This is a genomic window from Streptomyces mangrovisoli, from assembly GCF_000974985.2.
Lineage (GTDB): Bacteria > Actinomycetota > Actinomycetes > Streptomycetales > Streptomycetaceae > Streptomyces > Streptomyces mangrovisoli.
Genome location: NZ_LAVA02000015.1, coordinates 56,596 through 170,553, shown reverse-complemented (window position 1 = coordinate 170,553; position 113,958 = coordinate 56,596). Strand labels below are relative to the sequence as shown.

At 73.5% G+C, this 113,958-nt stretch carries 95 protein-coding genes and 5 pseudogenes (2 of these 100 cut by a window edge); 50 read left to right on the top strand and 50 right to left on the bottom strand.

The annotated features are described in order from the left end of the window. A protein-coding gene (locus WN71_RS07445) for an ABC transporter ATP-binding protein (protein ID WP_240529586.1) crosses the window boundary here: on the top strand, window positions 1-52 show its 3' portion. 1,919 nt of this gene lie to the left of the window's left edge; 52 of the gene's 1,971 nt are visible here — the last part of the coding sequence; its start codon lies off the left edge, out of view; the stop codon is at window positions 50-52. Between the two features lie 72 nt (window positions 53-124). Continuing rightward, window positions 125-961, top strand: a pseudogene (gene mltG / locus WN71_RS07440) (endolytic transglycosylase MltG); the annotation flags it as partial. Between the two features lie 220 nt (window positions 962-1,181). Here mltG and WN71_RS07435 read toward each other — a convergent pair. Continuing rightward, a complete protein-coding gene (locus WN71_RS07435) occupies window positions 1,182-2,258 on the bottom strand; it encodes an NAD(P)-binding domain-containing protein (RefSeq protein WP_206300033.1) in 1,077 nt (358 codons plus the stop codon). An 83-nt stretch (window positions 2,259-2,341) separates the two neighbouring features. Between WN71_RS07435 and WN71_RS07430 the strand changes: the two genes are divergently transcribed. Beyond that, window positions 2,342-2,764, top strand: coding sequence for a secondary thiamine-phosphate synthase enzyme YjbQ (locus WN71_RS07430; RefSeq protein WP_046585075.1), 423 nt, complete (start codon window positions 2,342-2,344; stop codon window positions 2,762-2,764). A 57-nt stretch (window positions 2,765-2,821) separates the two neighbouring features. Here WN71_RS07430 and WN71_RS07425 read toward each other — a convergent pair whose 3' ends face one another. The 5 genes and pseudogenes from WN71_RS07425 to WN71_RS07415 all read right to left on the bottom strand — a co-directional run bounded on the left by WN71_RS07425 (window position 2,822) and on the right by WN71_RS07415 (window position 6,695). Further along, window positions 2,822-3,625, bottom strand: a complete 804-nt coding sequence (locus WN71_RS07425; protein WP_046585076.1) for a hypothetical protein — start codon at window positions 3,623-3,625, stop codon at window positions 2,822-2,824. 193 nt (window positions 3,626-3,818) lie between these two features. Further along, window positions 3,819-4,437: pseudogene (locus WN71_RS42570) on the bottom strand (RHS repeat-associated core domain-containing protein); the annotation flags it as partial. Window positions 4,438-4,445: 8 nt separating this feature from the next. After that, a pseudogene (locus WN71_RS42565) lies at window positions 4,446-4,751 on the bottom strand (hypothetical protein); the annotation flags it as partial. Between the two features lie 278 nt (window positions 4,752-5,029). Then, entirely contained in the window at window positions 5,030-5,797 is a 768-nt protein-coding gene (biuH, locus tag WN71_RS07420; protein WP_079177709.1) for a biuret amidohydrolase, read from the bottom strand. 127 nt (window positions 5,798-5,924) lie between these two features. Then, a complete protein-coding gene (locus WN71_RS07415; RefSeq protein ID WP_052743022.1) occupies window positions 5,925-6,695 on the bottom strand; it encodes a GntR family transcriptional regulator in 771 nt (256 codons plus the stop codon). Window positions 6,696-6,818: 123 nt separating this feature from the next. Between WN71_RS07415 and WN71_RS07410 the strand changes: the two genes are divergently transcribed. Beyond that, on the top strand, window positions 6,819-7,553 hold the full coding sequence (locus tag WN71_RS07410; protein ID WP_063777696.1) for an alpha/beta fold hydrolase: 735 nt from the start codon (window positions 6,819-6,821) through the stop codon (window positions 7,551-7,553). A 108-nt stretch (window positions 7,554-7,661) separates the two neighbouring features. Here WN71_RS07410 and WN71_RS07405 read toward each other — a convergent pair whose 3' ends face one another. Both WN71_RS07405 and WN71_RS07400 read right to left on the bottom strand, forming a co-directional pair. Further along, window positions 7,662-9,383: a permease family protein gene (locus WN71_RS07405; RefSeq protein ID WP_206300032.1), complete on the bottom strand. Its 1,722-nt coding sequence runs from the start codon at window positions 9,381-9,383 to the stop codon at window positions 7,662-7,664. A gap of 88 nt (window positions 9,384-9,471) precedes the next feature. After that, window positions 9,472-10,248 carry a cysteine hydrolase family protein gene (locus tag WN71_RS07400; RefSeq protein ID WP_079177708.1) on the bottom strand — a complete coding sequence of 259 codons (777 nt, stop codon included), beginning with the start codon at window positions 10,246-10,248 and terminating at the stop codon, window positions 9,472-9,474. 438 nt (window positions 10,249-10,686) lie between these two features. Between WN71_RS07400 and WN71_RS07395 the strand changes: the two genes are divergently transcribed. Next, window positions 10,687-11,334, top strand: a complete 648-nt coding sequence (locus WN71_RS07395; protein WP_079177707.1) for a hypothetical protein — start codon at window positions 10,687-10,689, stop codon at window positions 11,332-11,334. Window positions 11,335-11,455: 121 nt separating this feature from the next. After that, complete coding sequence (locus tag WN71_RS07390) at window positions 11,456-13,129, top strand: esterase-like activity of phytase family protein (protein WP_046585077.1); 1,674 nt, start codon at window positions 11,456-11,458, stop codon at window positions 13,127-13,129. 57 nt (window positions 13,130-13,186) lie between these two features. On the opposite strand, the gene WN71_RS07385 is transcribed toward WN71_RS07390, so the two are convergent. The 7 genes from WN71_RS07385 to WN71_RS07355 all read right to left on the bottom strand — a co-directional run bounded on the left by WN71_RS07385 (window position 13,187) and on the right by WN71_RS07355 (window position 29,134). After that, a complete protein-coding gene (locus tag WN71_RS07385; RefSeq protein WP_240529585.1) occupies window positions 13,187-15,130 on the bottom strand; it encodes a hypothetical protein in 1,944 nt (647 codons plus the stop codon). Continuing rightward, complete coding sequence (locus WN71_RS07380; RefSeq protein ID WP_079177706.1) at window positions 15,127-18,876, bottom strand: vWA domain-containing protein; 3,750 nt, start codon at window positions 18,874-18,876, stop codon at window positions 15,127-15,129. The genes WN71_RS07385 and WN71_RS07380 overlap by 4 nt, the downstream gene beginning before the upstream one ends. A 4-nt stretch (window positions 18,877-18,880) precedes the next feature. Beyond that, window positions 18,881-20,056 (bottom strand): ATP-binding protein, encoded by a 1,176-nt coding sequence (locus tag WN71_RS07375; RefSeq protein ID WP_046585078.1) that lies wholly within the window; start codon window positions 20,054-20,056, stop codon window positions 18,881-18,883. Further along, window positions 20,053-25,302, bottom strand: a complete 5,250-nt coding sequence (locus WN71_RS42560; protein ID WP_046585079.1) for a hypothetical protein — start codon at window positions 25,300-25,302, stop codon at window positions 20,053-20,055. Before WN71_RS42560 ends, WN71_RS07375 begins: the two co-directional genes overlap by 4 nt. Beyond that, on the bottom strand, window positions 25,299-26,153 hold the full coding sequence (locus WN71_RS07365) for a DUF4132 domain-containing protein (RefSeq protein ID WP_046585080.1): 855 nt from the start codon (window positions 26,151-26,153) through the stop codon (window positions 25,299-25,301). Before WN71_RS07365 ends, WN71_RS42560 begins: the two co-directional genes overlap by 4 nt. A gap of 226 nt (window positions 26,154-26,379) precedes the next feature. Beyond that, a complete protein-coding gene (locus WN71_RS07360; protein ID WP_046585081.1) occupies window positions 26,380-28,551 on the bottom strand; it encodes a TerD family protein in 2,172 nt (723 codons plus the stop codon). A 184-nt stretch (window positions 28,552-28,735) separates the two neighbouring features. After that, on the bottom strand, window positions 28,736-29,134 hold the full coding sequence (locus tag WN71_RS07355; protein ID WP_046585082.1) for a DUF5997 family protein: 399 nt from the start codon (window positions 29,132-29,134) through the stop codon (window positions 28,736-28,738). A 57-nt stretch (window positions 29,135-29,191) separates the two neighbouring features. On the opposite strand from WN71_RS07355, the gene WN71_RS07350 reads away from it, so the two are divergent. Continuing rightward, on the top strand, window positions 29,192-30,028 hold the full coding sequence (locus WN71_RS07350; RefSeq protein WP_079177705.1) for a LysR substrate-binding domain-containing protein: 837 nt from the start codon (window positions 29,192-29,194) through the stop codon (window positions 30,026-30,028). A gap of 161 nt (window positions 30,029-30,189) precedes the next feature. On the opposite strand, the gene WN71_RS07345 is transcribed toward WN71_RS07350, so the two are convergent. Then, window positions 30,190-30,663 carry an Lrp/AsnC family transcriptional regulator gene (locus WN71_RS07345; RefSeq protein ID WP_046585084.1) on the bottom strand — a complete coding sequence of 158 codons (474 nt, stop codon included), beginning with the start codon at window positions 30,661-30,663 and terminating at the stop codon, window positions 30,190-30,192. Between the two features lie 366 nt (window positions 30,664-31,029). Between WN71_RS07345 and WN71_RS07340 the strand changes: the two genes are divergently transcribed. Together WN71_RS07340 and WN71_RS07335 are read left to right on the top strand one after the other, a co-directional pair. Then, window positions 31,030-32,535, top strand: a complete 1,506-nt coding sequence (locus WN71_RS07340; protein ID WP_046585085.1) for an FUSC family protein — start codon at window positions 31,030-31,032, stop codon at window positions 32,533-32,535. A gap of 78 nt (window positions 32,536-32,613) precedes the next feature. Further along, complete coding sequence (locus tag WN71_RS07335; RefSeq protein ID WP_046585086.1) at window positions 32,614-33,642, top strand: lactonase family protein; 1,029 nt, start codon at window positions 32,614-32,616, stop codon at window positions 33,640-33,642. Window positions 33,643-33,838: 196 nt separating this feature from the next. On the opposite strand, the gene WN71_RS07330 is transcribed toward WN71_RS07335, so the two are convergent. The 4 genes from WN71_RS07330 to WN71_RS07315 form a co-directional block, all read right to left on the bottom strand. Beyond that, window positions 33,839-34,768, bottom strand: a complete 930-nt coding sequence (locus WN71_RS07330) for a sirohydrochlorin chelatase (protein WP_079177704.1) — start codon at window positions 34,766-34,768, stop codon at window positions 33,839-33,841. Between the two features lie 278 nt (window positions 34,769-35,046). Next, window positions 35,047-36,042 carry a BadF/BadG/BcrA/BcrD ATPase family protein gene (locus WN71_RS07325; RefSeq protein ID WP_079177703.1) on the bottom strand — a complete coding sequence of 332 codons (996 nt, stop codon included), beginning with the start codon at window positions 36,040-36,042 and terminating at the stop codon, window positions 35,047-35,049. Next, window positions 36,039-36,716, bottom strand: coding sequence for a uracil-DNA glycosylase (locus WN71_RS07320; RefSeq protein WP_046585088.1), 678 nt, complete (start codon window positions 36,714-36,716; stop codon window positions 36,039-36,041). Before WN71_RS07320 ends, WN71_RS07325 begins: the two co-directional genes overlap by 4 nt. Window positions 36,717-36,973: 257 nt before the next feature. Continuing rightward, window positions 36,974-38,059, bottom strand: a complete 1,086-nt coding sequence (locus tag WN71_RS07315) for a WD40/YVTN/BNR-like repeat-containing protein (protein WP_046585316.1) — start codon at window positions 38,057-38,059, stop codon at window positions 36,974-36,976. Window positions 38,060-38,365: 306 nt separating this feature from the next. Here WN71_RS07315 and WN71_RS07310 point away from each other — a divergent pair, with 306 nt between their 5' ends. Further along, complete coding sequence (locus WN71_RS07310) at window positions 38,366-38,950, top strand: Rv1733c family protein (RefSeq protein ID WP_046585089.1); 585 nt, start codon at window positions 38,366-38,368, stop codon at window positions 38,948-38,950. 162 nt (window positions 38,951-39,112) lie between these two features. On the opposite strand, the gene WN71_RS07305 is transcribed toward WN71_RS07310, so the two are convergent. Together WN71_RS07305 and WN71_RS07300 are read right to left on the bottom strand one after the other, a co-directional pair. After that, window positions 39,113-41,128, bottom strand: a complete 2,016-nt coding sequence (locus WN71_RS07305) for a hypothetical protein (RefSeq protein ID WP_046585090.1) — start codon at window positions 41,126-41,128, stop codon at window positions 39,113-39,115. A 367-nt stretch (window positions 41,129-41,495) separates the two neighbouring features. Beyond that, on the bottom strand, window positions 41,496-43,175 hold the full coding sequence (locus tag WN71_RS07300; RefSeq protein WP_046585091.1) for an acyl-CoA dehydrogenase family protein: 1,680 nt from the start codon (window positions 43,173-43,175) through the stop codon (window positions 41,496-41,498). An 87-nt stretch (window positions 43,176-43,262) separates the two neighbouring features. Between WN71_RS07300 and WN71_RS07295 the strand changes: the two genes are divergently transcribed. Then, entirely contained in the window at window positions 43,263-44,012 is a 750-nt protein-coding gene (locus WN71_RS07295) for a PaaX family transcriptional regulator C-terminal domain-containing protein (RefSeq protein WP_046585318.1), read from the top strand. 15 nt (window positions 44,013-44,027) lie between these two features. On the opposite strand, the gene WN71_RS07290 is transcribed toward WN71_RS07295, so the two are convergent. From WN71_RS07290 to WN71_RS07265, 6 genes are all read right to left on the bottom strand, one after another. Beyond that, window positions 44,028-44,339 carry a hypothetical protein gene (locus WN71_RS07290; protein WP_046585092.1) on the bottom strand — a complete coding sequence of 104 codons (312 nt, stop codon included), beginning with the start codon at window positions 44,337-44,339 and terminating at the stop codon, window positions 44,028-44,030. Window positions 44,340-44,487: 148 nt separating this feature from the next. After that, window positions 44,488-45,342: a pectate lyase gene (locus WN71_RS07285; RefSeq protein ID WP_046585093.1), complete on the bottom strand. Its 855-nt coding sequence runs from the start codon at window positions 45,340-45,342 to the stop codon at window positions 44,488-44,490. A 47-nt stretch (window positions 45,343-45,389) separates the two neighbouring features. Beyond that, the gene (locus WN71_RS07280; protein WP_046585094.1) at window positions 45,390-46,355 is read right to left on the bottom strand and encodes a pectate lyase family protein; all 966 of its coding nucleotides are present in this window, start codon (window positions 46,353-46,355) and stop codon (window positions 45,390-45,392) included. A 341-nt stretch (window positions 46,356-46,696) separates the two neighbouring features. Then, on the bottom strand, window positions 46,697-49,087 hold the full coding sequence (locus WN71_RS07275) for an ATP-binding cassette domain-containing protein (RefSeq protein WP_046585095.1): 2,391 nt from the start codon (window positions 49,085-49,087) through the stop codon (window positions 46,697-46,699). Between the two features lie 141 nt (window positions 49,088-49,228). Continuing rightward, window positions 49,229-50,638 (bottom strand): nucleobase:cation symporter-2 family protein, encoded by a 1,410-nt coding sequence (locus WN71_RS07270; protein WP_046585096.1) that lies wholly within the window; start codon window positions 50,636-50,638, stop codon window positions 49,229-49,231. Between the two features lie 186 nt (window positions 50,639-50,824). Further along, window positions 50,825-52,189, bottom strand: a complete 1,365-nt coding sequence (locus tag WN71_RS07265) for an FAD-dependent oxidoreductase (protein WP_046585097.1) — start codon at window positions 52,187-52,189, stop codon at window positions 50,825-50,827. A 234-nt stretch (window positions 52,190-52,423) separates the two neighbouring features. On the opposite strand from WN71_RS07265, the pseudogene WN71_RS43415 reads away from it, so the two are divergent. After that, window positions 52,424-52,687, top strand: a pseudogene (locus WN71_RS43415) (DUF6214 family protein); the annotation flags it as partial. A 195-nt stretch (window positions 52,688-52,882) separates the two neighbouring features. Then, a pseudogene (locus WN71_RS43410) lies at window positions 52,883-53,164 on the top strand (DUF6214 family protein); the annotation flags it as partial. An 82-nt stretch (window positions 53,165-53,246) separates the two neighbouring features. Here the strand turns inward: WN71_RS43410 and WN71_RS07250 are convergent. Further along, complete coding sequence (locus WN71_RS07250; protein WP_046585099.1) at window positions 53,247-53,945, bottom strand: TetR/AcrR family transcriptional regulator; 699 nt, start codon at window positions 53,943-53,945, stop codon at window positions 53,247-53,249. 115 nt (window positions 53,946-54,060) lie between these two features. Next, complete coding sequence (locus WN71_RS07245; RefSeq protein WP_046585100.1) at window positions 54,061-54,825, bottom strand: NAD(P)-dependent oxidoreductase; 765 nt, start codon at window positions 54,823-54,825, stop codon at window positions 54,061-54,063. Window positions 54,826-55,121: 296 nt separating this feature from the next. On the opposite strand from WN71_RS07245, the gene WN71_RS07240 reads away from it, so the two are divergent. Together WN71_RS07240 and WN71_RS07235 are read left to right on the top strand one after the other, a co-directional pair. After that, complete coding sequence (locus tag WN71_RS07240; protein ID WP_046585101.1) at window positions 55,122-55,742, top strand: TetR/AcrR family transcriptional regulator; 621 nt, start codon at window positions 55,122-55,124, stop codon at window positions 55,740-55,742. A 49-nt stretch (window positions 55,743-55,791) separates the two neighbouring features. Continuing rightward, window positions 55,792-56,040: a DUF2630 family protein gene (locus WN71_RS07235; protein WP_046585102.1), complete on the top strand. Its 249-nt coding sequence runs from the start codon at window positions 55,792-55,794 to the stop codon at window positions 56,038-56,040. 30 nt (window positions 56,041-56,070) lie between these two features. Here WN71_RS07235 and WN71_RS07230 read toward each other — a convergent pair whose 3' ends face one another. From WN71_RS07230 to WN71_RS07220, 3 genes are all read right to left on the bottom strand, one after another. After that, entirely contained in the window at window positions 56,071-56,766 is a 696-nt protein-coding gene (locus tag WN71_RS07230; RefSeq protein ID WP_046585103.1) for an HAD family hydrolase, read from the bottom strand. Window positions 56,767-56,912: 146 nt separating this feature from the next. Further along, entirely contained in the window at window positions 56,913-57,848 is a 936-nt protein-coding gene (locus WN71_RS07225; RefSeq protein ID WP_046585104.1) for a M56 family metallopeptidase, read from the bottom strand. A gap of 113 nt (window positions 57,849-57,961) precedes the next feature. Then, window positions 57,962-58,555: a DUF5134 domain-containing protein gene (locus WN71_RS07220; RefSeq protein ID WP_046585105.1), complete on the bottom strand. Its 594-nt coding sequence runs from the start codon at window positions 58,553-58,555 to the stop codon at window positions 57,962-57,964. A gap of 174 nt (window positions 58,556-58,729) precedes the next feature. On the opposite strand from WN71_RS07220, the gene WN71_RS07215 reads away from it, so the two are divergent. Beyond that, window positions 58,730-60,412, top strand: coding sequence for an FUSC family protein (locus WN71_RS07215; protein WP_046585106.1), 1,683 nt, complete (start codon window positions 58,730-58,732; stop codon window positions 60,410-60,412). Further along, window positions 60,409-60,966 (top strand): MarR family winged helix-turn-helix transcriptional regulator, encoded by a 558-nt coding sequence (locus tag WN71_RS07210; protein WP_046585107.1) that lies wholly within the window; start codon window positions 60,409-60,411, stop codon window positions 60,964-60,966. The genes WN71_RS07215 and WN71_RS07210 overlap by 4 nt, the downstream gene beginning before the upstream one ends. A gap of 118 nt (window positions 60,967-61,084) precedes the next feature. On the opposite strand, the gene WN71_RS07205 is transcribed toward WN71_RS07210, so the two are convergent. Then, window positions 61,085-61,480, bottom strand: a complete 396-nt coding sequence (locus tag WN71_RS07205) for a VOC family protein (RefSeq protein WP_046585108.1) — start codon at window positions 61,478-61,480, stop codon at window positions 61,085-61,087. 71 nt (window positions 61,481-61,551) lie between these two features. On the opposite strand from WN71_RS07205, the gene WN71_RS07200 reads away from it, so the two are divergent. Next, window positions 61,552-62,088 carry a GNAT family N-acetyltransferase gene (locus WN71_RS07200; RefSeq protein WP_046585109.1) on the top strand — a complete coding sequence of 179 codons (537 nt, stop codon included), beginning with the start codon at window positions 61,552-61,554 and terminating at the stop codon, window positions 62,086-62,088. 114 nt (window positions 62,089-62,202) lie between these two features. Here WN71_RS07200 and WN71_RS07195 read toward each other — a convergent pair whose 3' ends face one another. After that, window positions 62,203-62,886 (bottom strand): glycerophosphodiester phosphodiesterase, encoded by a 684-nt coding sequence (locus WN71_RS07195; RefSeq protein ID WP_046585110.1) that lies wholly within the window; start codon window positions 62,884-62,886, stop codon window positions 62,203-62,205. 411 nt (window positions 62,887-63,297) lie between these two features. Between WN71_RS07195 and WN71_RS07190 the strand changes: the two genes are divergently transcribed. The 4 genes from WN71_RS07190 to WN71_RS07175 all read left to right on the top strand — a co-directional run bounded on the left by WN71_RS07190 (window position 63,298) and on the right by WN71_RS07175 (window position 67,212). Continuing rightward, window positions 63,298-64,695, top strand: coding sequence for a DUF6421 family protein (locus tag WN71_RS07190; RefSeq protein WP_046585111.1), 1,398 nt, complete (start codon window positions 63,298-63,300; stop codon window positions 64,693-64,695). Between the two features lie 38 nt (window positions 64,696-64,733). Continuing rightward, window positions 64,734-65,480 carry an SDR family oxidoreductase gene (locus tag WN71_RS07185; RefSeq protein ID WP_046585112.1) on the top strand — a complete coding sequence of 249 codons (747 nt, stop codon included), beginning with the start codon at window positions 64,734-64,736 and terminating at the stop codon, window positions 65,478-65,480. Then, window positions 65,477-66,547: a threonine aldolase family protein gene (locus tag WN71_RS07180; RefSeq protein ID WP_046585113.1), complete on the top strand. Its 1,071-nt coding sequence runs from the start codon at window positions 65,477-65,479 to the stop codon at window positions 66,545-66,547. The genes WN71_RS07185 and WN71_RS07180 overlap by 4 nt, the downstream gene beginning before the upstream one ends. 92 nt (window positions 66,548-66,639) lie before the next feature. Continuing rightward, a complete protein-coding gene (locus WN71_RS07175) occupies window positions 66,640-67,212 on the top strand; it encodes a transglutaminase domain-containing protein (RefSeq protein WP_046585114.1) in 573 nt (190 codons plus the stop codon). Between the two features lie 13 nt (window positions 67,213-67,225). Here WN71_RS07175 and WN71_RS07170 read toward each other — a convergent pair whose 3' ends face one another. Both WN71_RS07170 and WN71_RS07165 read right to left on the bottom strand, forming a co-directional pair. Continuing rightward, window positions 67,226-67,954: a lysophospholipid acyltransferase family protein gene (locus WN71_RS07170; RefSeq protein ID WP_046585115.1), complete on the bottom strand. Its 729-nt coding sequence runs from the start codon at window positions 67,952-67,954 to the stop codon at window positions 67,226-67,228. 188 nt (window positions 67,955-68,142) lie between these two features. Next, a complete protein-coding gene (locus WN71_RS07165; protein ID WP_046585116.1) occupies window positions 68,143-68,559 on the bottom strand; it encodes a DUF4395 domain-containing protein in 417 nt (138 codons plus the stop codon). A 75-nt stretch (window positions 68,560-68,634) separates the two neighbouring features. Here WN71_RS07165 and WN71_RS07160 point away from each other — a divergent pair, with 75 nt between their 5' ends. The 4 genes from WN71_RS07160 to WN71_RS07145 all read left to right on the top strand — a co-directional run bounded on the left by WN71_RS07160 (window position 68,635) and on the right by WN71_RS07145 (window position 71,860). Next, window positions 68,635-69,048 (top strand): TlpA family protein disulfide reductase, encoded by a 414-nt coding sequence (locus tag WN71_RS07160; protein WP_046585117.1) that lies wholly within the window; start codon window positions 68,635-68,637, stop codon window positions 69,046-69,048. A gap of 221 nt (window positions 69,049-69,269) precedes the next feature. Next, entirely contained in the window at window positions 69,270-69,839 is a 570-nt protein-coding gene (locus WN71_RS07155) for a flavin reductase family protein (protein WP_079177701.1), read from the top strand. A 218-nt stretch (window positions 69,840-70,057) separates the two neighbouring features. Then, window positions 70,058-70,843 (top strand): electron transfer flavoprotein subunit beta/FixA family protein, encoded by a 786-nt coding sequence (locus WN71_RS07150; protein ID WP_046585118.1) that lies wholly within the window; start codon window positions 70,058-70,060, stop codon window positions 70,841-70,843. Window positions 70,844-70,897: 54 nt separating this feature from the next. Next, window positions 70,898-71,860 carry an electron transfer flavoprotein subunit alpha/FixB family protein gene (locus tag WN71_RS07145; RefSeq protein ID WP_046585119.1) on the top strand — a complete coding sequence of 321 codons (963 nt, stop codon included), beginning with the start codon at window positions 70,898-70,900 and terminating at the stop codon, window positions 71,858-71,860. A gap of 76 nt (window positions 71,861-71,936) precedes the next feature. Here the strand turns inward: WN71_RS07145 and WN71_RS07140 are convergent, their stop codons facing one another. After that, on the bottom strand, window positions 71,937-72,797 hold the full coding sequence (locus WN71_RS07140) for an endonuclease/exonuclease/phosphatase family protein (protein ID WP_046585322.1): 861 nt from the start codon (window positions 72,795-72,797) through the stop codon (window positions 71,937-71,939). A 194-nt stretch (window positions 72,798-72,991) separates the two neighbouring features. Between WN71_RS07140 and WN71_RS07135 the strand changes: the two genes are divergently transcribed. Next, complete coding sequence (locus tag WN71_RS07135) at window positions 72,992-74,296, top strand: DUF6986 family protein (protein ID WP_046585120.1); 1,305 nt, start codon at window positions 72,992-72,994, stop codon at window positions 74,294-74,296. Here WN71_RS07135 and WN71_RS07130 read toward each other — a convergent pair. Next, window positions 74,211-75,077 (bottom strand): hypothetical protein, encoded by an 867-nt coding sequence (locus tag WN71_RS07130; RefSeq protein WP_240529584.1) that lies wholly within the window; start codon window positions 75,075-75,077, stop codon window positions 74,211-74,213. The genes WN71_RS07135 and WN71_RS07130 overlap by 86 nt on opposite strands. A gap of 16 nt (window positions 75,078-75,093) precedes the next feature. Continuing rightward, entirely contained in the window at window positions 75,094-76,200 is a 1,107-nt protein-coding gene (locus tag WN71_RS07125; RefSeq protein ID WP_206300031.1) for a LacI family DNA-binding transcriptional regulator, read from the bottom strand. Window positions 76,201-76,348: 148 nt separating this feature from the next. On the opposite strand from WN71_RS07125, the gene WN71_RS07120 reads away from it, so the two are divergent. Beyond that, complete coding sequence (locus WN71_RS07120; RefSeq protein WP_046585121.1) at window positions 76,349-77,302, top strand: ROK family protein; 954 nt, start codon at window positions 76,349-76,351, stop codon at window positions 77,300-77,302. Between the two features lie 296 nt (window positions 77,303-77,598). Here WN71_RS07120 and WN71_RS07115 read toward each other — a convergent pair whose 3' ends face one another. Further along, window positions 77,599-77,934, bottom strand: coding sequence for a hypothetical protein (locus WN71_RS07115; protein ID WP_046585122.1), 336 nt, complete (start codon window positions 77,932-77,934; stop codon window positions 77,599-77,601). Between the two features lie 104 nt (window positions 77,935-78,038). Between WN71_RS07115 and WN71_RS07110 the strand changes: the two genes are divergently transcribed. The 7 genes from WN71_RS07110 to WN71_RS07080 all read left to right on the top strand — a co-directional run bounded on the left by WN71_RS07110 (window position 78,039) and on the right by WN71_RS07080 (window position 85,807). Then, the gene (locus WN71_RS07110) at window positions 78,039-78,236 is read left to right on the top strand and encodes a hypothetical protein (RefSeq protein ID WP_046585123.1); all 198 of its coding nucleotides are present in this window, start codon (window positions 78,039-78,041) and stop codon (window positions 78,234-78,236) included. Window positions 78,237-78,405: 169 nt separating this feature from the next. Beyond that, window positions 78,406-79,452 (top strand): NUDIX hydrolase, encoded by a 1,047-nt coding sequence (locus WN71_RS07105; protein WP_046585124.1) that lies wholly within the window; start codon window positions 78,406-78,408, stop codon window positions 79,450-79,452. 381 nt (window positions 79,453-79,833) lie between these two features. After that, window positions 79,834-81,648 (top strand): ABC transporter family substrate-binding protein, encoded by a 1,815-nt coding sequence (locus WN71_RS07100; RefSeq protein ID WP_046585125.1) that lies wholly within the window; start codon window positions 79,834-79,836, stop codon window positions 81,646-81,648. A gap of 77 nt (window positions 81,649-81,725) precedes the next feature. After that, window positions 81,726-82,712, top strand: a complete 987-nt coding sequence (locus WN71_RS07095) for an ABC transporter permease (protein ID WP_046585126.1) — start codon at window positions 81,726-81,728, stop codon at window positions 82,710-82,712. Continuing rightward, the gene (locus WN71_RS07090; protein WP_046585128.1) at window positions 82,705-83,625 is read left to right on the top strand and encodes an ABC transporter permease; all 921 of its coding nucleotides are present in this window, start codon (window positions 82,705-82,707) and stop codon (window positions 83,623-83,625) included. The genes WN71_RS07095 and WN71_RS07090 overlap by 8 nt, the downstream gene beginning before the upstream one ends. Continuing rightward, window positions 83,622-84,740 carry an ABC transporter ATP-binding protein gene (locus tag WN71_RS07085; protein WP_240529583.1) on the top strand — a complete coding sequence of 373 codons (1,119 nt, stop codon included), beginning with the start codon at window positions 83,622-83,624 and terminating at the stop codon, window positions 84,738-84,740. Before WN71_RS07090 ends, WN71_RS07085 begins: the two co-directional genes overlap by 4 nt. After that, the gene (locus WN71_RS07080; RefSeq protein ID WP_046585131.1) at window positions 84,737-85,807 is read left to right on the top strand and encodes an ABC transporter ATP-binding protein; all 1,071 of its coding nucleotides are present in this window, start codon (window positions 84,737-84,739) and stop codon (window positions 85,805-85,807) included. The genes WN71_RS07085 and WN71_RS07080 overlap by 4 nt, the downstream gene beginning before the upstream one ends. A 119-nt stretch (window positions 85,808-85,926) precedes the next feature. On the opposite strand, the gene WN71_RS07075 is transcribed toward WN71_RS07080, so the two are convergent. Next, window positions 85,927-87,282 (bottom strand): dipeptidase, encoded by a 1,356-nt coding sequence (locus WN71_RS07075; RefSeq protein ID WP_046585133.1) that lies wholly within the window; start codon window positions 87,280-87,282, stop codon window positions 85,927-85,929. Between the two features lie 237 nt (window positions 87,283-87,519). Between WN71_RS07075 and WN71_RS07070 the strand changes: the two genes are divergently transcribed. Then, entirely contained in the window at window positions 87,520-88,851 is a 1,332-nt protein-coding gene (locus WN71_RS07070) for a geranylgeranyl reductase family protein (protein WP_079177700.1), read from the top strand. A gap of 188 nt (window positions 88,852-89,039) precedes the next feature. Here the strand turns inward: WN71_RS07070 and WN71_RS07065 are convergent, their stop codons facing one another. Further along, complete coding sequence (locus WN71_RS07065; RefSeq protein ID WP_046585134.1) at window positions 89,040-89,489, bottom strand: nitroreductase family deazaflavin-dependent oxidoreductase; 450 nt, start codon at window positions 89,487-89,489, stop codon at window positions 89,040-89,042. Window positions 89,490-89,795: 306 nt separating this feature from the next. On the opposite strand from WN71_RS07065, the gene WN71_RS07060 reads away from it, so the two are divergent. The 3 genes from WN71_RS07060 to WN71_RS07050 all read left to right on the top strand — a co-directional run bounded on the left by WN71_RS07060 (window position 89,796) and on the right by WN71_RS07050 (window position 92,623). Further along, window positions 89,796-90,560 carry a TetR/AcrR family transcriptional regulator gene (locus WN71_RS07060; RefSeq protein WP_046585135.1) on the top strand — a complete coding sequence of 255 codons (765 nt, stop codon included), beginning with the start codon at window positions 89,796-89,798 and terminating at the stop codon, window positions 90,558-90,560. Between the two features lie 159 nt (window positions 90,561-90,719). Then, complete coding sequence (locus WN71_RS07055) at window positions 90,720-91,961, top strand: sensor histidine kinase (RefSeq protein ID WP_107469588.1); 1,242 nt, start codon at window positions 90,720-90,722, stop codon at window positions 91,959-91,961. Further along, window positions 91,958-92,623 (top strand): response regulator transcription factor, encoded by a 666-nt coding sequence (locus WN71_RS07050; protein ID WP_046585137.1) that lies wholly within the window; start codon window positions 91,958-91,960, stop codon window positions 92,621-92,623. Before WN71_RS07055 ends, WN71_RS07050 begins: the two co-directional genes overlap by 4 nt. Window positions 92,624-92,650: 27 nt before the next feature. Here WN71_RS07050 and WN71_RS07045 read toward each other — a convergent pair whose 3' ends face one another. After that, entirely contained in the window at window positions 92,651-93,433 is a 783-nt protein-coding gene (locus tag WN71_RS07045) for a maleylpyruvate isomerase family mycothiol-dependent enzyme (protein ID WP_046585138.1), read from the bottom strand. Between the two features lie 209 nt (window positions 93,434-93,642). Here WN71_RS07045 and WN71_RS07040 point away from each other — a divergent pair, with 209 nt between their 5' ends. The 3 genes from WN71_RS07040 (at window position 93,643) to WN71_RS07030 (ending at window position 97,991) form a co-directional block, all read left to right on the top strand. Next, window positions 93,643-95,991 carry an FdhF/YdeP family oxidoreductase gene (locus WN71_RS07040; RefSeq protein ID WP_046585139.1) on the top strand — a complete coding sequence of 783 codons (2,349 nt, stop codon included), beginning with the start codon at window positions 93,643-93,645 and terminating at the stop codon, window positions 95,989-95,991. A 121-nt stretch (window positions 95,992-96,112) separates the two neighbouring features. Continuing rightward, window positions 96,113-97,195, top strand: a complete 1,083-nt coding sequence (locus WN71_RS07035) for a Dyp-type peroxidase (protein ID WP_046585140.1) — start codon at window positions 96,113-96,115, stop codon at window positions 97,193-97,195. Beyond that, complete coding sequence (locus WN71_RS07030) at window positions 97,176-97,991, top strand: family 1 encapsulin nanocompartment shell protein (protein WP_046585141.1); 816 nt, start codon at window positions 97,176-97,178, stop codon at window positions 97,989-97,991. Before WN71_RS07035 ends, WN71_RS07030 begins: the two co-directional genes overlap by 20 nt. Before the next feature lie 48 nt (window positions 97,992-98,039). Here the strand turns inward: WN71_RS07030 and WN71_RS07025 are convergent, their stop codons facing one another. From WN71_RS07025 to WN71_RS07015, 3 genes are all read right to left on the bottom strand, one after another. Beyond that, window positions 98,040-98,459, bottom strand: coding sequence for a TOBE domain-containing protein (locus WN71_RS07025; protein ID WP_046585332.1), 420 nt, complete (start codon window positions 98,457-98,459; stop codon window positions 98,040-98,042). 205 nt (window positions 98,460-98,664) lie between these two features. Continuing rightward, the gene (locus WN71_RS07020; protein WP_052743023.1) at window positions 98,665-99,804 is read right to left on the bottom strand and encodes a hypothetical protein; all 1,140 of its coding nucleotides are present in this window, start codon (window positions 99,802-99,804) and stop codon (window positions 98,665-98,667) included. Window positions 99,805-100,287: 483 nt separating this feature from the next. Then, entirely contained in the window at window positions 100,288-101,205 is a 918-nt protein-coding gene (locus WN71_RS07015) for a LysR family transcriptional regulator (protein WP_046585144.1), read from the bottom strand. Window positions 101,206-101,457: 252 nt separating this feature from the next. Between WN71_RS07015 and WN71_RS07010 the strand changes: the two genes are divergently transcribed. Then, window positions 101,458-102,384: a DMT family transporter gene (locus WN71_RS07010; RefSeq protein ID WP_046585148.1), complete on the top strand. Its 927-nt coding sequence runs from the start codon at window positions 101,458-101,460 to the stop codon at window positions 102,382-102,384. Next, window positions 102,354-102,851, top strand: coding sequence for a YbaK/EbsC family protein (locus tag WN71_RS07005; protein ID WP_046585153.1), 498 nt, complete (start codon window positions 102,354-102,356; stop codon window positions 102,849-102,851). Before WN71_RS07010 ends, WN71_RS07005 begins: the two co-directional genes overlap by 31 nt. Before the next feature lie 289 nt (window positions 102,852-103,140). Here WN71_RS07005 and WN71_RS07000 read toward each other — a convergent pair whose 3' ends face one another. Then, entirely contained in the window at window positions 103,141-104,568 is a 1,428-nt protein-coding gene (locus WN71_RS07000) for an MFS transporter (protein ID WP_046585154.1), read from the bottom strand. After that, on the bottom strand, window positions 104,565-105,977 hold the full coding sequence (locus WN71_RS06995; RefSeq protein WP_079177699.1) for a M20 metallopeptidase family protein: 1,413 nt from the start codon (window positions 105,975-105,977) through the stop codon (window positions 104,565-104,567). The genes WN71_RS07000 and WN71_RS06995 overlap by 4 nt, the downstream gene beginning before the upstream one ends. A 119-nt stretch (window positions 105,978-106,096) precedes the next feature. On the opposite strand from WN71_RS06995, the gene WN71_RS06990 reads away from it, so the two are divergent. The 3 genes from WN71_RS06990 to WN71_RS06980 all read left to right on the top strand — a co-directional run bounded on the left by WN71_RS06990 (window position 106,097) and on the right by WN71_RS06980 (window position 109,586). Then, on the top strand, window positions 106,097-107,182 hold the full coding sequence (locus WN71_RS06990; protein WP_052743024.1) for an Lrp/AsnC family transcriptional regulator: 1,086 nt from the start codon (window positions 106,097-106,099) through the stop codon (window positions 107,180-107,182). 146 nt (window positions 107,183-107,328) lie between these two features. Continuing rightward, complete coding sequence (locus tag WN71_RS06985; protein ID WP_046585155.1) at window positions 107,329-107,862, top strand: hypothetical protein; 534 nt, start codon at window positions 107,329-107,331, stop codon at window positions 107,860-107,862. 203 nt (window positions 107,863-108,065) lie between these two features. Next, window positions 108,066-109,586, top strand: coding sequence for a catalase (locus WN71_RS06980; protein ID WP_046585156.1), 1,521 nt, complete (start codon window positions 108,066-108,068; stop codon window positions 109,584-109,586). Between the two features lie 12 nt (window positions 109,587-109,598). On the opposite strand, the gene WN71_RS06975 is transcribed toward WN71_RS06980, so the two are convergent. Next, entirely contained in the window at window positions 109,599-110,363 is a 765-nt protein-coding gene (locus WN71_RS06975) for a DUF1275 family protein (RefSeq protein WP_167382896.1), read from the bottom strand. 267 nt (window positions 110,364-110,630) lie between these two features. Here WN71_RS06975 and WN71_RS06970 point away from each other — a divergent pair, with 267 nt between their 5' ends. The 3 genes from WN71_RS06970 to WN71_RS06960 all read left to right on the top strand — a co-directional run. Next, the gene (locus WN71_RS06970) at window positions 110,631-111,458 is read left to right on the top strand and encodes an alpha/beta fold hydrolase (protein WP_046585160.1); all 828 of its coding nucleotides are present in this window, start codon (window positions 110,631-110,633) and stop codon (window positions 111,456-111,458) included. A 272-nt stretch (window positions 111,459-111,730) separates the two neighbouring features. Then, complete coding sequence (locus WN71_RS06965; protein ID WP_079177697.1) at window positions 111,731-113,593, top strand: MFS transporter; 1,863 nt, start codon at window positions 111,731-111,733, stop codon at window positions 113,591-113,593. Window positions 113,594-113,865: 272 nt separating this feature from the next. Further along, window positions 113,866-113,958: the start of a glycosyl hydrolase gene (locus tag WN71_RS06960; RefSeq protein WP_046585163.1), read on the top strand. Its footprint extends 2,907 nt past the window's final position; the window shows 93 of its 3,000 coding nt (coding positions 1-93); it begins with the start codon at window positions 113,866-113,868; its stop codon lies off the right edge, out of view.

The following is a 113,958-nucleotide window of genomic DNA, read 5'->3' as shown; positions in this document are numbered from 1 at the left end:
CGACTCCCGGCCGGGGCCGCGGGTCGACTCGGGCCTGGAGCCGACCAGCTGACGCTATGCCAAATATTCGGCGATACGCCCCTGTATGCCGGAATTAGAACGATAAGCGGGCTAACGTACCCGCATGCAGACGAACACTCCGCCACGCAAGACGATCCGACTGACGCGTCGGGGCCGGCTCGCCCTCATCGCGACCGGTGCCGTCGTGGCCGGCACCGCCGTGGCGGTGCCGCTGCTGACGCTGGGCGGCGGCGAGGAGGACTCCCGCCCCACCGCGCTCGTCATCCCGGAGGGCTGGCGCGCGAACCGGGTCTACGAGGCCGTCGACAAGGCCCTCGAAGTGCCCGCCGGCACCACCGCGAAGGCCGCGGCCAAGGCGCATCTCAAGCTGCCGAGCGAGGCGGGCGGCAACCCGGAGGGCTACCTCTTCCCGGCGACCTACCCCCTGCCGAAGGACCGCAGGGCGACGACGCCCGAGGCGCTGCTGTCGGCCATGGTGGACACCGCGAACCGCAGGTTCACCGGGGCCCCGGTCGCGGCGGGCGCCCAGCGCAACGCGATGAACGTCTACCAGGCCGTCACCATCGCCAGCATCATCCAGGCGGAGGCCGCCTCGAAGGCCGACATGGGCAAGGTGGCCCGGGTGGTGTTCAACCGGCTGGGGCGCGGGATGCCCCTCCAGATGGACTCCACCATCAACTACGCGCTCAACCGCAGCACTCTCAGGACCACCACGGGCGACACCCGGATCGACAGCCCCTACAACTCCTACGAGCGCATGGGCCTGCCACCCACGCCCATCGACAACCCGGGCGCGGACGCGATGCGCGCCGCGATCAACCCGACCCCCGGCGACTGGCTGTACTTCGTCACGGTCAAGCCGGGCGACACCCGCTTCACGTCCGACTACGCGCAGCACCAGCGCAACGTCGCGGAGTTCAACGCCAACCAGCAGAAGACGCAGCAGAAGAAGCAACAGCAGAAGAAGCAACAGAACGAACAGCAGCAGAAGCCCACCGCCGATTCGCCACCGCATAGCACCGGCAGCGGGCAACCCCAGAACACCGGCAGCGGGCAACCCCAGAACCCCGGCAGTCAGCAGCCGCAGAGCGCCGAGAGTCTGCACCCCACGCCGTGAGCGTGAGCCCCGCGCCGGACCGGCGTCACGCGCCGGACCGGTGTCACGCGGCCACGGGCTCGTCCGAGAGCAGCCTCCGGATGTCCCGTACGGCCGCCCGGCCGGCGCGGTTGGCGCCGATCGTGCTGGCCGAGGGGCCGTAGCCGACGAGGTGGACGCGCGGGTCGGCGACCGCGCGGGTCCCCTCGACGCGGATCCCGCCGCCCGGCTCGCGCAGCCGCAGCGGCGCGAGATGGTCGATCGCGGCCCGGAAGCCGGTCGCCCACAGGATGACGTCGGCCTCGACGCGCCGCCCGTCGGCCCACTCCACCCCGGTGGGGGTGATCCGGTCGAACATCGGCAGCCGGTCCAGGACGCCGTCCTCCAGACCCTGCCGGACCGCGTCGTTCAGCGGCAGCCCGGTCACCGAGACCACGCTCCGCGGCGGCAGCCCCTGACGTACCCGCTCCTCCACGAGAGCCACCGCCGCCCGCCCCGCGCCCTCGTCGAACGGGCCCTCCCGGAAGACCGGCGGCCGCCGGGTGACCCAGGTCGTCGAGGCGGCGTACGGCGCGAGTTCGAGCAGGTGCTGCGTGCCCGAGGCGCCGCCGCCGACCACGATCACCCGCTGCCCGGCGAACGCCTGCGGCCCGGGGTACCGCGCGGTGTGCAACTGGCGCCCGCGGAAGGTCTCCTGACCGGGGTAGCGCGGCCAGAACGGCCGGTCCCAGGTCCCGGTGGCGTTGATCAGCGCCCGCGTCGACCAGTCGCCGGCCGACGTCTCCACGAGCAGCCGCCCGCCGTCGCCCTCGCGCACGGACCGTACGTCCACGGGACGCCGTACCCGAAGGTCGAAGGCGCGCTCGTACGCGGCGAAGTACTCCGGGACGACCTGCGCCGAGGGCCGCGCCGGGTCCGCGCCGGTCAGCTCCATGCCGGGCAGCGCGTGCATCCCGTGCACCTTGCCGTACGTCAGCGACGGCCAGCGGAACTGCCAGGCGCCACCGGGGCCGGGGGAGTGGTCGAGCACCACGAAGTCGCGCCCCGGCTCGTAACCGGTGCGCCGCAGGTGGTAGCCGCTCGACAGCCCGGCCTGCCCGGCACCGACGACGACCACCTCGACCTCACGCATGTCGTTCACGCCTGTACGAACCGCGCCGGGCCCACGGATCTTCCCGACGTCGTACGGGTGTGGCGGGCGGCCCATGGGTGAGGATGGAAGGCATGTCAGACGCCTTCACCACGCGGATCCTCACCGTCGCCTCCGGCTCCCGGGAGACGGTCGTCGACCTCACCCGTGACATCGAGACCTTCCTGCGCGAGGCGGCCGGCGGCCGCGACGGCCTGCTGAACGTCTTCGTGCCGCACGCCACCGCCGGGATCGCGGTGATCGAGACGGGCGCCGGCAGCGACGACGACCTGCTGGCCGCCCTGCACTCCCTGCTGCCCGCCGACGACCGCTGGCAGCACCGGCACGGCAGCCCCGGCCACGGCCGCGACCACGTCCTGCCCGCGATCGTCCCGCCGCACGCGACGCTCCCGGTGGTCGGCGGGCGACTGGAGCTCGGCACGTGGCAGTCGGTGTGCCTGGTCGACACCAACAAGGACAACCCGCAGCGCAAGGTCCGGCTGAGCTTCCTGGGCTGACGCGTGCGCCGACGCTCCCGCGTCGCGCGCCGGATCACCCGGTGGACCGAGCCGCGATCACTGCCCGCCGCGGCCGGTTCCGGGCCGGTGAAACTCCTCCCAGGCCGCGCGTACGGCGGCCTGGAGTCCCGCATCGTCGAGGTCGCCGGGTTCCGCGAACGCGGGGTCGACCGCGTAGTCCTCGAGCGTCATGAACACCTGGTCGAACAGGTCGCCCAGCGCCCCACGGATCCGCTCCCCCCGCGCCTGGGAGGCGCGGCGGGCCTCCCACCAGCCGTGCGCGAAGTCCGGTGCGCCGCACCTGCCGTCGGCGAACGCGTCCAGCAGGGCCAGCTGCCGCGCCGTCGCGCTGTCCGGATCGACGTCGTCAGGACGTGACCAGGCCCTGTGGGCCGGCGGGTGGGAGGCGGCCACGGCCGCCACCGAGGGGTGCTGTGCCAGGACCGATCGCGCGTACCGGCCGAAGCGCGCGCGGGCCGCGTCGGCGCCCTCGCCGAGGGCCGCGCCCATGAAGGCGGAGTCTCCCGCCGCCAGCGCGTAACCCGCTTCGGGAAAGAGAACCGCGCCCCGCGCGTCGAGGGTACGGAGCAGCACGGGCGGAGGGGTGCCCGTGGGGTCGGCGTCGGCGGGCAGCCGGGACGTTGCCCCGGAGGGGTCGGAGAGATCCGTGGCCACGACGTACGCGGCGGCCACGGCGTGGAAGCCGGCCATGATCCGCCGCGCCAGTGCCGCGTCGATCCGTGCGCCCGCGGCCACCGGCGCCACCGTCTTCCCCCGCAGCCAGGCCGAGGCGAAGGAGCCGTCCGCGTCGAGGACACCTCCGAGGCGCGACGGCGTTCCGTGTTCTCGGTCGGCTACCACAGAAATCCTTTGCCGATGATTCCCTGGAACTTTGTCGCCCGGTTTCCACGCCGACCAGAACTTACCATCGGTGTGCAACATGACCATTTTCTGGGAGGCCGGGTCGATGAAACCGACCGCCGGTCCCTGATTCCGGTAATTGAACCGGTAGATCTTCGTCCCGTCCGCCGTCATGTGCTCGCGCATGGCGTCCTCGAACCGCTGCAGGTTGGCCTTGTTCAGGTTTCCCGTAGTGGAAGCCCGTCTCGGGATCGAAGTACTGGCCGGGGAAACGCGGCGGGGTGTAGGCGCTGCTGTCGCGGGACCAGGCGGTCGCGCCCCACAGTGCGCTCCGCGGTCAGGGCGACCGTGTGCGGGAGGTCCCGCCGGCGGCTGGTCTGCTCGCACAGGGTCGGGCCGTCCCAGGTGAACCGGATCTCCTCCGCCACGCCGTCGCCGTCGGCCGTCAGGCGCTGTTTGGCGACGCGGCGGCCGAGCGGGTCGTAGCGGTACGTCCACCGTGTCCCGTCGGGGGTGGTCGTGGAGACGAGGCGGTCCTCGGTGTCCCACTCGTAGCGCCAGGTGTCCGGCTTGCGGGACAGGCGGGGCTTCTGCCGGAGGACGACCCGGCCCAGCGCGTCGTGCTCGATGCGGACGCGCCCGGCGCTGGTGACGGCCGTGCCGGTGTGGGTGCGCGGCCCGACGGCCTCGCCGCCGGGGTGGCGTGACGGCCAGGACGCCTCGGTCTGGTTGCCGCTCGCGTCGTAGGCGTAGCGCTCGGTCCAGCCCTGAGCCCGTACGGCGGTGACCCGGCCGACCGGGTCCAGTTCGAACCCGTACGTCCGGTGTCGACCGCGACCGCGTCCGGCACCACACCCGCGACCGGCGGGAAGAACATCGCCCCGCCCTCGGTGGCGATGTCGACCGCCAGACCCCCGGGCTCGCCCAGGGCGGGCACGATCTCGTCGACGATGCGCGCACCGCGCAGCGCCGCGTAGTCGAGCGGTTGGTCGCCGGGCGCGTGCCGGACCGCGAACTCCGCCAGTGCGGCCTCGTCGGAGAAGCCGCAGATCCACCGCACCCCGCCCGAACGCACCGACCACAGACCCCCGTCGGCCACCGGCACCAGCAGCACCGCCCGCCGCATCTCGCCCACCAGCGCACGAGGGTCGCCGACACCCCTCCTGCGCCGGGCGATCCGCTCGGCGAGCGCCGTCCTCGGCTCGTGCACACGCCCTCCCGGGTCGCAGCGGATTCAAGGCACCGTAGATCAATACGCGCGGGAGGGGCCGACGGTTCTCCTGACGGGTCGTTCCTCTCCACGGGCCGTTCACCCCACGAGCGGGCCGTTGGGCGGGCGGACCGGCGGATCGGCGGACGGCCGGACGGACGGGCGGATCGGCGGACGGCGGGTGGCTCGCCGGGTCAGAGGGCGGCCAGGGCCTCCAGCACGGCGGCGGACGGGGCGATCGCGCCGAAGACGCCGCCCTGCATGGTGACCATGTGGAGCGCGGCGGCGTGGTTGGCGGGGTCGGTGGCGCCGGTGCAGTCGGTCAGCAGCAGGCACTCGTAGCCGCGGTCGTTGGCGTCGCGCATGGTGGTGTGGACGCAGACGTCGGTGGTGATGCCGGTGAGGATCAGATGCGTGATGCCGCGGGTGCGCAGCAGCAGGTCCAGGTCGGTGGCGTAGAAGGAGCCCTTGCCGGGCTTGTCGATGATCAGCTCACCGGGCAGCGGCGCCGCCTCCGGGACGATCTCCCAGCCCGGTTCGCCCCGCACCAGAATCCGCCCGCAGGGTCCCGCGTCGCCGATCCCGGCGCCGATCCGGCGGGAGCGCCACAGCTTGTTCGGCGGGCAGTCGGAGAGGTCGGGGCGGTGGCCCTCGCGGGTGTGGACGACGGTCAGCCCGACGGACCGGGCCGCGGCGAGGACCTTGGCGGTGGGGCCCAGGGGAGCGCGGGTCAGGGCCAGGTCGTAGCCCATGGCGTCGACGTAGCCGCCGGGGCCGCAGAAGTCGGTCTGCCAGTCGATGCAGAGCAGCGCGGTCCGCTCGGGCCGGATCGGTCCGTCGTACGGCCAGGTGTACGGGTCCGCGGCGACGGTTCCGGGTGCGGTGGGGGCGGGCGGCTCGGGGGCTGCGGCGTGCGGCGCGGAGGCGGGGGGAGACGGCTCGGGCGTGGGCGTTGCGGGCATGGGGCACCTCTTCGTGGCAGGGGTGGGCGGGCACGAACGGCGGGGTGCGGGTGCGCGGGTGGCGCGGGTGTGCCGTGCGGTGCGGGCGTGCCGTGCGGGGTGGCGCCGTGCCTCGTGGTGCGTGGGGTCAGCCCAGGGCGGCCATGCGGGCGATGGCGCGCAGCGCCCGCTCCTCCGCGACCGCCTTCGACTTGGCGAGGTGGGCGCGGAAGATCCGCTCCGCCTCGGCGGGCAGATCGGCCATCACGGCGGTGAGGAGCTGGAGATGCTCGTCGACGGTCTCCTCGATGCGGTCCTCGGTCAGGAAGTCGTGGATGCGGACGACCCGGATGCGCGCGTTCACCGACTTGAGCAGTTCGACCATGACGTCGTTCCCGGCCGCCCCGGCCAGCCGGACGTGGAAGTCCTCGTCGGTGGCGACGAACCCGGCTTCGGCGGGCGGGAGTTCGCGGCGCATCCGCTCCCACTCCTCCCGCAGGACGGCGAGTTGGCCGAGGTCGTGGCGGCGACCGGTCTCGGTGGGACCCCACAGGGAGCCGATCTCCAGCGTCCGCCGGGCCTCGTACAGGGCCGCGATGTCCTGCGGGTCGGCGACCGCGGGCCGGTAGCCGCCCTCGGGGTGGCGGGCCACCAGCCCTTCGCCGTGCAGCCGGATCAACGCGTGCCGCACCGGGGTCCGGGAGACGCCGATGAGGGTGGCGAGCCGTTCCTCGCCCAGCCGCCGGGTCAGCGGAAAGCCGCCGGCCAGGAGCCGGTCCCGCAGGTGGAGGTAGGCCCGCTCGCTGGGGGTGCCGGACGGCACGTCCTCGTCGCGGGCCGTGGCCGGCGGCGGTGGATCGTCGGCGGAGTTCCGGAGCGTTGCCGACCTGGGCTGTTCCGAGTCCTGGACGGTATCCATGGCCCCATCCTGATGATCACGGGTGTCTGCGGCGTTCCGCACGGGTTACGCGGCAGTCAAGCACCCCCGGGCGGCGGGCGGGCCGGGCGGGGGCCGCTCGGCTCTGCTCCTATCCTGGGCGGTGTGGACCATCCGGCGGAGCGGACCGAAGGCAGGCGGACAGGGGCGCCGCCGCACGTGCTGCTGGTGCACGGCGCGGCGACGACCGGGGCGGTGTGGGACGGCGTCGTCGCGGAACTACGGCGCCGGGCGCCCGAGTTGCGGGTGTCGGTGCCCGAACGCGACTGCACCGGTGAACTCGCCCTGGAGACGGCCGCGTTGACGCCGTACGCCGAGAACGCGGTGGTGGTGGGCGTCTCCGGCGGCGCGACGCTGGGGATGGCGCTGGTGGCGGCCGGGGTTCCGGTGGCCGGCGCCGTGCTGCACGAACCCGCCGCGGGCGCCCTGGTCCCGGGCCTGTTGGCGCATGTCGCCGAGGGGTACGCGCGGGACGGCGTTCCCGGCTTCGGCGCCGCGCTGTACGGACCGGCCTGGACGACCGCGCTCGCCCCCGCCGACGAGGGCCGCGTGGCACGGGACTTCGCGATGTTCCGGGCCTTCGAGCCGATCCCGCTGCCGTCCGGGATACGGGCCGGGCGGCCGCCCGTGCTGGGCAGCCTCGGCGGACTGTCGCCCGGGCCCCGGCGGCGGGCGGCGGAGGCGCTCGAGGCGTCCATCGGGCTTCCCTTCATGGTGCTTGCGGACGTCGGACACGCGGTGCACCTCGAACGGCCGGACCTGCTGGCCGACGCGGTGCTGCGGGTGGTGGCACGGGCGAGGGGCGCGGCGGCAGCGGGCCCCGGCCCCGATCGGGCGTGACCGGGGCCGTACCACTTCAGGGCTGAGCGGGCGCACCCGCTCGGCGAGCACGCACGCTCGGAGGGCCCACACCCTCAGCGGGCACGCTCGCTCAGCGAGCACGCACGCTCAGGCGGTGGCCGCTTCGGCGGTTCCGTCCGCCGCCTGCACTGCCCCGACCTCGCCCGCGGCCCCCGTTGCCCCGGCTGCCCCGGCCGCCTTGCGGCGGTCGCGGAAGTGGAAGCCGACGCAGACCAGACCGGCGAACAGATACCCCAGCGCCATCTGCCCGTTCATGTCCCAGCCGACCTTGGCCCCGTGGATCAGCCCGACGAAGGAGAGCGCCGCGCCCGCCGCGCAGTACGCCGCCGCCTTGTGGAACTGCCGGTCGATGAGGAAGACCACGATCGCGCCGAGGATCAGGCCCACCAGGACCGCGCCCTCGCCGAGGGTCAGCAGACCCTTGTAGATGACGCCCGCGTTCACGAGCGCGCTCTCCGGGACCACGCCCCCGCTGCCGCCGCTGGGCGGGATCAGCTTGGCGTCCGAGGCGAAGTCGACCGTCTGGTAGCCGACCGCGGAGAGCACGTCCGCCATCTGCCCCTGCGCCCAGGAGGCGACGTTGGGAATGATGGCGATCATCACCGCCGCCGCGTGGGCGCGCGGCACCGCCTGGAACGCCTGGGCCCCGATCAGCAGGCCGATGTAGAGGAGGATCGGGACGATGGCGGGCATCGGCAGCAGGGCGCCGAGCAGACCGAACATCCCGCTGAAGCAGAGCGCGGCGACCACGACCCCGGTCCCCATCGAGTAACTGGTGCGCCCGCCCGCGGCCTTCCAGCCCGGGTGCCCGATGTAGACGGCCGGCGGGAAGGGTGAGCCGAGCGCGGCGCCGACCACGGCACCGGTGCCGTCGGCGAGCAGCACGGAGCGCAGGTTGTACTCGTCGCCCGCCACGGCGGCGCTCTCCACATTGGTCATGCCCTCGGTGAAGTTGTAGATGCCGAGCGGGATCGCCGTCGCCAGCAACGGCCCGATGTGCGAGAGACCCTGGAAGAGCAGGTGGAACTGGAGCGTCGGCACGCCGAGCGCGATGTCGTGGACGGCGGAGCCGACGTCGGCGGGCTCCATGAAGCCGCCGATCCAGCCGATCGCGGTGCCCACCAGCAGCGCGGCGAGACCGATCGGGATGTTGCCGGGCAGCTTGAGGTCGGTGAAGAAGCCGATCAGGATGATCACGAGGACGGGCAGCGCGATCCACCCGGCCTCCCACATCTGCCCGGCGGGCCGCATCGAGATGAAGGCGACCGAGATGCCGGCCAGGGTGCCGAGCAGCGCCGCGCGCGGTGTCCACCGGCGGACGTACGGGCCCACGAACGCCCCGATCAGGACGATCACCCCGATGACGAACGCCCAGGCGAGACCGGACTCCCAGGCCCGGACCGGGTTCTTGGTGGACAGATAGGTGGGCAGCATGATCACGAAGGTGACGATGAACATGTGCGGCACCGAGGGCCCGTACGGCATCGCGGTGACGTCGCTGCGGCCCTCGCGGCGGGCCAGCCGGCGCGCGAGGTAGGTGTAGTACACGTTGCCCACCAGCAGTTCGATGCCCAGGGCGGGCAGCACCGTGTGGTAGACGTCGTGTGTGCCGAGTCCGACCACGCCGATCAACAGGCCCGTCAGCACGAGGACGTTGACCAGGACGTTGAAGGTCAGACCGAAGAACGCGTTGGTGTCGCCCGCGGACCACCAGGGCAGGGCCATCGGGGAGCGGGACGGGGCCGGTGCGGAGGGCTCGGACGGTTCGGGCGGCGCGGACGGAGCGGTGCCGGTACCGGAAGCGGACATGGATGACTCCTGAAGGAGGAAGGGGAGACGGGGACGCGGCCGGCCGTGCGGCCGAGGAGTCGTGGTGGCGCGGGACCGTGCCGGTGCTCTACGCGGTTGCGGGCGCGGCGAGTTCGGTGAGTTCGGCGAGGGCCTGGAGATAGGCGGCGGACCCGGCGGTCCAGCCGAAGATGCCGCCCTGGGCCGAGATCATGCGCAGGGCGGTGCGGTGGAACTCCGGGAAGTACGAGCCGGTGCAGTCCTCCAGCACCAGGCAGTCGTAGCCCCGGTCGTTGGCCTCACGCACGGTGGTGTGCACGCAGACCTCGGTGGTCACGCCGGTGACGACCAGCCGGCTCACTCCCAGGGCGGCGAGCGCGTCCCCGAAGCCGGTGGCGTGGAAGGCGCCCTTGCCCGGCTTGTCGAACACCAACTCGCCGGGCGTGGGCGCCAGTTCGTCGATGATGTCCTGCCCGTACTCGCCCCGGACCAGGATCCGGCCCATCGGACCGGGGTCGCCGATCCGCTTCGACGGGGCCCCGCGCAGCAGCTTCGCGGGCGGACAGTCGGACAGGTCCGGGAGATGGCCCTCCCGGGTGTGGATCACCGGTACGCCGGCGGCCCGGCTCGCCGCGAGCACCGCGCGCAGGGGCGCGATGACGCGGCGCAGCAGGCTCACGTCGTTGCCGAGCGTCTCCCCGAACCCGCCGGGTTCCAGGAAGTCGCGCTGCATGTCGATCACGACCAGAGCGAAGTCTCCTTCGGACAAGGGGAATGCGCCGGGGACGGCGGTGACCGCGGCGGCGACGGCGGCGGTGGCCGTGGCCGTGGGTTCCGGGGCGGGCGTAGAGGGGGGAGGTGGTGCGGTCGTACGGGAATCCGTCATGACTGCTCCCTGACCGGGCGGGATGCCTCCGGCGGTTTGCGGGGGCTGTTTCTCGCCGTTGTGCGCACGACTGTGGGGGTGGCGCTTTTCCCCGGCGAGTCGGAGTCGTGTCCGTCCGGTAAATGCCGTATCCCAGCCTGTATCCCGCCGGGTATCCAAGCGGTGGCCCTGGCCGGGGGGTGCGGTTGGGGCAGCGGGTGCGGGTGCGTCGTGGCCGGTCGCGCAGTTCCCCGCGCCCCTGGAGGAGTTGCGGCGAGACTTCCCTCAAGCGGCGCGGGAAACCACCACGCACCCGCACCCGCACCCGCACCCGCACCCGACCGGACGGTTATCGTCGACCCCGGAACCGCGACCCACCTTCCGACCCTGGAGCCCCCCCTGTTCGGCAAGCGCAGCACCTTCGTCGAACCGCCGATACCCGTCCTCCCCTGGCGCGAGGTGGGGGAGTTCGTGGTCACCGACGAGGAGCGGCCCAGGACGCTGCTGCGCAGGCAGGCCGTGCTCGGGGTGCGGGCACTGCGGGTTCCGTACGGCCCGGAGCAGCAACGGGTGATGGCCCCCTGCGCCTTCTTCGCGCCGTCCGACCCCAGCCTCTCCGACCCCAGCTCCTCCGCCGCGGGCTCGTCCGACGGCCCGTGCCTGTTCGAGGATCCCGACGGCCGGATTCCGCTGTGCTCGGTCGACCCCGCGCGCAAGGCCGACGGCGAGCGGCACCACACCGTGCGCGACGGCGCGGGCACCGCCCTGGGCACCCTGCGGCGGCTGCCGCCGGGCCGGCACGCCCTGAGGCCCACCTGGCGCATCGAACAGCCCGGCCGCGAACTCGTCGTGAGCGGTGCCGAATGGGCGAAGAACGGGCCGAAGGACATGGCGGCCGCGGGGGTCGCGGCCGTCTTCAAGACGGCCTTCCAGATGATCGGCGACCTGGGTGCCGAGGGCGGCGACCAGCCGGGCCCGCGCCCGCTGGACTGGCGGTCCGGTCGCGAACTGGTCCTGACCTCCGAACGCGACCTGCGCTTCCTGATCCGGGCCCCGTGGCTGGACCGCCGGCTGGTGTTCGCGTACGCCCTGCTGCGCGGCAGGTGACCCCGCCCGGAACTCCGGTGCGGGCGAGGGCTGTTGCGCATCGGGAAATACGGAAGCCCTGTGCACCGAGAGTTCATCTGGCGTCTCCCGTGGATCCATGGGCGAGCGTCACATTCGGGCCATGACTCACAGATCCTTCTCCCGTTCGCGTACCCGTGCGGCCCTGGCGATCGGCGTGACCGTCGCCGTGGTCGGGGCGGGCACCGTCGCCGCCCAGGCGGGCGGCTGGCTGTCGGCCCCGACCCACGACTTCAACGCGGCCCCGGACACGTTCTCCGGCCACGGCGACGTGTCCGGCAACGTCCTGCGCAACGACTCCGGAGCGACCGCCGTCGTACGGCACACCGACGCCGCGCACGGCAAGGTGACGGTCGGCGCGGATGGGTCGTTCACGTACACGCCCGAGGCCGGGTTCACGGGTACGGACACCTTCACCTACACCGCGTCCGACGCGGTGGAGCTCTACAAGGACACCCGGACGGACGGGAGCGCGATCCCGGCGCTCAAGACGGTCGCCGGGCCGAACGGCACCACCACCGAGATCTCCGGCGAGGGCTACGGCTCGGCCCTGACACCCGTGCCGGGCAAGAAGGGCTGGTTCTACGGCCTCACCGACCGCGGCCCCAACGCCGACGCCCCCGACGGCAACAAGTCGGAGATGGCCACCGACTTCACGCCTCAGATAGGCGAGTTCAAGCTGGTCGACGGCAAGGCCGAACTGGTCAGGAAGATCACCCTCAAGGGGCCCAAGAAGCTCGGCGGGGTGAACTACAGCGGGCGTCCGCCGCACGACACCAGCGAGGTCATCGACGACGTCGACGCGACCAACGCCAACGGCGGCACCCCGGTCCCGGTGGCCAAGGACGCCAACGGCTACGACTCCGAGGGCCTGGTGGCGCTGTCCGACGGCACCTTCTGGGTGTCGGACGAGTACGGGCCGTACATCACGCACTTCGACGCCAACGGCTACGAGCTGGGCCGGCTGACGCCGTACAAGGACAGCCAGGACAACGCCTCGCACAACGTCCTCGGCTACCTTCCGTCCGAACTCGCCTACCGCGCCAAGAACAAGGGCATGGAGGGCCTGACGGTCACGCCCGACGGCAAGACCCTGGTGGGCGTCATGCAGTCGGCGCTCCAGCAGCCCGACCTCGGCACCACCAAGGCCGGCAACGTCTCCGTCACCCGCATCGTGACTGTCGACCTGCGCACGTACAAGACCAAGCAGTACCTGTACCTGCTGGACAACGCCGCGACGACCGGTGACGCCAACAGCGAGATCACCGCCGTCTCCGCGACGAAGTTCATCGTCGACGAACGGGACGGCAACTTCGAGCCGTTCGCGGGCAAGCACCTGTACGAGGTCGACACCAACGGCGCCACCGACGTCAGCGGCCTGACCATCGACGGCAAGTCGCCCGAGGCGTTCGTCGGCAAGGCCGCCACCAACGACGCGCTCGCCGCGCTCACCAAGGCCGGCGTCCACGTGGCGCAGAAGCAGTCGTACGTCGACGTCGGCAACCTGGTCAGCCAGCTCGACCCGACCGGCGCCTTCTTCGGCCACGACAAGGTCGAGGGCGTCGCCACCAGCGACGGCGGCCGGACCCTGTACCTCTCCAATGACGACGACTTCGGGATCGACACCATCTCCGTCGACCCCGACGGCAAGTGGACCGTCCACCAGAAGACCCTGCCGTCCACCGGCCGGACCGACAACGGCGAGATTCTCAAGGTCGACACCACGAAGCTGCCCGCGGTCCTGAAGACGGTCACGGTCACCGTCAACGTGCGCTGACGCCCCTCGCGCGTCATCGGTGGGCCCGCCCGCGATCCGGGCGGGCCCACCGCGCGCTCAGCGCACCACCGGAGTCCCGTCCGGTACGTCGGCGTCCCGTACGTCGGCGCCCCGTACGTCCGCGTCAGGGGTGTCCCCGTGCCGCGCGTCCGCGTCGCGTATGTCCGCGCCCCACGCCGCCGCGCACAGCGCGCGTTCCACCTCGGCCGTGTAGCAGGCGGCGGCCAGCCAGGCGCGGCCGAACCGGTCCGCGTCGGCCGGGAGCAGCCGGCCGAAGGCGTCCCGTGAACGGTCCGCCGCCGCGGCGACGAGCTCCCGCAGCAGTTCGGCCGCCGTCGTCAGACCGGCCCGGCGCAGCCGCCGGCCGTCGCTGTCGTTGCGCTCACCGGCCCGGCCGCCCTCACCGGGCGCCGCCAGCACGGGACGGCCGCCCGCGACCCCTTGCAGCACCCGGCGGCTCAGCACGTGCACCGGAGCCTCGTCCGCCTCGGGCAGGCCCATGGCCGGGGCGGGCGAGGCCGCGGCGACGGCGAGGTCCGCGCGTTGCAACCGGTCGGTCCCCAGGTCGACATGGCCCTCCGCCGCACCCGGGAGGCTCGACGCCAGCAGCAGCACGCGCGGGTGCGGTGCCAGGGCGAGCCGGCCGACCACCCGCAGCCGCGTGCCGGGGGCCGCGGCCAGCAGCCGCAGATTGTCGCGGTACGGCAGCGCCGGGTCGTCGTGCGCGACGGCCAGCCGCACCGTACGGCCGCCGCACTCCGCGACCAGGCAGTCGCCCGCCGCCTCCCGCACCGTGCCGGTGAGGGTGAGGTCGAGGAAGAGCAGGTCGCGTTCGCCCGCGAGCGCCCGGCCGACCTGCTCGGCGACGGGCTCGGCCCACAGCCGGTCCAGCGGTTCGGCGGTCCAGGCCGCCCCGGCGGCACGTACGGCCCGCACCCCGGCACCCGCGCCCAGCCGGCCCGTCGGGGAGACCGTCGCCCCCGACACGGCGAGCCCCGCCCGCGACAACTCGCGGTGCGTCAGCGCCGTGTCGCCGATCCGCACGGCCCGGCCCGCCGCGCCCACGGCCCGCCCGGCGCCGCCCGGCGCCACGTCCGAGACGGTCAGCAGGCGGCCCTCGGCGTCCGCGGTCCAGGTGACCGCGCCGGCGTACCCGGTCGTGGTGAGCACCGGCTCGGTGAAGAGGCCGTACAGGCGCAGCGAGCCGTCCGGCGTGTACGGGCGGCGGGCGGTGCCGCGCAGCGCCGCGAACTCCGCGCCCGTCGCCCGCGGCAGCAGGTGCGCGGTCAGCAGGGTCTCGCGGAGCGCCGCGCCGAGGTCGGCGAGGCGGTACGCCGGGTCGGCGGAGCGGGCCGCGCGCACCCCGGTCACCACGGCGACCGCCGCCGTGGCGAGCCGCGGGAGTCCGGCGATCCGCGCCGCGTGCGCCGCCCGCAGCAACTCCGCCTGCACCACGCCCCCGGCCCCGTCCACGCCCGCCTCCAGCACGGCCACGACGGCGTCGCGCACGGCCCGCGCGGCGGCGCACTGGTCGGGGGTCGGGGCCTCGGGCCCGGGGCCGGGATCGGGGCCGAGGCCGGGCTCGGGCTCGGGGTGCGGGGGAGGGGACGGCGCCTCCCCGGCCGCAGTGGCCTCCTCGCCCGCCGGGGCCTCCGCCGCAGTGGTCTCCGCCACCGCGGCCGCCTCCGCTTCCCCGGCCGCCTCCGGGGCCGGTTCGTGCACCGGGGCCAGCGACGCCGCCGCCGCCCGGTGCAGACAGTCCGGGGCCAGCAGACAGCCGCAGCGCACGGCGGCCGCACCGGTCACCGCGCCGCCCGGTGCGTGCAGTTCGACGTGCGTGGTGTCGTCCACGGCGACGCGCACGGTGTCGCCGTCCCGTACGGCCGGGCGGTCAGCCAGCTTGGCGATGCCCGCGTCGAGCCGCTTGCGCAGCCGCGGGGAGAGGGCCGCGACGAGTTCGGCGGTCACGGACGGGTCGACCGGAGGCAGGTCCGGACTCATGCGATCTTCTCCCCTACCCAGCGGGCGAGTTCGAGCGGACTGAGGGCGGCGACCGGCATCCCCGCGGCGACCAGCTGCCCCGCGACACCGGTCGAGTAGCGGGGCCGCCCCGTGTCGTCGAGGCTGGCGCAGCCGAGCACATGGCAGCCCGCCCCGACCAGCGCCCGCACCTCCGCGAGCAGCCCTCCGACCGGATAGCCCTCCTCGAAGTCGCTGATCACCACGACGAGCGTGCGGGACGGCACGGTCACCAGCTCGCGCGCGTGCCGCAGCCCCGCCGCGATGTGCGTGCCACCGCCGACGCTGACCTCCAGCAGCAGCGACAGCGGATCGCCGACGTGCTCGGTGAGGTCGATGACCTCCGTGGAGAAGGCCAGGAAGTGCGTGGACAGGGTGGGCACCCCGGCCAGCACCGAGGCCGTCAGCGCCGCCCAGATGGTGGACGCCTCCATGGACCCCGACACGTCGGTGACCAGGACCAGCCGCCACTCGGCGGCCCGCCGCGCCCGGCTGCGGAAGACCGGACGCTCGGGGACGACCTGCACCGTGCCGTCCGGAGCGCGCCGCGCCGTCGCCAGGTTGGCCCGCAGGGTGCGGGGCAGGTCGAGCCCGCCGCCCGCGCGCCTGCTGGGCCGGGGCAGCACCGCGCCGTGCAGCGCGGGCCGCAGCCGGGTCGCCAGCTGCCGGGTGAGCGCCTCCACCAGGCGGCGCACCAGGGGCCGCAGCGCCGCGAGCCGCGCCTCGGGCAGGCCGCCCGCGTGCCGCAGCACCGTCCGCAGCAGGTCGACGGACGGCCGTACGCCCTCCGCGTCCAGCTCGGAGAGGACGTCGGTCCGGCCCGACGCCGCCGCGGCCGCGAGCACCTCCTCCCGTACGCCGGGCCCGAACAGGGCCGCGAGCTCCTGCGACCACTCCCGCGCCGACGGGTAGGGCGCCTCCCGTCCGCCGCCCCGGCCGCCCAGCTCGCCGCGGCTTCCCTCGCCCCGTCCACTGCCGTACAACTCGTCGAGCGCCGTCGCCAACGCCGCCGCGGGCGGCGGCAGTTGATCCCTGCGCCGCCCGAGCACGAGCCGCCAGCGGTCCCCGGCCGCCAGCCGCATCCCACCGCCGGGCACCGCGTCCGCGGCCGTGCTCCCCGACGTGACCGGCGTCGAAGGGGTGTCCGCGCCCTCCGCGGTGGGAGCGCCCCCCGTGACCTCCGTCGACTCCGCCGCCCCGGTGCCGAGTTCCGCGGGCAGCAGCCCGAACGCCCGCAGCGCCGACCGCGCCGCGAGATCCGCCGACGTCCAGACGGCGAGCGCCACCGGATCGACGTCGCCGGTGTCGGCCAGGCGCGTCTCCCCGAGACGTTCCTCCACGGTGCCCAGCAGGCGTTCGCGGGCCGCCGGGCTCAGCGTGTCGAATCCGCCGCGCAGCGCGGGCAGCCGGTCGAGGAAGCCTCGGTCCGGCAGCAGCGCGACCCGGTCGAGCAGCGGCTCCAGCGCGGCCGGAGCCGCCTCGAGCAGCGGCCCCGCCGCCGTCAGCACCCCGGTGAGCCGGGCGGTGAGCGCCGACCGGGACTCCGGACCGGTCGCCGCGTCGACCCAGGAGGCGACCCGGTCCCCGAGCTCACGCGCGGCTTCCTGCCCCAGCAGCACGCGTACGGCACCGGCGGCGCCGCGCATCAACGGCGAGCCGTCGGCCGCCAGCCGGGCGAGCGCGTCGGCGAGCCGGACGCCGCCCAGGGCGTCGGCGCGGTGGGCGAGCGCGACCAGCGCCCGCGCGTCGGCCGGGTCGTCGGAGCCGGTGAGCCCGTCGACCTGGCGCACCGCGGCGGCGGTGAGCAGCTCGCTCACGGCGGCGGCCCGCGCGGTGCGGCCGTCGTCGGCGCCGAGCCCCGGGATGTGCCCGGCCCGCACCCGGTCCGACAGCCCCAGCCCGGCGAGGAGTTCGGGCAGCGTGCCGGAGCCGGGCAGCACCTCGGCGAGGTCGTCGAGCCGCTCGTCCGCCAGCGCGTCGAGACCGCACTCCGCGGCCTGCCGCAGACCCTCCAGCGCCTGGGCGGCCGTAGGTCCGCCCTCGTCCGTCTCCGTGCGCCGCCGCTCACGCAGGACGCCCTCGGCGGCCTGGGCCGGCGTGACGCCGCGGACCCCCGCCGCGTTCAGCATGGCCGCCGTGGCGGGCGTCCAGTGCACCTCCCAGCGTGCGGTCAGCGCGTCGGCGCCGCCCGTTCCGGCGACCTCCTTGGGCTCGCCGTAGGGCACCCCGCACACCGTCAGCCGGCGCAGGAGCAGTTCACGGCGGCGGTCGAGGTCGGAACGGAGCGGATCGAGCCGCAGATCCCGCGCGGAACCGCCGCCCCTGCCGGACGAGTCGGCGCGTGAGCCGCCCGTTCCCGGGCCGTCCACGCCCGGACCCGGCAGGCCCAGCTCCGCCAACTCGGCCTCGACCGCGGGCGCGAGGCCGCTGCGCGGGGCGCCGGGTGCGGGGCGGCCGGCCCGGCTGCCGACGAGCACCCGCTCCATCGCCCGTGCCACGGCGCGACCACGGCCGTAGGGCTCGCCCTGCGTGAGAACCGTCTGCACCGCCTCGACCAGTTCGCCGCGCCCCGCCGCGGGCAGCCCACGCAGCCGCGCCAGATCTCCGGCGAGCCGGACGATCTCCCGCGCGTCCGCGGGCCCCGACGGATGTCCGAGCGTCCGCAGCGCCGCGGTCACCTCGACCGCGGCCCGCGTCAACGCCTCCTCCAGCGCGGCCGGATCGCCCGCGGCCCGCAGCACGTGGTGCTGCCACTCCGGGTCCCGGATGCCCGCCGGATATCCCGACCGCTCGTCCAGCAGGGCGTACGTGTACGGGATCAGCGAGGTCGTCCAGCGCGATTCCTCCGCGCCCTCCCGGGGGGAGACGGCAGGCTCGTCCCGCACCGCGGTCAGCGCCGGGGCGTGGAAGGCGCCCACGACCAGCGCCGCACGCTCGCCCCCGGCGGTCGCGGCCGCCAGGCACGACCGCATCCACCGCTCCCGGCGCAGGTCCAGGCGCGGCACCCCGCCGGAGGCGACCGCGTCCGCGCGCAGCGCCCACCCCGTGAGCAGGGCCGCGCGGCGCAGTGCCGCGGGCGGGGAGCCGGGCGCGGTGGCCTCGACGAGCCGGTCCCAGAGGTCGTCCCCCGGCCGCCCGGTCAGCCGAGACCGCAGGGCGGAGGCGAGCCCCGGACCGATCGGGGCGATCGCCGAGACCCCCTCCGCGCGGTCCGCCTCGGCGGCCCCGGTCTCCGCGGCCCCGGGATCCGCCTCCTGCCGTCCCTCCGCCCAGGCCCGGTCCGCCAGCGGCAGATCGCAGGCGACGACCGGCACTCCGTGCCGGGCCGCCCAGCGCACCGCGGCGAGTTCGGGCGAGAAATCGGCGAACGGGTAGAAGGCCGGGCCGCCGACCCCGCCGGCCGGGGCCGCGGCCAGCGCGACCGGGGCCCGGGTCTCCTCATGGGCGAGCCAGGGCAGCCAGTCCTGCATCTCGGCAGGCAGCTCGACCAGCAGCACATCGGGCTTCGCCTCCTCCAGCAGCGCCGGTACGGCGGCGGCCAGCGAGGGCGCGTGGTGCCGTACGCCGATGAGGAACGGACCGGCCGGATCGGTGAGGGCGGCCAGCGCCTCGTCGGGGGTGGCGGAGAGCGGGTCCGGGACGGCGGAGCGGGCGCCGAGGCCGGTGACGCGCGATCCGGGGTCGGGCGCGCCGGGGCCGTGGGCGCCGGGGTCGGGGGCGAGGGACACCGCGTCAGCCCTCCAGCACCGTGCGCAGGTCCCACAGGGTGCGCCAGGTGGCGGAGCCCTGCTCGGCACGGCGCCGTACCGGACCGTCCCAGTAGCCGCGCAGCCGGGCCGCGTCGGCGGGGTCGTCCTTGCGGACCACGCCGAGCAGATGGCCGGGCAGCAGCCCGAGCACGTCGCGGTCGCCCGGGAAGTACGCCGCCGCGAGGCCCAGCGCGCCCGCCACCGAGACCGCCTCCGCCGTGCTCATCACGGTCGACGGCCGCTCGACCTCCCAGCCCTCGGCGGACCGGCCCTCCCGAAGATCGCGGAAGGCGGTCACCAGGGCCTCCAGCACGGCGTCGTCGACCTGGAACGGCGCCCCGGCCCGCTCGACCGACGCCCGTGCCTGGCTGCGCACCAGCGCCGTCTCGGCGTCGAGGTCCGGAATGGGGCCGACCGTCTCGAAGTTGAAGCGCCGCTTGAGCGCGGCGGACATCTCGGAGACGCCCTTGTCCCGCAGGTTGGCCGTCGCGATCAGCGTGAACCCGGGCGCCGCGTGCGCCAACGCGCCCTCGGTGGCGGCCAGTTCGGGTACCGCGATGCGTCGCTCGGAGAGCAGCGACACCAGTGAGTCCTGCACCTCGGGCAGGCAGCGGGTGACCTCCTCGACCCGGGCGACGGCGCCGCGGCTCATCGCGGTGAGGACCGGCGACGGCACCAGCGCCTTGCCGCTCGGCCCCTGGGCCAGCAACAGGGCATAGTTCCAGCCGTACTTGAGCTGGTCCTCGGTCGTGCCGGCCGTGCCCTGCACGACCAGGCCGCTGGTGCCGCACACGGCCGCGGCCAGCAGTTCCGAGAGCATCGACTTGGCGGTGCCGGGCTCGCCCACGAGCAGCAGCCCGCGCTCCCCGGCGAGCGTGACGACACAGCGCTCCACCAGGGCCCGGTCGCCGACGAACTTGCCCTCCACCCGCAGGCGGCGCGGCACTCCGTCGGGCACCACGGCGTCGTCGGGAAGGCGCAGCGCCTGGCCGTCGCTGCCCATGACGAACGTGACCACGGCACGCGGGGTGAGCCGCCAGGCGGGCGGCCTCGGCCCGTCGTCGTAGGCGGCGAGGAAGGCCAGTTCGGTGGCGTACCGCTCCTCCGGGGGGACGATCTGGCGGGCCGTGTCGGTGGCGGCGGGGAGTGTGGTGGTCATCGGCGGCGGCCCTTCCGGGTGGCACGGGTGGTGAGTTCTTCGTAGGCCGGGGCGTCCCCGGTGCTCGCGCGGGTCCAGGCGCGGGCGAACAGGTCGGCGACCGGCAGCAGCGGTACCACGCGGCCGCGTGGGGGGATCGGGTAGAGGCCGTCCTTCCAGATCTCCAGCGGCAGCGCCGGGGCCTTGAGGTCGTACCAGCCGCACGGCAGGAACAGCGTGCGCCCGGCCCGCGCCCGCTTCGCCTCGACGACCAGGCCGGTCGCCGCGAGTTCGGCGCGGGCCTTCTTCATGCGGGCGGGCTTCCAGCCGGTCCAGCGGACGCAGTTGCGGTCCGTCGGGTCGGGCAGGGCGAGCAGCTGCAGATACAGCGCGGCCGCGTCCTCGCCCAGGCCGTGTGCCCGCGCCACCTCGGCCACCAGGGACGGCACGCTGCGGGCGGGGTCCTGCGCATGGCCGGGGTCGCCCTCGGCTCCCGCGGTGAGCGCCTGCATCAGGTCGTCCGCGAGGACCGTGCGCAGCGCCCGCAGGGCGGCCGACCGGCCGGTCCCGACGAGCCCCTCCAGCAGTCCGAACACCGCGTCGTCCGGGCCGGTGAGGGCGGCCGGGCGCAGCAGCACGGCCTCCGCGCCGTGGTACCAGGGGCTCAGCGCCAAGGCCTCGCCCACCCGGGTCAGACCGTCGGCGTCGGCCCCACCGGACTCGGGCAGGCCGTACGCCGTGCGCAGCTCCACCGAGGTGGGCCTGCCCTTCTCCGACCAGCCCATGCCGAGTTCGAGCAGCAGTCCCTCGTCGGCCATCCGCCGGCGCAGCGCGGTGAGCCCGGCGGGCAGAGCGGCCCGGAGCGGGTGGCCGTGCGGCAGGTCGTAGGCGAGCTGCGCGAGCGCGTCGACGGCGCTGATCAGGTTCGACGCCGTGGGGATCGCCTGCGGGTCCTCGGGGAGCAGACCGACGCCGGTGCCCGCCTTGGCGAGCCGCTGGACCGTGGTCCTGCTCAGCCACGGGGTGCGCGCGGGGTTGAGCACGGCCTCGGCCGCCTCCGCGGAGACACCCGGCAGGTCGGCGGCGACGTCCTCGGGGAGCCGGACCAGCCCGCCGAGCCGTTCGGCCCACACCTGCCCCGCGGCGCGGATGTCCGGGCCCACGGTCCACAGATCGGCGGGGTCCCGCGGCAGCAGGGCCTCGACCAGGGCGACCCGGTGGTCCTGGCCCAGCGCGCCGAGCAGGCGGCCGGCGAGGTCCCGCTGACCGGGCTTCAGGCCGAGGGCGGCGCTCTCCTCGTGGCCGGGCTGCTGCGGCCGCCCGGCGAGCAGCAGGGCGGACTGGGCGGGGCCGAGCCCGCCGCCGGTCTCCGCGGCGAGCGCGTCGGGTGCTTCGGGCCGGGCCGGCGCGGCGCCCTTGTCCCGGATCAGGCGCGTCGCGGCGGCGAGGCCGCCCTCCGGGAAGGCGGGCGTGTAGCGGGTCTCCCGCTTCAGGGTGAACCGGTCGACCGCGCCGAAGGCACCGGTCGGATCGTGGTCGAGAGCGCGCCAGTTGACCAGTCCGCGCTCGGTGTCGATGGACTCGCAGCCGAGCACGACCACGGTGCGGCCGTTGCGCCGCAGCACCTGACCGGCGCGCTCCAGTTTGCTCTGCGGCTCGGTCAGCACCGCCTCGCGCAGCGCGCCGGACGGCGCGGCGAGCGGCCCTTCGGCGATCGCCTCGCACAGCAGCAGCAGCGCCTCCCGCTGCTCCTCCGGGACGGTCGGGGTGGCGGCCCTGTACACCAGCGGGCGCAGCGCCTTCAGGACGGTCGGCCACATCACCGTGCCGATGTCGGGGATCGTGTGCGTGTCGCTGCTCCAGCCGTCACCGGGGGTGGCCTCGCGGGTCTTGGCGGGCAGCGGCTTGCCGTCGGCCGGGAGGCCGGACAGCACGTGGTTCACCGCGCGGATCTGCCGCTGCGCGCTCCACTGCGTGCTGTCGCCCCACCAGCCGAACTGCTCGGCGATCCCGGCCGTGGCCAGGCGCAGGGTGCCGTCGTCTCCGTGCTTCGGGCTGAAGTCGGCGAACATGCCCTCGGTACGGCGGCGTTCCGCCCGCGGCCGCTCGACCACGGGCGCGATGAACGCCGCGGCCGACTCGACGAGCCGCAGCGTCGCGCGCACGAGGGCGCTCACGCCGGTGAGCAGCCGGTCGTCGGTCAGCGTGGGCAGGGCGAGTGCCACGGCGTGCCGGGCGACCTCGTCGGCGGGCGGCACCGCCGCCTGCCCGGAGGCGGAGGCACCGGCCCCCGAACCGGTCGTGCCACCGGCCCCCGAACCGTTCGGGCCACCGGTCGACGATCCGGTCGTGGCTCCGGTCGCCGACCCCGTCGTGGCGACGGCCACGCCGGAGGCGGCGAGGGCCGACCGGGCGGCGGCGATCGCGGCGGCGGCAATCGCGGAGGCAGCGACCGAGGAGGCGGCGACCGACCCGCCGGCGGGACCTGCCGTGCCGCTTCCCGAGCCGCCCTTGTCCGAGGGGTCCCGGACCAGCAGCGCCTGCCGCTCGGCCAAGGCCTGGGCGGTTGCCAGGAGCACCTCGCCCACCCGGTCGTCGTCCAGGTCGCGCAGCACGGCCGAGGCCTTCTCGTCGCGGGGCCGCAGCGCGTGCCAGAAGGGGAGCGGCGGCACCAGCTGCGTGCCGGCGGCGAACTCGCCGCCCCGCTCGCCGAGGGTGACCCGGCCCAGTTCGCCGCCCGAGGCGCGCTCGCCCGGCGCGAACAGGGCGACCTGGCGGTGGTATCGGACGGCGACCGGCTCGGCGCCGCCGGGCAGGCGCAGCGCGCCGAGCGGCAGGCCGGGCGCCCGGCCCGGAGCGGCCTCCAGGGTGACCGTCCGGCCGTCGGGCGTGCCGGCGGTCCGCAGTGCGTCCGCGCCCTGGCCCTCGTGGCGCACCCAGCGGCCCAGCACGACACCGTCGGTGCCGAAGGGGCTGGATTCCAGGCCGGGCTGGAGCGGCAGCACCTCGCACTGGTCCTGGAGCAGGGTCGCGTCGTCCCGGACGGCGGAGCGCAGGAACTCCGGCAGCGAGGCCCGGCCGTGGGTGCCGGTCACCGGGTCGTACTCGAGCCACACCTGGCTGCGGCCCTGCCGGCCCTGGCGCCACAGGCCGGTGCCGTCGCCGAGGACGGGCCGGGAGGGCGGCAGGACGGTGTCGCCCGCGTGCAGGGTGCGTCCGCCGGTGGCGCGGCCGCCGTCCGGCAGCGGGACGGAGGGGTCGGCGGTTCCGCCGCCGTACCACTGCGGGACCTGCTCCCCGCCGAGCGTGAACACCTCCGTGGGCCGGTTCGACCAGTAGCCGTGCTGCTTGCCGTCCCGGTGCCAGATGACCAGCAGCTCGCCGTCGGCCCAGCGGAAGTGCGGGCGCTGCCAGCGGTTCAGGTCGACGGGCACGCGCAGGTCGTGTTCGAGGAGCACCGCGTCGGGGCCGACGACGACCGCCTTGCGGCCGCGCGCCAGGATCAGCGCGGGCCACGCGTCGGCGACGGTCAGGGAGTTGTCCTGGTTCTTGCGGGTCTCCGGTGCGAGCAGCCGCAACGCCTCGTCGAGCGCGGGCCAGCCCAGTTCGTCGGGGATGCCGGCGCGCAGGGTCCGGCCGAGCAGCGGTGCCAGCGGGTGGGCGGCCACCCGCGCGACGGCCTCCGGGTTCACCTGGGCGGCGACGGGCCGGTAGGGCCGCAGCCGCTGAAGGGCCGCCTGGGCGCCCGGCAGGCCGGACGCGCGCACGAACGCGTCGGCCGCGTCGCCCAGCCACTCGCGCAGCACGTCGGAGAGGACCGGGTGCGCGGCGATCCGGTCGAGCAGCCCCGCCGCCGTCCGCTGGTCGCCGAGGTGTCCGAGGGCCAGGTGCAGCAACGGGCGCAGCCGGACGTCGGCGGCCGTGGCCGTCAGGTCGCGACGGCCCTCGCCCTTGTCGCGCAGCCAGCGGTCGAGCGGGATCCGCACCTCCTTGCCGGCGTCCGGCACGGCGAGCGGAACACCCTCCGAGGCGCACAGGTCCAGCAGGTCCAGGTCGGCCCCGGCGTACCAGCGGCCGTTGAAGAGGTCGACGGGGCGGCCGTCGGCGCGCAGCCGGGACGCCATCCGCGCGACGAGAGCGAGGGTGGCGGGGGAGCGGTCGCCGACCGAGTTGCCGTGCTTGCGGTGGGTGGACCAGCGGCCGAGCCACTCCGCCGCGTCGACGGCGGCGCGACCGCCCTCCACAGCGGTGACCGAACCGTCCTCCCCGGTGAGCAGCCGGTCCGCGCCCGTCTCCGCGAGCACGGCCAGCCAGAACTCGTCGTCCTCGGTACGGCGGCCCAGAGCGGCCGGCATGAACTCCAGCAGCCGGACCCGCACCTCCGGCCGGCGCTCGGCGAGGACGGGCAGCACGGCACGGTAGGCCGTCCAGAAGGAGGCCGGGGCGCGGACCGCGGCGGGCGAGCCGATCAGGTCGGCGACGAGACCGCACTCCTCCTCGGTCCGGTCGAGACCGGCGGCCTTGATCAGCCCGCGGGCATCCTGCGGCAGCGACGCGTACGGCGCCATGCCGGCCGCGCAGCGCTCCACGATCAGCTGCCGGAACTGCGCCCACGCCGTGGCCGCGTCGAGCCGCCGGGTCAGGTCCCGCACATGCTCCTTGAGCGCCTTGACGGTGAGCGCCCCGGCGAACGCGAACTCCAGGAACACCGCGCGCTGCCGCTCCTCGTCGACGGCGAGCGCGTGCACCCGCTCCGCGGCGCGGGCGCGGCCGAAGAACGCGGCGGCGTACGTGGCGTTCTCGTGCTGGAGGAAGACCCGGGCCGCCTGCTCGTAGAACGTGGGCAGGAAGTGCGGCACGGTCCGCCCGAGCCGCTCGCCGAGCGCCTCGAAGCCCTCCTTCGCGGTGCCGGGGCGGGACTTGGCCTGCCGGGCCAGCCGCTCGATGTCCTGCACCAGGGCCAGCGCGTGGTGGCCGTTGGCCGGGTCGTTGACCAGCGCCCAGGCGGGGAAGCCGAGGGTCTCCTTGCGGACCTGGCCGACCTGCGGCGCCTCCGGCTCGCGGGCCAGGCCCAGGAAGTCCAGGGCGAGGTCCTCGGCCTCGCCGAGCGTGCCCGGTACCAGCCGCACGATCCGCCGCCCGTCCAGGGCGGGGTGGGTGTAGGTGCGGGCGGTGAGCGCGTCGGCGTCCTCGCGCGCGGTCGTGCCGGCCGGCAGGACCGCGCCCGCGTCGAGCAGGGTGGCCGTGGTGGTGTCGTCGTACGTCATGCCGCCTGCTCCTCGTCCTCGATGTCGCGGCCCGCGTACAGCGCGGCCGCCATGCGCATGCCCTCCGACCAGGCGACGGGCCCGATCCGGCCGAGCTTCAGCGTCCGGCCCGCGGTGTCGGTCCACACCAGGGAGCCGGTCTCGGCGCTGTCGTAGCTGTCGTAGTCGCCGATCCAGACGCGGGCCTCGACGGCGCGGCCGTCCTCCAGGACCGGGCAGACGGCGTGGCCGCCGCGGACCCGGTAGCCGAGCTGGGTGGTCCGGCCGTGCAGGAAGCGCAGCTCCTTGAACGCGCCGCCCGCGTACTCCTCGACCTCGGTCGCCTCCGCGTCGGTGCCCGCCGGGCGGTGCCACACCTCGCGGAAGAGCTGCTGGGCGCGCTGCTCGACGCCGAGTTCCACCGCGAACTCGCGCAGTTCCTCCAGGTCGTCGAGGAGCACCGGGTGCGGGAGGCGCACGAGCGCGGGGCTGATCCGCACGGTGTCGCCGTCGAGGTCGACCAGGCCGAGCCCGCGCTCGGGGTCGGCGTCCCGCAGGAAGCCCGCGACCTCGCCGTCCTCTCCGGTGACGACGAGGTCGCGCAGGGCCGACTGCCACGCGGGGTCGGGCCAGACCCGGGCGAGCACCGCGAGCGGAACCGGCAGCGAGCGCACCATCCAGCGCTCCACGTCGGTCAGGCACTGCCGCTCGTGCCGCTCCAGCCACTCGGCCAGCTGCCGCAGGCCCCGCACGGCGGGATCGTCCGCCAGCTTCGCCGGAACGGACTTGAGCCGCCGGCCCGTGGCGTTGCGGCACACGACCTTTCCGTCGTCGAGGGCGACTTCGTAGTCACCGGCCGACACCCACCCCATGTGTGCCTCCCCAGCACCGTTCTGATCAAGTGCCAGGAACTGTAGATCAGGCCACTGACAACACGGCTGACCAGGGGAAACGGGCCCACGACGGGCACGACCAGGGCCCGGGGTGCCGGGTGGCGCCCACGGGCCCGAGGTCGGTGGCGAGGAGAGCGAGAGGACTAGGGTCAAGGAGGTTGAGAAGGAAGCCCCTTCATGGCCTCGCCACGGGCAACGCTAGCAGTCAGGCGGGGATCAGGTCGCGCAGATTTTCGGGAGTGACGATCCGGGAATCCGGGTGCAACCCCTCGGGCCGCTCCAGGCCGATGTACGTGACCGGGCCGATCGGCGTCGTCCCGCCGTCCCAGAGGGACACGGCCGTGCCGCGCCCGGCCATCAGCCCGACGAGATGACGTACCGTCAGATACTCCCGCTCGGCGATCGCGCGCAGCAGCATCGCCACCGTCACCCGGTTGCGTTCGACCCGGTTCGCCGAGGGCGCGCCCCGCAGATACAGGTGCAGCCACTTCGCCTGCCAACTGCCGTCGTCCGCACGGCGGAAGGCCAGTGGCAGCGCCACCCGCCCCGGCCCGCGCAGCTCCGACTTCATGCGCACGGTGGCCGGTTCGAAGGGGCGGCCGCCCTGCTCGGCCTCTCGCAGCATGAACCCGAAGAACGACTCCTCGACCTCCTCGAACAACTCGCCCGCGAAGATGTTGACCTGCGGCACGACGAAGGTGCCGCGCACGGCCCCCAGGCGCAGGTTGATGAACTCCGAGGCGCCCTCGGGCGCGTCGACGATGTCGCCCGAGTGCTCGCCCTCCACGTCCGAAAGAGCCGTGTAGGAGAGCCAGTTGATCGTCTCGTAGCCCGGACCGAGCATCAGCGCCGACAGGTCGAAGTCGGTGGTGCGGGCGGTCTGCCTCCAGTAGACGAAGAAGCGCAGCAGTTCGCCGTCGACGGGTGAGACGGAGCCGCGCGGCAGCACGCCGAGACCGGCCGCCGTCGCCTTCCCGCTGAGCGGCAGCGCCACGTCGAGGACGTCCGGGTCGACCAGTACCCGTGCCGTCTCCGGGAGCCGCCCGCCGATCTCCGCGTCGAGCGCGGCGATCAGCCGCTCGCGCTCCGGCGGCAGCACCAGTGCGCGGTCGTCCGCCGTGGCCCACGCGCGGCCCGAGCGGTTGACGAAGACCCGGCGTTCACCGCTGCTCGCGGCGCGGTTGTGCAGATGCTCACGGACCGACAGGACGACGCGTCCGGCCACCTCGGGCAGGACCTCCTCGGCGGCGGCCACGACCGCGTCCCGCTCCTGCTGCGTGAGCGCCTCGCGCAGCAGTCGGTCGAGCGAGCGGAACAGCTTGCCGGGAGCCGACTTCAGCAGCTTCACGGCGCCGGGGACATCGGCCCGGCCGAGCAGTTCCTCCGCGAGGCTGTCCAGGGAGCGCACGGTCCGCTCGCCGCGGGCCACGGCGAACACCTCGGCGGCGTGCGGCAGTTCCGGGTAGTCGTGCGGGTGGATCCGCTCGCCGAGCCGCTTCCACGCCTCGCGGTGCCGCGCGACGTCGGCCAGCTTGGCCGGGGCGTCGGCGACCACCGAGTCCAGGCCCGTGAGCAAGGCGCGGCGCAGGGAGCGGGACGGCGAGCGGAACCGGGTCGGCTCCGCGAGGCTCACGTCGCCGTCCGACAACGCGCAGGCCAGGCGCAGCACATCGGTCACGGTGTCGAGCAGCGGCGCGGAACCGGCCTCCAGGCGCGCCCGGTTGACCACCGCGCGGTTCTCCCGCACCGGGATCTCGGCGGGCTGGGGCCCGTCCGCACAAGGCCCGGCGAGGGTGGCCAGGTCGCGCAGGCCCTCCTCGCCCAGCGGCGTGGTGCTGCCCGCGAGCGCCAGGTACAGGGCGCTCACCTCGTCGTCGAGGCCGGCCCCGAGGTGCAGCACCGTCGTACGGTCGCCGGTCGCCGCGAGCAACTCGTCGTGCGCGGCGAGCAGGTCGTCGTAGGAGTGCTGGTAGGTGCCGTAGGACGGCAGCGTGAGCAGGTCGACGACGCCGTCGTCCAGCTGCGCGAGGACACTGTCGCGGACCGTGCCGTCGGCGAGTGCCTGGAGGACGCACTTCATCCAGAAGTCGGCCGTGTCGGGCACGTTGGCCGGGAAGTCGACGAAGTACACGTTGTGCCGCACGTGGTCGCCGGCCATCTCGCGGACGGTGCGCAGGGTGCGTACGGCGGTGTCGACGACCACGCCCTCGGAGAGCCCGGACAGATGCCGCAGCAGGTCGGCCGAGAGCTTGAACCCGGCGGACATCAGCGCGGTGTCGAACTGCCGGGCCGCGACGCCGCCTTGGCCGGCGGGGCCGGTGGGGGAGGGGACGCGCAGGGTGTGCCGGACGACCAGCGGTTCGAGGGTGATGACCATGCCGGAATGGTCGCAAAGGGGCGGGCTCGGCGCCTACGGGTTTTCCCGCGTGCGTGGGGTGGCGGGGGTTCGCGGGCGCCGGGCGCGCACTTCCCAGCGCCTCTTTCGGCGTGCCCGCCCCTTTCGGTGCGCCGCCCCTTTCGGCGTGCCCGCCCCTCGGGTCCGTCCGCCGGTCGGGCCCTGGCTAGGCCTTGTCCGCCTTCTCGGCCTGCTCGGCGTTCTTCTTCTTGATCCGCGCGGTCTCCTTGCGGACCTCGGCCTGGGTGGCGCGCTCCTTCTCCAGCCACTCCGGCCGGTCGTTCTTGAGCTCGTCGATCTGCGCGGTGGTGAGGGCCTCGGTGACCCCGCCGCGGGCGAGGCCGGCGATGGAGACGCCCAGCTTGGCCGCGACGACCGGGCGCGGGTGCGGGCCGTCGTTGCGCAGGTCGCGCAGCCACTGCGGCGGATCGGCCTGGAGCTCGTTCAGCTCGGCGCGCGAGACCACGCCCTCCTGGAAGGAGGCGGGCGTGGCGGGGAGGTACACGCCCAGCTTCTTCGCCGCGGTGGCGGGCTTCATCGTCTGGGCGGTCTGGTGCGACTTCATCTCCCCAGCCTATCCGCCGGGTGCGGGACCGCCGACCACGCCGGGTAACCTGGCGGGGTGACTGGCTCCGCGGTATCCCCTTCGTTCCGGCTCGCTTACGTCCCCGGTACGACCCCCGGCAAGTGGGTGCGGATCTGGAGCGAGCGCTACCCCGAGGTCCCGCTGGACCTGCTGGCGGTCGAGCCCGCCGAGGCCCCCGAGGTGTTGCGGGACGGCGCGGCCGACGCCGGAATCGTCAGGCTGCCCGTCGACCGGGCGGTCTTCAGCGCGATCCCCCTCTACACCGAGCTCACGGTGGTCGTCGTACCGAAGGACCACGTCGTGACGGCGGCGGACGAGGTCACCCTCGCCGACCTCGCCGACGACGTGCTCTTCCACCCGCTGGACGACGTCCTCGACTGGGAGCGTCCGCCGGGCCGGCCGGCCTTCGAGCGCCCCGCGACGACGGCCGACGCCGTCGAGCTGGTCGCGGCCGGGGTCGGCCTGCTCGTCGTTCCGCAGTCGCTGGCCAGGCTGCACCACCGCAAGGACCTCACCTACCGGACGGTCACCGACGCGCCGCAGTCCGCGGTCGCCCTGTCCTGGCCGGAGGACGCCACCACCGACCTGGTCGACGACTTCATCGGTGTCGTCCGCGGTCGTACGGTGAACAGCACTCGGGGACGTGGGCCGTCCCCGGCGGAGGCCCAGCAGAAGACGGCGGACCGGAAAGCGGGCGACAAGAAGCCGCCGGCGAAGAAGGCGGCGGCCGGAAAGTCCGCCACCGGCAAGTCCGCCACTGGCAAGTCCGCGGCCGGGAGGTCCGGGGGCCGGAAGCCGGCGGGCCGCTCCGGCGGCACCGGTGGCGCGTCCAAGGGCGGAGCCGGCCGCGGCAAGCCCCGCCGCCGGTCCTAGGGCCTGTCGTCACATTCCCGTCGGCCACGCGACGCCTGGCCATGGGGCCCGGCTGTCACACCGGCGCGGGTGGTTGTCCTCGCGGCCGACAGCCATGGCCGCGGTCGTACCGGCCGTCGTGGAGATCGTCGCAGCGGCCGTGGGCACCGCCGCGGCGGATCTCAGTGAGACGCCCGCCCGATCGACTCCACCAGCGGCAGCAGCCGGTGCGGCACGCGCTCGCGGAGCGCGACCTCGGTGCGGGTGCGCACCACGCCCGGCAGGCTGATCAGCTTCTGGATCACGTCCTCGAGATGCGCGTTGTCGCGGGCCACGACCCGGGTGAGCAGATCGCCGCCGCCGGTGATCGAGTGCGCCTCGACGATCTCCGGCACGGCGGCCAGCGCGTCGCCGACGTCGTCCAGGTGCCCCTGCGTGACCTCGATGTGCACGAAGGCCAGCACCGGATGGCCGAGGGCGCCGGGCGAGAGCGTGGGCCCGGTGCCGGTGATCACCCCGTCCCGCTCCAGGCGGTCGAGGCGGGCCTGGAGGGTGCCGCGGGCGATGCCGAGGATGCGGGCGTACTCCCGGACGCTGGTGCGCGGCTGCTCCAGCAGCAGCCGCAGGATGCGGGTGTCGAGTTCGTCGACGGCCATGACGCTCCCGCCACCTCCTCACCTACGGCCGACACGGCAAATGATCTTGTGGTGACTGTACCAATGGACCAGCGGCCCCGCACGGGCGCGGGCTCGTGGCCCCGGCCGGCGGTCGGGAGCGTTCGTCCCGGCGGGCGGGCGACCGTGCGTCCCGGCCGCTGGTCGGGGCCCTTCGTCCCGGCCGTTGGTCCTGGTCCGTTGGCCCTGCGGTGGACGACGGTGGATCTCCGATGCTGGGCCGTTGGCCCAGTCGTTCCGGTGTCACTTGAGCCAGCCGCCCGCGTGATGCTCTCATGGAGGTGTCGATGGCGCTGCGGACCTCCGCGGCGCCTTTTTCGTGCCGATTTCCGCAGGGGGAGACCAGTAGTGCTGAAGAGGGTGTTCGTGGCCTCGGACCCGGGGCGGATGCGGCTGCGTTTCGCGGCGCGCGCCGTCCTCGGTATCGGGCTCGCAGTGACGGTGTGCCTGACGACCGGGCAGTCCCTGGCCGGGGCCGTCACCGGCGGCCTCGCGGCGCTGCTCGCCCTGTTCACCGTCGCCGACGCCACCGTGCGCGGCCAGGCCGTCACGACGGCGTTGCTGCCCGCCGTGGGCCTGCCCGTGCTCACCGCCGCGGCCGGGTTGCACACCTTCCCGGTCGCCCGCGACCTGGCCTTCCTCGCCGTCGTCGGCGCGGGCGTGTACGCCCGCCGCTGGGGGCCGCGCGGGCACAGCCTCGGCGTGTTCGCCTTCATGACCTTCTTCATGGCGCAGTTCCTGCACGCCACCCCGGGGCAGCTGCCCGAGCTGTACGCCGCGGTGGTCCTGTCGGTGCTCGCCGCGGCCGTCGTGCGTTTTGGACTGTGGTGCTACGAGCGCCGCCTGCCGCCGCCCGTCGTGCCCGCCCCGCCCGCGGGCCGCGGCCTCGCCCGGGTGACCACCCGGCAGGCGGTCCAGGCGACCGCCGGCGCCGGCTTCGCGCTGGTCGTGGGGCAGCTGGTGTCCGGACAGCGCTGGTACTGGGCCGTCGGCGCCACCTGGTGGATCTTCGTGAACACCGCCTCGCGCGGCGAGACCCTGGTGCGCGGCTTCCGGCGGTTCCTCGGCACGGTCATCGGCATCGGCCTCGGCCTGGCCGTCGCCGTGCCGGTGCACGGCGCGCCTGTCGCCTCCGCGCTCCTCCTCGCCGTCTGCGTCTTCGGGATCTTCTACACGGCCGCCGTCTCCTACACCTGGATGATGCTGTGGGTGACGTTCCTGGCGGGCCTGCTCTACGGCCTGTTCGGCGTCCTGAACCCCGCCCTGCTGGCGCTGCGCGCGGTCGAGACCGGCGTCGGCGCGCTGGGCGCCGTACTGGCCGTGCTGTTCGTCCTGCCGGTGACCACGCACGCCACCACGCACGCCTGGATCCAGCGGGCCCTGCGCTGCGTCCACGCCTGCACCAGCGAGGCCGCCGCCCGGCTGGCCGGCGCGGAGGGGGCCGACCCGGCGGCACGAGCCGCCGAGCTCGAAGCGCTGCTGGGGCGGGTACGGCTGTCCGTGGCGCCCCTCGTGCACCCGCTCAACCCGATGCTCGGCCGCAAGCGGCGCGCCCGCCGGGTACTGGCCCTGCTCGACGACTGCGCGCGCGAGATCCGCGGCCTCGTCGCCGTCGCCGCGGACCCGGTGGCCTCGCACGACGCGCGGCTCGCCGCCGCGTGCTGGCGGGTGGAGGCGGCGGTCGAGGCGCTCACCGGCGGCGCGGGCGACGCACGGGGGGACGCGCGGGCCGCGACCGGCCGCGCGCAGGAGGCCGAGCCGGCCCTCGCCCACCTGCACGGCCTGGAGAGCGCGCTGGCGTCCCTGGCGGAGCCGCTGCGGACACCTTCGGGGTCACCGCTGGTCGGGGCCTGAGGCCCTGGCGGCTGGTCTAGACCTTAAATGATCGACTGCTACCGTCACCCTCGACGGCACGACCGAGAGGGGACTGCGGTGGCAGACGGTGGAATGCGGCGGGCGTACATCGGGTCGTTCACGGCGGCGGGCGGCCCGGGTGTCGTCACCGCGACCGTCGATCCGGAGAGCGGCGCGCTCACGCTCCTGGGCGGCGCCGGTGACGTCCCCGACCCGTCGTACCTGGCCCTGGCGCCGGGCGGCGAGACCCTCTACGCGGTCAGCGAGACCTCCGAGGGCGCGGTGGCCGCGTTCCGCGTCACCGGCGACCGGCCCGAGCTCACCGGGCGCCCGGTCCCCGTCGGGGGCAGCGGCCCCACCCACCTCAGCCTGTACGACGGCCATGTGCTGACAGCCAACTACGGCTCCGGCAGCGTCACGGCGGTACCCCTGCGCGCCGACGGCGGCCTCGCAGCCGCGCGGGCGGGTCTGCTGCGGCACACCGGCTCGGGGCCGCACGAGAAGCGTCAGCGCGGCCCGCACGCCCACCAGGTCCTGCCGGACCCCACGGGCCGCTGGGCGGTCAGCGTGGACCTCGGCACGGACTCGGTGCGGGTGTGCACCCTGGCCGACGGCACCCCGACGGTGCACCGGGAGATCGCGCTGCGCCCCGGCTCCGGGCCCCGGCATCTGGCGTTCCACCCGGAAGGGTCGTATGCCTACGTCGTCAACGAACTCACCCCGACCATGACCGTCTGCCGCTGGGACGGGGCGGACGGCTCGCTCAAGCCGCTGGCGGAGGTGCCGGTCCTGCCGGGGCCGCCGACCGGTGACGCCTACCCCTCCGGCATCGTCGTCTCGCCCGACGGGCGGTTCGTGTGGACGGCCACCCGCGGCGAGGACGTGCTGTCCGCGTTCGCCGTCGAGGGGGAGGAGCTGCGGGCCCTCGGCACGGTGCCCTGCGGCGGCCACTGGCCGCGGGCGCTCGCCGGGTCCGGCGGCTTCCTCTACGTGGCCAACGAGCGCTCCGGCGACGTGACGTGGTTCGCGGTCGACCCCGCCACCGGCCTGCCGCGGCGCACGGGCTCCGTGGCCGTGCCGGCGGCCTCCTGCGTGGTCTTCGCCTGACGCCTGACGCCTGACGCCTGACGCCGGGCGGCCGGGTGGAGCCCCGTCAGGGGCGCGGGGAACTGCGCGAACAAGCCCCACCGGGCCCGCACATGCAAGGGGCGGCGCGGGGAGACTCCGCGAGCCCGCCGCAGGCGAGCATGGTGAGGGCCCGCCCCCGTCGTACGGGAAAGCGGGCCCTCGGCGTGCGGGTGGGTCAGTGGGTCGGGGTGCCCTGCGTCTGGGGCGGGGCGATGCCCAGGGCCGTCGTGTACTTGGCCAGCGCGAGCTTGCCGATGGCCGGGTACGGGCCGAGCGGCTCGGCGGTCGCGCAGCCGACCTCGGCGGCGGCGGCCTCCAGCAGGGCCGCGTCGATCTCCGGGCCGATCAGGTACGGCGCCAGCGCCAGCTGCTGCGACCCGGAGGCGCGCAGCTGCTCGGCCACGGAGGCGATCGAGCCGTCCTCGTCCAGGGCCGCGGCGATCACGGGCACGGCGAGGCGCGCGGCGAGCAGCATGCCGGTGATCCCGGCGGCCTGCACGGCCTCGTCGCCGCCCACGGAGGCCAGCACGATGCCGTCCGCGGCCGTCGCCACGGTGAACAGGCGGGCGCGGTCCGCGCGGGCCAGGCCCGCCTCGGAGAGCCGCACGTGCAGCGCCTCGGCGAGCAGCGGGTGCGGGCCGAGGACGTCGGTCAGCTCGGCCGCGATCCGGCTGTCCATGACGGCCTGGCGGACCCGGCGCAGCAGCGCCCCGTCCGGACCGGCCAGCAGCGGCACGACGACCGCGACCGGGCCCTCGGGCTCCTTGGCCTCCACGCCCGCGGCGACGGCCTGCTCGTAGCGGGCCGTGCGCTCCTCGGCGGCACGGGTCAGCACGGCCTGCAGGGTGGGGTAGTCGGCGTCCGCGTCGTCCCCGTCCAGGTAACCGATGCGCGCGTCCAGGCCGGGCAGCTCGGAGCGGGCGATGCTCACGACCTCCTCGGCGAGGCTGCGGGTGGCGGTGCTGGGCGCGCCGGGCACCGCGAGGACGAGCGCGGGCGCGCCCTCGGGAGCCACCAGCGGTTCGGGGCGGCGGTGCCGTCCGGGCTGGCGGGGTCGCGGCATTCGTACTGGCAGGCCGGACGCGGGCCCAGTGGGGGAGCTCATGGCGCCGCATGTTACTGGCTTCCGTGGCTCCCCTGTTCGGGGAGGGTGCAGGTGAGCGGTATCCGTCCGCTTTTGTCTGATGAGTTACCCCCGGTACGGCCCCCGGTGGGGATCGCCCGCACCTCTCGCGTGTGACCTGGATCGCGTCGGCTCACGATCGGTCAAGCCATGGTCAGAGGCCTGCGGGGCGGCGGAGGCGGGCCCGCGGCGGACGCGGCCGGACCATCGCCGACGCCGGTGCAAAAGGGTGGTTGACGGATCTGGCGCCCATCGGATGATCAATCCGTCTTCGTGGAGGTGAGACACAGCATCGCCGCGTCCTCGGGCAGGGCGAGTGTGCCGGTGGTGAGATCGGTGGCGATGTGCACCGATCCGTCGAGCGGATCGCCCGCGGCCGCGACCCGTGAGGCGTGCGGCAGCAGGGCCGCCAGTTCCTCGTCCAGCGGTACGAGCAGCGGGTCGCCGATCCCGACGAGTCCACCGGTGAGCGCCACCCGGGCGGCGCCGTCGGCGGGGCAGACCGCGGCGGCCGACTCGGCCATGTGCCGGGCCGCCGACCGCAGGATGCCCGCGGCGACCGGGTCCCGCGCCGCGCCCGCCGCCACCTGCGGCGCGAAGGAGGCGAGGACCGCGGGGCGGTCGGGCCGCGGATACAACTGGGCGGGCAGCCCCGGCATCGGCCCGAACCGCTCCCGGGCGAGCGCCAGCAGCACGTCCGAGCCGCCTGGCCGGCCGTCGTGGGCGCGCAGCGCCGCCTCCAGGCCGGCCCGCCCGATCCACGCGCCGCCGCCGCAGTCGCCGAGCAGATGGCCCCAGCCGTCCGCCCGCCGCCAGCGCTCCAGGTCGGTCCCGATCGCGATCAGACCGGTGCCCGCGGCGACCACGGCACCGGGCCGCGGCCCGAGCGCGCCGACATACGCGGTGACGGCGTCGGCCGCCAGAGCGACCCTGCGCACCCCGAACTCCCGCGCCAGCGCGCCCGGCAGCTCGGCGCGCAGCGCGTCACCCAGTGTGGCGAGCCCCGCGGCGCCCACGGCGGCCGCCACCGGTTCCGCCACCCCGGTCTCCGCGCACAAGGCGCGGACGAGCGGCGTCAGTTGTTCCATGAGGTGCCGCGGATCGATGCCCCTGGCCCCGGTCCGCACCGGCACCGCCGACGCCCGGACGCCGAGAGCACCCCGGCCGGCCCGGCCGACGGCGACGCGCATCCCCGAACCCCCCGAGTCCACCGCGAGGAATCCGGCCCCCTCGGCCGCGGACGCCGGACGGGTCACGGCAGGCGCCAGTCCACCGGTTGTCCGCCCTGCCGGATGAGCAGGTCATTGGCCCGGCTGAACGGGCGGGACCCGAAGAAGCCGCCGTCCGCCGACATTGGCGAGGGATGCACGGACTCCACCGACGGCAGGTCGCCCAGGAACGGGCGGCAGTTGCGCGCCGGCCGGCCCCACAGGATCGACACCAGCGGCTTGCCGCGGCCGGCCAGCGCCCGTATCGCCCGCTCAGTGACCTCTTCCCAGCCCTTGCCCTGGTGCGCGCCGGGGCGCTTGGGCGCCGTGGTCAGCGACCTGTTGAGCAGCAGCACGCCCTGCCGGGTCCACGGCGTCAGATCGCCGTTGGAGGGCTGCGGCACGCCCAGGTCGCTGGTGAGCTCCCGGTAGATGTTGATCAGACTGCCGGGCAGCGGACGCACGTCGGGCGCCACCGAGAAGGAAAGCCCTACGGCGTGTCCCGGCGTGGGATACGGATCCTGCCCGACGATCAGGACGCGTACGTCGTCGAAGGGCTGCTGGAAAGCCCTCAGGACGTTCGCGCCGGACGGTAGGTAGGTCCGGCCCCCGGCGATCTCGGCGCGCAGGAAGTCGCCCATGCGGGCGATCTGTCCGGCCACCGGTTCCAGGGCGTTCGCCCAGCCCTGTTCGACGATCTCGTGCAACGGTCGTGGTGCCACGGGCGTCACCCTACTGCCGTAACGGCAGCGGCGATCAACCGGTGGCCAAGGCCCATGGCCATGTGTGCCCCCCAAGTCCTCCGCGCGTGTCTCGCGCGTCTCGTCCGCACTGTGCAGTACGCCGTCCCGCACCCGTGATCCGGCCGGGGACGGCCCCGGGCGCCCCTGTGGCGCCCTTCCCGGGCACACGGTGCCCAGGACCCGGGCTCCGTGTGCCCGGGAGCTTCTCGCGGCCCTCCCCGGCCGCCCGCGGGCGCTCAGCCGACCACCGCCGCCCGCACGCACAGCACGTCCGGCAGATGCGACGCCAACTGCCGCCAGCTGTCGCCGTCGTCGGCCGACGCGTACACCTCGCCGTTGCGGTTGCCGAAGTAGACGCCCGCGGGATCGGCGTCGTCGGTGCACAGCGCGTCGCGCAGCACCGTGCCGTAGTGGTCGCCCTCCGGCAGGCCCGCGGACAGCGGCTCCCAGGTCGCGCCCGCGTCCGCCGTGCGGAACACCCGGCACCGGTGGCCGGCGGGGACCCGGTCCGCGTCGGCGTTGATCGGGAAGACGTAGGCCGTGTCGCCCCGGTGCGGGTGCGCCGCCGCCGCGAAACCGAAGGTGGACGGCAGGCCTTCGCCGATGTCCGTCCAGTGCCCGCCCGCGTCGTCGCTGCGGTACACCCCCCAGTGGTTCTGGAGGTACAGCCGGTCGGGGGTGGCCGCGTCCCGGGCGACCTTGTGCACGCACTGGCCGAACTCGGGGTCCGGGTCGGGCAGGAACACCGCGGAGACACCGGAGTTGGCGGGGGTCCAGCTCGCGCCGCCGTCCACCGTGCGGAACACCCCGGCCGTCGACACCGCGACGGTCACGGCCCGCGCGTCCCGCTCGTCGGTGAGCACGGTGTGCAGGCCCTCACCGCCGCCGCCCGGCACCCACCGTCCCCGCGTGGGGTGTTCCCACAGCGGCCGTACCAGCTCGAAGCTCTCCCCGCGGTCCTCCGAGCGGTACAGCGCGGCCGGTTCGGTGCCCGCGTACACCACGTCCGGCTCGGCGGCCGCCGGGTGCAACTGCCATACGCGCTCCAGCGAGGCGCCCGTGTCCTGCGGGAACTTGACGGCGGGGCGGGACGGCTCGGTCCAGGTGCGGCCCAGGTCGTCCGAGTGGAAGACCGACGGACCCCAGTGCGCGCTGTCGCCGCCCGCCAGCAGGCGCGGCGTGTCGCCGCGGGTGTCCATGGCGACCGAGTAGATCGCCTGGGCGTTGAAGTACGGGCCCTCGTCGAACTGCCAGGCGCCGCCTCGCCGTCGGGCGAGGAACAGCCCCTTGCGGGTGCCCACGGCGAGCAGGACCTCGGTCATGCCGACCACCTCCGGGACGTCTTCGTCACAGGGAACGGATCGCGAAACTCGGACATGGTCAGTCTGCTCCGGACCACTGACAGTGGCCCTCCTGAGAGGTATCGTCCCAGCTCAGCGCGGCGGCGTCGGCTGCGCACGCCTGGTTGAGCAAGGTCGGTTTCCGGCTGATTCGTGAAGGGAGTCCCGTTCGGGCGGGCAGCCGTGGAAACGTCGACAGGGGGTACCCGGTCGTGAGCATCACGGTGCCGTCTCCCGTATGGGAGGGCGGTCCGGCAGGTCCGTGTGCGCGTGAGGAGGATGCCGTCGATGGCGTTCCGTGGTCCGAAGGTGTGGCTGTGGCGGTGGCGGCGCAATCCGCTCAGGCGGCGTGCCGATGCGATGGAGGCGTGGGTGGTGCTCGGTGCCTGGCTGCTCACCTTCGTCGCCGGGGTGGTCGCCGGACTGGTGGCGTCCAGGACCGTGGAGCACAGCCTGGCCCGTGAGCGCGCCGAGTGGCGCCCCGCGGTCGCGCTGGTGACGGAGAAGGCGCCCGGAGCGGCCGCCGGCCACGGCGCGCGCCCCACCACCGAGCGGGTGTGGACCGAGGTGCGCTGGACCGGCCCCGACGGTTCCCGGCACTCCGGTCAGGCCCGGGTCGCCCCGGGCAGCGCCGTCGGCACCGCGATCACCGTCTGGAACGACCCCCAGGGCCACCTCGTGACCCGTCCGCCCACGACGACCCAGGCCCAGTTGCGCGGCGCGGTCATAGGCGTGCTGCTCGGGGTGAGCGCGGCGGCGGTCCCGCTGATCGGCGGGCGGCTGCTCTGCGCCCGCCTGGAACGCCGCCGTATGGACCGCTGGGACGAGGAATGGGCGCGGTTCGGACCGATGTGGGGCCGGATGACGTGGTGACGCGCGCGGGGTGACCCCTGGGTGACTCCGGCGGGGCGGGGTGACCCCGGCGGGGCCGGGCACCGACGGCAGGCCGGACGCCGACGGGGGTGACCTCAGCGGGGCCGGGCGTCGATGGGCAGGCCGGACGCCGGCCCCACCACCCGGTCACCGGCGCGCCGTTCAGCGCCCCGCCACCCCCTCCCGGCACAGCCGCAGCAGCGCTTCGTCGTTCGCGATGTCGTGGCTGCCGTATCCGCCTTCGGATATGGCCTGATGTCGTCGCGCGGAGGCCAGTTCGGCCCGGAGCAGGTCGTGCAGCGCGGCCCCCGAGGGGCCCAGGGCGACGACGGCCGCGGCGATGGTGCGGCGCGTGGACGGCTGCGCCGTCCACGCCGCCCGCAGCACCGGCTCCGTGCGCTCCGCCGCCCCGGCGACCTGCCAGAGCGCGCACGCGCCGAGGGTGCTCTCCCAGGGATCCTCGGAGCGGAGCATCCTGCGCAGTCCGCCCACCGCGTCCACCGCCCCCGGGCCCAGCCGGGCGGCCACCCGTGCGGCCGCCGTGCGCCGCCGGCCGTCCTCGGCCGCCAACTCGCCCGGCAGGGCGCGCAGTACGGCGCCCGGATCGCCCTCCACCGCCCACAGCGCCTCGGCCGCCTCGACGGAGTACGCCGTGTCCAGCATCCCGCGCAGCGCCGGTACGGCCTCCCCGGCCGCGGGGCCGCAGCCGCGCAGGGCGCCGATCGCCGACCGCACCAGCAGGTCGCGCAGCCGCACCCCCTCGGGCGCGCCGCGCAGCAGGCGCAGCACCAGCGGCACCGACTCGGCGTCCCGCAGCGCGCCGAGCGCGAGCAGCAGCGACGACGCCCGCTCGAACACGTCGGGCGCGTCCGGCGCGATGGCCCCGAGCCGGTGCCGCAGGGCGGGCGCGAGCGGCGCCGCAGCCCGGCCCAGCAGGGGGACGACCTGGCCCAGGTCGTCCGGCACGACGGAGCCCGCCAGCACCTCCGCCAGCTGTGGCACGGCCCGCGGATCGCCCGTGCGGGCCAGGGCCTTGAGGGCACTGCCCAGCGTCGGCGCGCCGCGCTCCCAGCGCCGTACCCGAAGGTCCGGGCGGGCGGACACGAGTGCGTGCAGCGGGTCGGCGGCCGGGGCGGCGAGACCGAACAGGTCGGTGAGGACGGAGACGGCCGCGTCGCGCAGCGGCTCGTGCCCGGGGCCGTCCTCCGTGCCCAACTGCCCGCCGATCGCGGCGACGAGAGCGGCATGGTCGCCGCGCCACTCGCGCAGCAGTCCCGCGGACATCCACACCGCGTTGCGCCGGTCGGTCGCCGACGGGCTGGTCAACTGCCCGGCGAGCAGGGCGGTCCGCTCGCCCACCCGGTCACCGAGCGCGGTGTGCAGGGTGCGCAGCAGCTGGGCGCCCTCCTCGTCGGAGGGCCGCAGCCGCCGCAGCCGGCCCACGAGCGTGTCCGTTGCCGCGCGGGCCGCCGGTTCGTCCCGTGCACAACTCGGCCGTCCGGACCGGTCCCGCAGCAGTCCTACGACGACGGGCACCAGGTCCGCGGGCAGCCGCTCCGGCGCGCAGCCCGCGAGCTGGCCGAGGGCCGCGAGCCGCAGGCCGGGGCCGTACGGCGGGGCGCTCTGCGCGGCCAGCAGCTCCACGGCCCCGGCGGCGTGCCCGGGGTGCCGCAGGGCGAACACGCCGAGGGCCTCCGCCAGGGCGAGCAGCACCCGGTCGTCGCGCTCGACGGTGATGCGCTCCCGCAGCAGTGTCAGCACCCGCACCGGGTCGTCCAGGAACCGCACCAGGCCCGCGGCGGACGCCCGCCGGACCCTCGCGTCCCGGTCCGCGCCCAGGCGGACGAACTCCTCGGCGCCGGCCCGCACGGCCGCGCGGGCCGACGCCCGGGGGGCACGGTCGCCCTCCACGCCGATGCTGACCAGCAGTTCCACGATCGCGCCCCGGTCGGGGACCTCCTCGCGGGCGGCCAGCGCGAACAGGTACGGCAGGCAGGCCAGCGTCGAGTCGTACACGTCTCCCTGGTGGTGGACCGCGCCGTACATGCCGTCCAGCGCGGTCTCCCGCTCGGCGGGGTCGGCGGAGGCGAGTCCCCGCAGCAGGGCGGGCACGTCCTCCGCGCTTCCGTACGCGTGTCGCAGCGAGGCCCAGTCGACCTCGTCCATACCCGTGAACACGTTGTCCCTCCCAGGCGAAGTGCCAACCGTTCGCGAGTCTGCACCACGCCACCGACAACGCAGCGGAATCGAGACGTGACGGTATGCCTTCGGCGGGATCGGCGGTCCCTGCGGGTGGGCGGGGCTCGCTCGCGCAGTTCCCCGCGCCCCTGGGGTGGGTGGGCCTTGCGGCCGGTTTCGTTCTGCGGGTGCGTGGGGCTTGTTCGCGCAGTTCCCCGCGCCCCTGGGTGGGTGGGACTTCTGCCCGGTTCGATCCTGCGGGTGTGTGGGGCTTGTTCGCGCAGTTCCCCGCGTCCCCAGGGGCGCGGGGAACTGCGCGAACGGCCCCCGACGGCCCGCGGTCGACCACGGGGCTCGGGCTCGCCGGCTAGGTGGCCGGCAGGGATCGGGTCAGGATCGTGGTCAGGTCCGCCCCGGACGGCAGCGTGCCGAAGGAGTGGCCCCAGTCGCCGCCCAGCCGCGAGGCGCAGAACGCGTCGGCGACCGCCGGCGGCGCGTGCCGCACCAGCAGCGACGCCTGGAGGGTGAGCGCCATCAGCTCCACCAGCCGCCGCGCGCCCGCCTGTTCGGCCGTGGCGAGGTCCCGCCGCAGCCGGGCGACGGCCGCGTCCAGCCGCGCGTCCGCCCCCTCGGCGAGGGCGAGTTCGGCGAACAGCGCCTCCGCCGCGCCCGGTTCGCGCCCGAGCGCCCGCAGCACGTCGAGCGCGTTGACGTTGCCGGACCCCTCCCAGATCGACAGCAGCGGGGCCTCCCGGTAGTGGCGGGGCATCCCGGAGTCCTCGACGTAGCCGTTGCCGCCGAGGCACTCCAGCGCCTCGGCGGTGAAGGCGGGACCGCGCTTGGTCACCCAGTACTTGCCCACGGCGGTGGCGATCCGGCGGAAGGCCGACTCGTCGGCGTCCCCGCGCACCGCGCGGTCCGCGGCGCCCGCGAGCCGCAGCGTCAGCGTCGTCGCCGCCTCCGACTCCAGCGCGAGGTCGGCAAGTACGTTGCGCATCAAGGGCTGTTCGGCGAGGCGCGCGCCGAACGCGCTGCGGTGGCGGGCATGGTGGCCCGCCTCGACGAGCGTCTTGCGCATCAGCGCCGCCGACATCATCACGCAGTCCAGGCGCGTGCAGTTGACCATCCCGATGATGGTCTTCACGCCCTCGCCCTCGGGCCCGACCAGCCAGGCCAGGGTGCCGTCGAACTCCGGCTCGGAGGACGCGTTGGAGCGGTTGCCCAGCTTGTCCTTGAGCCGCTGGATGCGGAACGGGTTGCGGGTGCCGTCCGGCAGGACGCGCGGTACCAGGAAGCAGGACAGCCCGCCCGGCGCCTGCGCGAGGACGAGGAAGACGTCGCACATCGGCGCCGAGGTGAACCACTTGTGCCCGCGCAGGGCGTACATGCCGGGCTCGGAAGTGGGCGTGGCCGTCGTGGAGTTGGTCCGCACGTCGGAGCCGCCCTGCTTCTCCGTCATGCCCATCCCGGCGAGCAGCCCGCGCTTCTCCGTGGGCACGCGCAGACCGGGGTCGTACTCCCGCGCGGTGAGCAGCGGCTCGTACACCGCGGCCAGCTCCGGCTGGCGGCGCAGGGCGGGCACGGCGGCGTACGTCATCGACGTCGGGCAGCCGTGTCCGGCGTCCGTGTGCCCCCACACCAGGCCGCCCGCGGTGCGCGCGACATGCGCGCCGGGGCGGTCGTCCGCCCAGGGCGCCCCGGCCAGGCCCGCGGTGACGGCGCTGTCCATCAGCCGGTGCCAGCTCGGGTGGAACTCGACCTCGTCGATCCGGTGGCCCCACCGGTCGTGGGTGCGCAGCTCCGGCTCGTGCCGGTTGGCCAGCTCGGCCCACTCCTGCACCTGGGGGCTGCCGGCCCGCAGCCCGAGGCGCCGTACGTCCTCCTCGGCCCAGGCCGCGCCCTCGCGGTGCAGGCCTTCGATCAGGGCCACGTCCTCGGCGGCGTCGTACGGCGCCAGGGGCGGGGCCTGGTTGGTGACGTCGTGCGTGGCGTCCGGTCGCGGGGCGCTCAGCCGCGGCGCCGGGGTGTGCGCGTATGTCGAGACCATGCGAGGAGTGTGGCACGGGATGTTGCATCCTTTCTACGGCCGCAGCGATCCTGCAACAAAACCAGGAGCCGCGTACAGTACGTGACCATGCGCATGAACGTGACGGAGCGGACCGGCGAGCTCGTCCTGCGCCCGCTGTCCGCGCGTTCCGTCGTGCTGAGCCTGCTGCTCGGCACCCACCCGCCCGAGCTGCCCGTCAAGGACCTCGTGCGCGGTGTCGAGCCCTTCGGGGTCGGCGGGTCCACGCTGCGTGCCGCGCTCAGCCGGATGGTCGCCGCGGGCGACCTGGTCCGCTCGGACGGCGTCCACCGGCTCAGCGGCCGGCTGCTGGAACGCCAGCGCCGCCAGGACGAGGCCGTCCGCCCCGCGACCCGGCCCTGGGACGGCGACTGGGAGATGGTCGTCGTCACCGCCACCGGCCGCGAACCCGCCGAACGCGCCGAACTGCGTGCCCGGTTGACCGCACACCGGCTCGCCGAACTCCGCGAGGGCGTCTGGCTGCGTCCGGCCAACCTGCGCCGTGACGCCGCCCGGCTGGGGCCTGCGGTGCAGTCCTTCACCAGCCGCCCCGAACGGCCTGGTTGTGAACTGGCCGCGGAACTCTGGCCGTTGGGCGACTGGGCGGAGACGGCCCGCGCGCTGCTCGCGCACATCGCGCGGACACGCGGGCCCGCCGAACGGTTCACCGCCCTGGCCGCCGCCGTACGCCATCTGCTGGCCGATCCGGTGCTGCCCGCCGAACTCCTCCCCGCCGACTGGCCGGCGGACGAGCTACGGCACCGGTACACCGCCTACCAGCGGGAGTTGACCGAGGACGTGCTCGGGCGCGGACGCTAGGGTCTGTCGTTCGGGTCAGGCCGCGCCCCGGGTGTCCTCCGGTCCTTCCAGTGCCGCGGCGAGACGTTGCCAGGCCGCGCGTTCCACGGCGGTCAGGGGCGGCCCGTTGTGCGCGGCGAGGCGGGCCCCGCGCTCGGCGCGGACGGCCTCGCGGCGCAGGGCCTCGGCGAGCAGACCCTCGCGGGAAGCGGCGACGAGCGGGACCGGTGCCGCGAGGACGAACACCGCGGTCTGCCACCAGCCGCCGTGCAGGGCGGACGCGGCGGCGCAGTAGGCGAGCCAGCAGAAGAGCCCCGCGTATGCGGTGAGAAGAGCGACTCGGGTCACGTGCGGGCCTTTCCGGTCGTGCGGAGGGGGCGGGACGGGGCGGCGCCGCGGGGGAGGGGGCGCTGGTCCCGCTGAGGTGCTTGTGCCCGCACACGACCGGCTCAAGCGGGCCGGCCGGGGCGGAGGTCGCCCCGGCCGGCCCGTGGGCTCACTTGTAGGTGATGTCCGAGGACGCGTACTTGCAGTACGTGCCGTCCGGACCGGTGCCGTTCTTCGTCGGCTCCGCGCCCGTGTTGTTGCCGACGTACTTCTGGCACGGGACGATCTTCTTGCTGCTGTCGCCGACGATGGTGATGTTCTTCAGGGTCGCGCTGTCGCCGTAGTTGGTGTTGATCCCGACGAGCGCGCCGCCCTTGTAGGTGGCCTCGATCGTGTTCAGGTTGATCGTGCGCTTGTACTGCGTCGAGCAGTTGCCGCAGGAGCGGACCAGCTTCCCGAAGTCCTGCACGGAGAAGCCGGTGACGTTGAGCGTTCCGGCGCCGTTGAACTGGAGGACCTTGTCGTCGGCCTCCTTCGCGCCGCCGCCCGAGACGGTGTAGACGTTGGACGACGAGGAGCCGAGGAAGGTCGCCGCATCCTCGCCGACGTCCTCCCACCACACGTTCTGGAGCGTGCAACTGCCCAGGCAGTGGATGCCGTCGGCGGCGGGGGCGCCGATGATGACGTTCTTCAGCACGGCGCCGGGGGCCAGTTCGAGGATCGGGTCCTGGTCCTCGCTCTGGCCGTCGGTGCCGAGGTCCCCGCTGCCGTAGAGGCGCTTCAGCCCGTAGTCCTTGGTGCCGGACACCGAGATGGTCGCGGTGACCGCCTGGCTGCCGGTCGCGGTGGGCCAGGTGGCGGCGCTCGCCGCGGGCGAGTCCGTCATCAGCAGGACACTCGCGAGGCCGAGTGCGGCGATCGCGCCGGTGAGGGCGCGCCGGCCCGTGCGCGGTCGCGTCGCGGCGGGGGCGGGAACGGGGGGTGAGGTGGTGGAGCGCGTGCGGGTCCGTACGGAGGGCGTCATGTCCCGATGCCTTCTTCCGTGGAGACGTGCGTGGAGGTGGGGGGAGTTCAGATCTTTCCGGTGCCCGCGCCGGCCGTGACCGAGGCGACGACCGTCGAGGCGGGCTCCGCGGTGTAGCCGTACGGCGGCGAGGTGAACGTGCCGACCTGCGAGATCTCGGTGGCGGCCCCGCCGAGGTCGTTGCCCGTGAGGTTGGCGTAGCCGTCCTCGTCGCTGTCCCGGCTCGTGGTGACGGCGACCTCCGTGTCGCGGAAGACGTTGTTCTCGACCAGCATCTGGGCGCCCATGCGGGAGTGCACCGCGGTCTCGGCCCCGACGACGTAGTTGTCGTAGAAGTGCCCGGTGCCGAAACGCAGGCTGGGGATACGCGAGTTGACGTCGCTGAACCAGTTGTGGTGGTACGTCACCCGCAGATGACCGGTGTCCTCACTGGCGTTGCTGTCGCTGTGCCCGACCAGCGAGCCCTTCCAGTGGTCCTTGAAGACGTTCCACGAGACGGTGACGTAGTCGGACGCGTGGGTGATGTCGACCAGGCCGTCGTAGTAGTCCTTGTCGTGATCCCGGTCCGAGGACAGGGTGTTGTGGTCGAGCCACACCTTCGTCGAGGTCTGCACGGTGATGGCGTCCGTGCCGACGGCCTTGCTGATGTTCAGGTTGCGCACGACGACATTGGTGACCTTCTTCAGGCGCAGGCCGCCGCCGGTGAACCCGGACGCCGAACCGACGCCCAGGATCGTGGTGTTGGAGCCCACGTCGACCTGACCGCTCAGCGAGATCAGGCCGTTCACCTTGACCACCTTGGCCGTGCTGCCGCTCACCGCCGAGGTGAAGGCGGACAGCGTCGACACGGTGACCGCGGTGGCGCTGCCGCCACCGGTGGTGCCGGCGCCGTAGCCGACCGGCGAGGAGTCGGCGGCCGCCGCGGTGCGGGGGAGTGCCAGCACCGCGGCCGCGGCGAGCGCGGCTGCTGCCGCCAGGACGGTTCTTTGCGACTGCGCACGTAAGACATACATGCGGGTGCGTCCCTTCGAGTGGGGTCGGATGGACGTATACGTGAATGACGTACGTCATGGGGAACGCTGCGCGCGAGCATCATGGCCGTACCGGCGCAAATCCGCGCTGGGCGGTCACGTTGTTGAACGGACCGTAGAGGGTAAGCGCTTTCTGGTCAACGGTCCGCGGAGAAGATACTCGTCAGAGGGTGCGAACGCGAGAGAGCGCGAACGCGAGAGAGCGCGAACGTCGGAGGGCACGACGGCAACGGGCCGGGCGCGGGCACCCCGTCGAGGGAACGCCCGCGCCCGGCCCGGGTGCGGTGGGTGACGCGCCGGCGGAGAACCGGAGCGGTGCCGGCTCAGGCCCCGATGTACTCCGCGAGGTGCTCGGCGGTCAGGGTGGATCCGGCCGCGACCAGATCCGCCGGGGTGCCCTCGAAGACGACGCGGCCGCCGTCGTGACCGGCTCCGGGGCCGAGGTCGACGATCCAGTCGGCGTGCGCCATCACCGCCTGGTGGTGCTCGACGACGATCACCGACTTGCCCGAGTCCACCAGCCGGTCCAGCAGGCCGAGCAGCTGCTCGACATCGGCGAGGTGCAGGCCCGCGGTCGGCTCGTCGAGGACGTACACACCGCCCTTGTCCGCCATGTGCGTGGCCAGCTTGAGCCGTTGGCGCTCGCCGCCGGACAGGGTGGTCAGCGGCTGGCCGATGGTGAGGTAGCCGAGGCCGACGTCGGCCAGCCGCTCCAGGACGCGGTGCGCGGCCGGGGTGCGGGCCTCGCCGGAGCCGAAGAACTCCTCGGCCTCGGACACCGGCATCGCCAGGACCTCGCTGATGTCCTTGCCGCCGAGCCGGTATTCGAGCACCGAGGCGTCGTAGCGCTTGCCGTCGCAGTCCTCGCAGGTGGTGGCGGTTCCGGCCACGATGCCCAGGTCCGTGTAGACGACGCCGGCCCCGTTGCAGGTCGGGCAGGCGCCCTCCGAATTCGCGCTGAACAGCGCGGGCTTGACCCCGTTGGCCGTGGCGAACGCCTTGCGGATCGGGTCCAACAGGCCTGTGTACGTCGCCGGGTTGCTGCGCCGCGAGCCGCGGATCGCGCCCTGGCCGATCGACACCACGCCCTCACCCGCCGGGATCGAGCCGTGCACGAGGGAGCTCTTGCCGGAACCCGCGACACCCGTGACCACGCAGAGCACGCCCAGCGGGATGTCCACGTCCACGTCCTGGAGGTTGTGCGTCGAGGCCCCGCGGATCTCCAGCGCCCCGTTGGGCTTGCGCACCGACACCTTGAGCGTGGCCCGGTCGTCGAAGTGCCGCCCGGTGACGGTGTCGGCCTTGCGCAGCTCCCCGACCGTGCCCTCGAAGCAGACGCTGCCGCCCCCCGCGCCGGCGCCGGGGCCGAGGTCCACCACGTGGTCGGCGATCGCGATGACCTCCGGCTTGTGTTCGACCACGAGCACCGTGTTGCCCTTGTCCCGCAGGCGCAGCAGCAGTTCGTTCATCCGCTCGATGTCGTGCGGGTGCAGGCCGGTGGTGGGCTCGTCGAAGATGTAGGTGACGTCGGTGAGCGAGGAGCCGAGGTGCCGGATCATCTTGGTGCGCTGCGCCTCGCCGCCCGACAGCGTGCCCGCGGGCCGGTCGAGCGAGAGATAGCCGAGACCGATCTCGACGAACGAGTCGAGCGTCTCGCCCAGCGCTGTCAGCAGCGGCGTCACCGACGGCTCGTCGAGACCGCGGACCCACGCGGCCAGATCGCTGATCTGCATCGCGCAGGCGTCGGCGATGCTGATGCCCTTGATCTTCGACGAGCGGGCGCCCTCGGTGAGCCGGGTGCCCTCGCACTCCGGACACGTGGTGAAGGTGACCGCGCGGTCCACGAACTCCCGGATGTGCGGCTGCATCGACTCGCGGTCCTTGGCGAGCATCGACTTCTGGATGCGCGGGATCAGACCCTCGTAGGTCATGTTGATGCCCGCGATCTTCATGCGGGTCGGCTCGCGGTACAGGAAGTCGTGCAGCTCCTTCTTGGTGTACTTGCGGATCGGCTTGTCGGGGTCGACGAAGCCCGACTCGGCGTACAGCCGCGAGTTCCAGCCGCCGCCCTTGTAGCCGGGGACGGTGATGGCGCCCTCGGACAGGGACAGGGAGTCGTCGAAGAGCTGCGCGAGGTCGAGGTCGCTGACATCGCCCCGGCCCTCGCAGCGCGGACACATGCCGCCGGTGATGCTGAAGCTGCGCCGCTCCTTCACGGTCTGCCCGGCTTTTTGCACGGTGACCGCGCCTGCCCCGCTGATGGAGGCGATGTTGAAGGAGAACGCCTTGGGCGAGCCGATGTAGGGCTTGCCGAGCCGGCTGAACAGGATGCGGAGCATCGCGTTGGCGTCGGTGGCCGTGCCGACCGTGGAGCGGGGGTCGCCGCCCATCCGCTGCTGGTCGACGGTGATCGCCGTGGTGAGACCGTCCAGCACGTCGACCTCGGGCCGCGCCAGCGTCGGCATGAAGCCCTGCAGGAAGGCGCTGTACGTCTCGTTGATCAGCCGCTGCGACTCGGCGGCGATGGTGTCGAACACGAGGGAGCTCTTGCCCGAGCCGGACACGCCGGTGAACACGGTCAGCCGGCGCTTCGGGATCTCGATGCTGACGTCCTTGAGGTTGTTCTCGCGCGCCCCGTGCACGCGGATCAGGCCGTGGCTGTCGGCGACGTGCCCCGCGGGTGGGTGCGTGTCCGTCCTCGTGGCCTTGCTCATCGTCTCTCCCTCTGTCGGGCGGGCCGCCTGTGCGGTCACCTTAGGCGTGGCGATGCCCCTGGCCGCCACGCTAGCCGGGGCCGCCCGCCGCCCGCTTCTCGAATACTGATCGATCCGCGGCGGCGGCTCGCCCGACCCGGCTCAGCCGACCTCCTCCCCGGCTGTCGCGGGAGTCTCCTCGAAGCTCGGGGCGTCCACCGCGCCGTCACCGGCGCTCGCGCCGCTCCTGGACGGCAGATGGTTGAAGACCAGGTTCAGCGCCACCGCGGTCACACAGCCCGCGCTGATCCCGCTGTCCATCACCGTCTGGAACCAGTCGGGGAACTTCGCGTAGACCGTCGGCACGCCCACCGGCAACATGCCGACGGCGACCGAGACGGCGACGACCGTCAGGTTGTCGTTGCCCTTGAAGTCGACCTCGGCCAGCGTGCGCAGCCCGCTCGCGGTGACCGTCCCGAACATCACCAGGCCGGCGCCGCCGAGCACCGGCGCCGGGATCGCGGCCACCACCGCGCCCAGCTTCGGCAGCAGGCCGAGCAGCACGAGGATGCCGCCCGCCGCCGCGACCACCCAGCGGCTGCGCACCCGGGTCATCCCGACCAGGCCCACGTTCTGGGCGTACGCGGTGTACGGGAAGGTGTTGAAGACGCCGCCGAGGACGGTGGACAGGCCGTCGGCGCGCAGCCCGTCGGCCAGCGAGCGCTCGTCGACCTTCCGGCCGGTCATCTCGCCGACGGCGAGCAGGTCACCGGTCGTCTCCGTCATCGTCACCAGGGCCACCACCAGCATGGACACGATCGCCGACGCCTTGAAGGTGGGCGCGCCGAAGTGGAAGGGCGTGCTGATCCCGACCCAGTCGGCGTCGCCGACCCCGCCGAAGTCGGTGAACCCGAACGGCACGGCCACCGCGAGGCCGACGGCGATGCCGATCAGCACCGCGATCCGGGCGAGGAACGCGGGCGCGAAACGCTGCACGCCCACGACCACCGCCAGCACGAACGCGGCGAGCGCCAGGTTCTTCGGTTCGCCGAAGTCCTTCGCCCCGGAGCCGCCCGCGGCCCAGTTGCCCGCGACCGGCAGCAGCGACAGGCCGATGATCAGGATCACCGTGCCGGTGACCAGGGGCGGGAAGAAGCGCAGCAGCCTGCCGAAGACGGGGGCGAGCAGCACGATCGCCAGCCCCGCCACGATCACCGAGCCGTAGATCGCGGGCAGTCCGCCACCGGTCGTGCCGATCAGCACCATCGGCGAGACCGCCGCGAAGGTGCACCCCTGCATGATCGGCAGTCGGACCCCGAACCGCCAGAAGCCGACGCACTGGATCAGCGTCGCGATCCCGCACACCAGCAGGTCCGCGGTGATCAGATACGCCAGGTCCGCGGGCGAGAGCTTCATCGCCCCGCCCACGATCAGCGGTACGGCGACGGCGCCCGCGTACATCGCGAGCACGTGCTGGAGGCCGAACGCGGCCAGCTGACGTGCGGGTGGGACCTCGTCGACGGGATGGACGGGCGGGGACGACGGCGTGGACGGGGGCGCGGTCGCGGCCATGGGCACACTCCAGAGCGGCGGGGGCGGGGGGAGGCATCCGAACAGCACGAGACGGTATGCGGCTTGAACAGTTTGTTGATTTCCGCTCTGTTGCCGGTGCGTTCCGGGCTGTTGCCGGTGTGTGTCGTGTACACGTGTCGCTACGGCGTCCAGGGCACCGTGCGTCCAGGTCGCCGCTCTCCCCGGCTACGGCAGCGTTCCATCCGGATGCGGCAGCGCCGTGCGGGCCGCCGTCAACAGTGCGTCCCAGTCCGGGAGTTTGACCACCCCGCGGCCGAGCGAGGCCCCGAGCGCCGCCTCGGCCCGCTCGATGGCCAGCCAGCCGGGCCAGCCGATCGGCTCGATCCCGTGTGCGCGCAACGCGCCGAGCGGATCACCGAGTGCGCTCCCCGCCGTCAGCTCCGGGGCGTCGGCGAGCAGGGACGCCACCGTCTCCTTGGCACATGGCCGGTTGGTGCCGATGACCCCGGTGGGGCCGCGCTTGATCCAGCCGGCGACGTACTCGCCCGGCGCCACGGACGAACCCCGCACGATCCGTCCCGCCCGGTGCGGGACCGTGCCGCCGGCCGCGTCGAACGGCAGCCCCTCCAGCGGCACTCCGCGATAGCCGACCGACCGCAGCACCAACTGCGCCTGCACGTCTTCGAACCGGCCGGTGCCCGTCACCCCGCCGCGCCCGTCCGGGACGGTCCGCTCGAACCGTACGGCGCCCACCCGGCCGCCGTCCGCGAGGATTTCGGCGGGCCGCAGGAAGAAGCGCAGCCGGATCCGGCGGGCCGCGCCGACCGGCGGCAGGGCGGACCAGCCGCGCAGCACCTCCACGTTGCGGCGCTGGGCCGCGGGCAGCGGGGCCGGGTCGCCGTAGCCGGGATCGAGCTCCAACTCGCGTGCCGACACCGTCACTTCGGTGTCCGGCAGGCCGCCCAGCTCGCGCAGCTCCTTGGTCGTGAAGCGGGCCTGGGACGGGCCGCGTCTGCCCACCATGTGGATCTCGGCGACCCTGCTCTGCGCGAGCGCCGTCAGGGCGGCCTGCGGCATGTCGGTGGGGCTCAGCTCCGCCGTGCCGCGGGCGAGCATCCGGGTGACGTCGACGGCGACATTGCCGACCCCGATGACCACCGCCGACCGCGTCCCGCGCACGAATCCGGCCTCGACGGCGTCCGGGTGCGCGCTGTACCAGGACACGAACTCCGTCGCCGACCAGCTGCCGGGCAGATCCTCGCCGAGGATGCCGAGATGCCGGTCGGTGGCGGCGCCCACGCAGTACACCACCGCGTGGTACAGCTCCCTGAGCCTCGCCGCGGGCAGCCGGTCCGGACCGATCTCGACGCCGCCGAGGAAGCGGACCCGCTCGTGCTGGAGCACCGTGCGCAGCGTGTTCTGCAGCGACTTGATCTTCTCGTGGTCCGGCGCGACGCCGTAGCGCACGAGGCCGTACGGGCACGGCAGCCGGTCCAGGACGTCGACGAGCACCGAGGGATCCTGCTGGACGAGGCTCTGGGCGGTGTAACAACCGCTGGGCCCGGAGCCGACGACGGCGACACGCAGCACGGGGATCTCCTTCTCCGTCGATCCGGCCGGTGCCGCCGGGTCGGAGGTGGAACACCGATGTCTCGCTGATGTCCCCAGCATCGCACCAGGCGCACTCGGCTGACAGGGTGCTGCCGCGCTGCGACGGTGCGTGTCCGTTCGTATGGAAAGTGATGATGCGGTTACGTTCCGTATGTGCTTGAAGCATCCTTTCTTAATCTTTCTGATCGCCGTCCGCAGGACGGTGCGGTGTCCGTGAGCCCCGCCTGGGAGGTTCAGGAGGCGGAGGGTGCCACGGCGTGGTTCCACGTCCGGCTGGCCTTCTTCGACGGCGCGCGGGTCGACGCGCTCGCGGTGGTCTGCGAGGGGTGTGTCTCCATCGAGGACGTGCGGGCCCAACCGGCTCTGTCCTTCGCGGACTTGACCGTGCTGGCCGACTGGATCGAGGGCCCGCTCTTCGAGGTCTGCGGCGCCGGGTCGCGCGATGCGGGGGACGGGGCGCCGCGGGAGCCGTCGGTGGACACGGAGCCGTCGTCGCGGCGGGCGTGCCCACCGCCCGGGGAGTTCGCGCCCCCTGAGGAGTTCGTGCCCCAGGAGGAATGCGTCCCGCACGCGGAACTGGTTCCGTATCCCGGCAAGGAGTTCGATCCGTGCGCGGACTTCGATGCCTGCGCGGACTTCGATCCGTGCGCGGGCTTCGATGCGTGCGGGGACTTCGACGCGTGCGGGGACTTCGAGCCGGGTGACGGATGCGCTACGGGTGAAGCGGTCGAACCCTACGGCCTCGGGGGAGCGCGGCGGGCGCGTCCCGCCTGGCCCCGTGGGATCGAGGGGCGGTGGCTCGTGGCGCAGGAGTACCGGGCCGCACAGGAGGACGGCGTCGATCCGGTGCTCGCGGTGATGTGTGCGACCGGGCACAGCCGCCGCCGGTCGCTCCGGCTCATCGCCCAGGCGCGCGACGCGGGCTTCCTCAGCCCTCGACGCGCGCGACGCTGAGGGGTCGTCAGACGTTGAGGGACGTCATGCGCTGAGGGATCGACAGCTGCTGAGGAGCCGTCAGGCGCCGCGGTGAGGCGGGCTATTGAGTCGGCTCCGCCTCCGACGGTCCTTCCCGCACCGGTCGTTCGTCCGTCGCGAAGAACCGGGACAGGTCCGGGCCGTCCCCCGCGCCCGTCGGCCCGCCCGGCTTGGGGGGTTCCCCCGACTCCCAGTCGAGGCCGTACCGCTGGAACAACTCCTCGCGCAGCACCGGAATCCCCATCGGGATGCCGGGCATCAGGGCCGCGTACACCGAGCCCATGAGCAGGGCGCGCAGCATCGGGTAGGCCACGGAGACGTCGTCGGAGCCGTAGCGGGCGACCGTGTCCCCGAGCAGCTCCGAGAGCCGCCGCTGCTCCGGGCACTGGACGAACCCCTCGGCCTGGAGCAGACCGGCCATGTGCTGGCGCATCAGCACCGGCTGCTCGCGGGCCAGGCCCAGGATCGCGTCGATGGCGCGGGCCAGCCGCTCCCGGCCGTCCTCGGTGCGCGGTTCCCGCTCCAGCGCCTCCTCCAGCGTGCGGTGCATCAGACGGTGCACCGCCGACTGGACCAACTGGCGCTTGCCGGGGAAGTAGTACGACACCAGGCCGCGGGCCGAACCCGCGCGGTCCGCTATGTCGCCGAGCGTCGTCGCCTCGTAGCCGCGTTCGCTGACGAGCTCGACCGCAGCCTGCAGAAGCCGCTCCCGGGAACGGCGCCGCAATTCTTCATTGACCGAGGCGCTGCGCGGGGACATGCTGTAACTCCTGCGTTGACTGGCTGCCAGCCAACTATACTCATCGCAGACCGGTCCGCGGCTGCGCGGACCCGCTCAGGGCTGCCGTCCGTCTGGGGCGACGCGGGGGATCGTCTCAGACGGACGGCTCCCTTCGCACCGAAGGTGTCCTGAGGCTACTGTCACCGGCCGGATTCCGGACCCCACCGCGCGCATTCTTGCGGATCTCGCGCCAGATCATCCTCGGCACGTTCGGGCGCACCTCGGTCGTGGCCACGCCCATCACCCGGCGCGTGAACCGCTCCTCGCGCAGTTCGTCGAGCATGCTCGCGGCCAGGTCGGCGCGGGCGGTGAACACCCCGTCGGCGCTGTCCTCGGTCACCAGGCGCCGGGTCGGCGCCGGATGGTCGAACAGCCCGGAGGGGCGCACGATCGTCCAGTCCAGACCGCTCGCGCGCACCCCTGCCTCCATGCGGCGCATGTCGTCGTGCGCGGTGCGGGCGACGATCCGGTTGACGTACGGGTCGAGGACGTTGTTGAAGAAGAACGCGCCGCTCGGCCGCCATGCCGGGTCCAGGACGCTCGACGAGACCACCAGCAGACGGCGCACGCCGTGCCGCTCCATGGCGGCGATCAGGTGGGCGGCGCCGGCGGAGTAGAGGGTCGTCGGGGTGCGTCCCGGCGGGGCGCCGAGCGCCGACAGGACGGCGTCGTGCCCCGCGACCACCCGCTCGACGGCGTCCGGATCGAGGGCGTCGGCGGCCGCGACGGCGAGGCCGGGCCGCGGCGGCACGGCGTCCGGGCGGCGGGTGACGGCGGTGACCTCGTGGCCGGCGGCGAGGGCCTGTGAGGTCAGTTCACGGCCGGTGGGCCCGGCGGCTCCGAAGAGGGCGATGCGCATGGGTACTCCTGGGTGGGCGTGGGCGTTGGCCTGCCTGGTTCTCCGCGGGCCGTGGTGGGCTGGTCGCGCAGTTCCCCGCGCCCCTTGGTGGGTGGGCGTGACCCCTGTTGTCGCCCGCGGGCGTTCCGGGGTGGGCGGGTCCGTGCCCCGTCAGGGGCGCGGGGAACTGCGCGATCAGCCCACCGCGGCCCGGGCGAGTGGGCCGGTCCCTGCCCGCCGGGGGCGGTGGCGGCGGGGGAGGGGGCGTTCGGGAACGCCTTGACAGTGCGCTCCGGGCGGGCGGATATTCAACGGCGATGAATAAAAACCGCGGCCGTCCGCGAGGCCGCACCGCCCCCGCCACCAAGGCGCGCATCGCCGAGAAGGCCCGCGCGCTCTTCCTGGAGCACGGATACCAGGGCACGACGCTGCGCACGGTGGCCGCCGCGGCCGAGGTGGACGTCGCGCTCATCGGCTACCACTTCGGTTCGAAGCAGGGCCTGTTCGGCGAGGCGATGAATATCCGCTGCGGCCGATCGACGGCGATCGTCCGCGCCCTGGAGGGTGATCCCGCGACCCTTCCCGAGCGGCTGATCGACGCGGTGACCTCGCTCTGGGAGGAGCCCGGCGGCGGGTTCGCCGCACTCGAACCGGCCGCGCTGCGCGACGAGGACGTACTGCGGGTGTTCCGCGAGTTCCTGGAGCGCGAGGTCCTCGGCCGGATCGCGGACCATCTCGGCGGCCGGTACGCCACCGACCGGGCCACCGCCGCGGTCGCCGTCATCGGGGGCCTGATCTTCACGCGCTACCTCAACCCGCTGGCCTCCGTGGCGGCGCTGAGCGCGGGGGACGTACGGCGCACCCTGGCCCCCGCCCTGCGCGGAGCCCTCCGCACGCCGCGCCCCGCGCCCGCCGCACTTCTGTCGCACAGCGCCTGAACCGTACCTAAAGTGGGCACGGACACCGACCGGAGGAGGCGTGAGCCGCATGGGAGAGGACCAGCGGATCCTGGCCAGGATCACCGAGATGGTCGACGACGAGCGCAGACTCAGGGACGCCGTCGCCTCCGGTGAGATCGACAGCACGACCGAGCACCAGCGCCTCGGCGAACTGGAGCGCGAACTCGACCGCTGCTGGGACCTGCTGCGCCAGCGACGCGCCAAGTCCGAGTTCGGCGACGACCCGGACGGCGCCCGGGCCCGGCCGTCGTCGCAGGTCGAGGGGTACCTGGAGTGAGTCGGGGGGCTCCTGGAGCGAGCTGACCGGCTACCGCCGGTCGACCAGGTCCAGCACCGGCCGCAACGCGTCCGGCCGCTCGGCCGCCGGCAGATGGTCCACGAAGTGCACCCCGCAGCCCAGGGCCGCCGCGCCGCCGTCCGCCTGCCGGTTGTCGCCGACCATCAGCACCTTCACCGGATCGGCGCCGAGCCGCTCGCACGCGATCTCGAACAGCCGCGGATCGGGCTTCTGCACCCCGTGCTCGTACGACAGCACGTACGCGTCCACATACGGGTCGAGGCCGTGGGCGCGGAACACGGGGCGCAGGTCCCAGCCGATGTTGCTGACCACGCCGACGCCGATCCCGCGGTCCCGCAGGCCGCGCAGCACGTCGGCGGTGTCCGGGTACGGGGTCCAGGCGCCCGGGGTCATGTGGCGCTCGTACAGGGCGTCGTGCAGGGCCGGGTCGGGCAGCGGCACCTGACGGGACAGGCCGGTGTACGCCGCCCGGTGCTCGGCGGCGGTACGGTCGCGCACCTCCCACAGTGCGGCCAGTTCCGGCGGCACCCGCCGCGGTGAGGCCCCGCCGGGCAGTGCGCCCGCCGCCTCCAGGGCCGCGGCCGCCGAGGTCACCTCGTGCTCCGGCAGGGTGAGCCCCGACTCCGCGAGCACCGCCCGCAGCCAGCGGTCGGCCGACTCGATGCGGAACAGGGTGCCGGAGAAGTCGAACAGGACGCCTGTCATGGCGTCGATCTTACGGGGGCGCCCCGGGCGGACCGAGGGCCCACCGTGGCCCGGCTTCCGGCGTTCGGCAGCCGGGGCGTGAGGTGTGAAGCGTGGGGTGTGGGGTCCGGGGCGGGGGAGCGGTCGTACCCCGTCGCCCGGCGGTGTCACCGCAGCGCGCTGAGTCCCGGAACGCACGCCACGAGGATCGGGACCGCCGGGACCAGCGCCGCCGCGGCGGTCAGCCGGAGCCGGTGCAGCGCGGGTAGCCGGCGCGGTGCCGTGAGCAACCGGTCGACCCGCTGCGGGACATGGGCCTGCGGGGTCGGGCCGGGGCCGAACACCCCGCGGTCCTCGTTGAGTTCGACCAGGGCCAGCGCGGTGGTGAGCCGGCCGAAGCGCCGGGAGGCCATGTCGTCCGCGGCGAGTTCGACCAGCCGGTGCATCTCGTCGCGGAACGCCGCGAACACCGGAACCTGGGGAAATCCGTTGGCCAGCGCGGCGGAACAGTGCAGCAGCCAGTCGTGCCGGGCCTGCGCGTGCCCCTCCTCATGGGCGAGCACGGCCTCCAACTGCCGTCCCTTCAGGCGCCGTAGCGCGGCCGTGGTGACGACGAGCCGGGGTGGCGTACCGTGCAGCCAGGACGCCTCGGCCCGCTCGCCCTCCAGTACCACCAGGTGACCGCCGCCCGAATCCTCACCCGGCAACCGCGGTGCGCGCAGCAGGAGTTCGGCTCTGCGCAGGCGGCGCCGCGTCCGGCTGCGGGCGATCTCCCGGACCAGCATCGCCGCCGTCCACACGGCCCCGCAGGCGAGGGCCGCCGCGGTCGCCGCGGCCCAGCGGGCGCCGGTGTCGAGCGCCTCGGTGTCCGTGGCCGGGCCGGGCGCGGGTCCGAACGGCGTGCCGTGCACGGCCTGGAGAACGGCCGCCGTGCTCAGCGCCATCGCCAGGGCGCAGCACAGCAGGACGGCCGCCACCACGCACTGCCACACCCACAGGGCGACCACCGGTTCGCCGTCCGGCCAGTCGGCCCGGGCGAGCAGTCTCGGGGCGACCACGGCGGTCAGGGCGCCGAGCAGCAGCAGTGCCGCGGGGACCATCATGGGAGCACCCTAAGAGCGGTGTACCCGCCTGGGGTACGGGCCGCCGCGGCAAAGTGACGCAAGCAACGATTGCGTACGGCGGAGTCGTTGACCGGCGCCGCGGTGCGCGGGGCTCACAGGGTCAGCAGCATCGCCACCATGCCGATCCCCATCGACAGGCGGCAGGCACGCGCCAGTTCCGGACGATCGCCCCAGGTGGCGGCGCCTCCGGGGCCGCCACCGGGTTCGCCTCCGGAGCCGCCTGCGGGGCCGCCACCCCCTGCGACCGCCGCCGCGGGCACCAGACGCATCCCCGACAGCAGTACGAACCCGGTGAAGTACAGCAGCAGCGCTCCCGTCACCAGCGGTGTGCCCGTGCCGCCGTGCAGGCCGTGGTGCCCGGGGGAGCGGGCCATCACGACCGCCATGTAGACCATGCTCACGGTGCCGACCAGGTGGTGCAGATGGTGCGGGCTCCGGCGCGCCACCCACAGCGCCCGCAGCGACGCGGCGCCGAACACCGCCGCGTAGGCGGGCCACGCCCACGCGGGCGGGCTGTACACCGCCGCGGGCACCGCCATCGCGGCCATGCCGAAGCCCATCAGGGCCTCACCGCCCGCGGAGCGGCGCTGGTCCTCGACGGAGCTGCGCATCCGCAGCAGGCAGTAGGCGCCGGTCGCCGCACACAGCGCGACGAGCAGCCAGCCGGGCGAAGCCGGTCCGTGCACGCGTACCTCCCCGCTCGACGGTCGAGGACGGTCTGCCCGTGACATGCGGCGCGCACGCAAGCGCAAGGGTGTACGCGGGGAGCATGCGGCGGAGCACGACAGGTGACGGACGGGGTGAGGCGGCCCACAGGATGCTTATGATTTACGAGTAAAACACCTGCTAATATTGTTCGGGTGAGCAGACCGACCCGTACCCCAGCCGCCCCGCTCGTCCGACGCCTTCCGCTGATCGGCGCGCTGCGCCTCGGCCGGCCCTCCGACATCTGGTTCAAGCCCGCGCTGAGCGTCGTCGCCTCGGTCGCCCCGCCCAACCTGGCCCTGGTCGCGCTCGGCCGCCTGGACCTGGCCATGTACACGATGGCCGGATCGCTGTGCGCCCTCTACGCCCACCAGCGCCCCTACGCCGCCCGCGCCCGGACCCTGGCCCGAGTGGTGGCCGGCATGGTCGGCGGGCTCGCCGTGGCCCTCGTGGCCGCCTCGCTCACCACCAACGCCGCCGTCCTGGTCGCCGTAGGAGCCCTGCTCGCCGCCGCGCACAAGGCGCTGTGCGACGCCACGCGGCTCGGGCCGCCCGGGAACGTCGTCCTCACCTTCATCAGCTCCGCCGCCCTGTTCGTCCCGCAGAGCCTCGGGCAGGTCCCCGGCCATCTCCTGCTCGCCCTCGCGACGGGCGGCTGGGCCTGGCTGGTCGGCATGGCGCCCGGACTGCTGCGGCCGCACGGCCCCGAGCGCCGGGCCACCGCCCACGCGCTGAACACCGCCGCGGCCCACGCGGACACCCACCCCACCGGCGCCGACCACGCCCGCACCCGCGCCGCCGCGGCCGCCGCCGTCCAGGCCGCCTGGCAGACCCTGCTGTCCACCGGCACCCGCTCCGCACGCACCCGCCGCGCCCTCGAACGACTCGTCGTCCGCGCCGAGGTCGCCCTCGCCGCCCCCGCCGACACCGACCCCGCACTGCTGCGCCGCTGGGCCCGCGAACTGGTCGGCACCGGCCCCGTCCCGGACGTCGCCGACCTGCCCGAGTCGGCGGCCGAACTCCTCGGCGTGGACGCCGAACTCGCCCGGCCCGCGAGCCCGCTGCGGGCCCGGCTCGGCGCGGTCGCCCCGATCGCCGTCCGTACGCTGCTGGGCTGCGCCCTCGCCGGATACGTCTCCCTCGCGCTCGGCGTCGGCCGTCCCTACTGGGCGCTGGTCACCGCCGCCTCGCTCTACCAGGCCAACGTCACCCTCACCTGGAACCGCGGCGTCCAGCGGGTCGTCGGCAACCTCCTCGGCGTCCTCGTCTTCGCCGTGATCGCGCCGGTCGCCCACCTGCACGCGCTGCTCCTCGTGCTTTTCTGCGTCGCCCTCAACTTCGGCGCGGAGGCGCTGGTCGGCCGCAACTACTGGCTCGGCAGCGTCTGCGTGACCCCCATGGCGCTGCTCATCACCGAGTTCGCGCACGTCCAGGACCCCGGCGAGCTGATCACCGAGCGCGTCCTCGACACGTTCGTCGGCGCCCTCGTCGGGATCCTCGCCGCGATCGCCGTCACCAACCGGCGTGCGGGCGACCGCATCGGCCACGCGCTCACCGCCGCCGACCGGGCCCGCGAGGCCACCGCCCGGCTGCTCGCCGAGCCCGCGCCGTCCCCGGCCGCCCTCGCCGCCGCCCACCGCGCGCTCGCCACCGCGCTCGCCGATCTGCGCGCCACGGCCGACGCCGCGTCCGGCGAGTGGTGGCAGCGCGCCCTGCCCCACGAGAGGGTCGTGCTCGCCGAGCAGTCGGGACACCGTACGCTCGCCGCTACGGTACGGCGCCAGGGACTGTGCTCCCCGGCGGCCGGAGCGACGAGAACGGAGGGCGTACGGCCATGACGGCAGGGAACGGACGGCCGGCCACCGGGGGCGCCACCCCCGACGCGACGACGGGCGACACGGTGGCGGGGGTCGTCCGGCAGTGGCGGGCCGTGCACCCCGACCTGGACACCGCGCCGATGGAGATCATCGGCCGGGTCAACCGCTGTGCGGCCCTGCTCCAGCAGGCCGAGGACGCGCCGCTGCGCCGCGCCGGGCTCAGCCGCCCGGAGTTCGACCTGCTGGGCGCGTTGCGCCGCACCGGTCACGAGCTGACCCCGAGCGAACTGGCCCGGGAGACCTTCTCCTCCGGGGCCGCGGTCACCAAGCGCCTGAAGACGCTGACCGAGCGGGGCCTGGTGGAGCGCCGCGGCGATCCGCGCGACCGGCGCGTGGCCCACGTCCGGCTCACCGACTCCGGCCGAGCCCTGGTCGACGGGGTCCTCCCGGAGCAGCTCGCCTACGAGACGTCCGTGCTGTCGGTGCTGGCCCCCGAGGGCCAGGGCGAGCTGGCCGGCCTCCTCGCCGAGCTCCTCGGCCGCCTGGAGGGCCGGCTCGGGGGGTTGCGGGCGTAGCCGAGTCCGCCAAGGCGTATTACGGGCCCGCTCGCCGCAGGGGCCGCAGGGGCCGCAGGCGGGGGCGCGAGGGGCTACGAGGGGCTACGAGGGGCTACGAGGTACGGAGCCTGCCGCCTCAGATCCCCGCCCGGTACCGCAGCGGATGGTCCGCCGGCACCTCCACCACCACGATCGGTGTGCCGTCCGGGTCCGCCAGCCACATCTCGATCAGCCCCCACGGCTCCCGCACCGGCGGGCGGACGATCTCCACGCCCTTCGCGCGCAGCTCCTCGTGGGCCGCGGCGGCGTCCGCCACCTGGAGCCACAGCCGCACGGACGGCGAGCTCGGCGGCGCGTCCGCGCGGCCCGAGACCTCCAGGAACCCGCCGCCCAGGAAGTAGACCGTGCCCCGCTCGGGCCCCGTGCCGAACTCGCGGTAGACGGTGAGCCCCAGCTGCCCGCCGTAGAACGCGCGGGAGCGCTCGGGGTCGGCGGGACGCAACAAGGTCCGGCTGCTCAGTACATGCACCATGCAGCCGGAGCCTAGGGGAGCGTTACCCTCATCCCTGCCGGGCCGCGCCACAGATCGGAGAGACACCCCTCATGGACACCGCCACCGGACTGACCTTCCGCGACGCCACCGACGCCGATGTGGACGCCCTGGTCGCGCTGATCGAGTCGGCGTACCGCGGCGACGCGAGCCGGGCCGGCTGGACCACCGAGGCGGACATCCTCCAGGGACAGCGCACCGACCCCGAGGGCGTGCTCCAGGTCGTCAAGTCGCCCGACAGCCGGTTGCTCACGGTCGAGCGCGAGGGCCGGGTGGTCGCCTGCTGCCAGCTCGAGCACCGGGGTGACCACGCCTACTTCGGCATGTTCGCGGTCAGCCCCGCGCTCCAGGGCGGCGGCCTCGGCAAGGTGATCATCGCCGAGGCCGAGCGGCAGGCCCGCGCGGTGTGGGGCGTGCGCGAGATGCACATGACCGTGATCTCCGTGCGCGAGGACCTGATCGCCTGGTACGAGCGGCGCGGCTACCGCCGTACGGGACGGACGAGCCCCTTCCCGTACGGCGACGAGCGCTTCGGCATCCCGCAGCGCGACGACCTGGAGTTCGAGCTGCTGGTCAAGGAGCTCGGCTGACCGGCGCGCCCGAGTCGCTCACGGTCCGCACTGTTGACGGGCCGCACTGTTCACGGGCCGCGCTTCTGACGGCCCGCGCTTCTCACGGCCCGTACCGCTCGCGGCCCGCGCCGCTCACGCCGTGAAGCGGGCCGTCCGCTTGATCTCCGGATAGTCGGTCGTCGCCCCGTCCAGGCCGAGCGCGCGCACCAGCCGCAGGTGGTCCTGGGTGTTCACGACCCAGCCGATGACCTTCAGATCGGCCTTGCGGGCGTGCTCGACGACCTCGACGGTCAGCCGGCGGATGTTGAGGCACAGGGTGGCGGCGCCGGCCTCGGTCGCGCGCCCCACGATGTCGGTGCCGTAGCGGCTGCCGATGAGCGCGGTGCGCACGCCGGGCACGAGCCGGGAGATCTCGGCGATCGCCTCGTCGTGGAACGACGACACCTCCACCCGTCCCACCAGATCGCGCTTCAGCATCACGTCGGCCAGCGCCCGCGCCGCGGCCACGTCCTTGATCTCGGCCTGCAACGGCGCCCGCACCGCGTCCAGGACCTCCTCGAAGACCGGCACCCGCTCGCCGCGGCCCGCGTCCAGGGCGCGCAGCTCCGAGAGCGTCTTGTCGGCGATCGGCCCGCTGCCGTCGGTCGTGCGGTCCACGTCGGCGTCGTGCATGACGACGAGCGCGCCGTCCTTGCTCAGATGCAGATCGAGTTCGATGAGATCGAGGCCGGCCTGCTGGGCGGCGACGAAGGAACGGAGGGTGTTCTCGGGCTCGACACCCATCACTCCGCGGTGACCGATGGTGAGGAAGTTCAAGGTTCGACTCGCTTCCGTCGACGGCGGCTCGGGCACGCGGGGAACCCGACGGAACGGACGTCGTCGTCCTCGCGGCAGGGCCGCAGCCTAATGGCCAGATTGCCCGATGAACCCGTACGTACACGGGGTATCAGGGTGACGTCCGGTGCGGCGCTGGCCGAAACACCCATGGCCGTCACCCGGGAGTGGGCGTGTCTGCCGCCACGTTGACGAACGGTCCCCGCCGTCGCTTCCGGCCGCCGCTCCGTAGTACCCCGTTCCGACGGAACCAATCGTCGCCCCACGGTCGAACAGGAAAAATCGCGGTGACCTAGGGGGTGTACAGAATGATTTCCTGGTCATGCTCTTGCTGGGAGGAACCTCGAACGCATACGGTGTCCATACGCGAGGTTCTCCTGTGGAGGATGGGACATGACGGAAATTCTTGTGCAGGTGGGTTCGGAGGAGAAGGTTCCTCCGGTGGCCAGGGTGGTGGAGCACCCGGCATGGCCCGTGCTCAAGGATGCCGTGGAGCAGATCCGGCCATGGCAGTCGAAGGACGGGTCGATCGACTTCGAGGCCGAGACGGCCCCCGAGCGCGCCGATGCCGAGCGTGCCGTGCTGCGCGTCATCGACGCCGTCGAGCGGCTGTCCGACCTGCTCCCGCACGACGCCGCCTACCACGAGGCCCTCGTGGCGGACCTGCGCCGCTGGGCCGAGGGCGGCTTCCAGGTGCCCGACTTCCTGGACTCGCTGCTCGCCTTCCAGCCCGCCGCGAACCGTGTGGACGGCCTCCAGCACCTGGTCGTCTTCCCGATGTACACGCAGAACGGCAACCCGGACCGCAACTTCGAAGCGGTCGTGCTGCGCATGGTGTGGCCCGAGTGGCTGGCCGAGCTGGAGGCGACCCGGTACGACAACCCGCTGTTCTGCGGCATCACGTTCGAGGACTTCACCGCGGGCTACGACACCAACTCCGCCGTCCTCTTCCCGGAGACCATCGCCGTGCGCGAGGCGCCGGAACGTTTCTCCTGGGGCGGCATCTTCTGCGACCGCGAGGCCGCCCGCTTCCGCCGGGTCACCGACGCGGCCGTCTCCCTGCTGGGCATGGAGCTGCCCGAGGACATCGCCGCGATGGTCCACGACCAGAAGCGCTGCGAAGAGGCGTTCGTCCTGTGGGACATGGTCCACGACCGCACCCACAGCCACGGCGACCTGCCCTTCGACCCCTTCATGATCAAGCAGCGCCAGCCGTTCTGGATGTACGGCCTGGAGGAGCTGCGCTGCGACCTCACCGCCTTCAAGGAGGCCGTGAAGCTCGACGCCGAGGGCGTCCCGCAGGCCCGTGACGTGCAGTACGCGGTGCTGTTCGACCGCATGTTCCGCTTCCCGGTCACCGGCGAGCGCGTGCGCAACTACGACGGCGTCGGCGGTCAGCTGCTCTTCGCCTATCTGCACAAGCACGACGTCGTGCGCTGGACCGACAACCGGCTGCGCATCGACTGGGAGCGGGCGCCGCAGGTCACCAACCAGCTGTGCGCCGAGATCGAGAAGCTGTACCGGGACGGCATCGACCGCCCGAAGCTCGTGCACTGGTTCGCCGGCTACGAGCTGGTCTCCACCTACCTCTCGCCGCACCCCGGCTCGAAGTGGGCCAAGGGCCCCGACGCCCTCGACCTGACGCAGCCGCCGCGCAAGCTCGTCGATGACGTGCTTCCCGACGAGTTTCCGCTGAGCATGTTCTATGAGGCCCTGTCCAAGAAGCTGAAGAACGTGATCGCCTCCGCGAAGGGCATCACGGCGGACAGCGCCGAGCGGGTCGCCGCGTGAGCGACCGCGTCCGGAACACTGCTCAGGAGGCGAGGATCATGGGGAACGGGGCTCTCAGCGGTGCGGTGATCGCGGTGGCCGGCGCGGGCGGGCCCGCGGGCCGCGCGGCGCTGATCCGGCTCGCCGAGGCCGGCGCGGTCGTCGTCGGCTCGGACAACAATCCCGAGCGGCTCGCCGAGGCGGTGGACGCGGCCCGTTACGCGGGCGGCGGTGCCACCGTCACCGGCGAGACGGTCGACCTGCTCGACCTCGGCTCCACCCGCGAGTGGGCCGCGCGCATCGAGAAGGACCACGGGCGCGTCGACGGCGTCGTCCACCTGGTCGGCGGCTGGCGCGGCAGCGCGTCCTTCGCCGAGACCGACCTCGCGGACTGGGACCTGCTGGAGAAGCTGCTCATCCGTACCGTACAGCACACCTCGCTCGCCTTCCACGAGGGGCTTCAGCGCAGCGACCGCGGCCGCTACGTGCTGATCAGCGCGGCGGGAGCGACGAAGCCGACCGCCGGCAACGCGGCCTACTCCGCCGCCAAGGCCGCCGCCGAGGCGTGGACGCTCGCGATGGCCGACGCCTTCCGCAAGGCGGGGGGTGAGCAGGGCATCACCTCGGCGGCTGCCATCCTGGTGGTGAAGGCGCTGGTGCACGACGCCATGCGCGCCGAGCGACCCAACGCGAAGTTCGCGGGCTTCACGGACGTCACGGACCTGGCCGAGGCCGTCGTCGGTGTCTGGAGCAGGCCCGCCGCCGAAGTGAACGGAAACCGTCTGTGGCTGACCGAGAAGCCGTGAACCCCCCGAAGACCGACGCGCGTCGTCATCACGACCCCGAGGTCCGCGGTTTCGCCAGCGACAACTACGCCGGTGCCCACCCGGAGGTGATGGCCGCCCTGGCCGTCGCCAACGGGGGGCACCAGGTCGCGTACGGCGAGGACGACTACACGGACAACCTCCAGGGAATCGTCCGCGGCCACTTCGGCGCCACGGCGGAGGCCTTCCCGGTCTTCAACGGCACCGGCGCCAACGTCGTCGCGCTCCAGGCGGTCACCGACCGCTGGGGCGCGGTGATCTGCGCGGAGAGCGCGCACATCAACGTCGACGAGGGCGGCGCGCCCGAGCGCATGGGCGGCCTCAAGCTGCTCACCGTGCCCACGCCGGACGGCAAGCTCACGCCCGAGCTGATCGACAAGCAGGCGTACGGCTGGGACGACGAGCACCGCGCGATGCCGCAGGTCGTCTCGATCACCCAGAGCACCGAGCTCGGCACCCTCTACACGCCGGACGAGATCCGCGCGATCTGCGACCACGCCCACGCGCACGGCATGACGGTGCACCTGGACGGCTCCCGGATAGCCAACGCGGCGGCCTCGCTGAACGTGCCGATGCGCACGTTCACCAACGCGGTCGGCGTCGACATCCTCTCCCTCGGCGGTACCAAGAACGGCGCGCTGTTCGGCGAGGCGGTCGTGGTGATCAACCAGGACGCCGTTCGGCACATGAAGCACCTGCGCAAGCTGTCCATGCAGCTGGCCTCCAAGATGCGCTTCGTCTCCGTACAGCTGGAGGCGCTGCTCGCCAAGGACCTCTGGCTGCGCAACGCCCGCCACGCCAACGAGATGGCCCAGCGGCTCGCGGAGGGCGTGCGTGCCGTCCACGGCGTGGAGATCCTCTACCCCGTGCAGGCCAACGGCGTGTTCGCCCGGCTGCCGCACGACGTGAGCGAGCGCCTGCAGAAGCGCTTCCGCTTCTACTTCTGGGACGAGGCCGCGGGCACCGTGCGCTGGATGTGCGCGTTCGACACGACCGAGGAGGACGTGGACGCGTTCGTCGCGGCCCTCAAGGAGGAGATGGCCCGCTAGGGCACGTCTCTCTCCCCGGATTGCTGCATAGATATACGGTCACCCGAAAAAGCATTGACGCTCGGGTGGCCGTATTCCTATGCTCTGCGGGCATGCAGCTGATCCAGAACGACCCCGACCTCTCCGCGTACTTGGCCGCCGACGAGGTCATCGACCATGAGCACCCGCTGGTCAGGGAGACCGCGGGGCGACTGGCCCGCGCGGCCGAGGACTCGTATGCCTATGCGCGCCTGGCGTTTGAGTTCGTACGCGACGAGATCCCGCACTCACAGGACGCCGGCGATCCCCGGGTCACCTGGCGGGCCTCCGACGTCCTGGAGCAGCGCACCGGCATCTGCTACGCCAAGGCGCACGCCCTGGCCGCCCTGCTGCGCGCCGAGGACATCCCCACCGCGCTCTGCTACCAGCGGTTCGACGTGCTGCACGGGCTGGTCGCCGTGCGGTTCAACGGGGCCTGGCACCGCCAGGACCCCCGCGGCAACAAGCCGGGCGTCGACGCGCGGTTCTCGCTCGACGGGGAGCGGCTGGCGTTCACGCCCGACCCCGAGTTCGGCGAGGAGGACCATCCGCTGCTCCACGCCCGCCCCCACCCGGCCGTGCTGAGCGCCCTGCGGGCCGCTCGCGACCGGGAGCACCTGTGGCGGACGCTCCCGACCGAGCTCTGAACCCCGTGCCCCGTCAGCGGGCTTCCGCGGCGCGGACCTCTTCCGGAGTCGGGGCCGTGCCGCCGAGGTGGGCCGGGAGCCACCAGGTGTCGTCCGGGCCCTTGGGGCGGCCGGGGTAGGCGCGCTGGGCGGCGTCCAGCAGTTCCTGGATCCGCTCGCGCAGCTGACGGGTCAGGGCGCCCGCGTACTTGTCGCGGGAGGCCTCGATCGCCTCGCCGACCCGGATGGTGATCGGCAGGTGGTCGCGCTTGAAGTTGCGCGGGTGGCCCTTGGTCCACAGCCGCTGCGTGCCCCACAGCGCCACCGGGATCAGCGGCACGCCGGCCTCCTGGGCCATGCGCACGGCACCCGACTTGAAGCTCTTCAGCGTGAACGACTGCGAGATGGTCGCCTCGGGGAAGACCCCGACGATCTCACCGGAGCGCAGCGCGTCCAGCGCCTGCGCGTAGGCCGTCTCGCCCTGCGCGCGGTCGACCGGGATGTGCTTCATGGCGCGCATCAGCGGGCCGGAGACCCGGTGCCGGAACACCGACTCCTTCGCCATGAACCGCACCAGCCGCTTCGCCGGCAGCGCCGCCAGCCCGTCGAACACGAAGTCCAGGTAGCTGATGTGATTGCTCACCAGCACGGCACCGCCCGAGCGCGGAATGTTCTCCGACCCCTGGCAGTCGATCTGGAGGTCCCACGCCTTGAACAGGGTGCGGGCGAATCCGATGACGGGGTGGTAGACCAGCTCTGCCATGGGCGGCGTGGACCCTTCCTGCTACGCCTGGGAAGGGGTCTCCCAGTAAGAAAGTTACGGGGCCGTAGGTTTACGGCATCCCGCAGATGGTGCCCGAAGAACGCGCCGGGAGCCAGCCCTGGTGCCCGGCGCCGACGAGATCCTCGTCACGTCTTTCCTGTGATCCACCTCGGGCTTTTAAATCTTCTTTACTCTGCTCCCGCCGTCACCCGGCGCACCAGCAGATACATCTCGCAGCCCAGGCAGTAGCCGAAGGCGGCGTTCAGGAACGCCGCCGCCAGCGCCGCCCCGGTCGCCGCCGGTCCCAGCCAGTCGGGTCCCAGCGTGTAGCCGACCAGCCCGAGGCCGGCGAAGACCAGCCCCACCGCCTGCGCGAACCGCGGCGGCTGCGGCGCCTCCCACTCGGTGGGCGGCCCGATCCGCGGCCGTACGGCCGTCCGGAACAGCCATCCGTACGGCGACTTCGCCACCCCCGCGGCCGCGCCCAGCGCGAACGCCAGGGTCTGCCAGGCCAGCAGCCAGGCGCTGCCCGAGACCAGCACCGCGGCCAGCACGACCGTCGTCACGGCCGCCCCGAACCGCGGCCCTCTCGCATCAATGTCCATGAATCAAGCATTCCGCAACGACGACACGGGCAGGAGTCGGGAATCTTTGCAGTCTCGTGAACGCTTGAGCAGGCGATGACCGGACTTGTGGTGTGCGTGGCGGTGCTCGCGGCGGCGAGCGTGTTCGGAGTGCTGCATCGGCGGCGGAGCGGGAGAGTGCGCGTGCGTGGACGCGACGACGGAAAGCGGCTGGGCGCGGCCGACCTCGGCGGCGACCTGGGCGAGCGCGCCACGCTGGTGCAGTTCTCCAGCGCCTTCTGCGCGCCCTGCCGGGCCACCCGGCGCATCCTCGGCGAAGTGGCCGGGATGGTGCCCGGCGTGTCCCATGTCGAGATCGACGCCGAGGACCGCCTGGAGTTGGTGCGCGACCTCGGCATCCTCAAGACGCCCACCGTGCTGGTCCTGGACGCCGACGGGCGGATCGTGCGCCGCGCCAGCGGCCAGCCCCGCAAGGCGGACGTCATCGCGGCGCTGGGAGAGGCGGTCTGACGGGCGTGCGGGCTTGCGCGTACATGACGGTGAGGCATCTCCCACATGCCGGTACGTACTTGACTGCACGCTCCACCTATCGTCAGCCTGACACCATGCCTTCGGACCTCCTTCTTCACGGGCGCGCCCACGTCGACCTGGCCCGCACCGCGAGCGCGTGCTGTCCGGGCTGCTGAAGCAGCCACGGACCCGGCCCGCCCCCTCCCCAGAAGGACAACTCCATGACGGCCTCGCCCGACCTGGGAACCCCGCACCTCACCTCGCCCGCCCCCGGCGCCGCCCGACCGTCCGCGTCGGACCCGGGCGCCGCCCACCCCGCCTCGCCCGACCTGCTCCGCTCCGTCTTCAGGCGGCACGCCGCGGGCGTCGCGGTCATCACCGCCCGCGGTGAGGCCGGCCCGGTCGGCTTCACCGCCACCTCCCTCACCTCCGTCTCCGCCGAACCGCCGATGCTCTCCTTCGGCGTGAGCACGGGCGCCTCCAGCTGGCCCGCGCTCTCCCGGACGGACCATGTCGGGGTGCACATACTCGGCGAGCACCAGCAGGAGCTGGCCGCGACCTTCGCCCGCAGCGGCGCCGACCGCTTCGGCGCGCCGACGGCCTGGAGCGAGGGCGCCGAGGGCGTGCCCGTTCTCGACGGCGTGCTCGCCTGGCTGGTGTGCCGGGTGGTGGCCCGGGTGCCCGCGGGCGACCACCGGATCGTGGTCGCCGAGGTGGTCCTGGGCGACCCCGCCGGTCACGGGCGTCCGCTCCTCTACTACCAGGGCCGGTTCAGCGGCCTGCGGGATTAGTCACCCTCCGGCCGCTCTGCGGAGTCGTCGAGTTACGGTTACGCTGCGTTGCAAAGGTCACAGTTCAAAGCGCTTGCTTAGCGGGCATGAACTGGGTGTACTGACGAGTAATATTTCGTTCGGAGCGTGGGTCGCCCCGACCGGGACGGACCGCTAGAGGCGCCTATGCTGCCTGCTAGAAGGCAGCCCGGAAATGACGATGCAGTAGGAGAGCCGGCGTGAGCTTGAGGATCGTTGTCACTGTGAAGTACGTGCCCGACGCCACTGGCGACCGGCACTTCGCCGATGACCTGACCGTCGACCGGGACGACGTGGACGGTCTGCTCTCCGAGCTGGACGAGTACGCGGTCGAGCAGGCGCTCCAGATCGCCGAGGACGCGGACGACGCCGAGGTCACCGTTCTCACCGTCGGCCCGGAGGACGCGAAGGACGCGCTGCGCAAGGCCCTCTCGATGGGCGCCGACAAGGCGATCCACGTCGAGGACGACGACCTGCACGGCACGGACGCCATCGGCACCTCCCTGGTGCTGGCCAAGGCCATCGAGAAGGCCGGCTACGACCTGGTCATCTCCGGCATGGCCTCCACCGACGGCACCATGGGTGTCGTACCGGCGCTGGTCGCGGAGCGTCTGGGCGTCCCGCAGGTCACCCTGCTCTCCGAGGTCAAGGTCGAGGACGGCACCGTCACGGGCCGCCGCGACGGCGACGCCGCCAGCGAGCAGCTCGAGGCGTCCCTGCCGGCGGTCGTGTCGGTCACCGACCAGTCGGGCGAGGCGCGGTACCCGTCCTTCAAGGGCATCATGGCGGCCAAGAAGAAGCCGGTTCAGTCCTGGGACCTGTCCGACCTCGACATCGAGGCGGAGGAGGTCGGTCTCGACGGTGCCTGGACCAAGGTCGACGCCGCGAACGCGCGTCCGGCCCGCACCGCCGGCACGATCGTCAAGGACGAGGGCGAGGGCGGCAAGCAGCTCGCCGAGTTCCTCGCGGGCCAGAAGTTCATCTAGGCCCCGCAGTCTCGCTGACCGCCCCTCAATCCATCCCCGCAGGAGAGCATTCCCATGGCTGAAGTCCTCGTCTACGTCGACCACGTGGACGGTGCCGTCCGCAAGCCCACCCTGGAGCTGCTGACCCTCGCCCGCCGCATCGGCGAGCCCGTCGCGGTCGCGCTCGGAGGCGGCGCCGCCGACACCGCCGCCACGCTCGCCGAGCACGGCGCGGTGAAGGTCCTCACCCACGAGGCCGCCGAGTACGCCGACTACCTGGTCGTCCCGAAGGTCGACGCGCTCCAGGCCGCCGTCGCCGCCGTCTCCCCGGCCGCCGTGCTGGTCCCGTCCTCCGCCGAGGGCAAGGAGATCGCCGCCCGTCTCGCGCTGCGCATCGGCTCGGGCATCATCACCGACGCCGTCGACCTGGAGGCCTCGGACGAGGGCCCGGTCGCCACCCAGTCGGTGTTCGCCGCGTCCTTCACCACCAAGACCCGTGTCGCCAAGGGCACCCCGGTCATCACGGTCAAGCCCAACAGCGCCGCCGTCGAGGCCGCCCCGGCCGCCGGCGCGGTCGAGGCCCTGGCCGTGTCGTTCTCCGCGCTCGCGACCGGTACCAAGGTCACCGGCCGTACGCCGCGCGAGTCCACCGGCCGCCCGGAGCTGACCGAGGCCGCGATCGTCGTCTCCGGCGGCCGTGGCGTCAACGGCGCGGAGAACTTCGCGATCATCGAGGCCCTCGCCGACTCGCTCGGCGCGGCCGTCGGCGCCTCCCGCGCCGCGGTGGACGCCGGCTGGTACCCGCACACCAACCAGGTCGGCCAGACCGGCAAGTCGGTCTCGCCGCAGCTGTACATCGCCAACGGCATCTCCGGCGCCATCCAGCACCGCGCCGGTATGCAGACCTCGAAGACGATCGTCGCGGTCAACAAGGACCCCGAGGCTCCGATCTTCGACCTGGTCGACTACGGCGTCGTCGGCGACCTGTTCGACGTCGTCCCGCAGCTGACCGAGGAGGTCAAGGCCCGCAAGGGCTGATCCCCCCGCTCGCCGAGGCCCCCGTGACCGCTCAGGTCGCGGGGGCCTCGGCGTACCCCGGCCCGTCCGGCAGCGCTCAGGACAGCGTCAGCGACACCCGCACCGGCAGATGGTCGCTCGGGTACTGGCCGTCCACGTGGTACAGGTCGACCGCGGCCCGCTGCGCGGTCACGCCCGGTGTCACCAGGATCCAGTCGATCCGCCGGTCATCGAGGGCGGGCGGCTCGAAGCCGTGGAAGGTCGCGTACGACGGCCCCCGTTCGGCCGCCGCGTCCCAGGCGTCGACCAGCCCGGCGGCGAGCAGCGTGGCGTGCACGGGGTCGTCCGCCAGGCAGTTGAAGTCGCCGGTCACCACCACCGGCAGCCGCCGGTCGAAGCCGTGCAGCCGCTCGGCGATGAGCGCCGCCGAACGGGTGCGGGCGTACCCGCTCGCGTTGTCGAGGTGCGTGTTGAGGACGTAGAACTCCTGCCCTGCGTCCCCCAGATCGCGGAACCGGACCCAGGTGACGATCCGCGGATGGTCGGCGCCCCAGGTGTTGGAGCCGATCACCTTCGGCGTGTCGGAGAGCCAGAAGTGGTCGTACGCCACCGGCGCGAGCCGGCGGTTGTCGTAGAAGACGGCCGTCTGCTCGTCCTCGCTGCCGCCCCGGCGGCCGGTCCCGATCCAGTCGTACGACGGCCCGAGGTCCGCCGCGATGTCGCGCAGCTGCTGGTAGATGCCCTCCTGCGTGCCGATGACGTGCGGCGCGGCCCGGCGCAGCAGCTCCCGCATCACCGGGCGCCGGTCCGCCCAGCTGTTGGGCTCCCGGTCGCTCGCGTACCGCAGATTGAAGGTCATGACGTCGAGCTCGCGGCCCCGCGGCCGCAGTGCCGAAGCGGGTTCGGACCCCACCAGCGGCAGCGCCACCGCGATCCCGAGTGCCACTCTCAGTCCCATCCGTCGTGTGACGTCCGCGAAGTGCGCCACATGCTCCCCCTCCCCTTGCGGGTCAGGATGAGGGCAGGCGGCGCTCCACGGAAGACCGCCCGGTGCCACGAAGGGTGTTGACCTGCCGGAAGCGGGCCGGTTACGTTCCTTCAACAGATTGTTGATTCTGTGGTGCGGGAAGCCGCCGAACCGGAGGATGGGGCATGGGTCAGGGTCAGCAGGAGAAGGTGGCGACGAGCCTCGCGGGGACCGTCGGCGAGGAGATCAGCGCCTCCCTCGCGCCGGTCGACGCGGAACTCGCGGCCCGCTACCCCGGGGACCCCGGCACCCGCCAGCCGGTCCACACCGTCTACGTCCCCGGCGACCTCCTCACCGCCGACACCGTCCGCTCCTGGGGCGACCAGGCCCTTGCCGCGCTCGACGAGCACGCCCCCGACGCCGCCTCCCTCGCCGCCGTCCTCGGCCTCTCCGACGACCTCGCCGGACCCGTGCACGACCGGGTCCGCGCCAAGCTGCGCCAGGAACCCGTCGAGGACCTGCGCGTCGACTTCGAGGACGGCTACGGCCACCGCGCCGACGCCGAGGAGGACCACGCGGCGGCCCGTGCGGCCCGGCTCGTCGCGCGGGCGTACGCCGACGGCACGGCGCCGCCGTACACGGGCATCCGCATGAAGTGCATGGAGGCCGCCGTGCGCGACCGGGGCATCCGCACCCTCGACGTCTTCCTCACCGGGCTCATGGAGGCGGGCGGACTGCCCGGCGGACTCGTCCTCACACTGCCCAAGGTGACCTATCCCGAGCAGGTCACCGCCATGGTCCGGCTCCTCGACGCGTTCGAGAGGGCGCACGGCCTCGCACCCGGCCGGATCGGCTTCGAGATCCAGATCGAGACGAGCCAGGCCATCCTCGCCGCCGACGGCACCGCCACCGTCGCCCGGATGATCCAGGCGGCCGAGGGACGCGCCACCGGCCTGCACTACGGCACCTTCGACTACAGCGCCTGCCTCGGCGTCTCCGCCGCCCACCAGGCCTCCGACCACCCCGCCGCCGACCACGCCAAGGCGGTCATGCAGGTCGCGGCGGCGGGCACCGGCGTGCGCGTCTCGGACGGCTCCACCAACGTCCTGCCGGTCGGCCCGACCGCACAGGTCCACGCCGCCTGGCGGCTGCACTACGGTCTCACCCGCCGCGCCCTCGCCCGCGCCTACTACCAGGGCTGGGACATGCACCCCGGCCACCTGCCCACCCGGTACGCGGCCGTCTTCGCCTTCTACCGCGAGGGCCTCGCCGCGGCGGCCGCCCGCCTCGCCCGGTACGCCGAGCGGGCCACCGGCGACGTCATGGACGAGCCCGCCACCGCCAAGGCGCTCAGCGGCTACCTGCTGCGCGGCCTGGACTGCGGCGCGCTCGACCTCGCCGAGGTCACCGGGCTGACCGGCCTGGACCGGGCCGGCCTCGAAGCGTTCGCGACGCCGCGCCGGGGGGACCTGACGGCTTCGGCGGGGTGAGCGGTCCCGGCCCCGACGGGCCCGTGGCGGGCGGGCGTCGCGCCGGCCCGTACCGCTCCAGGCCCGAGGCCGTCACCAGCCCCTCCTCGGCGAACACCCGCGTGCCCCGCGCGCACAGCTCCCGGTCCGCCCGCGCCCGCGCGCTGAACTCCTCCGGTGTCGTCCCGAACAGCCCGCGCAACTGCGCCGAACCCTCCAGGAGTTCGCCGAGCAGCGCCCGCTGCCCCGGATACGTCAGCGGGGCGCCGGAGCCGTCGTGCAGCACGCCGTGCCGGTTGACGTAGGCGGACACCTCCGGCACCGTCTCGCCGTTCTCCAGCAGGACCCGGACGTCCGGCGAAGGCAGCGTGCGCCGCTCGTAGTTGCCGGTCGGCGAGCACACGCCCTCGCTGTCGTCGATCACGCCCAACTGCCGCTCGTCGAGCCACAGGACGAACAACTCCCGTACGACGCCCGGCGCCCGGACCGGTGACGAGGACACATACCCCGCGAGCGACACATGCGCGGAGACCCCGATCTCGACCCCCGTGACCCGCGCCTTGACCATCGGGACCGGCGAGGCGATGCCGGACTCGGCCATCTTGTGGCGCAGTTGGGCCGGGCAGGCGTTGGAGCCGACGCACAGGACGGGCGTGCGGTCCGGGTGTGTCAGCCGCTCCAGCGGCATCATCCGGTTGCCGTCGAGGAGCCCGGACCGCGCGGGCCAGGAGCCCGGGTAGCGCAACGGGTGCTCCCGCGGGGCCTGCGCCAGACCCAGCGCCTCCAGCGACCGGTCGTCCATCGCCGCCCTCCGGCTCTCAGTCCGCGGGCGGCAGTTCGCCCGAGCCGCGGGTGATCAGCCGGGTCGGCAGCTCCACCCGCTCGGGCGTGACCAGCGAGCCGTCCAGCTGACGGAAGAGGCGCTCGGCGGCCGTACGGCCGAGGGCAGCGGCGTCCTGCGCGACGACCGTGACGCCCGGCTGGAGCAGGTCGGCGAGCTCGATGTCGTCGAAGCCGACGAGGGCGACCTGACGCGTCTGCCCGGCGAGCACCCGGATCACCGTGACCGTCACCCGGTTGTTGCCCGCGAAGATCGCGGTGACGGGGGCGGGCCCGCGGAGCATCTCCTCGGCGGCCCGGCGCACCCGCTCCGGGTCGGTGACGCCCAGCGACATCCACGCGTCCTCGACCGGTATGCCCGCGTCCTCCATCGCCGCGCGATAGCCGCGCAGCCGCTCCTCGGCCGTGTGGATGCCGGGCATGTCACCGATGAAACCTATCCGCCGGTGGCCGTGGGCGATCAGATGGGCCACGCCGTCGCGGGCCCCGCCGTAGTTGTCCGACAGCACCACGTCGGCGTCGATCCGCCCGGCCGGACGGTCCACGAACACCGTCGCCACGCCCGCCTTGATCTCCGGCTCCAGATAGCGGTGGTCGTCGCCGGCCGGGATCACCACGAGCCCGTCCACCCGGCGCGCGCACAGCGCCAGCGCCAACTCCTGCTCCCGCTCGGGGTCCTCGGCGCTGGAGCCGTTGAACAGCAGCGTGCCGTGGGCGCGGGCCACCTCCTCCACCGCCCGGCTGAGCGGGCCGTAGAACGGGTCGGACAGGTCCTCCAGGACCAGGCCGATGCTCGCGGTGCGGCCCTTGCGCAGCACGCGCGCGCTGTCGTTGCGGCGGAAGCCGAGCGCGTCGATGGCCTCCTGCACCCGCCGCTCGGTGTCCGGGGTGACGCCGGGCTCGCCGTTGACCACGCGGGAGACCGTCTTCAGGCCGACACCGGCGCGCGCCGCGACGTCCTTCATCGTCGGGCGGTTGCCGTAACGGTTCCCCGCGTGGTGCTCGGCGGGGCGGGAGGTGCGGCGAATGGCCTCGGGCACGATGCGCTGTCCTGTCTCGTCTTCCACGGGGGTGCGGCGGTCCATGGTTTGTATGAGGATGTGGCGTCGAGCATAGAGCCTGGACAACGTTGTCATGAGCGCGAGAGACTGTCCAACGCATTCTCCGGCCCGCGTCCCCCAGCGTCGGACCGCCCGCCCATCCCTCACGTTCGACGGGGAGACCTGACTCTTGATGACCACCGACCTCGTGGCCGCGCTCGACATCGGCGGCACCAAGATCGCCGGCGCGCTGGTGGACGGCCGCGGCAGCATCCTGGTGCGGGCCCAGCGCGCGACGCCCGCGCAGCAGGACGGCGAGACCGTCATGCGGGCCGTGGCGGAGGTGCTCGGCGAGCTCGCGGCCTCGCCCCTGTGGGACCGGGTCGCCGCGCTCGGCATCGGCAGCGCCGGTCCGGTGGACGCCTCGGCGGGTACGGTCAGCCCGGTCAACGTGCCGGGGTGGCGCGGGTTCCCGCTGGTGGAGCGGGTGCGTGCGGCGGTCGGCGAACTGCCCGTCGAGCTCATCGGCGACGGCGTGGCGATCACGGCGGCCGAGCACTGGCAGGGTGCCGCGCGCGGCCACGACAACGCGCTGTGCATGGTGGTCTCGACCGGTGTCGGCGGCGGTCTGGTGCTGAACGGGCAGCTCTACCCCGGTCCCACCGGCAACGCCGGTCACATCGGCCACATCAGCGTGGACCTCGACGGCGACCTCTGCCCGTGCGGGTCGCGCGGCTGCGTGGAGCGGATCGCGAGCGGCCCCAACATCGCCCGGCGGGCGCTGGACAACGGCTGGCTGCCCGGTCCCGACGGGGACGCCTCCGCCGCCGCCGTCGCGGCCGCCGCCCGGGCCGGCGATCCGGTCGCGGTGGCGTCCTTCGAGCGGGCCGCGCAGGCGCTGGCCGCCGGGATCGCGGCCACGGCCACCCTGGTCGAGATCGACATCGCCGTCATCGGCGGGGGCGTGGGCAAGGCGGGCGACGTCCTCTTCGGCCCGCTCAACAAGGCCCTCGCCTCCTACGCCACGCTCTCCTTCGTCAGCCGCCTGACGGTCGTGCCCGCGCAGATGGGCACGGACGCGGGGCTGGTGGGGGCGGCGGCCGCGGCGCTGGCCCTTCGGGCGGATTCGGCGGCGGCCGGGGTGTAGGCCGGTTCCCACGGGCCAGGAGTCGGGCGCTTCGGGTGGTGCCCCTGTGCGGGTGCGCCGTGGCCGGTCGCGCAGTTCCCCGCGCCCCTGAGAGGGGGTTGGCCCGTGCCCTGTAAGGGGCGCGGGGAACTGCGCGCTGAGCCCCCACCGGCCGGTGGTCGGGTGCTGTGCGTGGTGTCCCCGTGCGGGTCCGTTGCGGCGGGTCGCGCAGTTCCTCGCGCCTCCGACGGGGCACGCCCGAACACCCCTCTCAGGGGCGCGGGGAACTGCGCGATCGGGCCCACCGGCCGGAGGCGTCACGGGCGGCCGAAGCGGGACGCGATCTCGCGGTGGCGGGCCGCCGCCCGGGCCGCCTGGGCCGGCGTCACCGGTGAGCCCGGCAGCGCCGCCAGATGTTCGAGGCGCTCCGCGAACCGCAGGTGCTGGCGCTGCGCGTACTCCCGGCAGGGCAGGCAGGTCACCCGGTCCGGCCGCGGCGACGTCATCGCGAACGGCACCCGCTGACGGCAGCCGGTGGTCACCGTGCTCGGCAGGTCGGCGGCCAGGCCGAAGGTTCCCGCCAGCAGATTGCGCACGGCGGCGTTGCTGCCCGGCACCCTGATGTCGACGTGGATGTGCCCGTCGTCGCCCATCGCCCGCACCTCCTGACCGCCGTCGCCCCCTCCTGACGAGGATGCCAGCCCATGGCCCCGTCCCCGGGCGTGACCTGGACGGCCCCCGGACGGTTGAACCGGTCATGAAGAAGCGCAGCATGCTCGCCATCGCCTCCCTCGCCACCGGGTTCGTCGTCGCGGCGATCACCCCCTCGCAGCACGCCACGGACCACCACGTCCTCGGCGACGGGAGCCTCCGGGACACCCTCGGCGCCCTCGACCACACGTTCAGCCAGGACAGCTTCGGCCCGGCCGACGAGGCCCCGGCGCAGACCGACTGACCCCGCGCGCGGGCGGCGCCGGCGACCTCGCGGGCCGAGGACCCGGCGCCGATCCCCCGGGACCCCGCGGGGGACCCCGTCGGGGTCCCGGTCGGGCGCCCTCAACTGGGGCTGGTTTCCGTGGCAGGGTGGAGCGGGCAAGCCACAGGGGGCCAACAGAAGAGGGGGAATCGTGATCGTCTGGATCAACGGTGCGTTCGGTGCGGGGAAGTCCACCACCGCACGGGAACTGATCGAACTGATCCCGAACAGCACGCTTCTCGACCCCGAGGTCATCGGCGCGGCACTGACGCACCTGCTGCCCGCCAAGCGCCTCGCCGAGGTCGGCGACTTCCAGGATCTGCCGATCTGGCGGCGGCTCGTGATCGACACCGCGGCGGCGATGCTGGCCGAGCTCGGCGGGACCCTCGTCGTCCCCATGACGCTGCTCCGCCAGGACTACCGCGACGAGATCTTCGGCGGTCTCGCCGCCCGCCGGATCGCCGTACGACATCTGCTGCTCGCCCCGGCCGAAACGATCCTGCGCGAGCGGATCGCGGCCCGGGAGATCCCCTCCGACCTGCCCGACGGGGAGATCCGGGTACGGCAGTGGGCCTACGACCACATCGAGCCGTACCGCGCGGCGCTCGACACCTGGCTCACCGCCGACGCGCATGTGATCGACACCGGCGCGCTCACCCCGTACGAGACGGCCGTCCGCATCGCCGAAGCCGTCGGCAGCGGCGCCGCGCCCTACTGCGACATCGTGCAGACCCCGGAGCCGACCGCCGAGACGGTGGCCGCGGGTGTGCTGCTCTTCGACGAGCAAGACCGCGTGCTGCTCGTCGACCCCACCTACAAGCCGGGCTGGGAGTTCCCCGGCGGCGTCGTCGAGGCGGGCGAGGCGCCCGCGCGGGCGGGGGTGCGCGAGGTCGAGGAGGAGACCGGGATACGGCTGGAGGACCTGCCCCGGCTGCTCGTCGTCGACTGGGAGCGGCCCGCGGCGCCCGCGTTCGGCGGGCTGCGGCTGCTGTTCGACGGCGGCCGACTCGACTCCGCCGAGGCCGGACGCCTCCTGCTCCCGGGCCCCGAACTGCGCGCCTGCCGCTTCGTCACCGAACAGGAGGCGGCCGACCTGCTCCCGCCCGTACGGTACGAACGTCTCCGCTGGGCCCTGCGTGCCCGCGAGCGCGGCGCCGCGCTGTACCTGGAGGCGGGGGTCCCGGTCGGCAGGTGACAGGACCCTACGGGTCGCTGTGGCCGCCGGTGCCTCTGCGTCCGCCCGTCGTCCTGGGCTGATCGCGCGGGTCCCCGCGCCCCTCAAGGGGCACGGGGACCCGTGCGACCGGCCCACCACCGGGCCGCGCCCGGACATGCCCGAACTCGCCTCGATCTCAGGGCCGTTGGAGCCTTCCACGCCCTCGTATGTCCCCACCGGGCAACTTTGCGTCGGCTGGGGGGTTCCGAGAGGAAAGCGAGGGCGAATTGTCGCCGTCCCGGTATGAACACGAACCCGAGAGAAGTACACGGGCGTTCTAACGTCTTGGCGCAGCTCAGTTTCCTCGCGGCCGCCGGCCGATGTGACACGGCCGGATCTCCCGCCAGTCGAAGGAGGGACATGCGCGCGCACACCTCTGCCCTCACGAAGGGCCTCACGCTCGCCGCCGGGCTCACCCTGATCCTGGCCGCCTGCAGCGGCGGCAGCGGCGGTGGATCCGACAAGAGCGGCTCGGCCGGGCTCACGTCGTGCACCACCCAAGGCAAGGCGAACACCTGCAACGGGGGCACCACCAAGTCCGGTGGCTCCTTCACCTACGTGCTGGAGAAGAACATCCAGCAGTGGAACGTCCAGGACGTCAACGGCAACACCTTCGAGAACGCCGAGGCCCTCGAGGTCGTCCTGCCCCAGGTGTTCGTCCCGCAGCCCGACCTGTCCGTGGCGCTCAACACCGACCTGGTCACCTCGGCCACGCAGACCAGCTCCAGCCCGCAGACCATCGTCTACAAGATCAACCCGAAGGCGTCGTGGAACGACGGCACGCCCATCAGCGCCGACGACTTCATCTACTACTGGCGTACCAACAACGGCAAGGACTGCCCGCCGCCTCCCTCCAGTGACGCGACCCAGACCAAGGGCTGCCTGCCGCAGAGCACCGCGGGCTACGACCGCATCAAGTCCCTCACCGCCTCCGACAACGGCAAGACCGTCACGATGGTGATGTCCAAGCCGTACTCGGACTGGAAGTCCCTGTTCGGCGCCGGGTATCCGCTCTATCCCGCCCATGTGGCCGAGAAGATCTCCGGCGCGAAGACCGGCGACGCCGCTCATATGACGGCCGCTCAGATGACCGCGGGCTGGCAGTACTTCCAGAAGAACCCGCCGACCAAGTACGCCACCGCAGGCGCCTACAAGATGTCCGAGTGGGCCGACAACGACCACGCCACCTACGTCCCCGACCCCAAGTGGTGGGGCGCGAAGAAGGCGTCGCTGAAGCGGCTGGTGTTCAAGGTGATCTCGGACGCCACCCAGGAGCCCATCGCCCTCAAGAACAACGAGGTGCAGGGCATCTATCCGCAGCCCGAGGTGGACCTGGTCAACCAGGTCAAGGACATCCCCAACGTCACCTACGTCATCGGCAACGGGCTGACCTGGGAGCACTTCGACCTGAACCTGCACAACCCGGTGATCGGCAAGTACACCGCGCTGCGGCAGGCGATGTTCACCGCGATCAGCGTCAAGGACATCATCGCCAAGACGGTCGGCCAGTTCGATCCGAGCGTGAAGGCCCTCGGCAACCACAACTTCGTGCCCGGACAGGCCGGTTACCAGGACGTGGTCAGCGGCACCGGGCAGGGCTCGGGAGATCTCACCAAGGCGAAGAAGTACCTCACGGACGCGAAGTTCACCGGCGTCGGCAGCGCGCTGAAGACCCCGGACGGAAAGTCCGTCGGCCCCTTCAACTGCCGCTACACCACCGGCAACCAGATCCGGCAGAGCGAGTGCCAGATCCTCCAGAGCGACCTCGCGAACCTCGGCATCAAGGTCACCATCAAGCCGATCGGCGCCGCCGACCTCGGCACGGTCCTCGCCGGGCACCAGTACGACATCATCGTCTTCGCGTGGGTCGCACCGCCCTTCCCCACCTCCGGCGCCCAGCAGAACTGGTACACCGGCGGCGGCGGAAACTACGGCGGCTACAGCGACAAGAAGGTCGACGCCCTGATCGCCCAGGCCATCGGCGAGACGGACCAGACGAAGGCCGCCTCGCTGCTCAACCAGGCCGACCAGATCATGACGGACGCGGCCTACGTCCTGCCGCTCTACCAGAAGCCGACGTTCCTGGCGGTGCAGACGCGCTACGTGAACATGCGCAACAACGCCACCAACGTGGGCCCGGCCTACAACACCGGTGAGTGGGGCCTCAAGAAGTAACCCCCCTTGTCCCGCAGCGGAGTTCCGGCCCCGGCCAGCCCGGGGCCGGCACCCGCGGGCCGTCGAGAGAAGACCGCATGCTCGCCTACACCGTGCGCCGCATCCTCGTCTCCATCCCCGTCCTCGTCGTCTCGACGTTCGTCGTCTTCCTGGTCGTCGTCAACTCCGGCGACCCGGTCGCCAACTTCGCCACCTCCCGGCAGCCCGCTCCCAGCAAGGCCGCCGTCGCCGCGTTCGCCCGCCACATCCACGCCGACCAGCCGGTCATGGAACGCTACTGGCACTGGATCACCGGCGTGCTGCACGGCGACTTCGGCCCGTCCGTGCAGTCCAACCTGGACATCGGGCACGACCTGTTCACCCGCTTCCGGGTCACCGTCACCCTGGTCGCCTCCGCCATGGTCATCGCCCTGCTGCTGGCCGTGGTCTTCGGCGTGTTCAGCGCGATCCGCCAGTACTCCGCCGCCGACTACGCCATCACCTTCGTCGGCTTCCTCTTCCTCGCCATGCCGGTGTTCTGGTTCGCCGTCCTGCTCAAACAGGCCGGGATCTGGTTCAACGAGCAGACCGGGAGCCAGTTCCTCGGCACCATCGGGGAGAAGTCGCCGTACCTCGAAGTGGACACCACCTGGAACGAGTTCACCGACCGCCTCGGCCATCTCGTGCTGCCGACCATCACCCTCGCCCTGGTCTCCTTCGCCTCCTGGACCCGCTACACCCGCGCCTCCATGCTCGAAGTGCTCGGCAGCGACTACGTCCGCCTCGCCCGCGCCAAGGGCCTGCGCCGCCGCACCGTCCTGGTCCGGCACGCCCTGCGCACCGCGCTGATCCCGCTCGCCACCGTCACCGCCCTCGACATCGCGATCATCCTGGGCGGCGCGGTCATCACCGAGACGATCTTCCAGTGGCACGGCATGGGCGAGATGCTCGTCCAGTCGGCCCAGGCCGTCGACGTCTACCGGACCATGGCCTGGCTGCTGCTGTCCGCCGTCGTCGTCATCGGGTTCAACCTGCTCGCCGATCTCCTCTACGCCGTACTCGACCCGAGGATCCGCTATGACTGAGATCGACGCACCCGGGGCCGCGGACTCCCGACGGCCCGCCCGGGAACACGAGTTCACCGTCGAGCAGCGCAGCCAGACCCGGCTCGTGCTGCGCCGCTTCGCCCGCCACCGCGCCGCCATGGCCAGCCTCGTGGTGTTCGTGCTGATCGTGCTGTGGGCGTTCGTCGGACCGCACCTGTGGCACTACTCCTACGCCAAGTTCACCCCGGACAACTCCCAGGCCCCTTCCCGGAAGCACCCGTTCGGCACCGACTCCTCCGGATACGACGCCTACGCCCAGGTCATGCGCGGCACCCAGACCTCCCTCAAGGTCGCCATCCTCATCGCGCTCGGCTCCACCGCCGTCGGCGCCGTCTGGGGAGCCGTCGCCGGCTTCTACCGCGGCCTCGTCGACGCCGTCATGATGCGCGTCGCCGATCTCGTCCTCACCCTGCCGCTGTTCGCGATCGCCCTCGTCATCTCCTCGCGCAGCGGCGGCTCCTGGTACTGGATCGCCGCCGTCATCGCCGGACTCACCTGGGCCTACGTCGCCCGCGTGGTGCGCTCCACCGTACTGTCGCTGCGCGAGAAGGAGTTCGTGGAGGCGGCACGCGCCCTCGGCGCCTCCGACACCCGGATCATCCTCCGCCACCTGCTGCCCAACGCGCTCGGCCCGATCATCGTCAACGCGACCGTCCTGGTGGCCACCGGCATCCTCACCGAGACCGCCCTGTCCTTCGTCGGCTTCGGCGTGCAGCCGCCCGACACCTCCCTCGGCCTGCTCGTCTCCCAGGCGCAGACCGCCGTCGACACCCGGCCGTGGCTCTTCTACATCCCCGGCGCCTTCATCATCGCCATCGCCCTGACCATCAACTTCATCGGCGACGGGCTGCGCGACGCCTTCGACCCCCGCCAGCAAAGGGTGCGCCAGTGACCACCACCAGCCATGGGGTGCGCGACGTGCCCGTCACCGACGCCGTCCTCGAAGTCGACGGCCTCACCGTGGAGTTCCCCACCGAGGACGGCACCGTGCGCGCCGTACGCGGCGTCGGCTACCGCCTCGACCGCGGCGAGTCCCTCGGCATCGTCGGCGAGTCCGGCTCCGGCAAGTCCGTCACCGCCCTCGCCGTCATGGGCCTGCTGCCCGGCACCGCCCGCGTCGGCGGCTCCGTGCGCTTCGAGGGCACCGAACTGCTCGGGCTGTCCGACGCCCGCCTCTCCGACCTGCGCGGCAGCGGCATCGCCATGATCTTCCAGGACCCGATGACCTCCCTCAACCCCGTCCACACCGTCGGCCACCAGATCACCGAGACCCTCCAGCGCCACCACCCCGGCCTGAACCGGCGCACCGCCCGCGCCCGCGCCGTCGAACTCCTCGGCACCGTCGGCATCCCCGGCCCCGAACGCCGCGTCGACGCCTACCCGCACGAACTCTCCGGCGGTATGCGCCAGCGCGTCGTCATCGCCATCGCCATGGCCAACGACCCCGACGTCATCATCGCCGACGAACCCACCACCGCCCTCGACGTCACCGTCCAGGCCCAGATCCTCGAAGCCCTCCAGACCGCCCGCGCCGAGACCGGCGCCGCGCTCGTCCTCATCACCCACGACCTCGGCGTCGTCGCCGGCCACACCGACCGCGTCGCCGTCATGTACGCCGGACGGATCGTGGAGACCGGCTCCGTCGAGGACATCTTCTACACCCCCCGGATGCCCTACACCCTCGGCCTGCTGGGCTCCCTGCCCCGCCTCGACCGCGACGAGGAACGCCTCACGCCCATCACCGGCTCGCCGCCGTCCCTGCTGAACCTCCCGCCGGGCTGCCCCTTCGCGCCCCGCTGCCCCCTGCGCCGCGACACCTGCGACGACACCGAACCGGCGCTGCGCCCCGTCGGCCCCGAACCCCACTTCAGCGCCTGCCACTTCGCCGCCGAACTCGCGGACACCGGCGCCGAGGACGTCTTCGACACCGTCGGCGCCGACGCCGAGGCCCTCGCCCGCTACGCCGACGCCACCACCCCCGACGAGCCGCCAAAGGACACCGTATGACCCGGTCCGAGCCCGCCGCCGCAGCCCTGCCGCCGCTCGCCGGACACGGCGGCACCAGCGAACCCGTGCTCCAGGTACGCGACCTCGTCAAGCACTTCCCCGTCATGTCCCGCGGCGTGGTGCGCCGCCGCGTCGGCGACCTGCACGCCGTCTGCGGGGTCTCCTTCGACCTGTTCGAGAACGAGACCCTCGGCCTCGTCGGCGAGTCCGGCTCCGGCAAGACGACCGTCGCACGCACCGTGCTCAACCTGGAGACCGCCACCTCCGGCCGGGTCCGCTACCGCGGCCGCGACCTCACCGCACTCGACAGACGCCGGATGCGGCCCCTGCGCCGCGAACTCCAGATCGTCTTCCAGGACCCCTACGCCTCGCTCGACCCGCGCATCTCCGTCCACGAGATCGTCGCCGAACCCCTGCGCATCCACGGCCGTTACGGTCCCGGAGCCAAGGACGAGGTCCGCGAACTGCTGCGCCTCGTCGGCCTCAACCCCGAGCACGGCAACCGCTTCGCCCACGAGTTCTCCGGCGGCCAGCGCCAACGCATCGGCATCGCACGGGCGTTGGCCCTGCACCCCAAGGTGATCGTGCTAGACGAGCCGGTCTCCGCCCTCGACGTCTCCATCCAGGCCGGCGTCCTCAACCTGCTGATGGACCTCCAGAGCGAACTCGGCCTGTCGTTCCTCTTCGTGGCCCACGACCTGTCCGTGATGCGGCACGTCGCCCGCCGGGTCGCCGTCATGTACCTGGGCCGCCTCGTCGAGATCGCACCCGCCCGCGAACTGTTCGCCCGCCCCGCGCACCCCTACACCCAGGCCCTGGTCTCCGCGATCCCGCTGCCCGACCCGCGCAAGGAACGCGCCCGCACCCGCATCACCGTCCAGGGCGACGTGCCGAGCCCCGTACGCCCGCCCAGCGGCTGCCGCTTCCGCACCCGCTGCCCCACCTTCGCCCGGCACCTCACCGACAGCGAACGCACCGCCTGCGTCGAGGAGGTGCCCGCCCTGGTCGACCGCGGCGGCGGCAACCCGGTCGCCTGCCACTACGCCCGGAACGTGACCCTGCTGTAGGGCGGTCGTGCCGTAGGGCGGGTCGTGCTGCGGGGCGGTCGGCGCGGCCTCGCCGCCCCGGACGCGACACCGGGCGGCCGGGAACCCACCCGACCGCCCGGTGTCGTGGACCAACCGGCTCAGCCCGCCGCGTAGTTGCGCAGGAACAGCGCCTCCGCCACCGACAGCCGCTCCAACTCCTCAGGAGACACGCTCTCGTTCAGCGCGTGGATCTGCGCCTCCGGCTCGCTCAGGCCGATCAGCAGGATCTCCGCCTCCGGGTAGAGCGTGCCGAGGGTGTTGCACAGCGGGATCGACCCGCCCTGACCGGCGTACTGCATCTCCTCACCCGGGTAGGCCACCGCCATCGCGTCGGCCATCGCCTGGTACGCCGGGCTGGTGGTGTCGGCCTGGAACGCCTGCCCCTGCCCGATCAGCTCGGTGCTCACCCGGGCGCCCCACGGCGTGTGCGCCTCCAGATGCGCCTGGAGCAGCTTGCCGGCCTCCGCCGCGTCGATGCCCGGCGGCACCCTGAGGCTCACCAGCGCCCGCGCGCCCGCCTGCACCGACGGGGTCGCGCCCACCACCGGCGGGCAGTCGATGCCGAGCACCGTGACCGCCGGACGGGCCCAGATCCGGTCGGCGACCGTACCGGAACCGATCAGCTCCACGCCGTCGAGCACCTTCGCGTCCCGCCGGAACTGCGCGTCGTCGTACTGCAGGCCCTCCCACGCCGCACCGCCGTCGAGACCGTCGACCGTGGTCGAACCGTCCTCGGCCCGCAGCGAGTCGAGGACCCGCACCAGCGCCGCCAGCGCGTCGGGCGCGGCCCCGCCGAACTGCCCGGAGTGCAGGTTGCCCTGGAGGGTGTCGATCTGCACCCGCACCAGGGTCATGCCCCGCAGCGTGGTGGTCACCGTCGGCAGGCCCACCCGGAAGTTGCCCGAATCGCCGATCACGATCGCGTCCGCCGTCAGCAGCTCGGGGTGCGCCTCGGCGTACCGCTCCAGGCCGCCCGTGCCCTGCTCCTCGGAACCCTCGGCGATCACCTTGACATTGACCGGCACACCGCCGTTCGCCTTCAGCGCGCGCAGCGCCAGCAGGTGCATGATCACACCGCCCTTGCAGTCCGCGGAGCCACGGCCGTACCAGCGGCCGTCGCGCTCGGTCAGCTCGAACGGGGGAGTGGTCCAGCCGGCCTCGTCCAGCGGCGGCTGCACGTCGTAGTGCGCGTACAGCAGAACCGTCCGCGCGCCCTCCGGGCCGGGCAGGTAGCCGTAGACCGACTGCGTGCCGTCGGGGGTGTCGAGCACGGCCACGTCCTCGAAGCCCTCGGTGCGCAGCGCGTCGGCGACCCAGTTCGCGGCGCCCTCGCTCTCGCTCCGCGGGAACTGGTCGAAGTCCGCCACCGACCGGAAGGCCACCAGCTCGGCGAGCTCCGCCTTGGCCCGGGGCATCAGCGAGGCGACGGTCTCCGCGACCGGATTCGACGACATGGGCACGCTCCTTGTGGGTGCGACGTTGTACAGATGAGTACGGCGAACGCCCCGCATGACCTGGCAGTGCGGAGCGCTCGCGCACTTCCGTGTTCCTGTGATCGTGCGAGCGTACGCCCACCCCGGCGTGCGCGGCGCATACGGTCCCCGATCCTCCCACAGCGGGTTGATCGAGGGCCGCCGTAGGATGCGGGAGACAGCAGCGGCAGGCACTGTGATCGGGAGCAGCGGACCATCGTGAGCAGCGAGAACTCTTCGGCGGACGACGTGCGGCAGGTGTGGGACGTCGTCGTGGTGGGCGCGGGCCCGGCAGGGGCTTCGGCCGCGTATGCGGCGGCGGTCGCGGGACGGCGCGTGCTGTTGCTGGAGAAGGCCGAACTGCCCCGGTACAAAACGTGCGGCGGCGGCATCATCGGCCCCTCCCGCGACGCCCTGCCACCCGGCTTCGAGCTGCCGCTGCAGGACCGGGTGCACGCGGTGACCTTCTCCAACAACGGCCGCTTCACCCGGACGCGCCGGTCCCGGCAGATGCTCTTCGGGCTGATCAACCGGCCCGAGTTCGACCAGCAGCTGGTCGAGCACGCGCAGAAGGCGGGCGCCGAACTGCGCACGGGCGTCACCGTGCAGCGCGTCGAGCAGCACGGCTCGGCGGTGCCGGACCGCCGTTCGGTCGCCGTCGTGCTCCAGGGCGGCGAGACGATCCTCGCGCGGGCCGTGGTCGGCGCCGACGGCAGCGCCAGCCGCATAGGAGCCCATGTCGGCGTGAAGCTGGACCAGGTCGACCTCGGCCTGGAGGCCGAGATCCCGGTGCCGGAGACCGTCGCGGAGGACTGGAAGGGCCGGGTCCTCATCGACTGGGGCCCGATGCCCGGCAGCTACGGCTGGGTCTTCCCCAAGGGCGACACCCTCACCGTCGGCGTCATCTCGGCGCGTGGCGAAGGCGCGGCGACCAAGCGCTACCTCGAGGACTTCATCGCCCGGCTCGGCCTCGCCGGCTTCGAACCGGCCATCTCCTCGGGTCACTTGACCCGCTGCCGGGCCGACGACTCGCCGCTGTCCCGCGGCCGGGTGCTGGTGTGCGGTGACGCGGCCGGCCTGCTGGAGCCGTGGACCCGGGAGGGCATCTCGTTCGCGCTGCGCTCGGGACGGCTCGCGGGCGAGTGGGCGGTCCGCATCGCGGAGGCGCACGACGCGGTGGACACCCGGCGCCAGGCGCTGAACTACGCGTTCGCCATCAAGGCCGGGCTCGGCGTCGAGATGAGCATCGGCAAGCGGATGCTCGCGGCGTTCGAGCGCCGGCCCGGCATCTTCCACGCGGTGCTGACCGGGTTCCGGCCCGCATGGAAGGCGTTCAAGGACATCACCCGGGGTGCGACGACCCTGGGCGAGCTGGTCCGCACCCACCCGATGGCGCACCGCGCCCTGGTCGCCCTGGACCGCCGGCCGGCCGTCGCGGCCGCGCCGGAGACCGAGACGGCGGAGGCCAGTCCCGGCGAGGAGCCCGGGACCGCGCAGGAGGGTCCCCAGGACGGGACGCAGGGGGGATCGCAGGACGCGGTCAGCTCGTAGCGGCCGGTCGTTCCGGCCCGGGCGTCCTCAGACGGGCGTCCCTGAGCCGGGCAGTCCCCGGCCGGGCGGCCCTGAGCCGGGGCAGTCCCCGGCCGAGGGCCCTCGGCAGCGCAGCCGACGACAGCCGGGCGACCCCCGGCCGATCAGTCGAGAGCTGATCGGCCGGGGGTCGCCCGGTTCGGTGGCCGTCAGTGCGCGGCCGTGATCCGGAAGACCGGGTGGTCGGGGGCGATGCGGAGCAGCTCCTCGTCCGAGGAGTCGGGGCCGACGCCGTTGAAGAAGACGCCGACCTCGGCCTTCCAGTGCTTGAGGTAGGCGCGCAGGATCGGCGCCTTCTCGGCGTCGGCGACCTCGGTCGCCGAGAACGCCTCGACGCCCTTGCCGAGCCGCAGCTCGCCCCCGCCGGCCGCGCGCATGTTGTGCGTCCACTGCACATGCCCGCGCGGGGCGACGAGATAGCGCTGACCGTCCAGGGTCAGCGGGTTGACGGGGGTGGTGCGCCATTCACCGCTCTTGCGGCCGCGGACCGCGAGCACCCGGGAGCCGCGCAGGCTGAGACCACGGCGGGTGAACCAGGCCACGATCCGGTTGGCGACGTTGACGGTGAACCAGCCGGGCTTCTGCACGTGGGTGGACATGGCTACTTCCTCCTGGAAGCGAAAAGGTGAGCGGTGCTCTGTGGCGAGATTGCCGCTCTCTTTTGTGAGCAGTGCTCTCGCTCAAGGAGAGTGTGCGGGAGATCGGTGATCCAAAGCAAGAGCAGTGCTCTCTTTTTTTTGGCGGGGGTGCCGATGGCGCCGTGTGGCGTGCGGGCGAGGGGGTGCTCCCGGTTCGGCCCCGCCCCCTGCCCCTCGCCCCCGCCCCGTCCAGAAAGCACCGCTCTCATATAAGAGCACTGATCTGATCCGTGTGCACTGCTCCGGTTTCGTGGAACACTCGCAGACATGAGCACCTCGCAAGGAAGCACCAGCTCCGCCGGCTCCGGCAACGCCTCCCTCGGCGCCCGTGCGCGAGCCCGGGTGGAAGTCACCGCCGCCATCAAGGACGAGGCGCGCAGACAACTCGCCGCGGAGGGCGCCGTCAAGCTCTCGCTGCGCGCCGTGGCCCGCGAACTCGGCATGGTCTCCTCCGCGCTCTACCGCTACTTCCCCAGCCGCGACGACCTGCTGACCGCCCTCATCATCGACGCCTACGACTCGCTCGGCGAGTCCGCCGAGGCCGCCCTCGCGCGCGCCGACGGGGCCGCGCCCGCCGAGCGGTGGATCGCCGTGTGCGAGGCGGTACGGGCCTGGGCGCTCGGGCATCCGCACGAGTACGCCCTGATCTACGGCTCGCCGGTGCCCGGCTACACCGCACCCGAGGAGACGATCCCGCCCGCCGCCCGGGTGGGGCTCGTCCTGATCGGCATCGTGCGGGACGCCCTGCGCGACCACGGCCTGGCGAGGCCCCCGCTGCCCGCCGCGCTGCGCCCCGAGGCCGAGCGGATGGCCGCCGACCTCACGCCGGATCTGCCGCCCGAGACCGCGGTCGCGCTGGTCGCGGCGTGGGCGCAGCTGTACGGGCTGGTCGGCTTCGAGCTGTTCGGCCAGTTCCATCGCGTGGTCGAGGACCGCGGCCCCTTCTTCCGTCACGCGGCGGGCCAACTCGCCCACGGGGTCGGCCTCGTGTACGCGCCGCCGCAGGACCCGACCCCCCGCCCGCCCGACTGAGGAAACCGGCCCCACCCGCCGACCGGCCCGCGGTCTCTCCAGGCGCCGCCCCGCCCCGGCCGACCGCTCGCCGGCCGGCGGCGTACTTCCCGGGGAGTACAGGTGATCACCCCGCCCGGCGGACGTCGTCGCGCGGGCCGGGCGTCTAGCGTGGCGGGCATGGACGAGCAGCGGGTGACCGGCGGTGGAGGGCCGCCGTGGCGGCGGCGGTACGGCCCTCCGTGGCATCGCGAGCCGGACGAGGGGACCCGCGGCTCGCGGTGGCCGTGGCGCTCCACGGTGCTGCTCACCCTCTTCGTGCTCGCCGGGTCGGGCTTCTCGGCCCACTTCCAGCACGGCGACCGGGCCCCGCTCGACGCGTTCGGGCGGGTCCTGCTGATCGTGGCGTCGGGCCTGCTGCTGTGGCGCCACCGGCACCCGGTGGCCGTCGTGTTCGGCACCGCCGGCGCGACCGCGGTCTACCTGGGCGCCGGATACCCCTACGGCCCGGTCTTCCTGGCGGTGGCGGTGGCCTGCTTCAGCGCCGTGGTCGCCGGGCACCGGCGGGCCGCCTGGACCGCGGTGGCGATGCTGTGGGCGGCGCAGGTGCTGGTGTCGGCATGGCTGTACCGGTGGCTGCCGCCCGCCGGGGACGGGCCCGGCTCGGTCGACCAGGAGATCGTCGTCACCACCTGGATCATGGTGATCGTGACGTTCGCGGAGGTCGCCCGGGTCCGCCGCGAGCAGTGGGCGCGGGAGCGCGCCGAGCGGGCCCGCAGGACGCAGCGCCGCGCCGACGAGGAGCGGCTGCGGATCGCCCGCGAACTGCACGACGTGCTCGCCCACAGCATCTCGGTGATCAACGTCCAGGCCGGCGTCGGGCTCGCCCTCCTCGACTCCGACCCGGAGCAGGCGCGGACCGCCCTGACGACCATCAAGGCGGCGAGCAAGGAGGCCCTCGGCGAGGTCCGGCAGGTGCTCGACACCCTGCGCGCCCCCGGCGCCGCTCCCCGCACGCCCGCGCCCGGCCTGGACCGGCTCCCCGAACTGGTGGAGCAGGCGGTGAGCGCCGGTCTGACGGTCACCGTGGAGGGTGAGCCGCCCCGGCTGGCCCCCGGCACCGACCTGGCGGCCTTCCGTATCGTGCAGGAGGCGCTCACCAATGTCGTACGGCACTCGGGTTCGCGGGTCGCGCGGGTGCGCGTGGGCCGCGACGACAGCGGCTCGGCGCTGTCCCTGCGGGTCGACGACGACGGTCCCGCGGCCGCCGCCGGAGCCGACGCGGGCGGCAGCGGCAACGGCCTGGCCGGGATGCGGGAGCGGGCCGCCGCGCTCGGTGGCACGATCGAGGCGGGTCCGCGTGCGGACGGCGGCTGGCGGGTGCTGGCCGTACTGCCGTTGAGGGTCAAGGAGGACCGGTGATCCGGGTACTGCTCGCCGACGACCAGTCGCTGGTCCGGGCCGGGTTCCGCGCGCTGCTCGACGCCCAGCCCGACATCGAGGTGGCCGGGGAGGCCGCCGACGGGGAGGAGGCGGTGCGCGCGGTGCGTGAACTGCGCCCGGACGTCGTCCTGATGGACATCCGGATGCCGCTCGTGGACGGGCTCGCCGCGACCCGCAGGATCACCGAGGACGAGGAGTACGGCGAGGTCAAGGTGGTCATGCTCACCACCTTCGAACTCGACGAGTACGTCTTCGAGGCGATCCGTTCCGGCGCGTCCGGCTTCCTGGTGAAGGACACCGAACCGGCCGAACTCCTGCGCGCCGTGCGGGCGGTGGTCGAGGGCGACGCGCTGTTGTCGCCCGGCGTGACGCGGCGGCTGATCGCCGAGTTCGCGGCCCGTTCCAAGGAGCCCGCGGTGGCGGACGCGCTGTTCCGGCTCACCGAGCGGGAGCGGGAGGTGATGGCGCTGGTCGGGATCGGCCTGTCCAACGAGGAGATCGCCCGCCGCCTGGTCGTCAGCCCGCTCACCGCGAAGACCCATGTCAGCCGCACCATGGTCAAGCTGGGCGCCCGCGACCGCGCCCAACTGGTCGTGCTCGCCTACGAGTCGGGACTCGTACGGCCGGGCTGGCTGGGCTGAGCGGCCCGGCCGCACCGGGCGGACCGTTCAGCTCCAGTTGATCCCGGACCGCTCCCGCCACAGCCGTGCCGCAGCGGGGTCCCCCGTCACCGCCGGGAACGGCCGCCGGTTCCACAGCGCGAGGTACAACTCGGCCGCCGTACCGGCCACTTCGCAGTCGCCGTCGCCGAGCGAGCTGTCGCCGAGCGGGCCGTCGGCCGTGTCCTCGCGTTCGGCGGCCGGCGGCTCGGACGACAGCCGTACCGCCCATACGGCGTCGCCGCCGTCGGCGCCCGCGCCGGTCGCCCGGACGCGCAGCAGCCTGGGGCGGTCGGCCCGGACCCGGCTGCGGGAACGGGCGTGGAAGCCGCGCAGCAGCTCGTCGATGCCGTCCACCGCGAAAGCGTCGGTGATCTCCGTCGGCGCGCCACCGCGGGCGGATTCGGCGTCGACCCGGTGCACGGTCGTCTCGTGCGCCTGCCGCCGGGCCCAGAACGCGAGCGGGGAGGGCGCGGGCAGGAAGGACCAGCAGGCGACGTCGGGCGCGGCGGAGCGCAGCGTGTCGACCAGGGACCGGTGCCCGTCCCGGAACCAGGCCAGCAGCTCCGCGCCGTCGAGGTCGGGCAGCCCGCCGTCGGGCCGCGGGGACGTGTGTCCCTCGGCGACGTGGGCCGCCGCCCACCGGTGCACCATGCCGGTGTGCCGCAGCAGGTCGCGTACCCGCCAGTCGGGGCAGGTCGGCACCGGGGCGTCGGTTCCCGCCCGCTCGGCGGCCGCCGCCAGCAGCGCGCCCTCCCGGTCCAGCACGCGCGTCAGCTCCGCAGTCTCCATGGGGCGAGTGTGCCGTACGGGACACGGCGCCCGGGCGGCACGCCCGGCCCCGAGGAGCCCGTTCGCCGCGACGTACGTGCCACCGGGGCGCAGAATGTCACGGTAGGGGCTGATGGTCCCTGCCCTGGGCGGGCGCCGGTCGGTCCGAGGCTGACCGGAGCCGGTCGATCCCGCCCCCTGCCGTGCAAGCGACCTACGAGGTGCGAAGCATGTCCGCTTCCGATGTGCACAAGACGTCGGGCCGGGACGAGGACACGGTCGGCCGTACCGTGACCGGGGGAGACGGCCCCGCAGACGACAAGGCGCCCTCGTGGCACCCGTACCACCACCCCGCGGCGGGCTGGGGCGCCGCCAAGAGCGTCACGCACGTCCTCGTGAAGGAACGCGCCCTGCTCGACGGGCCGCGGGCGATCTTCCGGATGAACCACGAGAACGGCGGCTTCGACTGCCCGGGCTGCGCCTGGCCGGACGACACCAAGGGCCTCAAGCTCGACATCTGCGAGAACGGCATCAAACACGTCACCTGGGAGATGACGCCGAAGCGGGTGGGCGCGGACTTCTTCGCCGAGCACACCGTCGCCGAACTGTCCACCTGGTCGGACTTCGCCCTGGAGGACCAGGGCCGGCTGACCGAACCCCTCGTCTACGACCCGGACACCGACCGCTATCTGCCGATCAGTTGGCAGGAGGCGTTCGACCTGGTCGGGCGGGAGCTGCGCGCGCTGGACAGTCCGCACGAGGCCGCGTTCTACACCTCGGGCCGGCTGGGCAACGAGGCCACGTTCCTGTACCAGTTGATGGCCCGCGAGTTCGGCACCAACAACCTGCCCGACTGCTCCAACATGTGCCACGAGGCGTCCGGCCGTGCCCTTCAGGCCGCCCTCGGCACCGGGAAGGGCACCGCCGACCTCAAGGACTGGGAGACCGCCGACGCCCTGTTCATCCTGGGCGTCAACGCGGCCTCGAACGCGCCGCGGATGCTGACCGCGCTCGCCGACGCCTACCGGCGCGGCGCCCAGATCGTGCACGTCAACCCGCTGGTGGAGGCGGCCGCGACCAGGACGATCGTGCCGCACGAGATCACCGACATGGCGCTGTTCAAGTCGACCCGCACCAGCACCCTCAACCTCCAGGTGCGCGTCGGCGGCGACATGGCGCTGCTGCGGGGCATCGCGAAGGCGGTCCTGGAGGAGAGCCGGCACGATCCCAAGGCCCTGGACCGCGAGTTCATCGACCGCTACACGTACGGCTTCGACGCCTACCGGGCCGTGTGCGAGCAGACCTCCTGGGAGGAGTTGGAGGAGCAGTCCGGGCTGACCCGCGCCGACATGCTGGAGGCGGCCGGGATCTACTCCCGTGCGGACCGCACCCTGATGAGCTGGTGCCTCGGCGTCACCCAGCACGAGCACGGCGTCGACACCGTCCGCGAGATCGTCAACGTCCTTCTGCTGCGCGGCAATCTGGGCCGTGAGGGGGCCGGTCCCTCGCCCGTGCGCGGGCACAGCAACGTACAGGGCAACCGCACCTGCGGCATCGACCACCGACCCGAGCAGGAGTTCCTCGACCGGCTCGGCGCGGTCTGCGGCATCGATCCGCCGCGCGAGCACGGCATGGACACCGTCGCCACCCTCCAGGCCATGCACGACGGGCGGGTGAAGGTGTTCGTCGGCATGGGCGGCAACTTCGTCCTCGCCGCGCCCGACACCGAGTTCACCGCCGAGGGCCTGCGCCGCTGCGCGCTGACCGTGCAGGTGAGCACCAAGCTCAACCGCAGCCATCTGGTGCACGGGGGAAAGGCGTTGATCCTGCCGTGCCTCGGGCGCACCGAGAAGGACCACCAGCGGCGAGGCGTCCAGGCCACCTCCGTGGAGGACTCGATGAGCATGGTGCACCTGTCGGTCGGCATGAAGAAGCCGGCCTCGCCGCACCTGCTGTCCGAGCCGGCCATCATCGCCGGTATGGCCCGCGCCACCCTGCCGGACAGCACGACGCCGTGGGAGTCGTACATCGAGGACTACGACCGCATCCGCGACACCATGGCCCAAGTGCTCGACGGATTCGAGGACTTCAACCGCCGGGTCCGGCTGCCGCTGGGCTTCCGCATCCGGCAGCCCGCACGCGAACTCGTCTTCCGTACGGCGTCCGGGCGCGCGGAGTTCTCCGCCGCGCCGCTGCCGAAGGCGCCGCCGCGGGACGACACCCTGGTCCTCCAGACCATGCGCAGCCACGACCAGTGGAACACCACCATCTACTCCGACAACGACCGCTACCGCGGCATCGAGAACCTGCGCACCCTGATCCTCATGAACGCCGACGACATGCGGGCCCGGCACATCGAGCCGGGCGACCTCGTCGACATCACCGCCACCGCCCGCGACGGCAGCCGGCGCCGGGTGGAGCGGTACCGGGCCGTCGAGTACGACATGCCGCGGGGGTGCGCGGCCGGCTACATGCCGGAGCTGAACGTACTGGTCGCCGCGACCGACTACAGCACCCAGAGCGATCAGCCCCTGATGAAGAACATCACGGTACGGGTGACGCCGAGCGAGGGCGGCTGACCCGCGCCGCGGACACCGGGGCGCCCGCCCCGCGCCCGGAAACCGGGGCGACCGATCCGCGGCCCCACAGAGCGAGCGCCACCGACCCGCGCCAGGGTCCGACGACAGGAAGGCAGGGCCCATGGCCGAAGACGCCCCGGCACCGAATCCGCAGCCGGTTCTCTCGCCCCTCACGAATGCGTCGATCTTCCTCGTGGCCACGATCGACCCCGGCGGCGAACCGGCCGTGCGCGACCTGCTGACCGAAGTCGGTGCGCTCCAGCGGGCGGTGGGGTTCCGCGCCGGACCGGACGGCCGGCTCAGCTGCGTCACCGGCATCGGCTCCGAGGCGTGGGACCGGCTGTTCGCCGGGCCGAGGCCCGCGCAGCTGCACCCCTTCCGGGAGCTGAACGGGCCCGTGCACCGCGCCGTCTCGACCCCAGGCGACCTGCTGTTCCACATCCGGGCCGCCCGCCTCGACCTGTGCTTCGCGCTCGCCGCGGAGCTCATGACCCGGCTCGACGGCGCGGTCACCGTGCGCGACGAGGTGCACGGCTTCCAGTACTTCGACCGGCGCGACCTGCTCGGCTTCGTCGACGGCACCGAGAACCCGGTCGGCCCGGCGGCCGGCGCGGCGGTCCTCGTCGGCGACGAGGACCCGGACTTCGCCGGCGGCAGCTACGTCGTCGTGCAGAAGTACGTGCACGACCTCGACGCGTGGAACGCGCTCCCGGTGGAGGAGCAGGAGCGGATCGTGGGCCGGACGAAGCTGTCGGACATCGAGCTCGACGACAGTGTCAAACCGGCCGACTCGCACGTCGCCCTCAACACCGTCACCGACCCCGACGGCACCGAACACGACATCCTGCGCGACAACATGCCCTTCGGGGCCGTCGGGCGGGGCGAGTTCGGCACCTACTTCATCGGCTACGCCCGCACCCCGGAGGTGACGGAGACGATGCTGGAGCGCATGTTCCTGGGCACACCGGACGCGGCGCACGACCGCATCCTGGACTTCTCCACCCCGCTGACGGGCTGTCTGTTCCACGTGCCCACCGCGGACTTCCTGGAGGACCCGCCCGAAGTGCCGGACGTGCGGCGGGAGTCGGCCCCGGCCTTCCGCTCCGTCGGCCCGGCCCCCGAGGGCGCGCCGGCGTCCGCCGGACCGTCCCTGGGGATCGGCAGCATGAAGGAGAGCACACCCGATGAACAACCTGCACCGTGAACTGGCGCCCATCTCCGCCGCCGCGTGGGACGACCTGGAGGAGGAGGCCCGGCGCACGTTCAAGCGCCATGTGGCCGCCCGCCGGATCGTCGACGTCCCCGATCCGGGCGGCGGCGAGCTGGCGGGGGTCGGCACCGGGCATCTCGACGCGGTGGACGCGCCGGCCGAGGGCGTGCTCGCCCACACCCGGCACTTCCAGCCGCTGGTGGAGCTGCGCGTGCCCTTCACCGTCGACCGGAGGCAGGTCGACGACGTCGCCCGCGGGGCGAAGGACGCCGACTGGCAGCCGGTGAAGGACGCCGCCCGCAGGCTGGCGTTCGTCGAGGACCGCGCGGTCTTCGAGGGGTACGCCGCCGCCGGCATCGCAGGTCTGCGGGAGGGCTCGTCGAACGCGCCGGTGCCCCTGCCCGCCGACCCGCGGGACTATCCGGACGCCGTCAGCCGGGCGGTCGGCGCCCTGCGGCTGGCCGGAGTCGGGGGCGCGTACACGCTGGCGCTCAGCGCGCAGGCGTACACGGCCGTGAACGAGACCTCGGACCACGGCTATCCGATCATCAAGCACATCGCACGCCTGCTCGACGGGGACATCGTGTGGGCGCCGGCCATCGACGGGGCGTTCCTGCTCTCGGCGCGCGGCGGCGACTTCGAACTCCGGCTGGGCCAGGACGTGTCGATCGGCTACCTGGCGCACGACGCGAACAGCGTCACCCTGTACTTCGAGGAGACCCTGACGTTCCTCGTCCACACCAGCGAGGCGGTGGTGGCTCTCGCCCCGGCGGCGGCGTCCGGGGTCTGAGCGACCGGATCCGGGGTCCGGATGGCGGTGTGACGGTCCTGGGTCGGTTCACCCGGTCGCGAGGGACACCTCGGTCGACTTGATCAGCGCGACCACCGGCGCACCGGCCGCGAGCCCGAGGTCGTCGACGGCGTCCTTCGTGATCGCCGAGGTGAGTTCGCCGCCGTCGACCGCGACCTTGACCGTGGCCATGGCGCCGCCCACGGCGACGTCGGTGACCGTGCCGGGCACCTGGTTGCGGATGGACAGCCCGCTCACCCGGCCGGTGGCGAGGGCCACCTCGGTGGACTTCACCATCGCCCGCACGGCGGAGCCCTCGGCGAGGCCGAGCTCCTTGACCGCGTCGAGGGTGATCGCGGCGGTGAGCTCCTGCCCGCCGCCGATCCGCACCTTCACGGTGGCCATCACCTCGCCACGGGCGACGGCGGTGACGGTGCCGGGGAGCTGGTTGCGGATGCTCAGGCTCATGGCGGATGCCTCACAGAACGGGTACGGGGTGCCGTCGGCCATAACGAAATGCCGGTTTTGTACGGCCTGTGGGTCCCCAACGTACCCGGTCCGCCGCCCCCTGTGGCGCACCCCGTCGCATCCGCCACGCGCCGGGGTGCGCACCCCTCGCACCTGCGGCCGGCGAGCGGTGCGTGACTCGCCGGCCGCAGGCGTCGGGGGAGCGTCAGGACGTGATGCCGTTGTACTGGTCCCAGGTGTAGGCGACGTCGGGGGAGGAGGGCTTGCCGGACCAGTCGAAGTAGTCCCAGACCAGTTCGGCGGGGTCGGTCGCGAGGTAGCCGCGGCCGGGCAGGTCGTCGCCGTCGTCCCAGGCCCACGGCGGGTTGGCGGCGTCGGTGTCGCAGGTGCCGTTCGCCGGGCCCAGCACCCCGCCCGCACCGCACTTGGCGCCGTAGGGGTTGCCGCTGTCGTCCCCGGCGAAGTTGTTCGTGGTCGCGAACAACGAGGTCAGGCCGCGGTTCGCCCACATGCCGTTCGAGGCGAAGATGTCGGTCAACGTGTACTGGACGTCACGGTCGTTGGCGCTGTCGGGCACCTCGGCGGTGGAGCCGGGGTAGTAGACGACGCCGTCGCCGCTCGCGTACTCCGACCGCTCGCGCGAGAGATAGCCCTCGGCCCAGGCGGCATGGGTGTTGGGCTGCTGCGTGATGAACGGGCGTCCGTGACCGTCCCCGTGGGGGTCGCTCTTGAGCGGCAGGGTGCCGTCGACGCTCTCCTGTCCGGAGGTGAAGTCGCTGCCGTCCGGCACCCAGGAGTAGAAGTTGCTGTGCGCGACGGTGATCGCGGCCTCCAGCTTGCCGTACGTGGAACCGTCGTTGGCGACGACGACGAGGGCGCCCTCGGAGTCGTTCTCGTGCTCGCTCAGGTCCTCCTGGTAGTTGTCCAGCACGCCGTCCGACCAGTCGCGCGGGTGGAAGTACGTGTAGAGCAGGTAGGTGAAGGACGGGGTCTGCACCACCGAGTAGTACACGTGCGCGGCGAGCGGGAACTGGCTGGTGTTCTCCCAGTTGTTGCGGCCGTTGAGGTCTCCGTCGTAGTCGTACGACGTGATGTAGTCGGACTTGCCGCCGAGCGCGGTCTCGCCGGTGGTGTCCACGTCCTGGAAGTTGACCGGGGCCCACCAGGCGGCGAGGGTCGCGCGGTCCGTCGAGGCGGCCTCGGCCACGGCGGGGCGGACGATGCCCGTGCCCAGGCAGAGGGCGAGGGCGGCGGCGACCCCGGCGGCGCCGAGGCGTCCGCGGCGGCCGTGGGGGATGCGGGATCTGCGGCGGGTGAGCGGCTCGCGGCGGGGTGTGGTCGCCACTGTTCCTCCGGGTCGGCAGGGGGCCGTGCCGACGCGACGCCTGGCGGAGCGGGGGAAGAGGCATCGGCGGCCGACGGCCCGTGGGTGGGGGGTGGTGCACGGTCAACGCGACTGCGGTGCAAGGGAGTTGAGACTTCGGCGGTGATCGCCGGATACGCGTGTGTAAGGTACACACCAAAAGTGGCCGTCCGCCAGCACGCTGCGGTACGCGCGATGACACGCAGCCGTCCGGCGCGGCCCGCTGCCGTCGGTCGAAGCCCGCTGCCAGGGCTCGTTGCCGTCAGCCGCAGCCCGTGCCGCACCGTCTGCCGCGGCCCGTGCCGCACCGTCTGCCGCGGCCCGTGCCGCACCGTCTGCCGCAGCCCGTGCCACAGCCGTCTGCCGGTGCCGGTGCCGCTGCCACAGTCGTCAGTCGTCAGCCGTCAGCCGACATACGGCGTCCGTGGTCCGAGCCGGCAGGACCCGGTCGGCAGGCCCCGCTCGTCACCCGCCCTCGACGGCCGGCCCGCGCCCCTGGATCGCCAGGGCCGCCCGCCGCAGCTCGGAGAGGACCGTGCGGACCGCGCGCCGGGCGGCGCGCTCGGGCCGGTGGAGCACGTCGACATGGCGGCGGGCGTGCACCCCGCTGAGCGGGCGCAGCACCAGCGCGGGATGCGGACGGGTGGTCCAGCGGGGCATCAGCGCGAGCCCGCCGCCGGCCGCGACGACATCGGCGGCCACCGTGAACTCGTTGATCCGGTGCACGAGTTCGAGCCGCCGGTTGGCCGCGGCGGACAGTGCGTCGATGACGGCCATCACGGGGAAGCCGTCGTGCACGGTGATCCACGGCTCGCCCGCCACGTCCCGGGGGGTCAGCCGTCGCTTCGCCGCCAGCGGATGCCCGGCGGGCAGCGCGACGTCCAGCGGCTCGCGCATCAGCGTCACCGCTGTCACCGTCGTGGGCCACGGCGGCGCCTGCTCCAGGCGGTGCGCGAGGACGAGGTCGTACTCCCTGGTCAGTCGCGGGAACCGGTCCTGGGCCACGTCCTCGTCGGCGAACGAGAGGCGGGGCCGGCCCGCGCCCCCCGCCGTCAGCAACAAGGGGAAGAACGCGGCGGCCGCGCTGTGGAAGGCGGCCATCGACACGCGCGCGTCCGGCAGCCCCGCGAAGTCGTCGATCGTCTGGCGCGCCCGTGACAGCGCGGTCTCCACCTCGATGGCGGCGGCCGCCAGCGCCTGCCCCGCCTCGGTCAGCACCAGCCGCCGCCCGTCGCGCTCGGTGAGCGGCACCGGGATCGCGCGCTGGAGCAGCCGTAGCTGCTGGGAGACCGCGGAGGGCGTCATCAGCAGCGCCTCGGCGGTCGCGGTGACGCTGCCCAGCTCGCCGAGTTCGCGCAGGATCTGAAGCTGCCGTTCGTTCACGGCGACAGTGTAGGGATGCTTCAGGGTCGATGAAGGATCTTGCTCTTGGCTTCACAGTGGAAGCCGCGCACCGTAGAGGGCGTGGTCCCTTCCCGACGCACTGCTCCCGTGCTCCTCCGCCGCGCCGGCGCCGCGCCGCCTCCTCCCGTCGGCGCGGCGTCGTCCCCGCCCGCTCGGACACCGGCGCCGCCTCCCGACGGCCCCGCGCGGCCCCGTCGTGGCGGCCCGGCGCTCCCGCGCGGCACCGACGCGGTGCTGCTGCTCGTCGCCGTCGTCTGGGGGTCCAGTTATCTGGTGGCCAAGACCGCCACCGAGGCGCTGCCCGTCCTGATGGTGCTGTGGGTGCGCTACGCACTTTCCGCGGCCGCGTGCCTCGCCCTGGTCGGGGCGCGCCGCGGCGGCCGGCGCCTCACCCGGGACGAGCTGCGCGCGGGCGGCCTGCTCGGTGTCACGCAGGCGGCCGTGCTGGTGCTGGAGACGTACGGCGTCGCCCACACCAGCGCGGCCAACGCGGGCCTCGTCATCAGCCTGACCATCGTGCTCACGCCGCTGGTGGACCGGGGGCCGGGCCGGGGCCGGCTGCCGGGGCGGTTCTTCGCCGCGACGGGTGTGTGCCTGCTCGCCGTCGTGCTGCTCATGTCGGGTCACGGCTTCGCCGCCCCTCGCTCGGGCGACCTGCTGATGCTCGCCGCCGCGGTGGTGCGCGCGGGCCATGTCGCGCTCGTGGGACGGCTCACGGCGGGCCGCGCGATACGGCCACTGCAGCTGACGGCCATTCAGACCGTGGTGGGTACGGCCCTGTTCACCGTGCCCGCCGCCTCGCACCTGCCGGCCCTGGGGAATCTCGGGGCCGCCGACTGGGCGCGGCTCGGCTATCTCGCCCTGTTCTGCAGCGTGTTCGCCTTCCTCGCCCAGACCTGGGCGGTGCAGACGACCTCGGCGAGCCGGGCCAGTCTGCTGCTCGGCACCGAACCGGTCTGGGCGGTCGCGGCGGGCATCTGCCTGGGCGGCGAGCACCTCACGGCCGTGGCGCTGCTCGGCGCGGCGCTCATGGTCACCGGCACGTACTGTGGCCAGCACATCGAGCGCCACCACCGCGCGCGCGGCGCGGAAGTCACCCCCGAATCCACGGAAATTGAGGGAACGCCATGTCGGAGCACGACACCTACGACCGCCTGATCGACCTGCTCGACGGCGCGGCGGCCCCCTACGAACTCATCGACCACGCACCGGAGGGCACCACCGACAAGGTCTGCGCGCTGCGCGGGCATCCGGTCGACCAGGCCGCCAAGTGCCTGATCCTGCGCGTCAAGGTCGACCGGCGGGTGACCCGTCATGTCCTCGCCGTCGTGCCCGGGGACCGCCGGGTCGACCTCGGCGCCGTCCGCGCGCTGTTCGACGCCCGCTACGTCGGGTTCGTCGAGGCGGAGACGGCGGAGCGACTCGCGCGCAGCGTCCCCGGCACCGTGCTGCCCTTCAGCTTCGACCCCGAACTGGAGCTGGTCGCGGACCCGGACGTCGTCGCGCAGCCGCGGCTCTACTTCAACGCCGCCCGCCTGGACCGCTCACTCGTCCTCTCCGGCGCGGACTACGCCCGGCTCGCGGAGCCCCGCATCGAGAAGATCAGCGCCCCGGCCGCGGACTGACCCGGCCCCGGCCCCCTCGATCCCGGCCGTCCCGTGCTGCCAGGCGCCGCCGACGGGCCGGTGCCGGCCCGGTGGTGGCCCTTTGCGCAGTTCCCCGCGCCCCTTGCGGGCCGCCTGGCCGCAACGTCCAGGGGCGCGGGGAACTGCGCGAGCGACCACGACGGACCCGCGGAGGGCCATGGCGCGAAGCCGCCTCCGCAGGCGCCCCCTCACCCGTCCTCCCCCCGCCGGGCCACGGTCACCGCACCCTCACCCCTCCTCCCCCCGCCGGGCCACGGTCACCGCACCCTCACCCCTCCTCCCCCCGCCGGGCCACGGCCACCGCACCCACGGCCGCCGCCCCCGCCAGCGCGCACAGCGCCCAGACCACGACATAGCCCCGCTCGGCCGGTGCACCGCCGGGGCCGGTGGTGAACGCGGCCAGCAGCGCGGCCACCACGCCCCCGGTGACGGCCCCGCCGGTCGTCTTGACGTTGTTGTAGAGCGCCGACGCCACCCCCGTGCGCGCCGGGTCCGTCGCCTCGACGATCACCGTGGGCAGGGCGCCCAGCGACACCCCGATGCCGGTGCCGCACACCACCAGCGCCGCCACGACCTGCCACACCGCCTGATGGAAACAGGCCAGGGCCGCGAACCCGGCCGCCATCAGGGCGAAGGCGGTCATGAGAGTCCGCCGGTAGCCGAGCCGCCGGGCGATCACCGCGGTGGCCGAGGAGGTGATCACCGCGGCCACCGCCGCCGGGAGGCTCACCAGGGCCACCTTCAGCGCGGGCAGCGCGAAGCCGTACCCGTCCGTCCGCGGATCGGCCGCGAGGAACGTCGAGTTGGGCGTCTGGCTGCCGAAGTACATGACGCCGAACAGGAAGGAGGTCAGATAGAACGGCGCGACCCGGCGGCCCCGCATCGCGCGCAGGTCCACCAGCGGGTCGGCGCTGCGCAGTTCGTGCCACACCCAGACGGCGCCCAGCACCGCCGCCGCGGCGACGGGCAGCAGTACGGCGGTGGACAGGCCGCTTCCGTCCTCCAGGCGCGCGACGCCCGACAACAGGCCGACCAGGGCGAGTCCGAGGAGCAGCGCGCCCGGCCAGTCCGGGCGTCCGGCCGCCTTCGGCACGCTCTCCGGGATGAAGAGGAAGCTGACGGGCACGCACAGCGCGACGGCGACGGCGGGCACCAGCAGCGTGAGCCGGATGTCGCCGACCGCGTCCGCGAGCGCCCCCATGACCACGGCGCCGAGCAGGGAGCCGAGGGCCAGCGCGCCGACCAGCCGGGCGATCGCCGAGCGCGCCCGCTCCGCCGGAAGCCGGTCGCGCACCAGCGCGATCTCCAGCGGCAGCAGGGCGACCAGGGCGCCCTGGAGCGCCCGCCCCGCGAGCAGCGCGGGATAGTCGGGGGCCAGCGCCACGAGCAGGCTGCCGCAGGCCACGGCGGTGAGCGCGAGACGCAGCATCCGCCGGTGGCCGTGCAGATCCCCGAGCCGCCCGAACACCGGGACCAGCACTGCGCCCGCCAACAGCTGCACGGAGATGACCCAGTTGAGGGCCGACGCGCCGACGCCGTGCCGCTCGCCGAGCGCGGGGAGCAACGGCGTCACCCCGGTCTGGAGGAACCCGCTGGTCAGTTCGAACAGCACCAGCAGCCCGACCGCGGCGCCGACCGAGGCCGGCGCGTCCTGATCCGGCGCCGTACGACCGGACTCCACGGCCGCCCCGGTCATGCGGCCCGCCCGGCGGCGGGGGAGCGGACCGACGAGCCGTCGCCCGGCCCGTCCGCGTACCGGGCGAGCGCCCCGGTCGCGAGGCGGGCGAGGAGCGCGGCCTGGGCAGGGAGCACGGCGTCGTCGAACACGGCCTGCGGGGAGTGGTTGACGGGGGCGGTGGCCGGGTCGGTGCCGGGCGGGCAGGCGCCGATCCCGACGAACGCGCCCGGCACCCGCTCCAGCAGGAACGAGAAGTCCTCCGAACCGGAGACCGGCGTCGGTGCCTCCACGGCGGCGTGCGGCCCGAACAGCTCGCGGGCCGTCTCCAGCGCGAAGGCGGCCTCCCGCGCGGAGTTGACGGTCGGCGGGTACTGCCTGCGGTAGTCGACGTCGACCTCGACCCCGTGGGCCAGGGCGATGCCCTTCAGCGTGCGCTCCACGAGCGCCTGGGCCGCGACCCGGCCCGCCTCGCTGTAGGTGCGCACGGTGGCACGGAACTCGGCGCGGCCCGGGACGACATTGCGCGCGTCGCCCGCGTGCAGCGCGCCGACGGTGATCACGGCCGGGTCGTTGACGTCGATCTCGCGGGCGATCCGGGTCTGGAGCGCGGTGACCATCTCGCAGGCGGCGACCAGCGGATCGCGGGTCAGATGAGGCATCGAACCGTGGCCGCCGCGACCGGTGACCACCGCGTCGAAGGCGTCGCTCGCGGCGAGGAAGGTGCCGGCGCGCGTCGCGGCGACCCCGAGCGGCAGCTGGGTGGAGAAGACATGCAGGCCGTACGCCGCCGCCACGCGCCGTCCGGCCGCGTCGAGCACGCCTTCCTCGATCATGATGCCGGCGCCGCCGTCGCCCTCCTCGCCCGGCTGGAACATCAGGACGACGTCCCCGGCGAGTTCCTCGCGCCGTGCGGCGAGCAGCCGTGCGGCGCCGACCAGCCCGGCGGTGTGCAGGTCGTGGCCGCAGGCGTGCATCACGCCGGGCACGGTCGAGGCGTACGGCAGCCCGGTGTCCTCGGTGACCGGCAGCGCGTCCATGTCGGCGCGCAGCAGCACGGCGGGCCCGGGGCGGCCGCCGCGCAGCACCGCGGTGACAGAGCTGAGGCGTTCGCCGGTGGTGATCTCCAGCGGCAGCCCGGCCAGGGCGTCGAGGACCTTGCGCTGGGTGCGCGGCAGGAACAGACCGAGCTCGGGCTCCCGGTGCAGGGCGCGCCGCAGCTCGGCCAGGTCGTCGGCGAGAGCGAAGGCGTCGTCGAGGGTGGGGCCGTCGGTGAGAACGGGATCGTCGGCCAGACCGGGATTGTCGGTGAGAACGGGATCGTCGGCCAGACCGGGATCGTCGGCGAGACCGGGATCGTCGGTGAGAGCGAGACCGCCCGGGAGGGCGGGGCCGTCGGCGGAGGTGAGGGCGTCATCGGTGGTGGACATGGCCGGTATAGTGCGCTTCGCGCCACCGGGCCCCGCCGAAGCGCCGGTATCAGGCACCCGTGCCGGGATGGATGCAGGAATCCGCCGCGTCGCCGCGGCCGTACGAGAGGGGCGGTGTCATGACCGAGGCCGTGCTCGACGAGGTCGACTACCTGCTGATCACCGCCCTGCAGCACGCGCCGCGCGCCGACTGGCGCACGGTCGGCGCGCTGATCGGGGTGGACGCGACCACGGCGGCCCGCCGCTGGGCGCGGCTCACGGGGGACGGCCTCGCCTGGCTGTCCTGCCACCCCTCCCCGGCCGTGATCGGCGACCGGGTGGTGGCGTTCATCGAGGTCGACTGCGTACGCGGCCGGCTGTATGAGGTGTGCGAGCAGCTCGCCGACGACGCCCCGCTGTTCAACATCGAGCACGCCACCGGCGCGCGCGACCTGCTGTTGACGGCGGTGCTGAGCAGCCGCGCCCATCTCGCCCGGTACGTCGGTTTCCGCCTCGGCGGTCTGGACGGCGTGGCCGCCACCCGCACGCAGATCGCCACGGCGCTGCACACGGAGGGCAGCCGGTGGCGCCTGGACCGGCTGCACGGCGCGCCCCAGGGCGCACCGCACGGTGCGGCACGGGAGCCCGCCCCGGCGGCCGCCCCGGCCGCGGTGACGCTCGGCGCCGGGGACCGCGAACTGGTGATGCTGCTCGCGCAGGACGTACGGCAGAGCGTGGAACGGCTCGCGCGCGCCGCGGGACTCAGCCCGACGACCGTACGCCGCAGACTGGCCCGGCTGGACGCGGCGCGCGCGATCTCCTACCGGTGCGAGGCCGCCCGCTCGGTGTCGGGATGGCCGGTCAGCGCGACGCTGCTGGGCACGGTCCCCGCCGCGGACAGCGCCCGCGTGGTGGCACTGCTGTCCGCGATGCGCGAGACCCGGCTGTGCGCGTCGCTGTCGGGCCCGTGCAATCTCATGACGACCGTCTGGCTGCGGTCGGTCGACGACATCCAGCCCTTCGAGGCGTCGCTGGTCAAACGCGTCCCCGGGCTGGAGGTCAAGGACCGCTCGGTGACCCTGTGGCAGCTCAAGCACGCGGGCCAGGTCCTCGACCCGGACGGCAGGCTGCTGCGCTCGGTGCCGCTGTCGGACCTCTGGGACGACACCGGCGCGGGCGACGCGGAGGCGGCACTGCTGGAACGGCTGCGCAGCCCGTCCCGGTAGCGCGTCCCGGGCCGGCTGCGAAACCCGTCCCGGTGACGCCTCCCGGGCCGGGGCGGCGCCACGCCCGGACGCGGGGCGGCGCCCGGCCCCGGGGCAGGGCCCGGCGGACGGACCGCAATGTCAGTGCCCCTCTTTACGATCACGGCATGTCAGACGCCTTCACGGTCCTGTGGACCCACGACACCTGCCGGGCCCTGCGCAACGGGGGCCGGGTCGGACAGCGCCCGCCGGTCGCCTTCGGCGGGGCGCACAGCTCCCTTCCGGCCTGGTCCGGCGCCAAGCCCGGCGACGAGGTGTACGCGGTGCACGTGAACCGGGGCGTGGTGTACGTCGTGAGCCGGATGCGGGTGGTCGACCTGGAGCGGGGCGCGTGCTGCGGCGAGGCTCCCGGGAGTTGGCGCGACCCGGCGTTCCCCGGGCACGACGACTGGTCCATGCTCGGCGCCGGCGGCTGCGGAGCGGCGGCCGTACATGTGGACGCGACGCCCGTGCGGTTCGACCTGCCGATACCCGGCGAGCTGCTGCCCGGGCTCACCTGGCGCAACCAGAGGGGCCGTACCCGCAACCTGAAGTACGTCGTGGACGGCCGACTGGAGCGTGCCGTCAGCCTTCAGGGGTTCTACCGGCTGACCCCGGAGTCGGCCGGTGAGCTGGCGTCACTCCTCGACGACGGCGCGTGACGTGCCGCGCTGCGCCGGGTGAGTCCCTGACCCCTGTGCGTGAAGGGCGCGGCGGGGGTGTTTGACCCCGCCGTATCCGGTCACGCGCATGGTCGGAGCCGAGTGCGACCGGACCCGCGCGACACCGTCGCGCCAGGGTGCCCGGTCCGTCCCCGTCCTCCCGTGACGGGCTCGGCATCGCTCGTACGACGAAAGGCCGACTCATGACGGAGATCCACCCCGCGACCACGACGGACTCCGGCGCCCCGGTGGAGAGCGACGAGCATTCGCTGACCGTGGGCCCGGGTGGCCCGATCCTGCTCCAGGACGCCTACCTCATCGAGCAGATGGCCCAGTTCAACCGGGAGCGGATACCGGAGCGCCAGCCGCACGCCAAGGGAAGCGGCGCCTTCGGCCACTTCGAGGTGACCCACGACGTCAGCGCGTACACCAAGGCGGCGCTGTTCCAGCCCGGCACGCGCACCGACCTCGTCGCACGGTTCTCGACCGTCGCGGGGGAGCGCGGGAGCCCGGACACCTGGCGGGACCCGCGGGGCTTCGCGCTCAAGTTCTACACGAGCGAAGGCAACTACGACATGGTCGGCAACAACACGCCGGTCTTCTTCGTGAAGGACCCGATGAAGTTCCAGCACTTCATCCGGTCCCAGAAGCGCCGCGCCGACAACAACCTGCGCGACCACGACATGCAGTGGGACTTCTGGACCCTCTCCCCGGAGTCCGCGCACCAGGTCACCTGGCTGATGGGGGACCGGGGCGTCCCGCGGACCTGGCGCCACATGAACGGCTACACGTCGCACACCTACATGTGGATCAACGCGAGCGGTGAGCGGTTCTGGGTGAAGTACCACTTCAAGACCGACCAGGGCATCGAGTTCTTCACCCAGCACGAGGCCGACCAGATGGCCGCGGTCGACACGGACTACCACACGCGGGATCTCTTCGAGCACATCCGCGACGGAGACTTCCCCAGCTGGACGCTGTACGTGCAGGTCATGCCGTACGCCGAGGCCGCCGGCTACCGGTTCAACCCGTTCGACCTCACCAAGGTGTGGCCGCACGGCGACTATCCGCTCATCCCGGTCGGCCGGATGACCCTCGACCGCAACCCGACCGACAACCACGCCGAGATCGAGCAGGCGGCCTTCCAGCCGAACAACTTCGTGCCCGGCATCGGCCCGAGCCCGGACCGGATGCTGCTGGCCCGGCTGTTCTCCTACGCGGACGCCCACCGTCACCGGATCGGCGGCAACTACCAGCAGCTGCCCGTCAACGCTCCCGTGGCCGACGTCCACACCTACTCCAAGGACGGGGCGATGGCGTACCGGAAGACCACCGATCCGGTCTACGCCCCCAACTCCAAGGGCGGCCCAGCCGCCGACACCGCCCGCTACGGCACCCCGCCGAGCTGGGAGGCGGACGGCGAGATCACGCGGGCGGCCTACGTGTCGCACCCGGAGGACGACGACTGGGGGCAGGCGGGCACGATGGTCCGCGAGGTGCTGGACGACGCCGCCCGGGACCGCCTGGTCGACAACGTCGTCGGCCATCTCCTCAACGGCGTCAGCGAGACGGTCCTGGAGCGCGCCTTCACGTACTGGTCGAACATCGACAAGAGCATCGGCGACCGCATCGAGGAGGGCGTCCGCGCGAAGGCCGCCGAGAAGGACCCCAAGGCCGCCGAACAGGGGAACCCGGCGCGGAGCTCCCTGCAGGACAAGGCGTAGGGCGTACGGCCGTCAGGCGCGCGCCCGTTCGGCGGTCAGCGCGACGGCGGTCACCAGCGCGAGCGGGAGGAGCGGAGCCCACAGCGGCGTGAACCGCAGCAGCAGCGCTCCTCCCGCCGCCGCGCCCAGAAACGTCAGCAGCCGGGTCGCGGCCTCCCGGTCGAAGCGGCGCGGCGTGCCGCCGAGGCCCCCGAAGAGTCCGGTGAGCGTGCCCGTCAGGTAGGTGGTGGACACGCCCGGCGCGCCGCAACTGCCGGTCACCGCCGACTGCACGCCCATGGCGGCCCCGGCGCAGCCGAGCATCGGTACCGCCAGGGCATGGCCGGGTCGCCCGTCCGCCGCCAGCCAGCCGGCGGTCACCGCGGCCACCAGCGCCGCTTCGGCGGCCACCAGCAGGCTGGTCCGCCGGTGCCACCCCGCGTCCAGGCCCCGCAGGACCGTTGCGGCGACCAGCACACCCAGCGCGTAGCAGCCCACGGCCACCGCCGCGGCGAGGACGAGCCTGCCGTTCACGGCCACGACGGCGCGGCCCAGCTGGACGAGGTTGCCGGTGATGACGCTGGCGAACATCCCGTCGAGCGACGTGACGCAGACGGCGTCCAGGCTGCCCGCCGTCGCGGTGAGCACCAGCAGCAGCCGTACCACCACTCGCCCCGTGAGGACGTCCGCGTCCGCTGCAAGCCCGTCGCTCCCCGAGGCGTCCGCTGCAAGCCCGTCGCTCCCGGACGCGTCCGGTGCGGGCCCGCCGCTCCCCGACGCCTCGTCATGCCGGCTCATCGTCCTGATCACCCCTGTGTTCGCAGTGCCGTTGCGGCGCCCGGTCCGCTCGACGCGCTGAACCGGCGCCTCCCTACTACGCTGGAGCGGCACGACGTGCCCACGGGGCCCCGTCCGCCGCTGATTTTCCCGTCGATTCTTGTGGCCCGACCGCTGATGGTCGCGGCACGACATTCTGGACGCGGCTTGATTTCGGACGCGGCCCGGCACTGAGCTCCCCCGCACCGACCGGGGAGCTCCGGACGACACTCTCCGGAGGGGCAGAACATGGCTTTCGCCACTGCCGAGGACGGAACGCAGATCTACTTCAAGGACTGGGGCTCGGGTCAGCCGGTGGTCTTCTCACACGGCTGGCCGCTGATCGCGGACGCGTGGGACCCACAGCTGAAGCACATGGCCGACAACGGCTTCCGGGTCGTGGCGCACGACCGGCGCGGAGGCGGACGCTCCGGCCAGCCCTGGCAGGGCAACGACTTGAGCACGTACGCGGACGACCTGGCCGCGGTCATCGAGACGCTCGATCTCCACGACGTGATCCTCGTCGGGCATTCGACCGGCGGCGGCGAGGTGACGCGCTACATCGGCGCGCACGGTTCGAGCCGGGTGGCGAAGGCGGTCCTGGTCGGCGCGATCCCCCCGCTGATGCTCAAGACACCCGCGAACCCGGAGGGGTTGCCGATCGACGTCTTCGACGAGATCAGAGAGGGCGTGCTCGCGGACCGGTCGCAGCTCTACAAGGACCTCAGCGGCCCGTTCTACGGCGCCAACCGCGAAGGGTCCACCGTCTCGCAGGGCACCCTGGACGAGTTCTGGCTGTGGGGCATGACGGTGGGCATCAAGGGCGCCTACGACTGCGTCGAGGCCTTCTCCGAGACCGACCTCACCGAGGACCTCAAGAAGATCGACGTGCCGACGCTGATCGTGCACGGCGACGACGACCAGATCGTGCCCATCGTGGCGTCCGGCGACAAGTCGTCCAAGCTGGTCCGGGACTGCGAGTACAAGGTGTATCCGGGGGCCCCGCACGGGCTGGCGATGGTCCCGAAGTACGCGGAGCGGTTCAACGCGGACCTGCTGGAGTTCGCCCGCGCCTGAACGCCTTCCGCTGGATCCGCTGGAGCGACCGCCGTGGAACCTGGCCGGGGTTGCGGCAACTGCCGTAGCCCCGGCCAGGGTTGCCGCTCCGGCGTGGTGCGCGCAGAGGGGACGAACCAGGGACGACCCAGGTGACGGCCGAGGGGACGGCCGAGGGGACGGCCGGGCATTGATTCACCGTACACCTAAATGCATAATGCCCCTATGTATCCGGGCGGGCCCGGTGACCTCCCTGCCCGGCATCCGTCCTCAGAGGCTGGAGCCCCGCGCACATGACCGCACCCGCACCGGCACCTTCACCTTCACCCGAGCCCGCGCCCGCGTCCGCGCCCGAGCCCGCGTCCGCGTCCGCACCGCATGGGAACGCCGCCAGTCCCTTCCGGCAGCCCAAGGCCGTCTGGGCCGTCGCGTTCGCCTGCGTGATCTCCTTCATGGGCATCGGGCTGGTCGACCCGATCCTGCCCGCACTGGCCGAGAGCCTGCATGCCACGCCCAGTCAGGTCTCCCTGCTGTTCAGCAGCTATCTCATTGTCACGGCGGTCGCCATGCTCGTCGTCGGCTGGATCTCCAGCCGCATCGGCGCCAAGCGCACCCTGGTCGCCGGCCTGAGCGTCATCGTCGTCTTCGCCGCGCTGGCCGGCTCGTCCGGCTCCATCAACGGCATCGTCGGTTTCCGCGCCGGATGGGGACTGGGCAACGCCCTGTTCATCGCCACCTCGTTGGCGGTCATCGTGGCCTCCGCCAGCGGCGGTTTCGGCGGCGCCATCATCCTGTACGAGACGGCCCTCGGCCTCGGCATCGCCGTAGGCCCGTTGCTGGGCGGCGAGTTGGGCGCCATCAGCTGGCGCGGGCCGTTCTTCGGGGTCGCCGTCCTGATGGCCGTGGCCCTCGTCGCCACGCTCGCGTTCGTGCCCAACCTGCCCAAGCCGGAACGCCGTATGTCCCCGGTCGAACCGCTCCGCGCCCTGCGCCACCGTGGCCTGCTCACCATGGGCATCATGGCGCTGCTGTACAACTGGGGCTTCTTCACCATGCTCGGCTACGCCCCCTACCCGATGGAGCTGAGCGCGCACCAACTCGGCCTGGTCTTCACCGGATGGGGCCTGCTCGTCGCCGCCTTCAGCGTGTTCTTCGCCCCGCGCCTGCAGGCCCGCTACGGCACCGCGCCCGTGCTCTACGCCAATCTGCTCGGCCTGGGCGTCGTGATGGCCGTCATCGCCGCGGGCGTCGACACCCCCTCCGTGGTGATCGTGGCGGTGATCCTCAGCGGCGCGTTCATCGGGATCAACAACACCCTGACCACCCAGGCCGTCATGCTGGTCTCGCCCGTCGAGCGCCCGGTCGCCTCCTCCGCGTACGGCTTCCTGCGCTTCATCGGCGGCGGCCTGGCGCCCTACGTCGCGGGCAAGCTCGCCGACGCGACCGACCTGAGCGTGCCGTTCTACCTGGGCGCGGCCACGTTCCTGCTCGCCATCCCGGTCCTGGCCGGCGGCCACCGCCTGCTGCGCGAGGCCGAGTCGGGCGGTGCGGGGGCGGAGCCGGTGGCCCCGTCGTTCACGCCGGTCGGCGCACCGCACGGTGCGTCGACCGACGCGTCGGACACAGGCGGCGCGGCGCCGGTCGGCGCACCGGACGGTTCCCCGGGCGCGGGTGGCGCGGCGCCGGTCGTGGTCGCGGTCGGTGCGCACGGCGGGGCCGCCGCGATCGTCGACGCCGCCGCCCGGCTCGCCCGCGACACCGGCAGCCCGCTGGAGGTCGTCCATGTGCGGCAGACGGCGGTCGTCGAGGAGCAGGCCGCCGACACCGAGACCCATGAACAGGCCCTCGCGGCCGTCACCGCCCACCTCGACCGGCTCGCGGCGGGGGGTGTCGCCGCCACCGGGCAGATCCTCGTCAGCGTCGGCGAGCACGCGGCGGCGGGGCGCGCCCTGGCCCACCACGCCGCCGACGTACACGCCCGCACCGTGGCCATCGGCCGCTCGCCGCGCGGCGCGTCGGCACAGTTCGCCGACGGCAGCTTCACCACCGCGCTCACCCACAGCGCCAGTTGTACGGTCGTCCTCGTCGAACCCGAGACCGCGCCGCGCCACTTGACGAGGGCTGCCCTGGCCGAACTCCGCACCGGCGCCGCGTGAACGCCGCCGCTGAGCGACGGCGCCCGGAGCCGTCAATGAAATGTTTCACACGAGGTATCGCGATCCCGTATGGCAGCCATTCCATTGTGACGTGCGCCACCTGACCGTGACCTGGCGCGCCATTGGTCAGGTCGGCCACCATCTGCGGTAATTCAGCGCTGGAGGAGACGGGGGATGCGTGAGCCGTTGATTGAAACGATTCAATCTCTTCCGGCTCAAGCTCTGCCGATACGACCCCCCGTCTTCCGGTGGCACGAACAAGGAGCAGCCGCATGTCCTCGAACCCCTCGGAAGCGTCCCGCAGATCCGTGCTGGCGGCCGGAACGGCCGTCGCCGCGGCGGCGGTCGCCGGTCCCGTCGCGGCA

Bases quoted from the DNA above. Each gene is read 5' to 3' on its own strand.
- WN71_RS07210 (WP_046585107.1), top strand. From the start codon at position 60,409: ATGACGGCAGGGAACGGACGGCCGGCCACCGGGGGCGCCACCCCCGAC.
- WN71_RS07225 (WP_046585104.1), bottom strand. From the start codon at position 57,848: ATGATGGTCCCCGCGGCACTGCTGCTGCTCGGCGCCCTGACCGCCGTG.
- WN71_RS07205 (WP_046585108.1), bottom strand. From the start codon at position 61,480: ATGGTGCATGTACTGAGCAGCCGGACCTTGTTGCGTCCCGCCGACCCC.
- WN71_RS07000 (WP_046585154.1), bottom strand. From the start codon at position 104,568: ATGACCGGGGCGGCCGTGGAGTCCGGTCGTACGGCGCCGGATCAGGAC.
- WN71_RS07080 (WP_046585131.1), top strand. From the start codon at position 84,737: ATGACCCGGTCCGAGCCCGCCGCCGCAGCCCTGCCGCCGCTCGCCGGA.
- WN71_RS07245 (WP_046585100.1), bottom strand. From the start codon at position 54,825: ATGCGCATCGCCCTCTTCGGAGCCGCCGGGCCCACCGGCCGTGAACTG.
- WN71_RS07030 (WP_046585141.1), top strand. From the start codon at position 97,176: ATGAACAACCTGCACCGTGAACTGGCGCCCATCTCCGCCGCCGCGTGG.
- WN71_RS07175 (WP_046585114.1), top strand. From the start codon at position 66,640: ATGCAGCTGATCCAGAACGACCCCGACCTCTCCGCGTACTTGGCCGCC.
- WN71_RS07270 (WP_046585096.1), bottom strand. From the start codon at position 50,638: ATGGCCGCGACCGCGCCCCCGTCCACGCCGTCGTCCCCGCCCGTCCAT.
- WN71_RS07385 (WP_240529585.1), bottom strand. From the start codon at position 15,130: ATGAGTCCGGACCTGCCTCCGGTCGACCCGTCCGTGACCGCCGAACTC.
- WN71_RS07415 (WP_052743022.1), bottom strand. From the start codon at position 6,695: ATGGATACCGTCCAGGACTCGGAACAGCCCAGGTCGGCAACGCTCCGG.
- WN71_RS06970 (WP_046585160.1), top strand. From the start codon at position 110,631: ATGGCTTTCGCCACTGCCGAGGACGGAACGCAGATCTACTTCAAGGAC.
- WN71_RS07355 (WP_046585082.1), bottom strand. From the start codon at position 29,134: ATGAAGTCGCACCAGACCGCCCAGACGATGAAGCCCGCCACCGCGGCG.
- WN71_RS07185 (WP_046585112.1), top strand. From the start codon at position 64,734: ATGGGGAACGGGGCTCTCAGCGGTGCGGTGATCGCGGTGGCCGGCGCG.
- WN71_RS07235 (WP_046585102.1), top strand. From the start codon at position 55,792: ATGGGAGAGGACCAGCGGATCCTGGCCAGGATCACCGAGATGGTCGAC.
- WN71_RS07075 (WP_046585133.1), bottom strand. From the start codon at position 87,282: ATGTCGTCGAATCCGGTCGCGGAGACCGTCGCCTCGCTGATGCCCCGG.
- WN71_RS07345 (WP_046585084.1), bottom strand. From the start codon at position 30,663: ATGGCCGTCGACGAACTCGACACCCGCATCCTGCGGCTGCTGCTGGAG.
- WN71_RS07275 (WP_046585095.1), bottom strand. From the start codon at position 49,087: ATGAGCAAGGCCACGAGGACGGACACGCACCCACCCGCGGGGCACGTC.
- WN71_RS07005 (WP_046585153.1), top strand. From the start codon at position 102,354: ATGTCGGAGCACGACACCTACGACCGCCTGATCGACCTGCTCGACGGC.
- WN71_RS07045 (WP_046585138.1), bottom strand. From the start codon at position 93,433: ATGGAGACTGCGGAGCTGACGCGCGTGCTGGACCGGGAGGGCGCGCTG.
- WN71_RS07060 (WP_046585135.1), top strand. From the start codon at position 89,796: ATGAGCACCTCGCAAGGAAGCACCAGCTCCGCCGGCTCCGGCAACGCC.
- WN71_RS07155 (WP_079177701.1), top strand. From the start codon at position 69,270: ATGACGGCCTCGCCCGACCTGGGAACCCCGCACCTCACCTCGCCCGCC.
- WN71_RS07375 (WP_046585078.1), bottom strand. From the start codon at position 20,056: ATGACCACCACACTCCCCGCCGCCACCGACACGGCCCGCCAGATCGTC.
- WN71_RS07125 (WP_206300031.1), bottom strand. From the start codon at position 76,200: ATGGACCGCCGCACCCCCGTGGAAGACGAGACAGGACAGCGCATCGTG.
- WN71_RS07170 (WP_046585115.1), bottom strand. From the start codon at position 67,954: ATGGCAGAGCTGGTCTACCACCCCGTCATCGGATTCGCCCGCACCCTG.
- WN71_RS07165 (WP_046585116.1), bottom strand. From the start codon at position 68,559: ATGGACATTGATGCGAGAGGGCCGCGGTTCGGGGCGGCCGTGACGACG.
- WN71_RS07400 (WP_079177708.1), bottom strand. From the start codon at position 10,248: ATGACGGATTCCCGTACGACCGCACCACCTCCCCCCTCTACGCCCGCC.
- WN71_RS07230 (WP_046585103.1), bottom strand. From the start codon at position 56,766: ATGACAGGCGTCCTGTTCGACTTCTCCGGCACCCTGTTCCGCATCGAG.
- WN71_RS07025 (WP_046585332.1), bottom strand. From the start codon at position 98,459: ATGAGCCTGAGCATCCGCAACCAGCTCCCCGGCACCGTCACCGCCGTC.
- WN71_RS07360 (WP_046585081.1), bottom strand. From the start codon at position 28,551: ATGGTCATCACCCTCGAACCGCTGGTCGTCCGGCACACCCTGCGCGTC.
- WN71_RS07295 (WP_046585318.1), top strand. From the start codon at position 43,263: ATGCGCATGAACGTGACGGAGCGGACCGGCGAGCTCGTCCTGCGCCCG.
- WN71_RS07130 (WP_240529584.1), bottom strand. From the start codon at position 75,077: ATGGACGACCGGTCGCTGGAGGCGCTGGGTCTGGCGCAGGCCCCGCGG.
- WN71_RS42560 (WP_046585079.1), bottom strand. From the start codon at position 25,302: ATGACGTACGACGACACCACCACGGCCACCCTGCTCGACGCGGGCGCG.
- WN71_RS07310 (WP_046585089.1), top strand. From the start codon at position 38,366: ATGGCGTTCCGTGGTCCGAAGGTGTGGCTGTGGCGGTGGCGGCGCAAT.
- WN71_RS07430 (WP_046585075.1), top strand. From the start codon at position 2,342: ATGTCAGACGCCTTCACCACGCGGATCCTCACCGTCGCCTCCGGCTCC.
- WN71_RS07365 (WP_046585080.1), bottom strand. From the start codon at position 26,153: ATGGGGTGGGTGTCGGCCGGTGACTACGAAGTCGCCCTCGACGACGGA.
- WN71_RS07055 (WP_107469588.1), top strand. From the start codon at position 90,720: ATGGACGAGCAGCGGGTGACCGGCGGTGGAGGGCCGCCGTGGCGGCGG.
- WN71_RS07100 (WP_046585125.1), top strand. From the start codon at position 79,834: ATGCGCGCGCACACCTCTGCCCTCACGAAGGGCCTCACGCTCGCCGCC.
- WN71_RS07135 (WP_046585120.1), top strand. From the start codon at position 72,992: ATGGGTCAGGGTCAGCAGGAGAAGGTGGCGACGAGCCTCGCGGGGACC.
- WN71_RS07300 (WP_046585091.1), bottom strand. From the start codon at position 43,175: ATGGTCTCGACATACGCGCACACCCCGGCGCCGCGGCTGAGCGCCCCG.
- WN71_RS07040 (WP_046585139.1), top strand. From the start codon at position 93,643: ATGTCCGCTTCCGATGTGCACAAGACGTCGGGCCGGGACGAGGACACG.
- WN71_RS07065 (WP_046585134.1), bottom strand. From the start codon at position 89,489: ATGTCCACCCACGTGCAGAAGCCCGGCTGGTTCACCGTCAACGTCGCC.
- WN71_RS07405 (WP_206300032.1), bottom strand. From the start codon at position 9,383: ATGTCCGCTTCCGGTACCGGCACCGCTCCGTCCGCGCCGCCCGAACCG.
- WN71_RS07200 (WP_046585109.1), top strand. From the start codon at position 61,552: ATGGACACCGCCACCGGACTGACCTTCCGCGACGCCACCGACGCCGAT.
- WN71_RS07120 (WP_046585121.1), top strand. From the start codon at position 76,349: ATGACCACCGACCTCGTGGCCGCGCTCGACATCGGCGGCACCAAGATC.
- WN71_RS07190 (WP_046585111.1), top strand. From the start codon at position 63,298: ATGACGGAAATTCTTGTGCAGGTGGGTTCGGAGGAGAAGGTTCCTCCG.
- WN71_RS07095 (WP_046585126.1), top strand. From the start codon at position 81,726: ATGCTCGCCTACACCGTGCGCCGCATCCTCGTCTCCATCCCCGTCCTC.
- biuH (WP_079177709.1), bottom strand. From the start codon at position 5,797: ATGCCCGCAACGCCCACGCCCGAGCCGTCTCCCCCCGCCTCCGCGCCG.
- WN71_RS07145 (WP_046585119.1), top strand. From the start codon at position 70,898: ATGGCTGAAGTCCTCGTCTACGTCGACCACGTGGACGGTGCCGTCCGC.
- WN71_RS07390 (WP_046585077.1), top strand. From the start codon at position 11,456: ATGACTCACAGATCCTTCTCCCGTTCGCGTACCCGTGCGGCCCTGGCG.
- WN71_RS07285 (WP_046585093.1), bottom strand. From the start codon at position 45,342: ATGACGCCCTCCGTACGGACCCGCACGCGCTCCACCACCTCACCCCCC.
- WN71_RS07110 (WP_046585123.1), top strand. From the start codon at position 78,039: ATGAAGAAGCGCAGCATGCTCGCCATCGCCTCCCTCGCCACCGGGTTC.
- WN71_RS07160 (WP_046585117.1), top strand. From the start codon at position 68,635: ATGACCGGACTTGTGGTGTGCGTGGCGGTGCTCGCGGCGGCGAGCGTG.
- WN71_RS06975 (WP_167382896.1), bottom strand. From the start codon at position 110,363: ATGAGCCGGCATGACGAGGCGTCGGGGAGCGGCGGGCCCGCACCGGAC.
- WN71_RS07140 (WP_046585322.1), bottom strand. From the start codon at position 72,797: ATGGGACTGAGAGTGGCACTCGGGATCGCGGTGGCGCTGCCGCTGGTG.
- WN71_RS07035 (WP_046585140.1), top strand. From the start codon at position 96,113: ATGGCCGAAGACGCCCCGGCACCGAATCCGCAGCCGGTTCTCTCGCCC.
- WN71_RS07250 (WP_046585099.1), bottom strand. From the start codon at position 53,945: ATGTCCCCGCGCAGCGCCTCGGTCAATGAAGAATTGCGGCGCCGTTCC.
- WN71_RS07115 (WP_046585122.1), bottom strand. From the start codon at position 77,934: ATGGGCGACGACGGGCACATCCACGTCGACATCAGGGTGCCGGGCAGC.
- WN71_RS06990 (WP_052743024.1), top strand. From the start codon at position 106,097: ATGACCGAGGCCGTGCTCGACGAGGTCGACTACCTGCTGATCACCGCC.
- WN71_RS07090 (WP_046585128.1), top strand. From the start codon at position 82,705: ATGACTGAGATCGACGCACCCGGGGCCGCGGACTCCCGACGGCCCGCC.
- WN71_RS06965 (WP_079177697.1), top strand. From the start codon at position 111,731: ATGACCGCACCCGCACCGGCACCTTCACCTTCACCCGAGCCCGCGCCC.
- WN71_RS06985 (WP_046585155.1), top strand. From the start codon at position 107,329: ATGTCAGACGCCTTCACGGTCCTGTGGACCCACGACACCTGCCGGGCC.
- WN71_RS07330 (WP_079177704.1), bottom strand. From the start codon at position 34,768: ATGAGCTCCCCCACTGGGCCCGCGTCCGGCCTGCCAGTACGAATGCCG.
- WN71_RS06995 (WP_079177699.1), bottom strand. From the start codon at position 105,977: ATGTCCACCACCGATGACGCCCTCACCTCCGCCGACGGCCCCGCCCTC.
- WN71_RS07240 (WP_046585101.1), top strand. From the start codon at position 55,122: ATGAATAAAAACCGCGGCCGTCCGCGAGGCCGCACCGCCCCCGCCACC.
- WN71_RS07315 (WP_046585316.1), bottom strand. From the start codon at position 38,059: ATGACCGAGGTCCTGCTCGCCGTGGGCACCCGCAAGGGGCTGTTCCTC.
- WN71_RS06980 (WP_046585156.1), top strand. From the start codon at position 108,066: ATGACGGAGATCCACCCCGCGACCACGACGGACTCCGGCGCCCCGGTG.
- WN71_RS07280 (WP_046585094.1), bottom strand. From the start codon at position 46,355: ATGTATGTCTTACGTGCGCAGTCGCAAAGAACCGTCCTGGCGGCAGCA.